The 115,343-nt window shown below is 67.4% G+C and carries 92 protein-coding genes, 1 tRNA gene, 2 pseudogenes and 2 CRISPR repeat arrays (2 of these 97 running past the window's edge); of the genes and pseudogenes, 48 read left to right on the plus strand and 47 right to left on the minus strand.

All coding sequences use genetic code 11. The features are described 5' to 3' along the window. From IF46_RS34735 to IF46_RS0109240, 8 genes are all read right to left on the minus strand, one after another. Positions 1-1,943, minus strand: the 5' portion of a protein-coding gene (locus IF46_RS34735) for an ATP-binding cassette domain-containing protein (protein ID WP_198041402.1). It extends 1,090 nt beyond the left edge of the window; 1,943 of the gene's 3,033 nt are visible here — the first part of the coding sequence; the start codon lies at positions 1,941-1,943; its stop codon lies beyond the left edge, outside the window. Between the two features lie 24 nt (positions 1,944-1,967). Further along, positions 1,968-4,151, minus strand: coding sequence for an NHLP family bacteriocin export ABC transporter peptidase/permease/ATPase subunit (locus tag IF46_RS0109210; RefSeq protein WP_030487875.1), 2,184 nt, complete (start codon positions 4,149-4,151; stop codon positions 1,968-1,970). Then, positions 4,148-4,957, minus strand: coding sequence for an HlyD family efflux transporter periplasmic adaptor subunit (locus tag IF46_RS0109215; RefSeq protein ID WP_030487876.1), 810 nt, complete (start codon positions 4,955-4,957; stop codon positions 4,148-4,150). The genes IF46_RS0109210 and IF46_RS0109215 overlap by 4 nt, the downstream gene beginning before the upstream one ends. After that, positions 4,954-6,417, minus strand: a complete 1,464-nt coding sequence (locus IF46_RS0109220) for a SagB/ThcOx family dehydrogenase (protein ID WP_051723784.1) — start codon at positions 6,415-6,417, stop codon at positions 4,954-4,956. The genes IF46_RS0109215 and IF46_RS0109220 overlap by 4 nt, the downstream gene beginning before the upstream one ends. A gap of 52 nt (positions 6,418-6,469) precedes the next feature. Then, positions 6,470-8,746 (minus strand): TOMM precursor leader peptide-binding protein, encoded by a 2,277-nt coding sequence (locus IF46_RS0109225; protein ID WP_051723785.1) that lies wholly within the window; start codon positions 8,744-8,746, stop codon positions 6,470-6,472. 150 nt (positions 8,747-8,896) lie between these two features. Then, positions 8,897-9,922 carry a hypothetical protein gene (locus tag IF46_RS0109230; protein ID WP_157562790.1) on the minus strand — a complete coding sequence of 342 codons (1,026 nt, stop codon included), beginning with the start codon at positions 9,920-9,922 and terminating at the stop codon, positions 8,897-8,899. Between the two features lie 151 nt (positions 9,923-10,073). Continuing rightward, positions 10,074-13,031 carry an ATP-binding protein gene (locus tag IF46_RS0109235; protein ID WP_084597838.1) on the minus strand — a complete coding sequence of 986 codons (2,958 nt, stop codon included), beginning with the start codon at positions 13,029-13,031 and terminating at the stop codon, positions 10,074-10,076. Between the two features lie 430 nt (positions 13,032-13,461). Next, positions 13,462-14,886: a PLP-dependent aminotransferase family protein gene (locus tag IF46_RS0109240; protein ID WP_030487881.1), complete on the minus strand. Its 1,425-nt coding sequence runs from the start codon at positions 14,884-14,886 to the stop codon at positions 13,462-13,464. 47 nt (positions 14,887-14,933) lie between these two features. Here IF46_RS0109240 and IF46_RS0109245 point away from each other — a divergent pair, with 47 nt between their 5' ends. Further along, the gene (locus tag IF46_RS0109245) at positions 14,934-16,286 is read left to right on the plus strand and encodes an FAD-binding oxidoreductase (RefSeq protein WP_030487882.1); all 1,353 of its coding nucleotides are present in this window, start codon (positions 14,934-14,936) and stop codon (positions 16,284-16,286) included. A gap of 127 nt (positions 16,287-16,413) precedes the next feature. On the opposite strand, the gene IF46_RS0109250 is transcribed toward IF46_RS0109245, so the two are convergent. Beyond that, entirely contained in the window at positions 16,414-16,980 is a 567-nt protein-coding gene (locus IF46_RS0109250; protein ID WP_269638602.1) for an LURP-one-related family protein, read from the minus strand. 295 nt (positions 16,981-17,275) lie between these two features. Between IF46_RS0109250 and IF46_RS0109255 the strand changes: the two genes are divergently transcribed. The 5 genes from IF46_RS0109255 (at position 17,276) to IF46_RS0109270 (ending at position 22,621) form a co-directional block, all read left to right on the plus strand. Then, positions 17,276-17,854, plus strand: a complete 579-nt coding sequence (locus IF46_RS0109255; RefSeq protein ID WP_030487884.1) for a hypothetical protein — start codon at positions 17,276-17,278, stop codon at positions 17,852-17,854. Between the two features lie 177 nt (positions 17,855-18,031). Beyond that, the gene (locus IF46_RS0109260; protein ID WP_030487885.1) at positions 18,032-18,712 is read left to right on the plus strand and encodes a lytic polysaccharide monooxygenase auxiliary activity family 9 protein; all 681 of its coding nucleotides are present in this window, start codon (positions 18,032-18,034) and stop codon (positions 18,710-18,712) included. A gap of 121 nt (positions 18,713-18,833) precedes the next feature. Further along, positions 18,834-20,144: a PQQ-dependent sugar dehydrogenase gene (locus IF46_RS0109265; RefSeq protein ID WP_232233982.1), complete on the plus strand. Its 1,311-nt coding sequence runs from the start codon at positions 18,834-18,836 to the stop codon at positions 20,142-20,144. Positions 20,145-20,277: 133 nt separating this feature from the next. Continuing rightward, a tRNA-OTHER gene (locus IF46_RS34305) sits at positions 20,278-20,406 on the plus strand. 55 nt (positions 20,407-20,461) lie between these two features. After that, positions 20,462-22,621 carry a TerD family protein gene (locus IF46_RS0109270; protein WP_030487887.1) on the plus strand — a complete coding sequence of 720 codons (2,160 nt, stop codon included), beginning with the start codon at positions 20,462-20,464 and terminating at the stop codon, positions 22,619-22,621. Positions 22,622-22,751: 130 nt separating this feature from the next. On the opposite strand, the gene IF46_RS0109275 is transcribed toward IF46_RS0109270, so the two are convergent. The 3 genes from IF46_RS0109275 to IF46_RS0109285 all read right to left on the minus strand — a co-directional run bounded on the left by IF46_RS0109275 (position 22,752) and on the right by IF46_RS0109285 (position 24,993). Beyond that, complete coding sequence (locus tag IF46_RS0109275; protein ID WP_232233996.1) at positions 22,752-23,495, minus strand: alpha/beta fold hydrolase; 744 nt, start codon at positions 23,493-23,495, stop codon at positions 22,752-22,754. A gap of 97 nt (positions 23,496-23,592) precedes the next feature. Next, a complete protein-coding gene (locus tag IF46_RS0109280) occupies positions 23,593-24,162 on the minus strand; it encodes a DJ-1/PfpI family protein (protein WP_030487889.1) in 570 nt (189 codons plus the stop codon). An 87-nt stretch (positions 24,163-24,249) separates the two neighbouring features. Beyond that, positions 24,250-24,993: a GntR family transcriptional regulator gene (locus tag IF46_RS0109285; RefSeq protein ID WP_030487890.1), complete on the minus strand. Its 744-nt coding sequence runs from the start codon at positions 24,991-24,993 to the stop codon at positions 24,250-24,252. A 122-nt stretch (positions 24,994-25,115) separates the two neighbouring features. Between IF46_RS0109285 and IF46_RS0109290 the strand changes: the two genes are divergently transcribed. The 12 genes from IF46_RS0109290 (at position 25,116) to IF46_RS0109350 (ending at position 37,473) form a co-directional block, all read left to right on the plus strand. Further along, entirely contained in the window at positions 25,116-26,717 is a 1,602-nt protein-coding gene (locus tag IF46_RS0109290; protein WP_232233983.1) for a sugar ABC transporter substrate-binding protein, read from the plus strand. Next, a complete protein-coding gene (locus IF46_RS0109295; RefSeq protein WP_051723786.1) occupies positions 26,714-27,664 on the plus strand; it encodes a carbohydrate ABC transporter permease in 951 nt (316 codons plus the stop codon). Before IF46_RS0109290 ends, IF46_RS0109295 begins: the two co-directional genes overlap by 4 nt. Further along, the gene (locus tag IF46_RS0109300; protein ID WP_030487893.1) at positions 27,664-28,575 is read left to right on the plus strand and encodes a carbohydrate ABC transporter permease; all 912 of its coding nucleotides are present in this window, start codon (positions 27,664-27,666) and stop codon (positions 28,573-28,575) included. The genes IF46_RS0109295 and IF46_RS0109300 overlap by 1 nt, the downstream gene beginning before the upstream one ends. A 14-nt stretch (positions 28,576-28,589) precedes the next feature. Further along, positions 28,590-29,642 carry an ABC transporter ATP-binding protein gene (locus IF46_RS0109305; RefSeq protein ID WP_232233984.1) on the plus strand — a complete coding sequence of 351 codons (1,053 nt, stop codon included), beginning with the start codon at positions 28,590-28,592 and terminating at the stop codon, positions 29,640-29,642. Beyond that, entirely contained in the window at positions 29,642-30,718 is a 1,077-nt protein-coding gene (locus IF46_RS0109310) for an ABC transporter ATP-binding protein (protein ID WP_030487895.1), read from the plus strand. Before IF46_RS0109305 ends, IF46_RS0109310 begins: the two co-directional genes overlap by 1 nt. A 114-nt stretch (positions 30,719-30,832) precedes the next feature. After that, on the plus strand, positions 30,833-32,293 hold the full coding sequence (locus tag IF46_RS0109315; RefSeq protein WP_030487896.1) for an NAD-dependent succinate-semialdehyde dehydrogenase: 1,461 nt from the start codon (positions 30,833-30,835) through the stop codon (positions 32,291-32,293). Positions 32,294-32,401: 108 nt separating this feature from the next. Beyond that, positions 32,402-33,640, plus strand: coding sequence for an iron-containing alcohol dehydrogenase (locus tag IF46_RS0109325; protein WP_030487897.1), 1,239 nt, complete (start codon positions 32,402-32,404; stop codon positions 33,638-33,640). Positions 33,641-33,905: 265 nt separating this feature from the next. Then, positions 33,906-34,358, plus strand: a complete 453-nt coding sequence (locus IF46_RS0109330) for a hypothetical protein (RefSeq protein ID WP_030487898.1) — start codon at positions 33,906-33,908, stop codon at positions 34,356-34,358. Then, positions 34,355-34,975 carry a hypothetical protein gene (locus tag IF46_RS0109335; protein WP_030487899.1) on the plus strand — a complete coding sequence of 207 codons (621 nt, stop codon included), beginning with the start codon at positions 34,355-34,357 and terminating at the stop codon, positions 34,973-34,975. Before IF46_RS0109330 ends, IF46_RS0109335 begins: the two co-directional genes overlap by 4 nt. 84 nt (positions 34,976-35,059) lie before the next feature. Next, positions 35,060-35,569 carry a hypothetical protein gene (locus IF46_RS0109340; protein ID WP_030487900.1) on the plus strand — a complete coding sequence of 170 codons (510 nt, stop codon included), beginning with the start codon at positions 35,060-35,062 and terminating at the stop codon, positions 35,567-35,569. A 23-nt stretch (positions 35,570-35,592) separates the two neighbouring features. Beyond that, on the plus strand, positions 35,593-36,852 hold the full coding sequence (locus tag IF46_RS0109345) for an MAB_1171c family putative transporter (RefSeq protein ID WP_157562793.1): 1,260 nt from the start codon (positions 35,593-35,595) through the stop codon (positions 36,850-36,852). A gap of 99 nt (positions 36,853-36,951) precedes the next feature. Further along, positions 36,952-37,473: a hypothetical protein gene (locus IF46_RS0109350; RefSeq protein ID WP_332261483.1), complete on the plus strand. Its 522-nt coding sequence runs from the start codon at positions 36,952-36,954 to the stop codon at positions 37,471-37,473. 183 nt (positions 37,474-37,656) lie between these two features. Here IF46_RS0109350 and IF46_RS34310 read toward each other — a convergent pair whose 3' ends face one another. After that, entirely contained in the window at positions 37,657-37,830 is a 174-nt protein-coding gene (locus IF46_RS34310; RefSeq protein ID WP_157562796.1) for a hypothetical protein, read from the minus strand. Between the two features lie 208 nt (positions 37,831-38,038). On the opposite strand from IF46_RS34310, the gene zwf reads away from it, so the two are divergent. Next, complete coding sequence (zwf, locus tag IF46_RS0109360) at positions 38,039-39,532, plus strand: glucose-6-phosphate dehydrogenase (RefSeq protein ID WP_030487903.1); 1,494 nt, start codon at positions 38,039-38,041, stop codon at positions 39,530-39,532. A gap of 449 nt (positions 39,533-39,981) precedes the next feature. Here zwf and IF46_RS0109365 read toward each other — a convergent pair whose 3' ends face one another. Continuing rightward, positions 39,982-41,088 carry a DUF2267 domain-containing protein gene (locus tag IF46_RS0109365; RefSeq protein WP_030487904.1) on the minus strand — a complete coding sequence of 369 codons (1,107 nt, stop codon included), beginning with the start codon at positions 41,086-41,088 and terminating at the stop codon, positions 39,982-39,984. 475 nt (positions 41,089-41,563) lie between these two features. Between IF46_RS0109365 and IF46_RS0109375 the strand changes: the two genes are divergently transcribed. Next, on the plus strand, positions 41,564-42,574 hold the full coding sequence (locus tag IF46_RS0109375) for a mechanosensitive ion channel family protein (protein ID WP_030487905.1): 1,011 nt from the start codon (positions 41,564-41,566) through the stop codon (positions 42,572-42,574). A gap of 243 nt (positions 42,575-42,817) precedes the next feature. Here IF46_RS0109375 and IF46_RS0109380 read toward each other — a convergent pair whose 3' ends face one another. Both IF46_RS0109380 and IF46_RS34315 read right to left on the minus strand, forming a co-directional pair. Further along, the gene (locus IF46_RS0109380) at positions 42,818-43,180 is read right to left on the minus strand and encodes a VOC family protein (protein ID WP_232233985.1); all 363 of its coding nucleotides are present in this window, start codon (positions 43,178-43,180) and stop codon (positions 42,818-42,820) included. A 337-nt stretch (positions 43,181-43,517) separates the two neighbouring features. After that, entirely contained in the window at positions 43,518-43,670 is a 153-nt protein-coding gene (locus tag IF46_RS34315; protein WP_232233986.1) for a hypothetical protein, read from the minus strand. An 858-nt stretch (positions 43,671-44,528) separates the two neighbouring features. Further along, positions 44,529-45,723: direct repeats of the CRISPR family, unit length 28 nt; unit sequence CTGCTCCCCGCGTACGCGGGGGTGATCC. Between the two features lie 739 nt (positions 45,724-46,462). On the opposite strand from IF46_RS34315, the gene IF46_RS0109390 reads away from it, so the two are divergent. The 13 genes from IF46_RS0109390 (at position 46,463) to IF46_RS35135 (ending at position 63,973) form a co-directional block, all read left to right on the plus strand. Then, positions 46,463-47,173 (plus strand): DUF429 domain-containing protein, encoded by a 711-nt coding sequence (locus tag IF46_RS0109390; protein ID WP_232233997.1) that lies wholly within the window; start codon positions 46,463-46,465, stop codon positions 47,171-47,173. 13 nt (positions 47,174-47,186) lie between these two features. Continuing rightward, entirely contained in the window at positions 47,187-48,419 is a 1,233-nt protein-coding gene (locus IF46_RS0109395) for a DUF6361 family protein (RefSeq protein WP_157562799.1), read from the plus strand. Further along, positions 48,406-50,157 (plus strand): phospholipase D family protein, encoded by a 1,752-nt coding sequence (locus tag IF46_RS0109400; RefSeq protein WP_030487909.1) that lies wholly within the window; start codon positions 48,406-48,408, stop codon positions 50,155-50,157. Before IF46_RS0109395 ends, IF46_RS0109400 begins: the two co-directional genes overlap by 14 nt. After that, positions 50,154-53,246, plus strand: coding sequence for a C-terminal helicase domain-containing protein (locus IF46_RS0109405; protein ID WP_030487910.1), 3,093 nt, complete (start codon positions 50,154-50,156; stop codon positions 53,244-53,246). The genes IF46_RS0109400 and IF46_RS0109405 overlap by 4 nt, the downstream gene beginning before the upstream one ends. 991 nt (positions 53,247-54,237) lie before the next feature. Continuing rightward, positions 54,238-56,706 (plus strand): CRISPR-associated helicase/endonuclease Cas3, encoded by a 2,469-nt coding sequence (locus tag IF46_RS0109410; RefSeq protein WP_084597840.1) that lies wholly within the window; start codon positions 54,238-54,240, stop codon positions 56,704-56,706. Then, positions 56,699-57,097, plus strand: a complete 399-nt coding sequence (locus IF46_RS0109415; RefSeq protein WP_030487912.1) for a hypothetical protein — start codon at positions 56,699-56,701, stop codon at positions 57,095-57,097. The genes IF46_RS0109410 and IF46_RS0109415 overlap by 8 nt, the downstream gene beginning before the upstream one ends. A gap of 3 nt (positions 57,098-57,100) precedes the next feature. Further along, entirely contained in the window at positions 57,101-58,720 is a 1,620-nt protein-coding gene (casA, locus tag IF46_RS0109420) for a type I-E CRISPR-associated protein Cse1/CasA (RefSeq protein ID WP_030487913.1), read from the plus strand. An 11-nt stretch (positions 58,721-58,731) separates the two neighbouring features. Next, positions 58,732-59,337, plus strand: a complete 606-nt coding sequence (casB, locus tag IF46_RS32390; protein ID WP_051723790.1) for a type I-E CRISPR-associated protein Cse2/CasB — start codon at positions 58,732-58,734, stop codon at positions 59,335-59,337. A 12-nt stretch (positions 59,338-59,349) separates the two neighbouring features. Then, a complete protein-coding gene (gene cas7e / locus IF46_RS0109430; RefSeq protein WP_030487915.1) occupies positions 59,350-60,522 on the plus strand; it encodes a type I-E CRISPR-associated protein Cas7/Cse4/CasC in 1,173 nt (390 codons plus the stop codon). Between the two features lie 5 nt (positions 60,523-60,527). Then, positions 60,528-61,277 (plus strand): type I-E CRISPR-associated protein Cas5/CasD, encoded by a 750-nt coding sequence (gene cas5e, locus IF46_RS0109435; protein WP_030487916.1) that lies wholly within the window; start codon positions 60,528-60,530, stop codon positions 61,275-61,277. Beyond that, positions 61,268-61,984, plus strand: coding sequence for a type I-E CRISPR-associated protein Cas6/Cse3/CasE (gene cas6e / locus IF46_RS0109440; protein WP_030487917.1), 717 nt, complete (start codon positions 61,268-61,270; stop codon positions 61,982-61,984). Before cas5e ends, cas6e begins: the two co-directional genes overlap by 10 nt. A gap of 305 nt (positions 61,985-62,289) precedes the next feature. Further along, positions 62,290-63,399, plus strand: coding sequence for an HsdM family class I SAM-dependent methyltransferase (locus tag IF46_RS35130; RefSeq protein WP_051723791.1), 1,110 nt, complete (start codon positions 62,290-62,292; stop codon positions 63,397-63,399). Between the two features lie 28 nt (positions 63,400-63,427). Beyond that, positions 63,428-63,973 carry a hypothetical protein gene (locus tag IF46_RS35135; protein WP_232233987.1) on the plus strand — a complete coding sequence of 182 codons (546 nt, stop codon included), beginning with the start codon at positions 63,428-63,430 and terminating at the stop codon, positions 63,971-63,973. 274 nt (positions 63,974-64,247) lie between these two features. Then, positions 64,248-65,129: direct repeats of the CRISPR family, unit length 28 nt; unit sequence CTGCTCCCCGCGCACGCGGGGGTGATCC. Positions 65,130-65,868: 739 nt separating this feature from the next. On the opposite strand, the gene IF46_RS0109455 is transcribed toward IF46_RS35135, so the two are convergent. The 5 genes and pseudogenes from IF46_RS0109455 to fxlM (IF46_RS0109475) all read right to left on the minus strand — a co-directional run bounded on the left by IF46_RS0109455 (position 65,869) and on the right by fxlM (IF46_RS0109475) (position 72,016). After that, positions 65,869-66,636, minus strand: coding sequence for a thiopeptide-type bacteriocin biosynthesis protein (locus IF46_RS0109455; RefSeq protein WP_030487920.1), 768 nt, complete (start codon positions 66,634-66,636; stop codon positions 65,869-65,871). Between the two features lie 27 nt (positions 66,637-66,663). Next, positions 66,664-67,740 carry a lanthionine synthetase C family protein gene (locus IF46_RS0109460; RefSeq protein ID WP_030487921.1) on the minus strand — a complete coding sequence of 359 codons (1,077 nt, stop codon included), beginning with the start codon at positions 67,738-67,740 and terminating at the stop codon, positions 66,664-66,666. Then, positions 67,737-70,503, minus strand: a pseudogene (locus IF46_RS32400) (lantibiotic dehydratase). The gene IF46_RS0109460 and the pseudogene IF46_RS32400 overlap by 4 nt, the downstream one beginning before the upstream one ends. A 92-nt stretch (positions 70,504-70,595) precedes the next feature. Then, positions 70,596-70,760, minus strand: coding sequence for an FxLD family lanthipeptide (locus IF46_RS33700; protein ID WP_084597841.1), 165 nt, complete (start codon positions 70,758-70,760; stop codon positions 70,596-70,598). After that, positions 70,760-72,016: a methyltransferase, FxLD system gene (fxlM, locus tag IF46_RS0109475; RefSeq protein ID WP_030487922.1), complete on the minus strand. Its 1,257-nt coding sequence runs from the start codon at positions 72,014-72,016 to the stop codon at positions 70,760-70,762. Before fxlM (IF46_RS0109475) ends, IF46_RS33700 begins: the two co-directional genes overlap by 1 nt. Before the next feature lie 772 nt (positions 72,017-72,788). On the opposite strand from fxlM (IF46_RS0109475), the gene IF46_RS0109480 reads away from it, so the two are divergent. Together IF46_RS0109480 and IF46_RS0109485 are read left to right on the plus strand one after the other, a co-directional pair. Continuing rightward, complete coding sequence (locus IF46_RS0109480; protein ID WP_030487923.1) at positions 72,789-74,327, plus strand: AAA family ATPase; 1,539 nt, start codon at positions 72,789-72,791, stop codon at positions 74,325-74,327. Between the two features lie 41 nt (positions 74,328-74,368). Continuing rightward, entirely contained in the window at positions 74,369-75,172 is an 804-nt protein-coding gene (locus IF46_RS0109485; RefSeq protein WP_157562805.1) for an HNH endonuclease, read from the plus strand. A gap of 124 nt (positions 75,173-75,296) precedes the next feature. Here the strand turns inward: IF46_RS0109485 and IF46_RS34320 are convergent, their stop codons facing one another. The 5 genes from IF46_RS34320 to IF46_RS0109510 all read right to left on the minus strand — a co-directional run bounded on the left by IF46_RS34320 (position 75,297) and on the right by IF46_RS0109510 (position 81,702). Next, positions 75,297-77,603 carry a hypothetical protein gene (locus IF46_RS34320; RefSeq protein WP_157562808.1) on the minus strand — a complete coding sequence of 769 codons (2,307 nt, stop codon included), beginning with the start codon at positions 77,601-77,603 and terminating at the stop codon, positions 75,297-75,299. Positions 77,604-78,206: 603 nt separating this feature from the next. Beyond that, the gene (gene ribD / locus IF46_RS33705; RefSeq protein ID WP_084597842.1) at positions 78,207-79,091 is read right to left on the minus strand and encodes a bifunctional diaminohydroxyphosphoribosylaminopyrimidine deaminase/5-amino-6-(5-phosphoribosylamino)uracil reductase RibD; all 885 of its coding nucleotides are present in this window, start codon (positions 79,089-79,091) and stop codon (positions 78,207-78,209) included. After that, positions 79,091-80,335 (minus strand): hypothetical protein, encoded by a 1,245-nt coding sequence (locus tag IF46_RS0109505; protein WP_157562810.1) that lies wholly within the window; start codon positions 80,333-80,335, stop codon positions 79,091-79,093. Before IF46_RS0109505 ends, ribD begins: the two co-directional genes overlap by 1 nt. Positions 80,336-80,623: 288 nt before the next feature. After that, complete coding sequence (locus IF46_RS33710) at positions 80,624-80,818, minus strand: DUF397 domain-containing protein (RefSeq protein ID WP_084597843.1); 195 nt, start codon at positions 80,816-80,818, stop codon at positions 80,624-80,626. After that, on the minus strand, positions 80,815-81,702 hold the full coding sequence (locus IF46_RS0109510; RefSeq protein WP_030487928.1) for a helix-turn-helix domain-containing protein: 888 nt from the start codon (positions 81,700-81,702) through the stop codon (positions 80,815-80,817). The genes IF46_RS33710 and IF46_RS0109510 overlap by 4 nt, the downstream gene beginning before the upstream one ends. A gap of 429 nt (positions 81,703-82,131) precedes the next feature. Here IF46_RS0109510 and IF46_RS0109515 point away from each other — a divergent pair, with 429 nt between their 5' ends. The 10 genes from IF46_RS0109515 to IF46_RS33720 all read left to right on the plus strand — a co-directional run bounded on the left by IF46_RS0109515 (position 82,132) and on the right by IF46_RS33720 (position 90,991). Continuing rightward, entirely contained in the window at positions 82,132-82,395 is a 264-nt protein-coding gene (locus IF46_RS0109515) for a hypothetical protein (RefSeq protein WP_030487929.1), read from the plus strand. After that, on the plus strand, positions 82,392-82,667 hold the full coding sequence (locus tag IF46_RS0109520) for a hypothetical protein (RefSeq protein WP_030487930.1): 276 nt from the start codon (positions 82,392-82,394) through the stop codon (positions 82,665-82,667). Before IF46_RS0109515 ends, IF46_RS0109520 begins: the two co-directional genes overlap by 4 nt. After that, positions 82,664-82,897: a hypothetical protein gene (locus IF46_RS0109525; protein ID WP_030487931.1), complete on the plus strand. Its 234-nt coding sequence runs from the start codon at positions 82,664-82,666 to the stop codon at positions 82,895-82,897. Before IF46_RS0109520 ends, IF46_RS0109525 begins: the two co-directional genes overlap by 4 nt. A gap of 71 nt (positions 82,898-82,968) precedes the next feature. Beyond that, a complete protein-coding gene (locus IF46_RS0109530; RefSeq protein ID WP_198041413.1) occupies positions 82,969-83,631 on the plus strand; it encodes a GOLPH3/VPS74 family protein in 663 nt (220 codons plus the stop codon). A 38-nt stretch (positions 83,632-83,669) separates the two neighbouring features. Further along, positions 83,670-85,163: an APC family permease gene (locus tag IF46_RS0109535; RefSeq protein WP_030487933.1), complete on the plus strand. Its 1,494-nt coding sequence runs from the start codon at positions 83,670-83,672 to the stop codon at positions 85,161-85,163. An 18-nt stretch (positions 85,164-85,181) separates the two neighbouring features. Further along, positions 85,182-85,844 carry a GNAT family N-acetyltransferase gene (locus tag IF46_RS0109540; RefSeq protein WP_030487934.1) on the plus strand — a complete coding sequence of 221 codons (663 nt, stop codon included), beginning with the start codon at positions 85,182-85,184 and terminating at the stop codon, positions 85,842-85,844. Further along, positions 85,841-86,491: a GNAT family N-acetyltransferase gene (locus IF46_RS33200; RefSeq protein WP_157562816.1), complete on the plus strand. Its 651-nt coding sequence runs from the start codon at positions 85,841-85,843 to the stop codon at positions 86,489-86,491. Before IF46_RS0109540 ends, IF46_RS33200 begins: the two co-directional genes overlap by 4 nt. Positions 86,492-86,546: 55 nt before the next feature. After that, entirely contained in the window at positions 86,547-87,764 is a 1,218-nt protein-coding gene (fxlM, locus tag IF46_RS0109550; protein ID WP_036391602.1) for a methyltransferase, FxLD system, read from the plus strand. A 740-nt stretch (positions 87,765-88,504) separates the two neighbouring features. Next, a complete protein-coding gene (locus IF46_RS33715; protein WP_084597845.1) occupies positions 88,505-89,521 on the plus strand; it encodes a Fic family protein in 1,017 nt (338 codons plus the stop codon). 174 nt (positions 89,522-89,695) lie between these two features. Further along, positions 89,696-90,991 (plus strand): pentapeptide repeat-containing protein, encoded by a 1,296-nt coding sequence (locus IF46_RS33720; protein ID WP_084597846.1) that lies wholly within the window; start codon positions 89,696-89,698, stop codon positions 90,989-90,991. 436 nt (positions 90,992-91,427) lie between these two features. Here the strand turns inward: IF46_RS33720 and IF46_RS0109555 are convergent, their stop codons facing one another. The 6 genes from IF46_RS0109555 to IF46_RS0109585 all read right to left on the minus strand — a co-directional run bounded on the left by IF46_RS0109555 (position 91,428) and on the right by IF46_RS0109585 (position 96,814). Then, positions 91,428-92,687, minus strand: coding sequence for a hypothetical protein (locus tag IF46_RS0109555; RefSeq protein ID WP_232233988.1), 1,260 nt, complete (start codon positions 92,685-92,687; stop codon positions 91,428-91,430). 53 nt (positions 92,688-92,740) lie between these two features. Continuing rightward, positions 92,741-93,046 carry a hypothetical protein gene (locus tag IF46_RS0109560; RefSeq protein WP_030487938.1) on the minus strand — a complete coding sequence of 102 codons (306 nt, stop codon included), beginning with the start codon at positions 93,044-93,046 and terminating at the stop codon, positions 92,741-92,743. Between the two features lie 9 nt (positions 93,047-93,055). After that, the gene (locus IF46_RS0109565) at positions 93,056-93,613 is read right to left on the minus strand and encodes a hypothetical protein (RefSeq protein ID WP_051723792.1); all 558 of its coding nucleotides are present in this window, start codon (positions 93,611-93,613) and stop codon (positions 93,056-93,058) included. An 8-nt stretch (positions 93,614-93,621) separates the two neighbouring features. Next, complete coding sequence (locus IF46_RS0109570) at positions 93,622-93,828, minus strand: hypothetical protein (protein WP_030487940.1); 207 nt, start codon at positions 93,826-93,828, stop codon at positions 93,622-93,624. Between the two features lie 270 nt (positions 93,829-94,098). Continuing rightward, positions 94,099-95,382 (minus strand): type VII secretion-associated serine protease mycosin, encoded by a 1,284-nt coding sequence (gene mycP, locus IF46_RS32415; protein WP_332261481.1) that lies wholly within the window; start codon positions 95,380-95,382, stop codon positions 94,099-94,101. Next, entirely contained in the window at positions 95,351-96,814 is a 1,464-nt protein-coding gene (locus IF46_RS0109585) for a hypothetical protein (protein ID WP_030487942.1), read from the minus strand. The genes mycP and IF46_RS0109585 overlap by 32 nt, the downstream gene beginning before the upstream one ends. 750 nt (positions 96,815-97,564) lie before the next feature. On the opposite strand from IF46_RS0109585, the gene IF46_RS0109590 reads away from it, so the two are divergent. The 3 genes from IF46_RS0109590 to IF46_RS0109600 all read left to right on the plus strand — a co-directional run bounded on the left by IF46_RS0109590 (position 97,565) and on the right by IF46_RS0109600 (position 100,885). Next, positions 97,565-98,665 carry a hypothetical protein gene (locus IF46_RS0109590; protein ID WP_157562819.1) on the plus strand — a complete coding sequence of 367 codons (1,101 nt, stop codon included), beginning with the start codon at positions 97,565-97,567 and terminating at the stop codon, positions 98,663-98,665. 106 nt (positions 98,666-98,771) lie between these two features. Then, the gene (locus tag IF46_RS0109595; protein WP_157562822.1) at positions 98,772-99,935 is read left to right on the plus strand and encodes a hypothetical protein; all 1,164 of its coding nucleotides are present in this window, start codon (positions 98,772-98,774) and stop codon (positions 99,933-99,935) included. A gap of 299 nt (positions 99,936-100,234) precedes the next feature. Further along, positions 100,235-100,885 (plus strand): hypothetical protein, encoded by a 651-nt coding sequence (locus IF46_RS0109600; RefSeq protein ID WP_030487945.1) that lies wholly within the window; start codon positions 100,235-100,237, stop codon positions 100,883-100,885. A gap of 567 nt (positions 100,886-101,452) precedes the next feature. Here IF46_RS0109600 and IF46_RS34740 read toward each other — a convergent pair. From IF46_RS34740 to IF46_RS0109670, 15 genes and pseudogenes are all read right to left on the minus strand, one after another. Next, complete coding sequence (locus IF46_RS34740) at positions 101,453-102,193, minus strand: hypothetical protein (RefSeq protein WP_198041407.1); 741 nt, start codon at positions 102,191-102,193, stop codon at positions 101,453-101,455. A gap of 392 nt (positions 102,194-102,585) precedes the next feature. Continuing rightward, the gene (locus IF46_RS0109605) at positions 102,586-103,227 is read right to left on the minus strand and encodes a DUF7003 family protein (RefSeq protein ID WP_030487946.1); all 642 of its coding nucleotides are present in this window, start codon (positions 103,225-103,227) and stop codon (positions 102,586-102,588) included. A gap of 128 nt (positions 103,228-103,355) precedes the next feature. Then, on the minus strand, positions 103,356-103,883 hold the full coding sequence (locus IF46_RS0109610; RefSeq protein WP_232233990.1) for a hypothetical protein: 528 nt from the start codon (positions 103,881-103,883) through the stop codon (positions 103,356-103,358). Between the two features lie 125 nt (positions 103,884-104,008). Next, positions 104,009-104,620 carry an NADAR family protein gene (locus IF46_RS0109615; RefSeq protein ID WP_051723795.1) on the minus strand — a complete coding sequence of 204 codons (612 nt, stop codon included), beginning with the start codon at positions 104,618-104,620 and terminating at the stop codon, positions 104,009-104,011. A gap of 129 nt (positions 104,621-104,749) precedes the next feature. Then, complete coding sequence (locus tag IF46_RS34330; protein ID WP_157562829.1) at positions 104,750-106,111, minus strand: hypothetical protein; 1,362 nt, start codon at positions 106,109-106,111, stop codon at positions 104,750-104,752. Continuing rightward, entirely contained in the window at positions 106,108-106,488 is a 381-nt protein-coding gene (locus tag IF46_RS0109625; RefSeq protein ID WP_030487950.1) for a hypothetical protein, read from the minus strand. The genes IF46_RS34330 and IF46_RS0109625 overlap by 4 nt, the downstream gene beginning before the upstream one ends. A gap of 203 nt (positions 106,489-106,691) precedes the next feature. Continuing rightward, positions 106,692-110,018 carry a LysM peptidoglycan-binding domain-containing protein gene (locus tag IF46_RS0109630; protein ID WP_030487951.1) on the minus strand — a complete coding sequence of 1,109 codons (3,327 nt, stop codon included), beginning with the start codon at positions 110,016-110,018 and terminating at the stop codon, positions 106,692-106,694. Positions 110,019-110,038: 20 nt separating this feature from the next. Further along, a complete protein-coding gene (locus tag IF46_RS0109635) occupies positions 110,039-110,437 on the minus strand; it encodes a TadE/TadG family type IV pilus assembly protein (protein ID WP_051723796.1) in 399 nt (132 codons plus the stop codon). A gap of 17 nt (positions 110,438-110,454) precedes the next feature. Beyond that, on the minus strand, positions 110,455-110,889 hold the full coding sequence (locus IF46_RS0109640; RefSeq protein WP_030487953.1) for a TadE family protein: 435 nt from the start codon (positions 110,887-110,889) through the stop codon (positions 110,455-110,457). Further along, positions 110,886-111,227: a TadE/TadG family type IV pilus assembly protein gene (locus IF46_RS0109645; RefSeq protein WP_036391611.1), complete on the minus strand. Its 342-nt coding sequence runs from the start codon at positions 111,225-111,227 to the stop codon at positions 110,886-110,888. The genes IF46_RS0109640 and IF46_RS0109645 overlap by 4 nt, the downstream gene beginning before the upstream one ends. A gap of 83 nt (positions 111,228-111,310) precedes the next feature. Further along, entirely contained in the window at positions 111,311-111,511 is a 201-nt protein-coding gene (locus IF46_RS0109650) for a hypothetical protein (RefSeq protein ID WP_030487955.1), read from the minus strand. A gap of 33 nt (positions 111,512-111,544) precedes the next feature. Beyond that, positions 111,545-112,402, minus strand: coding sequence for a type II secretion system F family protein (locus IF46_RS0109655; protein ID WP_030487956.1), 858 nt, complete (start codon positions 112,400-112,402; stop codon positions 111,545-111,547). After that, positions 112,399-113,115 (minus strand): type II secretion system F family protein, encoded by a 717-nt coding sequence (locus tag IF46_RS0109660; RefSeq protein ID WP_420063554.1) that lies wholly within the window; start codon positions 113,113-113,115, stop codon positions 112,399-112,401. The genes IF46_RS0109655 and IF46_RS0109660 overlap by 4 nt, the downstream gene beginning before the upstream one ends. Before the next feature lie 185 nt (positions 113,116-113,300). Continuing rightward, positions 113,301-114,826, minus strand: a pseudogene (locus IF46_RS0109665) (ATPase, T2SS/T4P/T4SS family). Then, positions 114,823-115,343: the 3' portion of a ParA family protein gene (locus IF46_RS0109670; RefSeq protein WP_232233991.1), read on the minus strand. 271 nt of this gene lie beyond the right edge of the window; the window shows 521 of its 792 coding nt (coding positions 272-792); its start codon lies beyond the right edge, outside the window — the gene reads right to left on this strand; it ends in the stop codon at positions 114,823-114,825. The pseudogene IF46_RS0109665 and the gene IF46_RS0109670 overlap by 4 nt, the downstream one beginning before the upstream one ends.

Raw genomic sequence — 115,343 nt, forward strand, 5'->3', positions numbered from 1 at the left:
GCCGTCGCGGCCACCTCCGACCAGCGCGCGTGGGCGCGGGTTTCGGCGGCCGCCAATTTGATTTTGACGATGCCGCCGAGCAGTTGGTTGGTCATCGCCGCCGCCCGGTGCTCGGCCGGCAGCGCGGACCGTTGCTGACGGACGATCAGCACGGCGAACGCGCCGAAGGTCAGCATGGTGACGGCGACGATCCCCGCACCCCACAGTCCGAGCACGGGCTCGACCACCAGGAGCATGCCGAGGGTCACCGCGACGGTCGCGGCCGCCGCGACGAGCTGCGGCAGCAGCGCGCTCAGCGCCTCACCGACGAACGAGATCCCCAACATCGAGTTGGCGATCTCGCCGCTGCTGCGACCGGCGAAGAACCGGGCCGGTAGCCGCATCAGCCGGTCCCAGATCGCCAGCTGCGCGCCGGACTGCATCCGACCGTCCAACCGCAGCAGACGCAGGTTCTGCACCACACCCACCAGCCCCGCGACCACCGCGGCGCTGAGCATCAGCGCGACGAAGCCGCCCAGGCCGTTCACCTCGCCCTGGCGGGCCAGTTGGCCGAGCACCTCGCCGGTGGCCAGCGGCACGCCCAGGCCCAGCAGTGCCACGCAGGTGGCGGCGAACAGCAGCCCACGCACGTCGCGGGACGCACCGACCAGCCCGGCCCGCAGCAGGTGGCGCATCCGAGCGGTCGACGGCAGCGGCGCCTGCACCTCGGTCGCCTCAGCACCGAACATCGCGGCCACGCTCGCGTCGATCGGCGCGTACGCCCGGGTGTCCGGGTCGACGTGGTGGTAGCGGCCTCGGCGGAACACCAGCGGCACCGCGACGGCGTGCTCCGGGTCATCGCCGGCCCGCCACCCCACCAACGGCCCCAGGTCCCGCCGCCACCAACGGTCAGGCAGCCGCACCTCACGCAAGAACAGGCTGGACGCTCGGGTCACCGCGTGCACCGCCGCCCGGTCGTCCAGTGGCGCGCGGCTGCGGTCGGCCGGCTCGTTGATGGGGCTGCCCATCCCCTCGGTGACCACCCGGACCACCGAGGCCGCCCGCCCATACCGGTCGAAGCCAGCCTCGCGGTCCGGAACCGGAACCGCGCCGCCCGCGCCGATCACCCCGATCGACCGGCGGGCCGCCGCGGCGAGCACCGCCGCGTCGGTCTCCCGGCGCCGCTGCACGGCGCTCAGCAACGCCGCGTCGGCCTCCTCGATCCGGGTCTCCACCATCCGCAACAGCCGGGCCACATGCTGATCGACGGCCGACCGGAGCTGACCGTTGAGCAGCAGGTCCCAGCTGCCGTGGCTCTCCACCGCGCATGGCGACTCGGCCACCACCCAATCCCGCTCGGCAACCAGCAGCAGCTCCCGCTCCCCCGACATCTCCGCCGGGCCACCGTCGTTGCGTCGCAGTTGTCCACCGGCGCTGCGCAGCCACCACGCGCCGCTGGTGGAGGTGAGGGCGCTTCCCTGCGCCAGCGAAATGATCTCCCGTCCGGACAGGGTGGACGCCTCCCGGGGCGCCTGCCCGCTGCGTAGCGCGTCGGCGATGGTGACCAGCACCAGGTCCACCCCCGCGACCAGCTCCGTCGCGGCGGTCCGCGCCCGCAGCGACGCCCCCTCGTCGGCCACGATGCCGAGCCGAACATGCCGCTCCAGCAAGGACAGGTGACGCCGGGACAGCCCGCGCAGCTCCGTGCCGGGCAGCGGCACCAGGATCAACTGCCACGCACCGATCGCGGTGGACGTCGGCACCAGGCCACCCGCGGGCAGCCGGGCCACATGGTGACGACGCGAAGGGCTCATCCCGGCCCGGCGCACCGCGAACAGGTCGGCCTCGCCGCCGGTCACCAGCCAGCCGGCCGCCGGGCCGTCCAGGCGACAGACCTGGCGTACGCCGTCCGCGCAGAAACCGATCAGGCCGCCGGCCGGGGGATCCTCCACCGCGCCACTCATCAGCGTCTCCTCGGATCGTCGTGGTCAGTGGTCCCGGACCAGGCGCGCGTACGCCCCGTCCTGGGCAACCAACTGCTCGTGGGTGCCGCGCTCCACCTCCCGACCGCCGTCCAGCACGACGATCAGGTCGCAGTCGCGGACGGTGGACAGGCGGTGGGCCACGATCAGGCAGGTCGCCCCCCGCCGGCGCAGGTGCCTGTCGATCCGGCGCTCGGTCTCGGCGTCCAGCGCGCTGGTGGCCTCGTCCAGCACCAGCACCCGGGGATTGCGCACGAGCGCTCGGGCGATCTCCAGCCGTTGCCGCTGCCCGCCGGAGAAGTTGCGGGCGTTCTCCCGCACCGGACTGCCGAGGCCACCCGGACGGGCCGCGACCTCGTCGTAGAGGCACGCGTCGGTCAGCGCGGTGACGACGTCCTCATCGGCGACCGTGAGGTCCCACATGGTGACGTTGTCCCGGACCGTCCCCTCGAACAGCCGTTGGTCCTGGTCCACCATGGCGACGGTGGCCGCCCAGAGCCCGTCGTCGGCTGCGGCCCGCTCAAGTCCGTCCACGGTGACCCGTCCGGTCCAGGGACGGTAGAGCCCGGCGACCAGCCGGCCGACCGTCGACTTGCCACTGCCGGACCGCCCGACGAGCGCCACCCGGGCACCCGGTGGCAGGTCGAGGCTGAAGTTCTCCAGCAGTGGACGGCCCAGCGGGTTGTAGCCGAAGGTGACCTCCTCGATGCGCAGGTGCCCCTCCATCGGGCTCATCGGGCGGGCGGGTCGGTCCTGGGCCGACGGCAGCGGGTACCGCTCGACGTCACGCAGCCGGTTGAGGTCGGCGCTCATGTCCTGCAACCGGGAGCCCAGCGCGGTCAGGTTGCCCAGCGGGCGGTTCATCGCGGCGGCGAGGCTCTGCATGCCGACCAGCACACCGACGCTCATCGCCTCCGCCAGGACCTGCCGGCTGCCCAATCCCAGCAGCACCGCGGTGGTCCCCGAGGCGAGCAGCGCCGGCAGGACGGAGAGCACCGCGGTGGGCACCCCGAGCCGTTGCTGACGGGTGGCGACGGTGGCGTGGCGTGCCGCGAACCGGGCCACGGCACGTTCCTCCTCGCCGCCGGCCTTCACCGTCTCGATCATCTGGACCGTGGTGTACACGGTGGTCACCAGCTTGCTGCGGTCTGCCTGAAGACCGGCGACAGCGGTGGACCGGGTCGAGGCGACATAGCGCAGCACGCTGACGTTCAGCCCGGCGAGGAGCACCGCGCACAGCCCGAGCAGCAGGTCGTAGTGGCAGAGCAGAGCCCCGTACGCCAACACCAGGCCGGTGTCCACCACGGTGGTGGCCGTCCGGCGGGTGAGCACCTCGGCGACCACCTCGTTGCCGCGGACCCGCTGGCTGAGGTCGGCGGCCTGCCGCTGGTCGAAGAAGGTCGGCGGCAGCCGCAACAGATGTCGGAAGAACCGGGCGGCGCTGGCGAGGGCGAGCGCCGTCTCCGCGCGTACGGTCAGGCGTTGCTGAAGCAGGCTGGCCAGGAAGGTCAGCACGGTGGCCACCGCCACCGCCGCCACCAGGCCGGCGAACGCGGCCCGATCCTCCTGCAGCAGCACCCGGTCGACGAAGACCTTGGCCATCACCGGGATGGTCAGACCGACCACGGCGATCAGCAGGCCCAGCAGCAGCATCTGCGCGATCGCCGAGCCCGGGCCGCGCCACCGCTCGGCCAGCGCTCGCACCAGCCGGTAGCGGGTGCCGCCGGGCCGGAACTCCGGGCCCGGCTGCATGGTGAGCACGATGCCGGTGAAGGCGCCGTCGAACTCCTCCCAGCTGACCGCGCGGGGGCCGGTGGCCGGATCGTTGATGAAGACCTTGCGGCCGAGCCCCTCCAGCACCACGAAGTGCTCGAACCGCCAGAACAGCACTGCCGGCAGGGCCACGGTGGCCAGGCCGGCCAGGTCCATCTGGAAGCCCTTGGCCACCATGCCGTAGCGGCGGGCGCCCTTGAGCACGGTGGCCGCGGTGGAGCCGTCCCGGCTGACGCCGCACACCCGGCGCAACTCCTCCAGGGGTACGTGCCGGCCGTGGTGCGCGAGCAGGATCCCCAGCGCGGCGGCGCCGCACTCCACCGCCTCCATCTGGATGAGGGTGGGCGTACGGACCCGTCGGCGCCGGATCCTGGGCAGCTCCGGAGCGCCGCTGACGGCGGCCGTCGGCGCGCTCATCGCCGCAGCAACCAGTCGATCGGGTGTTCCCGGTCCACCGTGAACCAGGCGGTGACCTCGCTTGCCGAGTTGAGCTGGAACGGTGGCGGAGACTTGGTCCAGCGCAGGCCGCCCGGGGCGGCCGGGTCGGGCTCCAGGGCGACCGTCACCCGCACCACGCTGCCGCGGGCGAGCAGCCGCCGGACGTCCGGCCCGGTGCCCAGGAAGGCGCGCAGTGACGCCTCGGTCTCCGGGAAGGCGCCGACCGTGGTCACCTGGCCGGCCAGGGTGCCGAACACGTTGCGCGGCGCAGCCGCGGCGGCCACCTCGACGGACACGCCGGGTTGCAGCAGCGGGGCGGCGACCGCGGGGGCGTAGACGACCGCCTGCAACGCGTCCCCGGCGGTGTCGAGCCGTTCCAGGTCGGCCAGGTGCGTGCCCGGGGTGACGATCTCGCCCTCCGAGACCAGCCAGGCGACGACGTACGCGTCACCCGGCGCGGTCTCCACCCGCACCTTGCCGTCCGCCGTGCGCAGGCTGTAAAGGGGGGTGCCCTTCGGCACCCGCTGGTGCGGTGCCGCCCACACCTTGGTGACCTGGCCGCTGTCGAGCGCGTCGAGGGCCGAGATCCCGTTCGAGTGGATCAGCACCCCGGCCGCCTCGACGGTCCGGGGCACCACCGTGCGCACCGACCAGACACCCGCGGCGACGACGACGATGACCAGCGCGGTGGTGGCCAACCAGTTCGGCACCGTGGTCAGCCGGACCGCCCGGTCCAGTTGCTCGGGCGCCTCCAACTGGCGCAGCGCCTGCCGCCGGAACTTCATGGCCGGCCCTGCGCCGCGGCCGGGCCGGTGGCGCGGCGCGAGCCGAGCAGGAAGTCGGCCACGCTCGGCTCGACCAGCGGGTCGATCCCGGACAACTCGGCGAAGGCCTGGGAGTCCCCGGCGCCGAGGGCGCACGGCGCCAGCCCCATGGCGGTGGCGACGAGGTACATCTGCTGGGTCAGCACACCCGCGTCCTTGAGAATCATGGCGTAGCTCATCCCTTCGTACTTCCACATAAGCCGCTGGACCCGGGCGGTGACCACCAGGACCGTCTGCGGCGGCCGAGTCAGGGCGCCGGACGCCCGGGCGTACGCCAGCAGCCGGTCCGCGGCCGGTCCCCAGCCGGCGACCGGCTCCAGCCGGTGCCCGACGGCGTCGTAGTGGTAGAGCCCGGGGTCGAGCCCGGCGCAGCGCGCGACCAGTGGGTAGATCTCCAGCTCGTAGACGCCGCCGCCACCCGGGTAGGGCCGGTGGCCGATCTCCTGCCCGCCGGCCTCGCCGACGGCGCTGGTGTGCTGCGAGCGGTGCAGAAACTCCGCCAGCCGCTCCAGCGGCAGCGGCGCCGCGTCGTCGTGTTCGCGCACGCTGCGCCGGTCCGTGACGACCTGGCTGAACGCGGGATCCGCCTTGGCGATCGTCGCCAGGTCCGGCAGGGGCAAGTCCATCGCCCGGCCCCCGTCGTACGGACGGCGCAGCGGTTGCGGGGTGAAGCTCCCCCGCATCCGGTAGGTGCCGCCCACCGGCAGCGCGTGTCGGCCAGCCCGGGATCGGTGGTGCAGCCGCAGCTCCTCCGGCGACCAGTAGGCCAGCGGCGCGTCGTCGCACTCCGCCTCGAACTCGGCGTCGGTGACCAGGATCCGGGCGGTGGCCAGCTCGTCGAGCACCCGTCCGGCGACGTCCGGCGGCACGCCGAGCGTGCGGGCCACCGTCTCGGGTCCGACGCCCGGCGCGGCGGCGGCCAGTACCGCGCCGAGGGCGGCGTCGGCGCAGCCGACAACGAGGGTGCTCAGCGGTGATGCGGCCACCAGCATGCCCCGCTCGTGCTGGAGGGCGGCGAAACGGGAGAGCCGGTAGCGGACCCCGGGGGCGTGCAGGCGACTCTCCGGCAGGCTGCCTCGACCCAGGCCGGTGGGCACCAGGTCGAGCAGCGGCCGATCGTCGACCTGAACGCGGCGCTCCAGCCAGGAGTGGGCGAGCAGCCGGCGCAGCAGCAACTGCGCGGGCAACACCCGGTTCTCCCCTTCCAGGCCGCTGATCAGCCGGCCGACCTCGACGTCGTTGACCCAGTCGGCGGCGAGCCGCAGCAGCAGCGCCCGCCGTCCTATGCCCGGTTGCTCCAGGGTGAGCTGGAAGCGGGTCTGCCGCAGCGTCAGCGAGCCGTCCTCGCCGAGCCGCAGCTCCGCGTCACGGCGCAGCCGGTACGACTCCTGGATCGGCGGACCGCCGACGGAGCCGCTCACGACGACCGCCGACCGACCGGGTCCACCACGGTGGTCATCTGCGCACCCCTCGCTAGAAGAAGACGTTCAGCGGATTGGCCGACGTCTCGTCGACGGCCAGTGGGCCCCGACCGAGGCGGGCCGGCACGTCCCACAGCCGGCCGGGACCGAGCCGACGCCAGAAGTGCCGCAGGCCCGGTACGACGACTTTCACCACCGCCAGGTCGACATCCGGACGGGACTGGTCGACGACGATCACCTCCAGGCCGGCCCGCTCCGCCCGGCGTACGCAACGACGCACGTCATCCCCGACGTCGCCGGTGCTCAGCGGCGGGTGGTCCGCCGTGGTGCGCGGCGGCCGGGTGGGATCCGGGGTCAGCCAGGGCTGGTCGGCCACCCGGACGGTGCCGAACCAACGCGCGGTGTCCGGGTCGTCGACGCCGTACCGGTTGCGGGCGGAGGTGGGTCCGGCGACGGCGGGCAGGAACTGGTTCACCTCGGTGAGCGCCCGGGTCAGCGCGACCCGCGCGTCCAGGTGCGCGCCGAAGCCGACCAAGACGTCCTCCGGCCCTCGATCGACCCGCCGGGACACCGCGGCGAACGTGGGTACGCCGAGGTCGGCGGTCAGGTCGAGGGCCCACAGTTCGCGGCCCAGGGCGGTGGCGTGATGGTCGACGCAGGCGGCGGTCCACGGGTCGCCGAACGAGGCGAGGTCCACCCCGGGCATCCGGGATCGGTGGTACCACCACAGGGCCACGCTGTCGCGCTCCACGAGTTCGCAGAAGCCCTGCAGGATCGCCTCGGACAGGTTGCCGCCGGCCGCGCAGCCATTCGAGTCGGCCGAGCACACCCCCAACCCGGTCAGCTCCGGATGCCCGTACCAGCAGTGCGCGGCGGGCAGCTCGCGCGGTGTCTGCCGGGTCAGCGACCAGCCCGTGGTCCAGTCCAGCTCCACGTCGTCGGGCAGCGGGCGGGGAATGCGGTGCAGGTGGCCCAGGTCGCGGTTGAGCCGGTGCCGGTCGGCGTACTGGCGTTCCGAGAAGAGCAGCAGCTCCCGCAGGTGTACCGCGCGGTCCGGACCGAGCTGCCGGTAGGTCGCCCGGTGCACCGGGCGGTCGCCGCGCCACACCCCGCAGTAGCGTTCCACCGCCTCCCCGACCGCGCTCATCCGGGCCTGCAGGTCGGTCCGGCCCTTGCCGCCGCTCTGCCCGCGCAGATTGCGGCGCAGCGCGGCGAGCTGGCGGGGCTGGGCGAAGTTGTGCCCGGCCGAGTAGGTGTGGGTGACGCCGTTGTCGGTCGCCTCCAGCGGAGTCAGCCGGCTCACCACGCCCAGATACCTGCTGACATGGTGGACGAGCGCGGCGTACGCCTCAGCGGGTTCCCGGATGCGGGACTCCCCGCCCCGACTGGGCTGGGCGCCGCTCGGTGGCAGGTCGATCCGGGGCTCGGCCTTGCCGACGAGGTCCGGGTCACCGCAGGCGGGGCACTGCGGCTGGCGTACCAGTTGGTGGCTCTCCGTGCTCAGGTCCCGGGTGTCCAGGGCGAGCATCCGGCCGGTGAGGCGGGGCGACGTGCCCCGTACGGCGAGCACGGCGAGTTCGGTGGCGAGCAGCCCGGCGGCCATGGTGGCCAGTCCGGGCAGGACCGCGCGGCCGGGCTGCGGCAGCGAGTCGGCCAGGTCCTGCCCGTCGAGGAAGGCGTTCACCTGTTCGTTCTCCTGCCAGCGTTGCCGCAGGCAGGCCCAGCAGCCGGTACGGCCCGGCACGAGGTGCGGGCCGAGGAATACGACGTTGCCGTGCGGCCGGGCCAGCGTCCACGCACGACCGGCGGCCAGGTGGCGGTCGTTGATCAGCGCCAGCCGGGGGTCGAGCATCGACGACGGCAGCACCAGCACCTGGGCGGTGCCCGGGCCGGGGTCCGGCGCGTCCGGCCCGACCACTGTCGGGGCGAGGCCGAGGGCGCGCAGCGCGTCGGCGGTCTCGGCCACCCGGGGTGCCCCGAGGTCCACGATGGTGACCGTTCCCCCGGCCATCCACCGCCGCCCGGCGTCGGGCGACACACCCCGGGCGTCCCAGCCGGCGGCCTCGGCTGCCGAGGTGTGCGCCGGACCGTTCACCAGAAGGCCGTGGTCGCGCAGCCGGGCGAGGGCTGCGGCGACGGCGGCGACCGGATGTCGGGTGGCCAGCCGGGCCACCACGTCGGCCAACGGCTCGACACCGTCGAGCTGGTCGGCCAGGTCCGCGGCGACCGGATCGTCGATGAGCAGGCTGCGGGTCTCCCCCAGCACCACGAGCGGGCCGTCAGGCAGCCGCACCGGCACGTAGTCCGATCGGAAGCGCGGACGCCACATGGGTTCCTCCCGAGCTTCGTGGCCGGACCGTGGCACCGCCGGCCCCGCCGGCGATCACGGCTGCTGTCATCGTCGCGGTCCGGCGCGTCCGATCCGAGTGATGCCACCGGTTTCTGCCGTTGCCGACGCCGTGCCCGCTCGGCGGCAGGGTCAGCCGGCGGTGACGGTCAGCGCGGTGTCGTTGAGCCCCAGCACCGATGTGCCGACGGTCTGTGCCGGCACGAGCAGCACGAAGGTCTCCACCCGGGTCACCCGGATCGACTTTCCGCTGATCGCCTTGGGGTGACCGGTGGCGATCAGGTCCGGGCTCTGCGGCTCCAATCGGACGGTGGCCGGACCGCCGGGCGCCGGGCGCAGCGTGTCGGTGGCGTGGATCGTCAGAAAGGTGAGTGTGCCGGTCGGCACCGCGACGGCGCAGTCGGACCACTCGGCCCGGTCCATCGTCCGCTGCACCGCCCCGCCGACGCTGGCGAGCTGCTGCCCGTAGACCTCCCAACCGCCGGCGAACTGGCCGTCGAGCAGCGGGCTCGACACGACGAGGGACCGGTTGCCCGTCGTGGACCCGATGCTGCGGGCGAACACCTCGGCGGCGAGGGCCCGACGGCTGGTCTCGTCCAGGGCGGTGCCGCCCGCGGTGGCCGGCCGGCCGTCGATGCTCCGGGCGACCACTAGCGAAGGTTGGATGACTTGAACGTTGTGGCTGAGCTTCCACTGGCCGTCGGCACCGAGCACGAACTGGCTGACGTCCGTGGGCGCCAACTCCGAGCCGGTCAGCCGGAGGGTGGCCGTGGCGAGGAAACAGGCCGGTTCGCCGGGTGGCACCGCGAAGACCGGGTTGATGTGCTGGAAGGACGGTTGCACACGCTGGTTGTACGCGGCCCTCCGTACTGCGGCGATGCTGAGGTCCAGCGAGGGCGACACCTCCTGCGCCCGCAGCGCCTCGACGTCGCCGGCCACCGAGGCGGCCGAGTCGGCCTGGTCGAAGGCGGTGAGCACGAGCGCGGCCCGATCCCGACCGAAAGTGGCCGGACCCTGGGGTGCCGGGGTGGCCGCGTCCACCGGCTCGCCACCACAACCGGTCAGCACGAGCAGCGCCACCGCGGCGGCGGCAAAAGGCATCGCCGGCACCGGCGCGGCGAGGGTACGCGGGCTCCTGACGGATCTTCTGCCGAGCATCTCGTCCTCCATCCACCACCGGTTGACGGGAATCGCGCCCGATGCAGTCGAGTATGTGAGCGGCGCTCGGGCCACGACGGTGGCGGCGCGGCCTCGTGCTGCCCGGCCTGTCGACGTTGCACCGAACGACGTCATCGGGCCTGGATCCCAGTCATCGATCGGTGTCATCGAGCCGAGCGACCCAGGCGGCCAGACCCGACCGGGAAGCGACGCCCGTCTTGCGGTAGAGGCGGGTCAGGTGCGCCTCCACGGTGCGGGGGCTGATGTTCAGCTGCCGCCCGATCAGTCGGCTGGTGGCCCCGGTCGCCGCCAGCCGCGCGATGTGCCACTCCCGGTCGGTCAGGGCGGCGACCTCGCGCGGGCCGACCGGACGGGCCAGCCGCAGGGCGACCCGTTCCGTCCCGCACCACCCGGCCAACTCCAGCGCCCGGCGGCGGGCCCGCGCCGCCAGGCCGACCTGGTCCGCGGCTTCGGCCGCCCGGGCCAGGGAGGCCAGGGCAAGGCTGCGCCGTAGCACCATCCCGCCGGCACGGAACAGGTCGGCCGCGGTCTCCAGGTGCGGCAGCGCCGCCCCGACCTCGCCGCGGGCGAGCAGCACCTCGCCGTACGCCGACTCGGCAAAGCCCCGCTGCCCGGGCAGACCGACCTGATCCGCCTCGGCCAAGGCCAGCCGCGCCTGCCGCTCGGCGTCGGCCACCTCACCCGCGGCGAGCGCGGCGGCGCAGAGCAGCTCGTACCACCTGGGCCGCAGCGACGTCTGGAGACGGCTCAGCCGGCTGTCGCCGCCGGCTGAGCACACCAGTTCGGCACAGGTCGCCGGATCACCCGACAGCAGCGCCGCGGTCGCCAGCGCCGTCGCGGCGGTACGACCGCACCAGGTGGCGAGGTCGGTGGCGATTCCGGCGGCGCTGCGGGCCAACGCCACCGCCCGGTCGTCGTCCCGGAGGCCACCACGCCACGCCGTCGCCTCCGCCTCGAACGCCAGGGCGAAGCTCAGCAGGTGGTGACTGCCGATGCGCCGGGCGACGATGCCCGCCTCGGTGGCCAATCCGATGGCGGTGTTCAGCTGCCCGCCGTGGTAGGCCACCTGACAACGACCGAGCAGCAGCTGGCACAGCCCGTCGTCGCGGTGTGCGGCACGCACGAGCGTCAGCCCCCGGTCGAGGTGCCGCACCGCGTCGGCCTGCCGTTCGAGGTACAACTCGCTCAGGCCGAGGGCGGTGAGGCAGTCGGGGTGGTCCCGCACGTCCCGGTCCGGCAGCGAGTCGACGATTCGGGCGCCGGCATCGAGCAGGCCCCGGGCGTCGTCGAGTGCGCCGTCGTGTGCGGCGGCCAGACTACGGACGGCCAGCAGGCTGGCCCGGTCCGCGCCGGACCCGCCGAGATCTCCGCTGAGCACGTCGGGCAGCCCGGTCACGGGGTGGCCGGCCATGATGCCGGCGACGCCGATCTCGGTGGCGAGTCGGTAGCCGCCGGCGGGTCCGGCACCGGCTGGCAGGGTGGCCAGCTCCCGTCGGCTGATGGCCGCTGCCTCCGCGTAGTTGCCGAGCAGACGTTCCACGCGCGCCCAGAGAGCGACTGCCTGCGCCCGCCGCCCCTGTGGGTCGGCGGGGAACAGCGGCACGATCTCCTGGAGCAGGGCCCGGCTCTCGGCCAGATCCCCCGCCTCCCCGGTGATCTGGGCCAGCGCGAGCGACACGTCCTGGCGACGTTGCGTCAGCCCGGCCGTCGGCCGCAGCGCACGCAACGCCAGCCGCAGCCAGCGGATGGCCAGGTCCGGCGTCTCGCGCCGGACCTCCTGCGCGGCCCGGCAGAGCACGTTGACGCAGCGGTCGACCCAGCCGCCGTTCGGCAGGGCGAGCAGGCGCTCCGCGTAGCGGGCCCGCTCCACGGGCGGCGCACCCAGATCGACCAGCGCGGTGAGCGCCCGCGCACACGCGTTCACCTGCCACGCCGGGTCGGTGTCCTGAGCGACCGCCATCCGCAGCACCGGGTGCCGGAAGGCGAAGCGTCCCGTGCCGGGGACGCGGCGGATCAGGTCGAGCCGGGCCAACCGCCAGCAGGCCTCGACCGCCAGTGACGTCGGGACCTGCGCGACCTCGGCGAGCAGGTCCGCGGTGAAGGGCGCATCGACGAGCGCCCCGGCCCGCAGGCAGGCCAGCTCGACGGGGGGCAGGTCCGTCCACTCGCGGCGCAGCACGGCCACCGCCGCGTCGGACAGCCGGCCACCCTGTGCCTCACGGATCGGGTCCGCGCTGTTCGAGGCGGGGTCGCCCGGCAGCACCGCCAGGTAACCGGGGTTGCCGCCGGTCAGGTCGTACCGGGCGCGCAGCTGCGCCTGGTCGACGTGGGGGTGCAGGAGCGCGACCTCAGCGAGGCTGAGCGGGCGGAGTTCGACCCGGTCGTGTGACGTCGGTTCCGCATCGGCGTTCTCGTCGGGATCTGGTGGCCCGAACGGCATCGGGGTCGCCATCTGCTGCGGGCGGTAGACGAGCACGAGCAGCAGCGGGGCGGGCACCGGATACCGCAGGAGGTGGGCGATCAGACCGACGGAGGAGGCGTCCGCCCAGTGCAGGTCGTCGAGGACCAACACCAGACCGTCCCGGGCGGCCAGGGCGATCAGCCGGCGGGCCAGCTGGTAGGTCCGGAACCGCCGGGCGTCCGACGCCCGCGCCGGCGCCGCTGGCACCGCGGCGACGGACTCCGCCCAGATCTCCCCGGTGGGCCGTCCGGCACCCACGCCGCGTCGGAGTGACTGCCCCTCCGTGAAGGCGTGGCGAAACACATGGAAGGGGACGCCTCGCTCATCCGGCGAGCAGGTCCCGACAGCCCAGGGGACGGTGGGGACGCACCGCGCAAGGGCCTCGCGGACGAACCGGGTCTTGCCGATTCCCGGCTCTCCGACCACCTCGCACACCATTTGCCAGCCACGGCTCAGCACGGCGGCCTGGGCTCTCCCGATACGTACCAACTGTGGTCGTCGCCCAACGAAGCGCGGGCTCAATGATGCGCTTTCCAGCCCAGGTGTCATCACGCAGACCAGACGCCTTCCGGCACAGTCAAAGGAATTGATCGCACTATACCGGAGCACCGGCAAATGTCGAAACATACAGCTGCGGCCAATTCCCTTTTAACGCGTGGCATGGAGATGCAGTTCTTTCCGACATCGCACCACAAGCCGCAGAAAATGACTGGTAGCCAGAAGCGCGGAACGATGCCCATGAAACCCAATAAATCGCCCGCCACCTGGGCAATCATCAAGGGGTCGCCTATATCGAATCGCCCGAAGCGGTCATATTCCATCCTGGCCTTCGACCCTGACGCTCATCCCACATGACGAGTCGTCGGCAAGCGCTCCCACGGCGACAAATGACTGGATTCCCACCGACAGAATTGGCCACCTGACGCCAATCTTCAACATGCGAACGGCAAAATGCAGACGCGACAAGCACACGAGACGAAAGAGAAGAACCGCAGGCATCCGGCCGACGGCAACGGGCCAAGCACCCGCCTCCTGTGCCACGGGGGCACCGCGACCATCAGCGGCAGACCTCCGCACGGACCTCTGCGACCCCGCCGGCAAGGGCTTCCACTCCGTCGCTGATGGAACGCTCGGTCAGGTTGGCATAGCCGAAAATCAGCCCGCCGGGTCCGGCGGGGCTCAGCCGGTAACGGGAGACGCCCTGCACGACCAGTCCGCGCCGGGCGGCGGCCGCAACGACCAGCGCCTCGTCGAGGTCATCCGGGAGCCAGGTCACGACGTGTTGGCCCGCCGCGACACCGACCGGCTCCAGTTCGGGTAGCCGTGCGCGCAGCGCGGCCAGGAGCGCGTCGCGGCGGCGGCGGTAGACCGGGCGCATTCGCCGTAGGTGCCGGTCGAACTCGCCGCGGGTAAGGAAGTCGGCGAAGGTGAGCTGGTCGATGACGGGAGAGCCGCGGTCGGCCCGTACCTTGGCCGCCGTGATTTCGTCGACCAGGTGTGACGGCGCGAGCAGCCACCCGAGGCGCAGCCCTGGCGCCAGGGTCTTGCTCGCTGTGCCGCAGTAGACGACGCTGTCGGGTGCCAGCCCCTGCATCGCGCCGACGGGCGAGCGGTCATAGCGGTACTCCGCGTCGTAGTCGTCCTCGATCACCACGGCGCCGCGACGCTGCGCCCAGCCGATGACCCGGGCCCGCGCGGTGGCCGACAGGACTCCGCCGGTGGGCCACTGGTGCGAGGGCGTCAGCACGACGGCGTCCGCGTCGGTCTGTTCGAGCTTCTCGACGAGAATGCCGTTCGTCCCGACCGGAACGCCGATCACGTCCAGGCCGACGCTGGCCGCGACGCGGCGGGCGTCGTCGTCTGCGGATGGGTCCTCGACGGCCAACCTGCGCGCGCCGCGCGCCGCGAGCGCCTGGAGTATCAGCGCGACGCCTTGGCCATAGCCACTGCAGATCACGACGTTCTCCGGGCGGGCCGATGTGCCGCGGACCCGGCTGAGGTAGTCGATCAGGGCCGTGTGCAGTTCGGGTACGCCACGACCGTCGAGGTAGGCGAAGCGTTCATTCGGCGTGGTGGTGAGGACTGTTCGCACCGAACGCAGCCAGGCGGCCCGGGGAAATGACGACACGTCGGTGCGGCCGTACCCGAAGTCGATCCGGGCCGCCGGCCGATCCCCGCCGCGCCGATCCGCCGACGGCGGAACCGGCTCGACCGCGACCTGGGTGTAGCCGCCCGCTCGACTGGTGAGGTACCCCTCGGCGATGAGTTGCTGGTATGCCTCGACCACGACGCCGCGTGAGACTCCCAGATCGGCTGCGATGGTGCGGGTGGGCGGCAGAGACGTCCCAAGACGCAACCGGCCGGCCCGGATGCTGCCCCGGATCGAGGCGGCGATCTGCCGGTGCAGCGGTTCGGCCGCGGACCGGTCGACATGGATGAGCAGGTCCGCCGCAGTGCTCGAATTGGTCCTGCTTCGGCCCATGAGATCGGACCTTACCGGGTGTACCGATTTCCGCCAGGCTCGGACGTATGACGACAACGACCAGTCCCCGCTTCGAGGGCCGCCTCCTCAGCCCTGGTGATCCGGGTTACGACGCGGCCCGCACCGTCTGGAACGCCATGATTGACCGGCGCCCGCAAATGATCGTGCAGGCGGCGAGCGTCACCGACGTGGTGGCTGCGGTACGCCTGGCCCGCGAACTTGACCTAGAGATCGGGGTGCGCTGCGGTGGGCACAACGTGGCCGGACTCGCCGTCCCCGCGAACGGCCTGATGATCGACCTGACCCCGTTGAACGGCGTTCGGGTCGACCCGATCCGGCGACGCGCCCGGGTCCAGGGCGGCGCGCTGCTCGGCGCACTCGACCGGGCGTCGCAGCCATACGGCCTCGCCACGACCGCGGGTAACGTCTCGCACACCGGCGTCGGCGGCCTGACCCTCGGCGGCGGCATGGGCTGGCTCGCCCGCCAACACGGGTTGGCCTGCGACAACGTCGTCTCCTACACGATGGTCACCGCGGACGGGGAGGTGGTGACCGCGAGCCGAACCGAGAACCCCGCCCTCTACTGGGGCCTGCGCGGCGGGGGCGGCAACTTCGGCACCGTCACCGACTTCGAGTTCCAACTGCACCACACCGGAACACAGACCCTGGTCGCCGAGTTCGATTTCCGCGCCGAGGACGCCGTACCGGTGCTCGAGGGCTGGCGGGACCTCAACGCCGTCGCGCCGCGGCAGGCGACCTTCACCGCCGATGTCCACGGCACGGCCAGGGGCCCTATCGCCACCGTCGGCTTCGTCTGGGTCGGCGACCCGGCACCGGGTCACCGGTTGCTGCCGGCGATGCGGGCGCTCGGGCGCCCGGTCGCTGAGCGGGTCACCACCCCGTCATACCTGGAACTGCAGCAACGCGACGACACCGTCGGCGCTCACGCCTACCGCCGGTACTCCAGCGCGCACTACCTGCGGCAGTTCCCCACCGCCGCGATCGAGGCGTTCCTGCTGCGCGGAGCGTCGGACCTGCACACCGGCGCCCACCTGCCCGGCGTCGGCCTGCAGGCGCACGGCGGCGCCATCGCCGACGTCGCGGATGCCGACGCGGCGTTCAGCCACCGCGGCACCGCGTTCGAGTTCAGCGCCGGCTCCCGCTGGACCGAGCCATCCGAAGACGACATTCGGATGGCAGCGGCTCGCAGCGCCGGATCCGCGCTCGACCCGTACGCCGACGGCGTCTACGTCAACTCGCTCGCCGCCGACGAGGGGCAACGCGGGGTACGCCGCGCATACCCGGCCGCCAAGCTCGCCAGGCTCACCGCACTCAAGACGATCTGGGACCCGCACAACGTATTCCACCTCAACCACAACATCCGGCCGCACGGCCAGTAACGCGGCCGGCCGCCCCTGCCCAGCCTGGTTACCGGCTGTTCGGGGCGCAGGGCCCTGGCGGCCCTGATTCGGCAATCCCGCCGTGGCAGCGGGAAACGAACCCTCAGCACCGCTGCTGCCCAGGAGGTCAGTCCTCGTCGCCCTTCTTCTTGTTCTTGTCGCGATTCATGGCCAGGTCGAGCGCGAGGACGCTGCCGATGATGAGCAGCGGATCGACGCCGGCAGTGACCTGCACGGCGTAGGTGTCCCGGATCGTCAGCCACCGCTTGGAGACCGCGGCCACCTCGGTGCCGTCGCGTTCGATCACGTACTCGTGGTCGAGCAGGTCACCCTTCATCTCCAGGTCGTCGGGCCCCGGCACGTCGATGGTGAACTTGTCGCGGAACGGCGTGAGCAGATTCTTGCGGACCTCTGCGGCCTTCTCGCCGCCGATCCGGATCTCGTACGTGGGACGCAGCGCCACCAAGTGCCGGTGCAGCGTGGCGACCTCATGGCCGGAGGCATCCTCGATGACGACCTTGTTGCGGACGCTGAGCACCTTGCCGTCGACGTGGAAGACCTTGGCACCGTGCTCGTCGAGCACGTCGAAGTCGTCGCCGATCGAGAAGAACCGCTCCCTGATGACAAACATGAATCGATTCTCCCCCACCGTGCAGGGAAGTGCTGGCCGAGGCGAACCGACACTGACGCCCATCGATGTTGCAAATGTGGACCCAGACGTGCTGGAATGGCTCATATCGCCGCAGCGCGGGGGCAACCGCGCTGAGAACGGCCAGCACGGGAGCATCGTAGGGGCGGCGCGTCGCATTGGCAGACGCTCGCATGCCCCATTGCCGGGCCATCGCCACGACGGCGGGCAGGCATTCTCGCTCGCCACACGCATCCCCGGCACGCGTCCCCGACGGCCGACGCTCGACGCCTGACCAGCCCGGGGGCATTCGATTCGGCCTGCCAGCGCAATAGAACCGGCGACGAGGTGAGAAGCGATCATGATTTCCCGAGAGAGTTTCGCGGGGTGGTACCGCCACCGCCTGCTCTGGGTGGCGGTGATCCTGCTGGCGACGTCGGCCGGCACGGTCGTACTGGTCGATCGGGCCGACCCGGAGGCGGAGCCGGCGGATCTGCAGGCGCAGATTGTGGCCCGAATGCGGACCACGCTCGAACAGGTGGACCCGGGACAGCACAACCACGCCGGGCACAGCGCCCAGCAGGGGGACGCGGCGGCGAAGCCGCCAGTGATCTGCGGGGTCCGCGTCTACGGCTACGAGCCAGCGGAGGCCACTGCACTCGCCGACGTTCAGGAGGTCTACGGCTTCCACCTCTGTGGAGTCGCCGAACAGAAGCGCCCCTGGGACGTGGCGGTCAAGTTGGCCGGCCCCTTGATCATGGACATGTCCACCAACCCGCCGGGCATCCAGGTCGTCGAGGCGACCGCCGACGTCATGTTCATCGACCGGCTACGGGAGATGTTCCCGGCCAAGTACGCGACATTGGCGCAAGCGGAGGCGCTGACCGCTGCGGAGTTGGCCGACCAGCGCCGCCGGTATGACGCCGCAGCAGGGCTCTGACCACGCCAGGCGGCCGAGCAGAGCAGGTGGACCCGTCATCGATCCGGCGATCCCGGACAGCTCGTTCCACATCCACCTATAGATAGATCAACATTGATATTTGAGTTGATAGATGCAACAGTGGCCTTGGGAGCGTTCCCAAGCTGATTTCTCGTACCGAGGAACGGAGGATGAACAGTGCGTTCACACAAGCCCGATCAATCCGGCGGACGACCCCGGTCAACCGTCCGCCGGTCCCTCCAGGCGCTCGTCCTGATGTTCGCCATGGTGGTCGGCACCCTGCCCTGGACCGGCGCAGCTCAGGCACACGGCACCGTCATCAATCCAGCGACTCGCGCGTACCAGTGTTGGAAGACCTGGGGAAACCAACACATGAACCCGGCCATGCAGCAGCAGGACCCGATGTGCTGGCGGGCGTTCCAGGCCAACCCCGACACCATGTGGAACTGGATGAGCCAACTGCGCGACGGCCTCGGCGGTCAGTACCAAGCCCGCACCCCGGATGGGCAACTGTGCAGCAACGCCCTCTCCAGGAACGACGCGCTGAACCAGCCCGGAGCGTGGAAGGCGACCACCGTCAGCCGCAACCTCACGGTCCAGATGTACGACCAGGCCAGCCACGGTGCTGACTACTTCCAGGTCTACGTCACCAAGCAGGGGTTCAACCCGGCCACCCAGCGGCTCGGGTGGGGCAACCTCGACCTGATCGCGACGACCGGGCGGTACGCGCCAGCCCAGAACATCTCGTTCAACGTCTCGCTCCCCGCACGCAGCGGGAACCAGGTCCTGTTCGTGCTCTGGAAGGCGTCGCACCTGGACCAGACCTACATGTGGTGCAGCGACATCACCATCACCTGATCCGCAGGTCCGACCAGCACGGCACCACTCCGGCCCAGGGTGCGTAGGCACCCTGGGCCGGGCTGCCCCTCGCACGTGAGGATGCCCGGCCCACGCCGAAGCGAAGTCAACATCGACCGCCTTGGCCAGCGAAGAAGCCTTGCCCGCGGAGGGCCAGCCCTCCGCCCACCTGATCGAGGAGCTGAACATGCAGCGACGGCGTTATCGCCCTGCCACCATGCTGGCAGGGCTACTCATCCTGACCCTGTCCGCGCTTCTGATGCCACCGACGCCGGTGGCCAGCACCGCCTCAGCGGGCACATCCCACACCCGTGCGGCGCCACTCGCTGAGCTGACCGTGGTATCCGAACGGGTGGCGTTCGGTCTGCAGCGTCCGATCGCGCTCACCGGACTGCCGGACGGTCGGATGCTGATCGCGGAGAAGAACGGCACCGTCCGCGCGTACCACCCCGATACCGGCTTGGCGGCAGAGCCGGTGCTCGACCTGACCGCCCGGATCGACACCTCGAACAACGAGCGCGGCCTTCTCGGCATCACGCCCGCGCCGAACTTCGCGCGGACCGGGATCCTCTACGTGGCCTACACGAGCCTGCCCGCCGGCGCGCTGACCCTGGCGCGAGTGCCCATCAACGCTCCTGATCGGGTGCAGGTGCTGCTCACTCAGGAGCATGCCGAGTACGGCAACCACAACGGCGGACAGGTGGCCTTCGGCCGCGACGGCTACCTCTACTGGTCTCTCGGCGACGGCGGCAGCGCGAACGACCCCTTCAAGAGCGGCCAGAACCTCGGCACCCTGCTCGGCAAGATTCTGCGGATCGACGTCAACCGCGCCTGCGGGGGAAAGCCCTACTGCGTGCCCTTCGACAACCCGTTCGTCCGCACGCCTGGCGCGCGGCCGGAAATCTGGGTCTACGGGCTGCGCAACCCGTGGAAGTTCTCCATCGACCCGGCGGACAACTCGCTGTGGATCGGTGACGTCGGCCAAGGTCTGATCGAGGAAATCAACCACATCCGCCCGTCGCAGCGTGGCGCGAACCTCGGCTGGTCCTGCCGAGAGGGCACGCCGGTCTTCGACGAGACGCAATGCCGGCCGGGCGTGCGGCTCACCGACCCGGTCGTCGAGTACGACCACTACATGACGGAGAACTGCTCCATCATCGGCGGCCTGGTATACCGAGGGTCCGTCACCCCGGAGGCGCGAGGAACCTACATCGCGAGCGACTACTGCTCGACCCGCGCGTTCGCCGTGCGTCCCAACTCCAAGGGTGGCTACGAGTCCGCTGAGATCGGCACCTTCCCCACCCAGCCGACGGCGTTCGGCGCCGATGTGAACGGCGAGCTGTACGTGCTCAGTGACCTCCCGGGCTGGCTGAGCAAGGTGCGGTTCGAGCGGGTCACGCCAGCCGCCGGCAGCGGGGTGACGATCCGCTGACCCTCGGGGCGATCCCCCGCATCCGTGACACCACCGTGGACGGCCGCGAACGCGCGGCCGTCCACGCCGCGTCCGATGGTGCCTTCGAAACCGGATAGCCGAGTCGGCGCGGCCGGTGCGATGATCGACATCTGGGTCGCTAGCTCAACTGGATAGAGCATTCGACTGAGTAGTGCGTCCGCTCCCCGCTCGCGCGGTGATGGGTGCGCTTCCTTCTCCTAGTTGGATCGAAGGGTTCGGGGTTCGAGTCCCCGGCGACCCACTGTGCCGCGGCTGCGGGCCGGCGTCTGCCGGAGTTGACCGGAACGGGGAACCACATGCTCGAGAAGCTGATCATCCAGAAGACCCTGCGCGTGCCGGCCAGCACCGGTGCGGCTGGCGATGGCACGCCGGTGGCCCGGCAACTGGACGTGGTGCTACTCGATGTCGGGTTCTCGGCGTCGCGGGCTCTACTGGAGCACATCGGCACCCTGGCCCCCGCGCCGGCGATGGACCTGGCTGCCACGGTCGTCTCGGCGGTGCGCGAACTGGTGGGCGACCATGTCAGGCACAACGCCTACTTCATCGATTTCCCGGACGGCGTGCCGGACACTGCCGAGTTCTGGGCGGATCGGCTACGGGCGGCCGTTTTCGCCGGCGGCGGCACGGCAACCGACGAGCAGCTGCGGGACGCCGTCGCCTCCGGTGCGGTGAACCTCCTGGACCTGCCGGCCTATGGGACCTACCAGCACACCCATGCCGAGCTGTTGGCCGCGCACGACGAGCTGATCAGCGCAGCCGGTGACCGGGTGACCTTGCTGCACCTCGGTGATTCCGCCGACGTGGAGGCAACGCGGCTGTATCTGGCTCTGGCCGGTAGCTCAACGCCGCACGGCGAGGCGGACCTCGCGATCCTCAGCGAGCTCGCGGTCACCTGCGTGGACGGCGCGCAGCCGGCCGAGATCCCGGTACGGGAGAACCGTGCCGTGCTCAACGGGATCCGGCTCGTCCTCGGCCGGCCGCTGGTCGACGTGGACACGACGACCGATGTGCTGCGCCTTGCCTGCCAGGTCTCGGGCGGGGACGCCTCGCTCGTGACACCCACACGGTTCCGCGCCTTCCGGCGCCCGGAGCGGCGGGTGCTTCTGGCTGCACTCAACGATGTAGTCGGCGCGAGTCCAGGCAAGCTCGGTGACGTCGTGCGGTACGCGGAGCGGTGGAAGCGGCTCGGGGAACGGCTGCATCCGCACGAGTACGACCAGTGGCCGCACGCACAGGCGGTGTTCGAGGTCGCGCGTGGCGAGCGGCGGGTTCACACCCTCGCTGGTCGCGCGGAGGCGGCGATCCGCGCCGGAGCCATCGGTTCGGCCACGTCGGTGCTGTCGGCGGCCCCGGGCCTGCTCCTGCGATCTGCCGACCGGCTGCTGCGGCTGGCGTCGGAGCCGGAGCGAAGCGGTGTTGTCGAAGCGGTCGCCGGCGCGCTCGGCTCGGCGTCGGGCCGGGTGCTGCTCTCGCTGCGGGAGCATGTGGATAACCGGCTGACGCCCATGTCTGCTCGGATGTACGCGAGCCGCTCGCGCAGCGCGTGGGTAGGTCCCGACGAGCGGCCACCGCTGCCGGCCGAGCTGGTGGCGGAGTTGTCGTCGCTGCTCGACGTCGAGATCAGCGCCCGGCTGCCGCAGCTGGAACGGCCGCTGGTGGTGGACCCTGAGGTCCTCGACGTAGCGTTGCCGCTGTCCGGCAAGGCCGCCGAAGGCGGATTCGCGGTCCTGCCGAGGGGCTCCCGGGCGCCGGTCTCGGGTGAGCTGTTGCGGTTCTTCACCTACTGGCGTCAGGCAAGTCGTCGTACCGACTACGACCTGTCGGTGCTGCTGCTGGATGACGAGTTCCACACTGCGGGCCAGGTGTCGTGGACGAACTACCGCCACGATGGCGTGGTGCACTCCGGCGACGTCACCGAGGCGACGGACGGGGCGACCGAGTTCATCGACGTGCCCCTGACAACCGGCGGACGCTATGTGGTTCCGCAAGTCTTCATCTATTCGGGCGAGTCGTTCGACGAGGTTGCCGAGTCGATGTTCGGGTATCAGGCCCGCACACGGGAGCAACGGGGTGCCCCCTTCGACGCGCGGACGGTCCGGGCACGTTCGCACCTGCGCGGCCAGGGCCGGATCGCGTTGCCGATGGTGTTCGCCAGGAACGAGGACGGCTGGCAGGCCGTCTGGCTTCACCTGTACCTGCCGGGCACGCCATCGTTCAACCGGGTGGAGGACAACACCTTCACCACGGCCGACCGGGTACGAGCACTGATGGAGCGGCGCTACCTCACCGTGTCCTACCTTGTCGACCGTTGGCGGGAACGGGCCGAGGTGACGACGTGGAACGGCCGGGTACCGGACGAGCCGGTCACGTTCATCGGCATTCAGGCACCTGAGGACCTGCCAGCCGGGTCGGAGGTGTATACACTTGATCGACTCAGTGAGTTGATCCCTGGGTAAGCGGCGACAGCCGAGGCCATGCGGGCGCTTCCTTCTATTTCCGTTCAACTCGGGAACCTCCGCGCAAGCGGAGGATGTGGCTGTTCAGCTTCCGCGCTTTCCTCGGCTTTCGCACCACAGGCATCAGCAATTAGTGATCTCGGTCCCGGCGGAGGAAGCACGACAGCAGTTGCCTGAACTCGTGCGGGTGCTCGATCGCCGGCACGTGCCCGCATTGGTCGAGCACGTGCAGACGGACATCGGCCAGGTGTTCGAGCAGGGGCTGGGTTGCCGTCTCGAGCGGAGTGACTCGATCCTCGGCGCCGTGTACGAGCAGTACGGGCGCTCGCACCGCTGTCAGCGTCTGCGCCGAGAGGGTGAGATCGTCGACCCATCGCTTCCTAGGTGGAGGGAACAGCGACGCGTATGCGGCTGCCCCCGCTCGCATCGCCGCTGCACGAGCATCGACGGCCGAATCGGTCACGAGCGCTTGGTCGAGGACGAGGCGACACAGCATGTCTCGTGCCCCGAGCGGGCCGGCGGGGGCGGCCCAGAGCGCGTCGAGCTCGGCGGACAGTGGTGCCCCGGGGGCGCCCATCGTCGAGACCGCCACGACATGGGTGACCTGCTGGGGGCGTGCGGCCGCCAACGCCATCGCCACGGCACCGCCCATGGAGTGACCCACCACGGCGTAGTAATCGATACCGAGAGCATCCATCAGGCCCGCGGCCTGTTCCGTCCACAGCCGGAGCCCACCCCTGGTGCCCGCCGGGATAGGTGTCCCGCCGAACCCCGCCTGGTCAGGAGCCACCAGGTGCCAGGACGTGCCCAGCGCCTGCGCCGTCGTTGCCCAGGCGCCGGACCCGGTCGTGCCGGGTCCGGAGCCGTGCAGCATCAGCACTGCGGGCCCGGTGCCGCTCTCTAGGACGTGGACCGGGGAGCCGTCGACTGTGACGGTCCGAAATGCCGTCACCGGGGCAGGCCAGGTGTGCTCATGCCGATGCGGAGTTCACGGACTTCGCGAAGAGCTCCATCATCGCCCTGCCGAATTGCGGCATGTCGGGCCACCCCCGACAGGAGACGAGGTTGCCGTCCACGACGTCGGGAGCGTCGATGACCGTCGCGCCCGCGTTCTCCATGTCACCGGTGATGGGAGGAAAGCACGCCGTCTTTCGACCCTTCAGGAGCCCGTACACCGCTGGTACCTGCGCGCCGTGGCACACCAGCGCGATGGGGAGGTTGCGCGCGAAGAAGTGCTCGGTGATGCGCCTGACATCGGCGTCGACCCGGATCCACTCGGGGGCACGTCCCCCGGGAATGATGAGGGCGTCATAGCGCTCGACGTCGACCTCGGCCCAGGGCACGTCGACCGGCAGCTTCCGGCCGTTCTTCTCCACGTAGGCGTCGGAGTTGGGGTCGAACTCGTGGATGACCAGTTGCACGTCACGCATCGTCCGTGACGAGACGTCAACGTCCCAGCCACCTTCCTGCACACGGTAGTAGGGGTACATGGTGTCGAGTTCCTCGGCGGCGTCGCCGGTCAGGAGCAGCGCTCTGGGCACCTGCTTCTCCTCGCGTCTGGTGGCGGTGAGGTGGATCCGATCCGATCCGATCCGGTTGCGTTAGCATTCCTCGACCCCGCCCACCCGTCAAGCCTCTACCGCCATTGCGTCCGCATCCGTGACCTCGTCGAACAATCGTCGGAAACGCTCGCCGGACCGCAGGATGTGCCGACGCATCGCGTAGGCCGCGGCGTCAGGGTCACGCGCGGCGATCGCGGCCACGACTTGCTCATGCTCGGCCATGGCGAGGTGAGTGACCTGGGTGTCGTGGTGCAGCCGGAAGAGGTGCACGTGGCTGTGCAGGCGAGCGAGCGTTTCACGGATGACCTGGTTCTCCGCGCTCAGGGCGACGAGATCGTGAAAGGCGGCGTCGCGGAGCCCGAAGGCGCCATAGGCCATGGGCTCGTTGCCCCCCTCCAGCTCCGCCATCTCCTCCAGCATTCGTCGCAGGCCGGCCACCTGCTCCGAGGACGCGCGTTCGGCGGATTTGCGCGCCGCTGCCGGCTCGAGAAGCAGGCGGACCTCGAGCATGTCCTCGAATCGATGGCGGGTGATTTGAGGGGGAATGCGGTAGCCGGCATGGGGCACACGCACAACCAGGCCCTCGGCCTCCATACGGTTCAGAGCGTCTCGGATCGGCGTCTGCGAGACCCCCAGCTCACGCGCCAGGACGTCGATCGTGACGCGGGAGCCCGGCTCGATCCGTAGCGACATGAGCTGGCCGAGCAGCGTGTCGTACACCTCGTCGGCAAGCCGGCCGCCAGCTCTTCCCGCCGGCGTTCCGCCCGCCACGGGCCTACGACCCCGCGCGTTCATCGTTTCGTCCTCCATCGTGACGTGAGGTCCTTTCTTGCGTCTTCGGGAACCTGTTGACATCAGTCACAACGCTGCGGGATGCTGACGCCCCCACTCGATCGTATAGGAAAAGCGTCGGTTGTCCGCCATCCTGCACCATGGCGGAACCGCCCGCCATCGCTCCACTTCGATCCTCTGGAGCTCCCCCGCCGGGGCCGCGGGTCGGCCCCGCGGCAGCCCGGCAGCACGCCTGGACAACTCAGCAACTGATCGGCGAAGCACCTAGCGAGGCCTTAGAAGTCCCGACCCAGAAAGCAGGCACGAAGATGCGGTTTCCGAAGCGAACAGGACGAACATCCGGTCCCGGTCGAAAGGTGCGGCTGGCGACGGCGGCCATGCTGCTGGTGGCCACGAGCGTGACGGCTTGCGGCGATGGCCAGGACGACGGCGAGAAGGCGAGCGCCCCCAAGGCGCCGGCGACCATCCCGGAGCTCAGCAAGGACCCGCTGACCCTCAGCTTCATCTGGTTCGAGTGGCCGCCCGCCAAAGCACTGGAAGCCTTCGCGAACGCGGAGTACAAGAAGGAGCGACCGAACGCGACCATCAAGGTCAACACCGTGCCGAACGCGAACTGGCACGACGCGATGTTCACCCAGTTCGCCGCGCACAAGACCGACTTCGACATCGCGATCCTGGACTCGCAACACATCGGCGAGGCGGTGACGAACGGCAACATCCTCGACATCACCGACTTCGTCAAGAAGAACATCGACGTCACGGCCTACAACCCGTACCTCCTGGCGGCCTACGGCCAGTACCCCCAGGCGGAGACCGGCAAGCGCGACGAAAACGCCAGCCTGTACGGACTGCCGCTGCTCGGCGACACCTGGACGATGATCTACCGCAAGGACCTGATCGGCGACAAGCCCCCGCAGACCTGGGACCAGATGATCTCAGCGGCCGAGAAGTGCCAGGCGGACAACCCTGGCGTCAGCGGGCTGGCTTTCCACCAGGCAAACGGCTCCGACGCCGCGGCGGTCACCTACAACACGGTCAACGGCGTCTACGGCGGCAACCTCTGGGACTCCAAGACGCGCAAGATCGAGGGCGTCCTCAACGACGCTGCGGGCCAGGAGGCGATGGACGTCCTGGTCAACAAGATGAAGCCGCTGACCGCCAAGGGCTCCGGCAACTGGTTCATCGACGAGGTGAACGCGGCGGTCGCCCAGGGCAAGGCATGCATCGCGTTCAACTGGATCGCCGCGAGCGGCGGCCTGCTTGATCCGAAGCAGTCGACGCTCGGCACCACGCGGGAGCAGATTCTCGACAAGCTGGGTTTTGCCACCCTGCCGAGTCAGAAGACGAACCTGGTCCCGCTCGGCGGTATGGGAATGCACGTGTCGGCCTACTCCTCCAAGGCAAACCAGGCCGAGGCCCTGAACTTCATGGAGTGGTTCGAGCGGGCTGACATCCAGAAGAAGTGGGCCGCGGCCGGTGGCGTGCCATCACGTACGGACGCAATCCAGTCGCCCGAGTTCCTCAACGCCGGGCCGTTCAACAAGGTGTACGCCGACTCGGTTCCGCGAATGCGGGACATGTGGAACGTGCCCGAGTACGCGCGCCTGGTCAACATTGAGAACACCAACGTGAACGCGGCCCTCAACGGCGCGAAGAAGCCGAAGGATGCGCTCGACGACATCGCCAAGGAGCAGCAGGGCGTACTCGACTCCGGCAACCGCAAGGGTGGCGGCGGGCTGTGAGTGACTCCGTCCCTCTGACGACCGACCAGCCCGGGCAGGTGGCGTCCGCGACGCCACCTGTGCCGGGCCGGTCCCGCCGGCTGAGCGACCGTGGGCTCGCCGTGGCCTTCATCTCCCCCGCGCTGCTGCTGTTGCTCGCCATGTCGGTGTTCCCGTTGCTGTGGGCGTTGTACCTGTCCTTCACCGACTACTCGGCCACCCGCGGGGGGCCCGCCAATTTCATCGGGTTCGGCAACTACACCGCCATCCTGACGTCTGCGCAGGTCCACACGAGGGCCTTGACGACGTTGATCTACGTGGTCGGCGCGGTCGGCCTGCAGACCGTGCTCGGTTTCGGCATCGCCTACCTGATCTCCCGGCGCACGCACGGGCGAGGAGTGCTTACCACTCTGTTCCTGGTGCCGATGATGCTGTCGCCGGTCGTGGTCGGGCTGTTCTGGCGGTTCATGCTCGACGCGCAGTTCGGCGTGGTCAACAGCATGCTCGGCTCGCTCGGCGTGGGGCAGGTGGAGTGGCTCACCCGGCAACGAACGGCGCTGATCTCCCTGATCGTGGTCGACACCTGGCAGTGGACGCCGTTCATCATGCTCATCGCACTCGCGGGCCTGACCGCGGTTCCCAAGTACCTCTACGAGGCCGCCTCGATCGACCGGGCGTCCGAGTGGTTCCGGTTCCGCACCATCACTCTTCCGCTGGTGTGGCCGCTGCTCCTCATTGCCGTGCTGTTCCGGGCCATCGAGGCATTTCGGCTGTTCGACCTCGTCTACATCCTCACCAACGGAGGCCCGGGCGTCTCCACCGAGACGTTGTCGTTCCACATCTACAAGGTCGCGTTCCTGGGCTTCAACACCGGCACCGCCTCGGCGTACGGGATCCTCATGGTCCTCGTCGTCATCGTCCTCACGCAGCTCTACCTGCGCTACCTGAACAAGCTCAAGGAGGGCTGATGGCCGTCTCCGTCGACGAGGCCGTGTCCACAGGTCCCGCCCGGGATCACACGCCCCCCGCGCGCCGCCTCGGCGGCCGGGGCCGCTCCGTGCTGGAGATCGCGCTGCTGACCCTGCTGGCGGTCGTGATGCTCTTTCCGGTGCTGTGGATGATCGAGACGTCCATCAAGGAAAACCGGGACGTCTACGCCATCCCGGCCAAGTTCTTCGACTTCACGGTCACCCTGGAGCATTACAAGGACGTTTTCGTCGCCCCCGGCGGCGGTCGCTCGGCCTTGTCCGTCGCGTTCCTCAACTCCGTCGTGGTCGCCGGGGTTTCCACGCTGCTGGCCACCGTGCTGGGGGTCCCGGCGGCCTGGGCCTACTCGCGCTTCGCGGTGAAGGCGAAGAAGGACCAACTCTTCTTCATCCTGTCCACCCGCTTCATGCCGCCCGTGGTGGTCGTGGTCCCGATCTTCCTCATGTACCGCCAGGTCGGACTCATCGACTCCAAGCTCGGCCTGATCCTCATCTACGCCGCGTTCAACGTCCCGTTCACGATCTGGATGATGAAGGGGTTCGTCGACGAGGTGCCCGCCGAGTACGAGGATGCCGCCATGCTCGACGGCTACACCCGCTTGCAGGCGTTCCGCCTATTTACCCTTCCCCTGCTCGTGCCCGGCATCGCCGCGACGGCGGTCTTCGCCCTTATCTTCTCCTGGAACGAGTTCGTGTTCGCCACCTTCCTGACCTCCAGCGACGACGTCCGGACGGCCCCACCCGCCATCGCCGGCCTGATCGGCGGCACCACTACGGACTGGGGTCTCGTGGCCGCCGCCTCCGTGGTGTTCGCCCTGCCGGTGCTCGTCTTCGCCTACCTGGTGCGCAAGCACCTCATCGCCGGTGTGACGCTCGGGGCGGTGCGACGCTGATGGCGGGCATCGAGGTGACCGCGCTGCACAAGCGCTACCCGGACGGGACGGTCGCGGTTGAGCACGTGGACCTGTCCATCGGTGACGGCGAGCTGTTCGTCATGCTCGGCCCCTCGGGTTGCGGCAAGACGACCACGCTGCGCGCCATAGCCGGCCTGGAGAGGCAGACGACGGGCGACATCCGCATCGGCGACACGCTGGTCAACGACCTGCCGCCCGCCGAGCGCGACATCGCCATGGTGTTCCAGTTCTACGCTCTCTACCCGCACTTGAAGACCCGCGACAACCTGGCGTTCCCACTGCGGGCCGAGGGACTGCCCAAGTCGGAGGTGCAGGAGCGGGTCGCCGAGGCCGCCCGGCTGATGCGGCTTGGGCCGCTCCTGGACCGGCGACCGCGGCAACTGTCCGGCGGGGAGCAGCAGCGCGTCGCGCTTGCGCGCGCCCTGGTGCGACGACCACGCGCATTCCTCATGGACGAACCTCTCACCAATCTGGACGCGGAGCTGAGGGCGGACATGCGCACGGAGATCAAGCACCTGCAGGGGGAACTGGGGGCGACGATGGTCTACGTCACCCACGACCAGGTCGAGGCGATGTCGCTCGGTCACCGAATCGCCATCCTCAACAAGGGCCGCGTCGAACAGATCGGCACGCCGCTGGAGGTCTACGACCGTCCGGCGAGTCTCTTCTGCGCCGCATTCATCGGCTCCCCGCCGATGAACCTGATTGAGGTGGAGGTCGCCGACGGGAAGCTGCGCAGTCAGGGCGGCCTGGCCCTCACGCCGCCGCCCGGCCTGCCGCGCGACCGTCGCCTGGTCGCAGGCGTCCGGCCGGAGGCGCTGGAAGTCACCGAACCGGGGGCGGAACGGTCGGTCCCGGCCCGCGTGGTCTCGGCGGAGTGGCTGGGCGACGAAATCATCTACGTGGTTGACCACAGCGGCCAGCGCGACGTACGGGTTCGGATGCCACCGACTGTCCGTTTCGCCGCTGACGCACCGGTCGGGCTACGGCACACCGGCGGGACCCCGGCGGTCTACGACGTGAGCACGGAAGAGCTGGTGGCCTGATGGGAACCGTAGCAGCGCACGGGCTGTGCAAGTCCTTCGGAAAAGTCCAGGCCCTGGACGGCGTGACGCTGGACGTGCCGGACGGCTCGTTCTTCGTCGTGCTCGGGCCCTCCGGGGCAGGCAAGACGACGACCCTGCGAGCGATCGCCGGCCTTGAGAAGCTTGACGCCGGGTCGGTGCATCTGGACGGCAGGGACGCGACCGGTGACACCCCGGCCGCACGCGACCTGGCCATGGTCTTCCAGAGCTACGCCCTCTACCCCCGACACACGGTGTACGAGAACATCGCGTCGCCGCTGCGGGCACGCCGGTGTTCGTCGAGCGAGATCGCCACTGCCGTCGAGCAGATGTCGAGCCTGCTGCACATCGAACGTCTGCTGCAGCGTCGTCCCGCGCAGTTGTCCGGCGGTGAGATGCAGCGGGTCGCCCTGGCCCGGGCGTTGGTCCGTCGCCCACGCGCGTTTCTCATGGACGAGCCGCTGACGAACCTCGACCTCAAGCTCCGCGTCGAGATGCGCACCGAGCTCACCCGCATCCACCGGAGCCTCGGAGCCACCTTCGTCTACGTGACCAACGACCAGGTCGAGGCCCTGTCCATGGCCGACCAGGTCGCGGTCCTCAAGGAGGGGAAAGTGCAACAGGTCGGAACGCCGACCGAGGTGTACGAGCGTCCCGCCAACAAGTGGGTCGCCGGATTCGTCGGGAGCCCGCCGATCAGCCTGCTCGCCTGCCGCGCCGAGGGAGATCGTCTGGTCGGCGCCGACGGTTGGACGCTGCCGCGGCCCCGCTGGACCACGGCTGAGGACGGTCGTGCGCTGCTGCTGGGCCTGCGCGCGGAGGACCTGTCCGTCGAGCAACGTGGAAACGCGTCGTTGTCCGGGGAGCTCTACGGGCTTGAGCCGCTCGGTGACCGAACGGTGGTCGACGTCCGAGTGGGGACGGAGATCCTCAAGGTCAAGGCACGACCCACCGTCACCGGTACGCCGGGCGAGCGGCTGCTTGTCACGGTCGACCTGGACCGCGTGCACCTGTTCGATGCGGGCACCGGGCTGTCGCTGTCCGAGGCCGGGCGGTAACCGCGCCGGGCGGCGACGGCACCATACGCCCGCACGTGGCAATCGAGCCTTGGCGGACCGTCACCGGTAAGCACGGCCTGACGACGCTGAAAGAAGATCGCAGGAGGCGACGCAATGAGTGACCCGATGAACGTCCTGCCCCCCGAGCATCGGCGGCTCCGGATCGGCGACGCCTGGCGCGACGCCGCAAGCGGAGCCACCTTTGCCGTCGAGGACCCGGCCACCGGCAAGACCATCGCCGAGGTGGCGGACGCCGACGTCGTTGACGGGCTCGCCGCTCTGGACGCGGCGAGCACCGCTGCGGCGCAGTGGGCGGCGACCCCGCCGCGCAAACGGTCGGAGTTGTTGACCGCGACGTACCGGGCCCTGACCGATCGGTCCGAGGAGATCGCCCGGCTGATCACGCTCGAGATGGGCAAGCCGCTGGCCGAGGCTCGGGGCGAGGTGGCCTACGGCGCCGAGTTCTTCCGGTGGTTCGCCGAGGAGGCGGTACGCGTCGAGGGGCGCTACAGCGCCGCTCCCGCAGGCGGATACCGCATCCTCACCGTGCCGAAGCCGGTCGGACCGTGCGTCTTCGTGACGCCCTGGAACTTTCCGTTGGCCATGGGCGCCCGCAAGATCGCCCCCGCGCTGGCCGCGGGCTGCACGACGATCACCAAGCCGGCAGGCCAGACGCCGCTCACCATGCTGTTGCTGGCGCGCATCATGGAGGAGGTCGGCGTTCCCCCGGGCGTCGTCAACGTGGTGACCACCAAGCGTTCCGGCGCGGTGGTCTCCGCTCTGCTGGCCGACGCTCGGACCCGCAAGCTGTCGTTCACCGGGTCGACTGAGGTCGGGCGGGTGCTGCTGCGACAGGCCGCGGACAACGTGCTGCGTACCTCGATGGAGTTGGGCGGCAACGCGGCCTTGATCGTGTGTGCCGACGCTGACCTGGACGTCGCGGTCGACGGCGCCATGGTGGCCAAGATGCGCAACATCGGGGAGTCCTGCATCGCGGCCAACCGGATCTACGTCGAGGAGCCGGTGCGCGAGGAGTTCACGGCGCGCTTCGCCGAGCGGATGGGGGCACTTTCGGTGGGCCATGGTCTCGACGACGGCGTGCACGTCGGGGCGCTGATCGACGAAGCCTCGGTCACCAAGATCGACGAGCTCGTCGCCGACGCGGTCGATCGCGGCGCCCGGGTCCTGGTGGGCGGCGAGCGTCCGGATGGGCCGGGCCACTTCTACCCGCCGACGGTCCTCGTCGACGTGCCCGAAGACGCGCGGATGCTGCAGGCGGAGATCTTCGGCCCGGTCGCGCCGATCATCTCGTTCACCTCCGACGACGAGGTGATGGCGAAGGCCAACGACACCGAGTACGGCCTGGTCGGATACATCTTCACCCGTGACCTCCAGCGGGCGCTCCGGTTCACCGAGGGGCTGGATACGGGGATGATCGGCATCAACCGTGGTCTGATCTCGGACCCGTCAGCCCCGTTCGGAGGCGTGAAGCAGTCCGGGATCGGCAAGGAAGGGTCGCACGAGGGCATCCTCGAATACCTCGACGTCACCTACGCGGCGATCGACCTACCGTGACCGGCCTGCTGTTCCGGGCGGCCAACCTTGCCGACGCCGTCCCGGTCTCACAGGTGACCTGGACGTCCGCCCCGCACATCGCCGCCGACGTTTCGGAGAGGCACTGACATGCTTGAGACCGTTCGCGGACCACGCCAGCTGATCGTGGGCGAAGGGGTCGCGCAGAACATCCCACGAGTGGTGGCCGAGAGTGGCTCGCGAGTCCTCATCGTGACTGACCAGGTTCTGCTGGGGCAGCCGGGCGTGGCCGAGATCGTGGCCGCCGTACGGGAGAAGGTCGAGGTCGTCGCGGTGTTCTCCGACGCGACTTCCGACGTGCCACTCACCGACGTCGCCCTGGCCGTCTCGGTCGCCGCCGAGGTGGACGCCGACGTGATCCTCGCGATCGGCGGCGGCACGGTCATCGACCTCGCCAAAATCGTCGGCGTCATCCGGCGCCACGGTGGGACGCCACGCGACTACTACGGCGAGTCGAAGGTGCCGGGGCCGACGATTCCTCTCGTCGCGGTCCCAACGACGTCAGGCACTGGCTCCGAGCTCACACCCGTCTCGGTGTTGACGGACCCGGACCGCGAGCTGAAGGTGGGGGTTTCCAGCGTCCACATCGTGCCCGACTTCGCCATCGTCGACCCCGAACTCACCTACACCTGCCCTGCGACCGTCACCGCCCACTCCGGCATCGACGCGTTCTGTCACGCCGTGGAGAGCTACACCGCACGACCTCGGCCCCACGGACCGCGTGACCCGGTGGAGCAGGTGTTCCTCGGCCGCAACGCGATCACCGACCACTACGCGCTCCTGGCCGCGGAGCGGATCGCCCGTAGCTTGCGTCGTGCGGTCAGGGACGGAGGCGACACCGACGCGCGCGCGGACATGTCCTATGGGTCCATGCTCGCCGGGCTCGCCTTTTCCCACGCGGGCAACGCGGCGCCGCACGCTCTCCAGTACCCCATCGGCGCAGCCACGCACACGCCGCACGGCCTGGGCGTCGGGCTGCTACTGCCCTACGCGCTGGACGCGGCCAGGGATGCCATCGGCGACCGGTTGGCCATCCTCGCCGGAGTGTGCGGGCTCGACGTGACCGACGCCTCGGATGCCGAGGCCGCAGACACGTTCCTCACCTGGCTCGACGGGCTCCTTGCCGACATCGGCATCCCGCCCACCTTGGCGGACATCGGCGTGGCACGCGCCGACCTCCCGCGTTTCGCGGAGATGGCCAGTGGCGTCACCCGCCTGATCCAGAACCATCCGGGCCCGACCGACACCGCAAGCCTGACCGCGATCCTCGAAGCAGCCTGGACCGGGGACCGGACCCGACACGTCCCGACTCCGAGCAGAGCGGGATAGCCCAGCGAGGTGGAGAGATTGCTCCGGGGCCGCCGCCAGCGTCACCTCGCGGCACCACTCTCCCACGTCCCAGTGATGACCGCCCCGCTCAGGCCACGCGCAGGCAGATAGAACTCTGGCAGCGGGCGATGACACTTCGTCCCCCGTGGCCACGCCCGCTGCCAGAGGCTCGTAATGTTACGCATACACCGCACAGCCATGTCAACGCTTGATTCCAGCGAGAGCCATCGTGTAAATCTTGTATTCCATATTGCAGGGAGTCCCGATGGTCGCGGCCGACGATTCAGCTGGCGAGACGTTCGCCGAACGGCTCGACTGGCTATTTCTCCACGTCACGGACCCCGCGGGCAAGCCCTACAGCGTCCGCCACGTCGCGAACGAATTGACGCGGCGAGGTTGCAAGATCTCCCACACCCACCTGAGCAACCTCCGGCAGGGCCGATCCCCCGACCCACGGCGTTCGGTCGTCGACGCCATCGCCACCTTCTTCGGGCAGCCGCCCGCCTTCTTCGCAGAGACCTCAGAGGATCAACATGAGCACCGGCTCGCCCAGGCTCTGACCGATCCACACATCAAGCAGGTCGCCATGCGTCTGATAGACGCCCGGCTCTCACCTGAGGGTCATGCGGCAGTTGCCGCCATGATCGAGCAAGTGCAGCGACTGGAGGCCGCCGCCCGCGGCCGGCTGGAGAGCGCCGAGCGGCAGCGTCGCTCATGACCGACATCCCCGAACGATCACGCCGTCGACCGCCGGTCACCGCCGGCTGCGTACGGCTACAGAGCTGGTGGTCGTACGACGACCGGACCACCGCGTGGAACGAACAGCAGATTCGCCGATGCGACGAGATCCTGCACAGTCTTGCCGTGCCAGCACCCTTCACGGTGGGCGACTTCTGCGCACAACTGCAACGGGCCCGAGGCCGACCGCTGGTGGTGACGGCTGTCCGGACGCGCCGGGCAGACACTCGCGCCATGTGGTGTCGCGGCGCGACGACGGACCACATCCTGATTGGATCGACTCTTCCCCGCCCCTACCGGGACCATCTCGTCCTGCACGGCATCGGCCACATGGTCTTCGACCACGTCGGCAGTCCGGCCGTCGGCCGCAATTTCGACAACGTGCTCCAGGCAGCCGAGATGGCCGGCCTGCGACCGAATCTGAAGCGTGTCGTCTACACGCATCGCGAGGAACGCCAGGCCGAGGTGTTCGCCACCCGGGTGCTGCAACTGACCGACGGGTGGGTAGCACCGACACCGCCTTCAGGAACCCACACCCTGCTGCGGGAACAGCTCTCCTCCGTTCTCGAGTACCACCCCGGCAGGGCAGTGCGGTGAGGCCGCGGAGAGCTCACCAAGGGACCAGACCGTGCCGGAGCCCGATGAACAGAGAACTCGATGCGACGTCATACCGATAGCAGTGTGAGCCACCTGCGACAGCAGGCATCGCAGCTCCTCTCCGCACTCAAGCTGCCCTCGACCTTCACCTTCGCCCAACTACACGATCGGATCGAGCATCGCCGTGGACGGCAGGTCCACCTCCTCCCACGGCATCTGCCAGCCCTTGCCCCCCACGGGCTCTGGGTAGCCGGCGAGCTCGCTGACTACGTCTTCTACGACGCCAATGCCAGCAAGGTGCGGCAGAGCCTCATCATCGGCCACGAATACGGGCACATGATGTTCGACGATGTCGCCATGCCAAATGATCTCGAGTGCCTCGCGGCCATGCTCATGCCGTCGGTGGATCCGTCCGTACCCGAGATTGCGCTGGCGCGTCTCGGGTACGACGAGCCGATCGAGCGCCGGGCGGAGGTCTTCGGAACGGTCGCCGTCCAACGCGCCGAATCATGGTCCGCGATCCCGACCTCCGCGCCGGCTGATCCTCGAGTCTCCGCCAGACTGGTGGCGACGCTGGAAGGCCGGGAGGCCTGATGGTAAGCCTCGCTCGCGGCACCATGATCGCCGTAACGCTCATCTGCTGGGGTCTGAGCCTCTACAAGTTGCGCGACCTGGCGCGGGACCGAGGCAACCGCCCACTGCGCGCACTCTGCCTTGCCCTGATCGCGATCACCATCTCGATGACCCTTCAGCCGCTCATGCCAAAGATCGACCAGCTCGTCGGGATTCCGGACGTCACCCGCCTGACGTCCAACTGCCTCTCACTGGTGTGTGCCACCGCGGCGCAAGCATTCCTGCTCTACATGACCAGTAGTGACGTCAGCACCCGGCGGCGGGTACGGCGGCAGAGCATCGCTCTGGCGCTCACCATCACTGTCATGATCATTATGTTTGTCGCGACACCCTCGGACGTCAGTCTCTCCGATCCGCGCGTTCGCACCGGCGAGTACTACGGCGAGCCCTTCCACGCGCCATTCCTCTTCGTATACCTGGCCTACCTGGGCTGGTCACTGACGCAGGTAGTGGTCTTGGCGAACCGCTACGCCGGCATCGCCCATCGACCGCTGCTGCGCTTCGGCCTCCGAATGATCACGGTTGGCTCGCTGTGGGGGCTCGCGTACGTGGCCGCCAAACTCGTGGCCGTTGGCGTGGGAAACAGGTCCCCACGCTGGGCCCTGATCACCGACGCGGTGGTGGTACTGACGTTCAGCACGTCGATCCTGCTGGTCCTGATCGGGTCCACGATTCCGTCCTGGGGTCCGCGCGTCGGCCTGGACCGGCTGTGGGTAGGGGCGGCGGCGTTCCGGGACTACTACCGGCTGTACCCGTTGTGGACGCGGATCCATGCCGTGCTGCCGGAGATCGCGCTGCTTCCACCGCCATCCGGCGTCCGTGGCGTCGTGTCGATCGCCCGGGACGCTTCCCTGCGACGGGTCAGGATCACCGTGGAGATCCTGGACGGCTACGCCACTCTGCGGCCGTGGATGTCGCCCGCAGTCGCCGCGCAGGCGCAAGACGCTGCCCAGGAAGGCGGCCTCCTCGGCGAGCAGCAGACCGCCATGGTGGAAGCAGTCGTCATCGGTGCGGCACTGGCAGCCCGGCTCGATGGCGCACCTCCCTCCAGCGAGGCCACCGAAGCCCCCGCCCTACCGCTGGGCCCGCCCCGGGATTCGGCCGCCGGTGACCTCGGCGCCGCCGACCAGGTGACATGGCTTGCCCAGGTAGCCCGAGCGATCGAATCCCCCCTGGCCCGGATAATCATCACGCGCGCCACATCCGAAGCGCTGTCGATAGCCCCGCAGTCCTCCGAGAGGTAGAACGTCATTTCGCCCGCACTCGTTGACCTGCCTGCCAACAGCACCTCCCGAGTGGCACGGGTCGTCACCGAAGCATGTGCCCCGGCCGTCTTCGCGGCGATGATGCCGCTGATCATCGCCCTGGACAGCACCGCCCCCGCCGTAGTGACCGGCCTCGGCTGGGCACTGCTCGCCATCCTGTTCTGCTCCGTCATCCCGTACGCCGTCATCTGGGTCGGAGTGCGGCGGGGGCGACTCACCGACCACCACATCGGCGTACGCGAGCAACGCCGTTGGCCTCTGGTCTACGGACTACTGTCCGTCGTTGTCGGTCTCTCCGCGCTCATATTCGCCGGCGCGCCTCGGCCGCTCATCGCCATGGTCGTGGTGATGTTCGCCGTGCTGCTCATCGTCACCGCGATCAACCAGGTGTGGAAGCTCAGCGCCCACGCCGCAGTCGCCGGCGGGTCGATGTCCGTACTTATCATCGTGTTCGGGCCGGCGCTCATCCCATCGCTGGCGATCGTCGCCCTGGTGGGTTGGTCCCGCGTGCGGCTGGGCGATCACACGATCGGCCAGGTTGTCGCGGGCGCTCTGGCGGGCATCCTCGTCGCTGTGCCGACATTTCTCCTCCTCGCCTGAATCGACGTGGTCAGCGGATCATCGGCACTTGGGCCCTGCCGCCACGCGCGCGGGGGCGTCAGCGGGCGAAAAACGGCTGTATCGGCGGTGCGCACCATCTCGACACGATTGGCTGAGCCGCGGGTCCGGGGACCCGAGAGGCGCCACGGTTGTCAAGAAGGCTCAGATCGTGCGGGCCAACCGCTACGAGACCAGCTTCAGGATGCCCCCGCTGCGGTGGATCTGCTGTTCCCGCGCGGTGTCCAGCCGACGCCCCGCGTGCGGCGGACTCGGCTTCGGCCCCCGCGTACCCTGACGGTCCCCGGCGCCGCCGTCGGCGAGCCCGTTGACCTCCGCGGGCTGCCTGGCCACGATCATTCGTACCACCACTTCGTACGCCGATAGACCGCACCGAATCGCTACCGAGTCACCTACCCGTCAGCCCGGCATGCGACGCTCAAGGGCCGCGACCAACGGGCCACGCCGTGTGGCCCCCGGACACTACCGCCAAAGCCCGCACAATTCCTGGCATGACAGCACGGCACCCCCCAACCCCACACCCCTTGGGCCCGGAGGAACGCAGACTATGGACCACGCATCTCAGCTCATTCAGGAGCGGAGTGCCCCGCCGGCCACGCTGGTGATCTTCGGTGCCTCCGGTGACCTGACCCGGCGTAAGCTGCTGCCCGCAATCGAGAGCCTGGCTCGGCACGAGCGACTCCCGGACCAGTTCGCGCTGGTCGGCGTCGCGCGCACGTCGATGACCGACGAGCAGTTCGCCGAGAGCGTCCTCGGCGAACGCACCCTCGCCAGCAAGCGCCAGCTCCAGGGCGGCGTGCGGTACGTGGCAGGCGGCTACGACGACCCGGAGACGTACAAGCGGCTCGTGGAGACCCTCGACGAGCTGGACGCACAGCGGGGCACGTCCGGCAACCGGCTCTTCTACCTGTCCACCCCGGCCGGGGCCTTCGAGCCGGTGATCAACGGACTGGCCGGTGTCGGGCTCAACAAGCCACGCGAGGGCTCCTTCTCCCGCCTGGTCATCGAGAAGCCGTACGGTCGCGACCTGGTCACCGCCCGCGAGCTCGACGGCGTCGTGCACAGCGCGTTCGACGAGCACCAGGTCTTTCGTATCGATCACTATCTGGGCAAGGACACCGTCCAGAACGTGCTGGCGCTGCGCTTCGCGAACTCGATCTTCCAGCCCATCTGGGATCGCTCCTGGGTCGACCACGTGCAGATCACCGTCGCCGAGACCCTCGGCGTCGGCAGCCGCGGCGGCTTCTACGAGGACGCCGGCGCGATGCGGGACATCGTGCAGAACCACGTGCTGCAGGTACTCGCGCTGGCACTGATGGAGCCACCGGCCTCATTCGAGGCTGAGGGCCTGCGCAACGAGAAGGTGAAGCTGCTGCAGGCGATCCGGCTCCCCACCGACCGGGACATCGCCGAGGCCGCGGTCCGGGGACAGTACACCCGGGGCGGCACCCGCGAGGAGCTGATGGCCGGCTACCGCGAGGAGGCCGGCGTCGACCCTCTGTCGCGGACCGAGACCTACGCCGCGATGCGGCTCAACGTGGACAACTGGCGCTGGGCCGGGGTGCCGTTCTACGTACGCACCGGCAAGCGCCTGCCGGCCCGGCTCACCGAGGTGGCACTGCAATTCCAGCGGCCGCCGCACCTGCCGATCCCGACCGACCAGCTCACCGGCCTCGATGCTGACGCGCTGATCCTGCGCATCCAGCCGAACGAGGGCATCTCGCTGCGCTTCGGTGCCAAGGTGCCGGGCCACTCCTTCCGGGTCCGCACCGCCACGATGGAGTTCTCCTACGACCAGACGTTCGTCGAGGAGTCCCCGGAGGCGTACGAGCGCCTGCTCCTGGACGCGCTGATCGGTGACGCGTCGCTGTTCATCCGCAGCGACGAGGTGCAGCAGTGCTGGCGGATCGTCGACCCGATCATCGACAACTGGGAGAAAGACAAATCGCCGATCCCCACCTACGAGGCCGCCTCCTGGGGCCCGACCGACGCCGACCGGCTCATCGGCCGACACGGCCGCAAGTGGCGCAACTCGGCGTGACCCCGCCACAACGAGTGTGACCGCGCTGCTGAGCCCGATCGCTTGGTCTCACCATCGACTCGCAGCGCGGTCCTCTCAGTGAGCGGGTCGATGGCCGGCCGTCCTGGGTAGGGCAGTGCTTCAGGAGCCCGAGCCGGTCACCTGTCGACGTCTGTGCGCTCTGCGGCGAGGCCAGCGCTGGGGGCCTGAGTCGGCAGACCGCCTATGGCCGCAGCCGGCGGCCGCGCGGCACGCTCGGGGAGCAGATCGGCGGCGGACAAGGGGCCGAATACCGAAGTGGCCCCGTTCATGATGCGGCATCAGCCTCGACAGAGGGGCGGCGAGAGCGGGCCCGCACGTGAGCGCGTTCGCCCTGCAGGCCGAGCAGGGCCAGCATCTCGGTCGGCCCGGGGTCAGCATCGACGCCCGCGGTGCCGGGGCATGCGCCCATTACCCCAGCCGGTGAAACCTCACGTCCGCTCGTCCCGCCAGCCGCCGGGCTCGGGATGATAGCCGTAGGCGGCGGCCCGGACCGTTTCCTCGTTTTCCAGCCCTGAGCCGATCGCGCCGCCGACGGTGGCCAGCGAGCTGGTGATCCAGGCGAGCGTCAGATAGTCGGTGAAATCGACCGGCCGCTGCAGCGCCTGCTCCAACACGGATGTGTCGATCAGCAGCGACCCGACCAGCACCGTTCCGGTGAACAGCACCAGGTAGGAAACCGCCGTCGTCAGAGCGAGGGTGAGGATCGTGCCCAGGTTGAACAGCCGGGCCAGCTCGGCCGGTGTCTCGCGGTCTGGTGTCTCCCACAGGTCGTGCACGACGATCAGCCAGGCCACCAACGCGGTCAGCCCAAGTAGCATGATCACGGCGAGCCGGAGTCCTCCGAGCGCATCGCCCATCTGCCAGATGGTGTCCGTGGTGAGCGCGAACGCGGCCGTGCCGAACGCGCCGACCAGCAGCTTGGACAATCCCAGCAGAGCGCGCCCTGGGCGGTTGGCTCGGACCATTCCGGCCAACAGCCGCACCCGGCCGATCAGACCCGAGGCGACGTAGCTCAGTTCCCCGCCGTCGGTATCGCCGACCACCTTGTGGATGGCGGTAACCCGGCGTGTCATCTCGGTCGGGGCCCGGCCGGTCGGCGGCACCCGCTTGTCGAAAGCGTCGGTCAGTAGTTGGCTCACCAGATCCGGAACGGCGGCGCGGGCCGCTCGCAGCTGGTGCAGACCCAGCGCGGGCAGGGACACCATCGCAACCCGCCGCCGGGCGGAGGTCTGCGCGACCAGCGGCATACGCGCGGCGTGCAGCGGCAGGTCGGTCAGGCAGACAGCGAAGTCCCACTGGTCGTCGATGCGCCGTTGAGCAAGATCGTCGAGCAGGGCATCAACGCCCCCATCGCGGCGCGGCGCCACCTCGCCCCAGCCTTCCCGGACGGTCCACCGCACGTCCGCGTCCACCCGGTCGGCGAGCCGGTCGGCCAGCTCGGCGGTAAGCCGGGCGGCCACCCGGGCCGGGTGGTCCGGCGGGGTCGCCACCAGCCCGACCACGATCTCCGGGCGCTGCTGCTCACTGTGGGGCACCGGTGTTCCTCACCGGCCACCTGACACGTCGCCGTCGGCGGTCATCGTGCTCTCCTCTCGCCGGGGCGCATCCGGTGGTAGATGCTCTCGTGGTTCAGCCTGTTCGGTGGCGTCCACACGCTGGCCGGCCCCGTGAAGAGTCCGCTCATCGCGTGGGTCCACGCCCTTCTGGCGTTCACATCCTCGCAGACCTTTTGACCCTTAAAGCCGCTTCGCGAGGGTCAGGACATGTCCCATCCGCAGTTGACGTGGGTGGGCGAGGAAGACGCGGTGTTGCCATAGGCATCGTCCACGGTGCCACCCTGCTGCTGCGTCCCCTGCCGGCACGCCGACGACTGGCCACCGGCGTTCGCCACTGCCGTCTGGCATTTTCGATATCCACGACTTGCCACCGGATCCGATGACACCCTCGACGCGGGGAGTGCGGTCGTACGTTCAGGGGAGGCGGCATCAGGATCACGGTGAACGGCTGCTGATGGGTACCGCGTTGATCGTGTTGGCCGCGCTGGCGGCGGCCGTGGTCGTGGACCTGGTCTCGGGCGTGCTGATCCGCCGGGTCGCTCGTGGCCGCTATCGGTGGCTGCTGGATCCGCTGCGGCACGCCTGCCGTCGCCCGGCGGCCGCGGTACTGCTGGTCGGGGTGCTGTACTACGCGCTGCCGCCCGGCCCGGCCCGGTGGCTGCCTCATCTGCGGCACGCCATCCTCATGGCCTTAATCGCCACCGGCGCGTGGCTGGTGGTCAAGGCATTGCACGTCGCCGAGGCGGTCGCGTTCAACAGGCTGCCGAGCGATCCGGTCACGAGCCGGCGGGTCCGGCGGGCCCGGACCCAGATCCGCCCGGTACGGCGGCTCACCGTGGCCGTGGTCACGATCGTCGCGGTCGGCCTGATCCTGGTCACCTTCCGGCCGGTACGCCTCTTCGGCGTCTCCGTGCTGACCTCGGCAGGGGTGGTCGGCGCGTTGATCGGCCTGTCCGCTCGAACCGCGCTCGGCAACGCGTTCGCCGGCGTCCAGGTCGCCTTCGCCGACGGTCTGCACGTCGGCGACGTGTTGGTGGTGGACGGCGAATGGGGCCGGGTCGAGGAGGTGAAGCTGACCAACGTGGTGATCCGGCTCTGGGACGACCGGATGCTCATCCTGCCGACCACGTACTTCACCGAGCGGCCGTTTCAGAACTGGACCCGGAACGAGTCCCGGGTAATTGGCAAGATCCAGTTACATGTCGACTACACCGCCGACCTGGACGACCTGCGCCGAGAGGCGCGTCGACTGGTCGAGTCCTCACCGCTGTGGGACCGAGGCCAGTGGGTGCTCCAGATGATCGACTCCACCCCTCAGACCGTGGTCATCCAGGTGCAGGCCTCGGCCGCCGACGGCGCCAGCGCCTGGGACCTGCGCTGCGACCTACGCGAGGGACTGATCCGCTACCTGCGGGACCACCATCCCCAGTGGCTACCCCGCACCCGCAACCAACACCAGCCCTGACCAACGGCACCCACCCACCACCATTGCTGACGGCCACAAGGAGCGCCGCAGTCGGTTGAACGCAGCCCGGCCATGGCCGAACGAAACAAGCGCCAGCCCTGTTCATAGCGACAGCTGGCAACATCTGCAGCGCTTGGCGGGAATCAAGAAACCCAACTGCCGCTTCATCCAGGACGACTCGGCAGATGAAGCGGCAGGTCAGAGCGTTCTGCAGGACGCGCGCCGATGGCCAACCATCCACGATCACACCCGGTAGTACTGCACGACGCAGAACTCGTTGTCCTCCGGGTCGGTCATGACGAGGACTGCGCCCTCTTGGTAGTCATGCCGTTCACCTGTCCACCGCCCGCCCAACATCCCGATCCGATCGACCGCTTCGCCAACGTCGGTAACGGCGATGTCGAGGTGTAGTCGCGTCTTGCCGGCCTTGGGCTCCGGGACCGGCTGGAATGTCAGCACCGGGCCGCCCCCGGCGACAGTGACGCGCCGCCAGCCGGGAAGAGACTCCGTCACGCGTCCTCCAAGCACCACGCACCAGAAGTCAGCCAGTCGCTGCGGATCCCGGCAGTCGACCGTGACTCCGGCAAGTCGGCCCAGTGTCTCCACGACACCGACCATAGCGACGATGTGCAGCCCGCTCCCACTGGGGCGCACTCATCTCGGCAGATCCGAACGCCGAACCGCGCGTCGCTGGTTGGCTACCGCTACGCGACGTCACCAATCAGAACGTCGACCGATCCTATTGGTGTAACGAATGTCGATCCGCTGATCAGCGAAAGGTTGGCTAATCCGATGCAGCTCTGTACGACAAGTAGTACCGGAATCTGCACCGGAGTCAGCACGCCGAACCCAGCCCGACTCGACTCGGATCCGTCGATCGACGACGAGAACAACGCCGTCGGCCAAGCCGATACTCGGGGTCGGCCGACCGTGTTGCCCGCGTCTACACCCCTTCCCTGATGCCTAGTTGCACCTGGATCTCCTGGGCCCGTTCAGCTGCCGCGCTGGCGCCGTAGTGCCGGGGCATGTCCTCGGAGGTCCAGCCCAACAGCAGCATCAGGTCGCCGGTGAGCTTGGTGACGTCCAGTAGAGCCATGTCGGTCACCCGTCGAGTCAAGGGGTCGATAAGCGGCGTGCTCGACCTCGACGAACCACCGTGAACACAAAAAAGAGGGTTCCCACAGGCTCTGACCTGTGGAAACCCTCTCGCTGTCGGGACGGCCGGATTCGAACCGACGACCCCTTGACCCCCAGTTTTACAACGATTCTGTCACGCCATGCCGGAACGGTCTTATACATCCTCCAATGCGGACAGAACCGCATCCCTTGATGATGCCCACTGCTGGCCCATGTCAGCCACTCCCCCACGGTGAACCTCGATCCGTTACCGGAGTTGTTACGGCGACCAGTCAAGAGTCCGCTCTGACGTTGGGTCCCGTGGTTCTGTGGCAGATCACCCATCCTACAGAGCATCCTAGGAAGACATCTCCTATCGAATGGCAAGTGGCCACCCATGCGCACCCGTTTCCGATGCAGCCGGGATCACGGCCGCTCGGAATTCCCGTCGCAGCCCGAACCCGACCACTCTCTTCCGCTGGCGGATCTAGTGGCGGGTCTACTCGGCCCGGAGCCGGAGCGCCTCCGCCGAAGGCGGCCTAACCTCCGCCCAGACAGCACCTCGACCTGCTGGCGCGGATCGATTCCGTCGCTCCCATCGTGTTCATAGGCCCACCGGCTTCGCATGGCAAGTCGCGGGCAGGCAACGTCATCTTTGCTCAGCCGGTAGATGCAGCGCTCCCTGGTCGTTCCACTTGAGCCTCACCAACTACGCTGTAACCGAACTCGTTCGCCCTCCACATACCTCCTTAGACCAACCGAAACCGAGTGAATGGTCTTGCGGAACCTAGTGAATGAAAACCGCGAAGTCGATCTCTAACGCCGCAGGTCAAGAAGTCTGCTCCCCGCGTACGCGGGGGTGATCCTACGTCCGCGGCTTCACCGACGAGGAGCTGCTCCTGCTCCCCGCGTACGCGGGGGTGATCCCAGGGCTCCGGAGTCATCAGCCAACGGCCAAACCTGCTCCCCGCGTACGCGGGGGTGATCCGGGTCTCGAGTTCGTGCGGGGCATCCACCTCACCTGCTCCCCGCGTACGCGGGGGTGATCCCCCCCCCAGACACCCTGTTTTCCGCCTCTGGAGGCCTGCTCCCCGCGTACGCGGGGGTGATCCGCTGACGCAAGCTGAGCTGAAGGCACTTTATGACTGCTCCCCGCGTACGCGGGGGTGATCCCTGTCTACGGTATTCGTGCCTGGTTCAATGACGCTGCTCCCCGCGTACGCGGGGGTGATCCGCGGTAGGACTGGCCGGACTCCTCCACCAGTTGCTGCTCCCCGCGTACGCGGGGGTGATCCCGGACGCTCCCCAAGGCGAAACGTATCGAGCTTCTGCTCCCCGCGTACGCGGGGGTGATCCCGTGGTCCGCCGCCTGCCCGACCCGCCGGCTACCTGCTCCCCGCGTACGCGGGGGTGATCCTGGCAGCGAAAAGACCGCCGCACCATTCAAATCCTGCTCCCCGCGTACGCGGGGGTGATCCCGACACGGCGTCGGTAGCGGTGGTGGTGATGTCCTGCTCCCCGCGTACGCGGGGGTGATCCGTGGGAACCGGCGCGGCCGATCGCGGAGTTGCACTGCTCCCCGCGTACGCGGGGGTGATCCCACGGCTGTCAGCAGCGAGGAGCAGTCCACCATCTGCTCCCCGCGTACGCGGGGGTGATCCGGCGGTCCCCAGGGTGGCTCCCACGTCCGCACCCTGCTCCCCGCGTACGCGGGGGTGATCCGGCTGAGCGGTCAACGGGGTTGTCCCGGACGGCCTGCTCCCCGCGTACGCGGGGGTGATCCCGCGACTTGCGTCTCCGTCGCCTCCCCCGCCACCTGCTCCCCGCGTACGCGGGGGTGATCCTCGGCCACGACTTCATGGCCCGTGGGATGAATCCTGCTCCCGCTCCCCGCGTACGCGGGGGTGATCCCTTGTCGCTGGTCTTCTGCTCGTCTTGACGAGCTGCTCCCCGCGTACGCGGGGGTGATCCGGGCGTGACCCGGTACGACGACTCGCACGACACCTGCTCCCCGCGTACGCGGGGGTGATCCCATGCGCGGCCCGAAGCGCGACACGGTCAAGGACTGCTCCCGCGTACGGGGGGTGATCCGGCCATGGCCGTACCGATGTTTCGGTACGTCCGGCTGCTCCCCGCGTGCGCGGGGATGATCCCGACACCAGCAACAAGCCGATGTTGGGCCCGATCTACTCCCCGCGTAGCGGGGGTGATCCCGCACGCCTGGGCGTGGACGGCGTCAGCTGAAACTGCTCCCGCGTACGTGGGGGTGATCCCTCGAACGGGTAGCGGGGCTGCGGACTGATGTCCTGCTCCCCGGGCACACGGGGGTGATTCGTCCGCGCGGACCTGGGCGGCGGGATCTGGCGCTGCTCTCCGCGCGCCCGGGGGTGATCCAGAGGCCACGAAGCTCGGCCTCGACAAGGAGGCCTGCTCCCCGCGCAGCTGGGGAGTAATCCAGGGCATGACGGCTGACCCTGGAGACCGGCGGCTGCTCCCCGCGCACACTCGGGGGTAATCCCGTGTGCATCGTCTGCTGAGCCTGGACAGACTGGAGGTGGGGGCTTACTACCCGTCATCTCCATCGCCAGCTGCCGCGCGCGAAGGCCGGAGCAACGAACAACCTGGCTTGTGGCCGTGCCGTGCTGGTACTCGTATACGGCTGAACGTCTTGCAATGACCATCGATCGGATCATGACCGCCAGCCCTAGCGGTACCTAGAGTGGTGGGGTGTTAACCCTCGGCGTTGACCTTGCAGCCGCAGACGAACGTACGGTGACGGCCACAATCGAGTGGCTACCAGGCCGGGCAGTAGTACGGGAGGTAGCCCTTGACGTCAGTGACGCTCGGATCGTCGAAGCGAGTCGGCACGCGGACAAGACAGGGTTGGACTGTCCGCTCGGTTGGCCGGAGCCGTTCGTCACCCTCGTCACGACCCACCAGGTCGGCCATGTGATGGCTCCTGACGGCGAGGGCGGACCCTGGCGGCGTCACTTGGCCTATCGCCAGACTGACGAAGTGGTGCGCAAGGAGACCGGAATCATCCCCCTCAGCGTGGCTGCGGACCGCATCGGGCACGCAGCCTTTCGCTGCGCCGGTTTGCTGGCGATGCTCGCCGCCGATGGTCAGGATGTCGATCGTTGCGGCGACGGCAAGATCGTCGAGGTGTACCCGGCAGCGGCCCTGAACCGTTGGGGCTTAGCGCATCGCGGTTACAAGGGGCGCCGTCAGCAGGCCCAGCACGCCGAACTTGTCACCGCATTGTGTGCGGCCGCGCCCTGGCTGGAGCTTGGAGCGTTCGAGGCGTTGGTGCGGCGTAGCCATGATGCTTTCGACTCGGTGGTCGCGTCGTTGGTTGCCCGCGCTGCAGCGACCGGCAAGGCGAGCAGGCCGGACGACGAGCAGCGGGCAGCGGCGCGTTCCGAGGGATGGATCGCTCTGCCTACCTACCCACTCGCCGGCCTTTTCGACTTGGCAGCAGCGTAACCGGAAGGTACCCATGGCTTCAGGACTGAGCTGGCTGGACAGTTCCCGCGACGATCAAAATCGTATGCGCGAGCTACTCAAGCTTTTCAGCGACACGGAGAGCCGGGACGAGCTGGGCATCGGCCAGATCCGGGACGCGTTCAGCGACTTACTCTTCCCGGGCACCTCCGTTTTGCAGGCCCGGGCGCGATACCTACTGATCGTGCCGTGGTGCTACCAGGAGGCGCAGCGGCGTGGACTGCGCGGCGACCGTCTCGCTGCGCAGGTTGACCGCACCGAGCGAAAGGTGATCGCCGCGCTGCTGCGAGGCGACGAGACGGAGGGCGTGATCGGTCGCCGGGCTGGTGTCGGGGTACAGACGCTGCCGTCGAGCATCTATGCGGCGGCGTTGCTCGAATACGGCATTCGCACTGGCGACGATGAGGACGCACCGAACCGCCGACTGGCCGGACTGGCCGACGCCGATGAGCTGACGGAACGAGCGAGCGGAATCTGGCACCCGACGCTGCCGGCCCGACCGATGAAGTTTCCAGACGAGGTTGAGGGTGGATTGAGGTTGACGCCGGATGAGGGACGTTGGCTGCGAGAGCGGATCCTCACCGCGGCGCCCGGCACACTGCTGGCGTACCTCCTTGAGCCCGAACACCGACCCGGTTGGGACAGCGACGCGCCATGGGAGGAGCCGGCGGTGCTGGCCGCGCCGGAGCCGATCGGCTCGCTGGTACAGGACGCCGCACTGTTCTCGCTGGCGATCCACGGCGCGGCGTTGCTGTACAACCTCCTCGTGGCGGAGCGGTACGAGGAATCCGGTCTGACCGAACGTGAGGCGCCGGTGGACAGATACCGAGACAAGCTGTCGCGCTGGAACGAGCGCGTGTCGGCGGAGCAAGGCCTCAAGGGCTGGGCTCGGTCGGGCATGTGGGACCGGTTGGTCGAGAGGAATCCACGGATAGCGTCGAACGCCACTGCGCGCCGGTTCATCGACCGCTGGTTTGACGCGGTCGCAAGCGGAGCCGCGACCGCGGCCGCCACGGACCAGAGTTTGCGCAATCTCGTGGCCGAGCGGGAGCGGGCGGTGAAAAAGGGGCAGTCACGGTTAATCAACGACAAGCTGCTGCGTACGTGGAGTGGTGCCTCCGGCAGTCGACCGCTGGTGTATCGATGGCCGCAAGTCCGCCGGATCCTCGTCGACATCCACGACGGCTGTGCCGCTGACCTGTCGGAGGCTGCGAATGCTCGCGCCTGACTCTCGTTCGCTGCTGCTCGATGCCTTGCGCCCGCCACCGGGTATGCGGATGTCGCGCGCCGTGGCGTTGACCTTCACGCTGGATCTGGAGAGTCTGCTGGTCGCCCCGCTTGCCTTCGCCGCGCACGGCTTACGCGAGTCGACTGACCCGATCGCGGTGATGGAGGGCGTGCGGCAGTGCGCCGACCGGATCGACGTGTTCTGTCAGGCCGGGCAGATCGTGGTTCCACCGACGAAGTCAGCGCTGCTGGCGTTTGTCGAGCCGATGGTGCACCAGGTGCGCCGGCCCAAGCCGGGTCGGCTGTTCCACCCGAAGCTGTGGGCGCTGCGTTTTGAGGACGAAGCGACCGGGGAGACGTCGCTGCGGCTGTTGGCACTCAGTCGCAACCTGACCAAGGACCACAGCTGGGACGTGTGCCTGCGCCTGGAAGGCTACCCGGGCACCCGCCGGGTGGCGGGCAACAAACCCTTGTTTGACCTGCTGCAACACACTCTGCGGCTGGCGGTGTCGCCCCTGCCGCCGGACCGGCAGGCCGCGGTCGAGGCGCTGGGCGAGGATCTACGTCGAGCCGCGTGGGAGTACCCCGAGGGCGCCCGGGAGATGTTCTTCCATGCGCTAGGAGTTCCTCGTACTCCGCCACCGGACTTCGCCGGCACACGTCATCTGGTCATTTCCCCGTTCTGCACCCCCGACGGTCTGGACCGGTGCGCACCAAGCGGCAAGCTGGCGTTGGTGAGCCGGCAGGAGACTCTCGACTGCCTACCCGAGGAGAGCCTGGCCGGTTCCGAGACGTTCGTGGTGAACGCCTTGGCCGGTTTGCCGGCTGAGGAATCGCCGTCGGGCCAGGAAGTGCTCAACGGGCTGCACGCAAAGGTGTACGTGGTGGAGAAGGGGCACCAGGCGCGACTTCTCCTCGGCTCCGCAAATGCCACAGGTGCGGCGTTCGACGGCAACGTCGAGCTAATGGTGGAGCTGGTAGGTGGCCGCGCTCAGTGGGGTATCGATGCTCTCCTTGGCCCGAAGGCAGCGCTTCGCGAGATCCTCGAACCCTACGAACGCCAGAACGTCGCCGAGCCGGATCCCGAAGCGGACCGTCTCCGTAATCTGGTCCGCGACCTCGCGGCGATTCCGCTGCTAGCGACCGTCATGCCCGAGGCAGACAGCTACCGCCTCCGGGTGACCTCCCAAGACACTGTGCCCAAAGTGCCAGGCGTACGGATCACCGCGCAGCTGCATACTCGTCGCGGGGAGGCGACTGTGCTCGCGTCGGGACAGCCGGTCGACGCCGTGTTCACCGGGCTCGCGCTGGTCGACATCACCCCGTTCGTCATCGTTTCCGCTGAGGACAGCAGCAGCCGGGAACAAGCCGTCATCCTCGCCACCCTGCTCGGCGATCCCCTACACCGCCTCGATCACGTCATCGCCCAGCAGATCGACACGCCGGAGAAGTTCCTGCGGTTCCTGCTACTGATGCTCGGCCTCGGCACTGATGCCACCGCCCTGGTAAGCGGTGCCGCTGACGGCGACGGCGCATGGCGTAGCAGCGGAACTGGGATTTTCGAACTTCTCCTCAACGCTCTCGTCGACCGGCCGCAACAACTCGACGACCTGGCCAGACTCGTCAGCCGCCTTGAGGCCAGCGGCGACGGCAAGCGACTGCTGCCACCCGGCTTCACCGAGGTGTGGCAGGTCGTCATGCAAGCGCAGGATGCGATGACAGAGGCGGTGCGCGCATGAGCCGGTACGACGCCGGCCTGGTCATGGCCGGATTGAAGGACTTCCAGCGCGCCACCGTCGCGCATGTCATCGACCGGTACTTCGGCGTCGATCCGACCCGCCGGTTCCTGGTCGCCGACGAAACCGGCCTCGGCAAGAGTGTGGTCGCCCGAGGCGTGATCGCCCAGACTCTGCAGCGACTACAGGACGACGACAGCATCGAGCGGGTCGACGTCATCTATGTCTGCTCCAACCAGGATGTAGCGCGGCAGAACATCGGCCGGCTAAAGGTCACTCCCGACGAGACCGTCATGCTGTCCAGCCGGCTCACCCTGCTCGCTAAGCACACGGACAAGCTCAACGCCGCCACGGGTGCCGCCGGCAAACCAATCAACCTGGTCGCCTTCACCCCTGGCACCTCCTTCGACCAAGGCTGGCGCACCGGAACTGCGGAGGAACGCGCACTGCTGTTCTTGATCCTCGAACAGGCGGGCTCGTGGAACGGCTGGCGAACCCGGGCCGCACTGCGCGCGTTGCAGGCGGGCGTCGCGAACCCCGAGCGTTTCGAGGACCAGTGCGACCGGCTGTGGGAGAACCTTGGCAGGAAGCTCGACCCCACGATTACAGGCGAGTTCCTACGCCAGGCCCAGCAGCGGGGACTCCTCGACAGATTCAACGGACTGCTCGACGGCATCGGCCGGCGCTCGGCGCTGCCTGACGCACTCCGGGAGAACGCCCGGAGGCTTACCGGGGATCTTCGTACGGCGCTGGCCACTGCGGGTGTCGAGGTCCTCGAACCCGATTTGATCATCCTCGACGAGTTCCAGCGTTTCCGGGAGCTACTCGACCCGAACGGCGGCGAGGGCGCCGAGCTCGCCCGGCACTTGTTCGACTACCGGGATGCACGGGTCTTGTTGCTGTCCGCCACCCCCTACAAGCCGTTCACCTTCGCCGAAGAGGCAGCCGCCGGCGAGGACCACTACAGCGACTTCCGACAAGTGCTGCGCTTTCTCAACGACGACGTGTCCTGGCACGCCGATGTGACGAAGGCATTCGAGGCGTACCGGGAGGCTCTGGTCCGCGGCGAGCCGTGCGCGGACCTGCGCGGCTGGCTACGCGATCTGCTGCTACCGGTCATGTGCCGCACCGAGCGACCCTTACTCGGGCAGGACGGGATGCTGCGCGAGCACATCACCCTGGCCGACGACCTCAACCCGCAGGACGTACGCAGCTACGTGGCGATGCGCAAGATCGCCAAGAGTGTCGGCGCTCCCATGACCGTCGAATACTGGAAGTCCGCACCGTACTTCCTAAATTTCCTCGACGGCTACCAACTCGGCACCAAGGTCCGCGCGGCGCTCGATGACCAGGCAGATTCCGAGATACCAGCACTACTGGCCACCGCGCAGTTGCTCGATGCTGGGACGATCCGCCGACGCGAGCCCGTCGATTTCGGCAACGGCCGGCTGCGGCAGCTCGCCGCAGACACCGTCGACCGAGGCTGGTGGCAACTCCTGTGGCTGCCACCGTCGCTCCCCTACCACGCGCTCCGCGAGCCGTTCGCTACCGCAGCAGATGACGGCATCACCAAGCGGCTGCTGTTCTCGTCCTGGAACGCCACTCCCACCGCAGTGGCAGGCTTGCTCAGCTACGAGGCCGAACGTCGACTGGGCGCTGCCGGGGAGGGACACCGGCACCTCGACTACCGCCTCGAACACGGCCGGCCGGCGGCGATGAGCATCCTCGCGCTCTTCTGGCCCCATCCCGCCCTGGCCGAGCTGTGCGACCCACTGGCACTAGCTCGACAGCGACCGGATGACATCGCGTCCCTCGACGCCTTCGAGCAAGACATCCAGGAACTGCTCCGCGCTCATACCTCTGCGGGGGCATCGTCCGACGCAGCAGGTCCGGCTGAGCCGTGGGAGCTGATCTTTCAATGGCCCGGCGCCGATCCCGGCATCGAGGACCCCGCTGCGGCCCTCGGTTCGTCCGCGGACGAGGGGCCGGCTACGGGTCTAGACGGGCACGTGGCCCGAGCCCGCGAATTGTCTCACCACGCTGTCTACCCGACAGAGGACCAGCTGGACGGGCTGATCGACAGCGTCACTGCCATCGGTTTGCACGGTCCCGGCAACGTCGCCTGGCGGGCGCTGTCCCGGCTGATCGAGCCGGGAAGCCAGGTCACCCCATCAGGACACTGGCGCGCTGCTGCGCTCCTCGCCAACGGACTGCGCTCCCTGTTCAACCGGCCGGAGTCCGCACAGCTGCTCGACCACCTGACAATGGGCAAGGTCTACTGGCAGGCGGTGCTCCGATACTGCGCGGCCGGCGGGCTGCAGGCCGTACTCGACGAGCACCTACATACGTTGCGCAGTGCGGCCTCGGACACCCTGCTGGACGACGACGAGCTATGGAAAATCGCCGACGAGGCGCGGCAGGCGATGGCCAGCCGACAGTCGACGTATGAAGCCTTCGATCCGCACCACCCGCAGCGGCCGATCAAGCTGCCCGGACGGTTCGCCCTACGCTACGGCGGGCGCGGCGAGGAGCAATCTCAGATCGACCGCAAGGTGGTCGTGCGGCGCTCATTCAACAGCCCCTTCTGGCCGTTCATCGTTGCCACTACAAGCGCGGGCCAGGAAGGCATCGACTTCCACCAGTGGTGCTCAGCCGTCGTGCACTGGAACACGCCCGCCAACCCCGTCGACTTCGAGCAACGTGAGGGGCGGGTACACCGCTTCGGCGGCCACGCCGTACGACGAAACGTTGCCGCTGCGCACCGGGGCGACGCCCTGCGCTCCTCAGAGCCGGATGTCTGGAAAGCCCTGTACGACGCCGCCCGAGCAGAGTCGGGAGAGCTCGGCGACTTCGCGCCGTACTGGGTGTTCCCGGGGGAAGCAAAAGTCGAGCGGCATGTTCTGCCCTACCCGCTCAGTCGCGACCAGGCGCGGTTCGACCGGCTCAAGGCGAACTTGGTGCGATACCGGCTCGCTTTCGGTCAGCCGCGACAGGAAGACCTGCTCCTTCTTCTGCAACGGCAGCCGATCGGCGAAACCGATGTGCCTGAGGTCCTCGATCTACGGCCCAAGCCTGACGGAAACCAGCCGTAAGGCAACTGGCCGACGACGCGAGCCGATGATTAGGCTGAAGCCGAGGATGCTTGGCGTGTTCAGCAACCGTCGACACCGAGACGAGGGGAACGATCCTACAATCCAAAATGGATGAAACCGTAGAGTTGATCTCAAAAGCCGCAGGTCAAGAAGTCTGCTCCCCGCGCACGCGGGGATGATCCGCGCGCCGACAAGTGGGGCGTGGCGTACGCCGACTGCTCCCCGCGCACGGGGGTGATCCCTGGGTGCGCAGCACCGCCGCGTATTCCCGCGGCCGCTCCCCGCGCACGCGGGGGTGATCCCACGATGTAGAGCCGGTCGCGCCACTGCAGGGCCTGCTCCCCGCGCACGCGGGGGTGATCCATCCATGAGGTTGTCGAACACAGTGACCTCGGGCTGATCCCCGCGCATACAGGGTGATCGATGTTGGCACAGGGCGGCCAGCGTGTCCCGAGCCTGCTCCACGCGCACGCGGGGGTGATCCACGTCTGCAGCTCGGAGCTATCGACGTCGGCTGTTCGCCACGCACGCGGCGTTGTCCCACACCGGAGGCAGCTTGATCGACGGACTCTCGGGGAAAACTCCTCGGGAATGTGCTCAGCCTTGGGCCTATGCGCCTGCTCCTCGCGTAACCAGGGCTAATCCCCTCGCCACCACACCGTGAGCAGCTCGATGTCCAAATGCGCTCTATTCCAGGTTGTTCGGGCGGGTCGCACAGCAGGTCCGTTCGATTGGTGCAACTCGGTGATCTGGTTCCGTGCGGAGCAGACACAAGCCTTTCTCCCAGATCCGGGGGCTGTCCTAGTCCACCTCGGCCCGTCCTGCTAAGCCCCCACGGAGGAATGATCGGAGTTGTCACCATGCCGACAAACATCTTGGGCGACCAGCGTTGAGCGGACACTCTCGACCCTCTGCGAAGCAATGACGAGGCGCTAGGGCAGAGTCGCTGCCCTAGCCGTGCCGACTGAAATGGAAAGTGGAGCAAAGCTGAGTGACGGGTGTGGTGTCGGATCCTGAGCGAGTCGACGTTCGAGTCTTCTGGGGAAAGGCTGGTGCCGCGAAGCAGGGCGAGGAGACCATCCCGCACCCTCTGATCTGCCACACCATCGATACCGCCGCCGTCGCCGAGTTGCTCTACGAGCGGTTGCTCAGCTCCGCGAGTCGGCGGGAACTTGATGCAGCCTTCGAACCGCTCGGCGGTACCACGGCTCAGTGGGTAGCTCTGCTGTGCGGCCTGCATGACCTGGGGAAGCTGTCACCCGCGTTCCAGGCGCTCCGTGCGGACGTGGCAGCAAGGCTGCTTCCGCCTGAGGCTGTGCAGGAGACTGACAGGTTGGGTCGTCTGCGCAGCGGCTCCAGGCGCACGGACACTTTTCACGGCATCCTGACCGCATTCCACATCCGCCGCCTGCTCCAAGGCTGGGGTGCGAAGCCCGGCACGGCCCGCGTTCTTGCTCAGGTTCTCGGCGGCCACCACGGCGCCTTCTTCTCTGACCAGGTCCTCCGTGACGTCGAAGCGGCCGTCTTCGATCACGGCGGACATCGGTGGGCCGGTTGGGCTGAAGAGTTGTTTTGCCACACAGCATCGCTGCTGGGGCTTCCTGATCCCCGTACCGTCGCATGGGCGGACGTGACGCTCGGGACGGGCGCTGCGGTCGCGCTGGCCGGATTAACGACGGTGAGCGACTGGATCGCGTCCGGTTCCATCAGCAAGGCGACCCACGCCGGCGGTGGTGTCGACATGAGGGCATATGTTCAGCTGTCGCGGGACCGTGCGGTCGAGCAGGTCGTTGATCGGCTCGGATGGTCGGCATGGGCACCAGTCGAAGATCTCAGCTTCCAGTACCTGTTCGGCCAGCAGCCTCGGCCGTTGCAGAGGGCTGTCGAAGACAGGCTCGTCACCAAGTCTCGACCGGGCATCCTCGTCGTTGAGGCGCCTACCGGTGATGGCAAGACACGGACTGCATTGCAGTCGGCCATCAGCCTGATCCATGAACTCCGGTTGGCCGGCTTCTTCGTCGCGATGCCGACGCGAGCGACGAGCAACCAGATGTTCGATGAGGTCGACGACCTGGTGAAGAAGCTCGACCAGACTCTGTCGGTCAAGCTCCTGCATGGCACGGCTGGCGAGTACCTGGCCGACCGCCGGGTCCGGGCCGCGCGGAGCGAGGCGGTCAGCCCGGAGAACATCGGCACCGACGACCCCGCCGGCAGCCAGGACCTGGCGGTCCAGGAATGGTTCACCCGGCTTCGGGCTCTCCTCGCCCCGCTTGCCGTGGGCACCATCGATCGGGTGCTGCAGGGCGGTATCCGCTCCCCATGGGCGCCGGTTCCCCTGGTCGGCCTGTCCAACAGGGTGCTGATCGTCGACGAGGTGCACGGATACCAGGTCTACATGTCGACGATCCTGGATCGTCTGCTGCAATGGTTGGGCTGGCTCGGTGTGCCTGTGATCTTGCTGTCGGCGACCCTTCCCCGACTTCGCCGCGAAGAGTTGCTCCGCAGCTGGTATGCCGGTGTCCGCCATTGCCGTCCGGACCAGGCCGAGCTCGATCTGCCACCGCTCGCCTACCCGCACGCTGTGTGGGTGGATGAGACCGGCACCCCGGATGTCATCCACGCCGAGGCGTCGAGCGCTAACGCCGCCCGCGACGTCGACCTGCTGCACCTTCCAGACGACGATCTCGCAGGCTGGGCGTTGGAGCAGGCCGGCAGAGGGCACGCTGTCGCGGTAATCCACAACCTCGTACGACGCGTCGATCACACCGTGGCGTTGTTGGAAACCGCAGCGGCAGCGCTGCCCGAGCGCGACCGGCCGCGAATCGTCTCGATCACCGGCCAACTGTCGACAGCAGCACGCGCCGATGTCGAAATGGAGCTGCGGCGGATTGTTGGCCGGGATGGTCAACGTGCCGGTCGTGCTGGGTACATCGTCGTCGGTACTCAGGTTCTCGAGCAGAGTTTGGACCTCGACTTCGATTCGATGGCCAGTGACCTAGCTCCCGTTGACAGCCTGATCCAGCGCGCCGGGCGGCTGCACCGCTTCCGACCGAGCGATCCGCTCGCTCCACCTGTTCTCGTACTGATCGGGGTCACCGACAAGGCTTCGGGGCCGGATTGGCCCAGCTACACGGTCTTGATCTATCAGGACATGGTCCTGCTGCGCACCTGGGCCCTGCTGCGCGAGCGACGGCGCCTGCGGATGCCGGACGATGTGCCCAAACTCGTCGATGCCGTCTACTCAGATCCCGACACCATCACGTATCCCCCGGCGTGGAAAGCGCGATGGCACGTGGCACAAGACAAGCTCGACGCCGCAAGGGAAGTTGAGCGGAAGCTCGCGACGGCGCTCTATCTACCGCCCCCGACTAAGCCCGGCGCGGTCCTCGATCTGACGAGACACCCGAGGTACACCGGCCAGACCCGGAAGCCCGACGGGCGCGGGCGGCGTAATGGCTGATTTCGGAGGCGCCTTCTTCCTCGACGACTGGGTCGACGTGGTCGTGCTACGTACCCTGGACGGTCACACGGTTCCTGTATCCGGGAGCATCCTAGTTGATCTCTGCGACGAGGAACCACCAGGACCGGATCTGCTGTCTGAGTTGATGGATTCCACGGTGCGGGTGACCGCGGGTGAAGGATGCTCCCTCTTCGTCCGCGACAGCCTCCGCGCGATTCCGGTACCGGCGCTCTTCGCCGCGTCGCCATGGCTTGCTGCTTCCCGACCAGTGATCGTGCGAGACGGCAACGGGCTCGCTGGCGGCCTGTTAGTGCGGTACTCCGATGCCACCGGCCTTCGCATCGCCGACCCCGAGGCCGACCGTGACGTCAACCAAGATCAGGACGGATGAACCATGCGTTTCAACCTGGCCGAGGAGCCCTGGCTTCCGGTCGTCTGGCTGGACAGCACAAGCGAAGCCGACGACCATCCTGACGAGGTGGATCTCGTCACGCTGTTGACGAAGGCTCACCTGATCCGGCGAATCCTCGGGCACACGCCACCGATGACGGCGGCCCTTCACCGGCTGGTCCTGGCCCTGATGCACCGCGTCTATGGGCCGGTCGGCGAGGAGGAGTGGGGTGCCCTCTGGCAAGCCGAGCAGCTGCCGTCCCCCACCCAATCCCGAGGTGGCGCAGGGCAGCGCTTCCAAACCCGATGGTTCGAGTTGTTCGACAGTGAGCGTCCGTTCTTCCAGTGTCCCGCTGTGGCCGAGGTGACCCCCGCCAGTGCGGCGAAGCTGGTGCCGTATCTGGCCGTTGGCAATAACACGACGCTCTTCGACCACACCACCGCAACCGATGAAGTACGCCTGTCACCCGCGGAGGCAGCCCGCTGGCTGGTCACCCTGCAGGCGTATGACCCGGGCGGGATGAAGACGCCGTACGCCAAAGACAAGTCTTCACAGGTCGCACCTGCCAACGGCATGGGCCTGGTCCTGGTAGAGGGCAGCAATCTCAAGGAGACCTTGCTGCTCAACCTCATGCCCTACCTCCCAGGCGAAGAGATGCCGCGCAACACCGGTGCCGACGACCGACCCGTCTGGGAAGCCGATCCACCCCGACCTGAGCCAGACAAACGACACCCCAAGGGCTGGACCGACCTGCTCACCTGGCCCAGCCGACGCGTTTGGCTGGTGCCTCGGCAGTACGACGGGATCATGTACGTGGATCGAGTCGTCATCACCCCAGGAACCCGACTCTCCGGCGACCCGGAAGACAACGAATGGATGGCAGCACACCGGCGTGCAAGAACACGTCAAGGGCGCAGCACTAAGGAAAAGGTAAGCAAGCCGACTTATGGTCCGTGGTACCCGATGCGCCTACAGGAGCACCGCGGCGTGTGGCGATTCAGCCAGGAACTTCTCCTCGCCCCGATCGGCGGAGAGGAGCGGCACTGGCAGCGACCACCGACCCTCGACCACATCGCGAGCATGGCCGCAGGCGGCTACATCGCCACGGACGCTGTCTACACCCTCAGAATTTTCGGCCAGCAGCTCGACAGCAAGGGGTCGGTCATCCAGCAGGCATTGGAGGAGACAGTCGCGGCGCCGGTCGCACTGCTGCGGGCAGACTTCAAAGTCGCCGGCCCAGTCATCGGCTACAGCATCGAGCTTGCCAACCTCGTCGGCAGCGCGTTGACGCAAATGGAACGCGACCATCGGGCCCAATTCCGCGCTGCCGCCTCATCTAGCTTGGACCTCGCGTACTGGCCACGCTTGTCCCGGCCCTTCGATAGCTTTCTTCAAGCGATTGCCGTTGGACTTCAGACCGGTACGAGTTTGACCCGAGCCACACAGGCCTGGGCCAGCGCCATTCGGCAAATCGCGAGTCAGGCCGCAGTCCGGTGGGCCGAGGGTTCTCCGCGGCAGGGCCGCAACCTTGAGGTCGCCGGCGAGTGCTACGGGCGGTTCACCGATCAGCTCGACGACGAACTCAGGGCGTACCGCGGACACCTCGCCGGCTTCATCGACTAGGAGACAGCACGATGGACTCCAACTTCACCGTTGTCCAACGGCGGGAAGCTTTCATCCGCCACCTCTACCGACTGCACTACGCCGTCACCTCGGGCAACCCCCACCTATCGGGGGAAGCTCGTCAGACGCTAGCCCGGCTTCGTCGGTCCTTCGCCGGCCAGCAGCAGGAAGTCGAAGCCTACGACGTCGTCTTCCCGCACGAGCCGCCGCTTCGCGAACAGGACCTCTGGCTGCTGGTCGCCGGCCTGTTCGCGCTGCATCCGCACGGCAACACCGTTCGAGGGAGGAGCCTCGGCACCGCGATGCAGGAACTCGTCGAGAAGCGCCCCTCAGCGGCGCGCCGGTTCACTCAGCTGCTGTCAGTCGAACCGGCAGCGATGCCGCACTATCTGCGACAGGCCGTCCAGCTCCTGCGCTCCGCCGACGTCTCCATCGACTACCTGCGCCTGCTCAACGACCTGGCTGCGATGCGGCCATCCCGCGAAGAAACCCACCGCATTCGACTCAACTGGGCACGGGACTACCACAAACCGAAGCGCCGGCCCAGGGCCGGGCAGACCTCAACGACCGAACCAGAACCGACCGCAGACGCCACTGCGGAGCCGATCGATGCCTAACCAGGAGAAATAGTGATCATCGAGTTGCACCTGTTGCAGTCCTTCCCGGTCAGCAACCTCAACCGTGACGACGTCGGCCAGCCCAAGACCGCCACCTTCGGCGGTCAGTTGCGAGGCCGCATCTCCAGCCAATCGCTGAAGCGTTCGGCACGGCTGCTCTTTCAGCGCCACGGGCTCGAGGCCGGCGAGACCGGAGTCCGCACCAAGCGACTCGTGGCGAGTACCGCCGCCCTGCTCGAAGAGCGCGGCCGCAACCGTGACGAGGCAGTCGGCGTTGCCTCATCGGCGCTGCTGGCCCTTGGCTTGGGGCTTGACAAGCGCCGACCCGCACTCACCGAGTACCTGCTCTTCGTCGGTAACGACGCTGTGGGTCTACTCGCCGACTACTGCGAGCGTGACTGGGGCCCACTGGCCGCCGACGCGGCGGCCCGGGCAAAAGCCGCCGAGAAGAAGAAGGCTGACAGCTCGAAGGACGACTCGACCGAGGAAAAGAAGAGCAAAGTCAGGCCCGACAAGCCGACACTTGAGGCAGCAGCACGGATCCTCGACGCCAGCCGCGTCGTCGACGTAGCCCTCTTCGGACGCATGATTGCCGACAACAAGGACTTCAACGTCAACGCCGCGTCCCAGGTCGCACACGCCATCTCCACCCACGCAGTGGTCAATGAGTACGACTACTTCACGGCTGTCGACGACCTGCAACCCTCCGATGAGTCCGGCGCCGACATGATCGGCACCGTCGACTTCAACGCTGCCTGCTACTACCGGTACGCCAACCTTCACCTCGATCAGCTGAGCCATAACCTCCGTGGGGACACTGACCTGATGGCACGGGCCACCCGGGCATGGTTGGACGCGTTCATCGACGCGGTGCCCAGTGGTAAGCAGAACTCGATGGCTGCCCTCACGCCGCCCGAGACGCTCCTGGTCGTGGTTCGTGACTCGGGCGCATGGAACCTGGCGAACGCCTTCCTCAAGCCGGTCTCCGAGAGCGACCTCATGGTGGCCTCCACCCGAGCGCTGCTAGGGCACTTCAATCGCATACGCCGCTTCTACGGGGAGGGCGGGATCCGCGCGATTGTCGCCGCCTCTGTTACCGCTGAACTGGACGGTCTCGCGGAAGGTGAGATCGCGCCTAGTCGGCACGAGCTGGTGTCGCGGGTCTTGGCCGCGACGAAGGCCTGACCAACATGGCCACCTATTCCCTGGCGCTCTGCCTCGACGCGCCGATGCAATCCTGGGGATCCAAGTCTCGTGGCAGCATCCGCGACACCGGTCGGGAACCCAGCAAGTCAGGAGTAATCGGCTTGCTTGCTGCCGCTCTCGGGGTGTCCCGCGACGACACCGACGCGCTCGCCGAACTCAGCCGGCTACGGATGGGCACGAGAGTCGATCGGGAAGGCATCCTGGAGCGCGACTATCACGTCACTTTGAATGTGCCCACAACCGCCGGAGGCGGGCATCGGACGGCGCTCAGCAACCGCTATTACCTCGCAGACGCGGTGTTCCTCGTGGTGCTTGAGGGCAATGACGACGCACAGCTCGGCCGCATCGAGGCGGCGCTAGGAGCACCGGTCTGGCCACTCTTCTTAGGCCGCCGAGCTTTCCCGCCGGCCCGACCGCTGATTCAAAATAGCGAAGGCGGGCAGATGTGCAGCGGGCTCGGCCTGATGCCGCAACCCATGGAGGCCGTGCTGGCCAACCACCCGTGGCTTGAGGACCGCCCCGAGGTCCGCGAAGCCGAGCGCCGACGTACCGATCGGACTCCGCTGCGCACAGTAGTTGACTGCGACTCCCGCACACCCGGCGCCGAATTGCGGCTGGACGTTCCGCTCTCGTTCAAGCCGGAGGATCGTCGGTACGCCGCCCGCACCGTCCGGACCGGCTCCGTGTCGCTGACGGACGGGATGATCTCAGTGAAGGAATCTGCGTGTACCTGAGCAAGCTCACGATCAATGTCTACTCGCGCGATTTCCGACGTGACCATGCCGACCTCCGGCAGATGCATCGGACCGTGATGTCCGGGTACCCGAACATGCCCGACGGCACCCCGGCTCGGCAGTCGGAATCTGTGCTCTGGCGGCTCGACAGCGTCCACCGCGGGTTCGTGCAATACGTGCAGAGCAGTTCCAAGCCTGACTGGAGCCGGCTGCCGGCCGACTACCTCACCCAGGCAGCCGAAGTACGCAGTCTGCAACCATTGCTTGATGCCATCGGTCCCGGGCGGACCTTCGCCTTTCGTCTCGTCGGCAACCCCACCCGGACTGTCGTACGCCCTGCCGACCACGACCGGCCGCTGCCTGAGGACGGCAAACGCCCACGCGGCATGAGGATCGCGCGGCACAAGCCCGAAGAACAGATCGAATGGCTGATCCGGAAGGGCAGCCAACACGGCTTCGTGGTGCCCTCCACCCACACCGGTCAGCCCGACGTGTCGCCATCCCCTTGCCTCACGGCAACGGGGCAACGCCGCGCAGGTGAAAAGGGCCCCATCACGGTCGCTCCCGTACGTTTCGAAGGACACCTCGTCGTCACCGATGCCGACGCCTTCCGGGCGGCCCTGCAACACGGCATCGGCCACGGCAAGGCGTACGGCTGCGGGTTAATCAGCCTCGCCCCACGCCGAACTCCTGACACCATGACCTGAATCGAGATGCCGTCCGGCAGCCGCTCTCACCGGCTGCCGGCACCCCTCGTCGAAGCCACAGGGTTGAGAGCTGGCTCCGTCGACACGGCCGGCTACATGAGGCCGGCGCTGAGCAGTGGGCCTGGCGACACATCGAGAGCTACCAGCCCGCTGCGCGGATCAGTGACGCGCTCAGCATCGCCGGCGCCTACCTGCTCATCCGCTCCGATCGACCCGAGGCCGCAGCCGACAGCCTGCCTACCCCTCGGAAGCTCCTCACGCACCTGCGCGCCATCGACCCCGACCTGGCCGACCTAGTCGACGATGTGTTGCCAAAGCAATGGACACCGCAGCTCACCACCCTGTTGAGCGCGGTCGACCAACTCAGCCGGGAGCAGGAGGCGGAGGCCGCCTTCGAGTACCTGCACAGCCAGTACGTCGCCTCAGCTCACTCGCTTTCCGGTCTTGCCGGCACACCAGACGGCGTCGCAGAAGTGCTGCTGAACCTCGCCGGCACCGGAGCCAGCACGTTCGACTTCACCAGCGGCACCGGATCCATCCTGAGGATGGCCGCCGACCGGGCACTGCAGGACGCCGCCGTCACCCGGTGCTACGCACAGGAGATCAACCCTCAGTACGCCCTGATCACGCTGCTGCGGCTCTGGTTCGTACACCTGCGCGCAACACGTTGCGGACACGTAGCGCAGCCGCCCGTCGTCCACATCGGCGACAGCCTGCTCGCCGATGCCATGCCCGGCCTACGGGCCGACGTCGTCGTGGCCAACTTCCCGTTCGGCATCCACGATTGGGGCCACGATCGCCTGGCCTACGACCCCCGCTGGACCTACGGTCTTCCACCGCGCACCGAGCCCGAACTCGCCTGGGTACAGCACGCCCTGGCGCACCTCTCCCCCAGCGGCACCGCCATTGTTCTCATGCCCCCGGCTGCCGCTCTGCGCCCAGCTGGCCGTCGCGTCCGCGCTGAACTGGTCCGCCACGGAGCGCTTCAAGCGGTCATCGCCCTACCCGCCGGCCTGATGCCGCCAACTGGCATCGGACTGCACATCTGGGTGCTCAGACTGCCTGACCTGGGCCAGCCACACGCTGGAGCCCTACTCGTTGTCGATACCACGGCCGCGCCAACCACCGGGGCGATCGCCGACGTCGCAGGGAACGCCTGGCGCGCCTATCTGTCCGACCACTACGCCGAAGAGCCCGGCGTCCACCGCGCTGTACCAGCAATCGAAGTGCTCGATGACCAGGTCGACCTCACACCGCAGCGCTACCTGCCACGATCCGACGAACTCACCACCAACCCGTCACAGATCATCGCCAAGATCAGCGACTTCGATAACCTCCTGGAACAGGTACGACGCAGCCTGCCAGCGGTGCAAGAGGTGGCAACAGCAGCCCTTCGGCTAGCCCCCCCAAGCTGACATCGCCGATTTGGTCCGGTCGGGCGGCATGTCCATACAGCGTGCGATATCCCGTAGCCGATCAGCCCACACCCTCGCTAACGGCCTGGTATTAACTGGAGCCGACGTCCTGGCCGGCGCCCCGGCCACCGGCACAGCGGCCCGTGCCCCCGACGACGACGCCGGACCGGAAGTACAAGCCGGCGACATCCTCATCCCAGTCATCGGCCGAAAGATCAACGCCCGAGTAGCCACTCCAGAGCAAGTTGGGGCCGAACTGGGAACGGGCGTTCAGCTGCTTCGCGTCGACCCGACCCGATTCGATCCGTGGTTCGTCGCCGGCGTTATCTCCCGTACAGACAACCTGCGCGTGGCCGGTCGCGCCTCCAGCACCGGCAGCGGAGCCCTGCGCATCGACATTAAGCGGCTCGCCATCCCCGTACTGCCGCTAGACCAGCAGCAAGCCTACGGACGAGCCTTCTGCCAGCTTGTTGAGTTTCGCATCGGACTTGACCGGGCCGCAGCGAACGGTGCCGCGCTGGCCCGCGAGATCGGCGACAGCCTAACCGCCGGCGCCCTCGGCCCCCCATCCTGATCAGACGCGTCTCCATACGGCTGAGGTGGTGTTCGGTGCCCCGGCCACGGCTCCCTCCACCGCTTGATAGGCGCTGGCGCATGGCCCCACCTCCTCCCGGCGCCGTTGGGGCGTCCGTTGCTAGTCGCCGTACTGCAGCCTCAGCAACTACGCTGCAGCAGAGGTCGTACCCTCGAGATACTTGCTCCCGGAACCGAGACCGACTGAGACGATCTTGCGGATCCTCGTGATTGAAAACGGCAAAGTTGATCTATAGCGATGCAGGTCAAGAAGTCTGCTCCCCGCGCACGCGGGGGTGATCCGTCAAATTTGCTGTCGGGGTGGAGGGAATAAAACTGCTCCCCGCGCACGCGGGGGTGATCCCGTGTTCGCCTTGCCCATCGGGTGAGCCGGCGCCTGCTCCCCGCGCACGCGGGGGTGATCCGTGCGTGCGGCGGTAGCAGAGGTGGCACAGGTCCTGCTCCCCGCGCATGCGGGGGTGATCCTGGTGAAACGTTCCCGGCCCAACCCGGGGCACCCTGCTCCCCGCGCACGCGGGGGTGATCCCCACGGCTTTTCCGCGTGGGTCGACGAACACGCCTGCTCCCCGCGCACGCGGGGGTGATCCCCCGTCGGCGGTGATGTCCAGCTCGACACCAACCTGCTCCCCGCGCACGCGGGGGTGATCCCCGGCTGCGAATACCGTTGATCAGCCCAGCGATCTGCTCCCCGCGCACGCGGGGGTGATCCGCTAGTCCCGCTCCGGGACCAGGTTTGATGTACCTGCTCCCCGCGCACGCGGGGGTGATCCCAACATCTCGTCGGCGCGCTCGGCGGCCATGCGCTGCTCCCCGCGCACGCGGGGGTGATCCCGTGCCATCGGAGATCGGCACCCACCGCGCGTACTGCTCCCCGCGCACGCGGGGGTGATCCCTCGTCGCACCGCTCGGCGATGTTCCATCGGGCCTGCTCCCCGCGCACGCTGGGGTGATCCTCTCCTCAACAGGCTCAGGAGTTGCCTTCAGCCCTGCTCCCCGCGCACGCGGGGGTGATCCCCGCCCGCCGACCTGCTGGCCGCCGACAAGTTCCTGCTCCCCGCGCACGCGGGGGTGATCCGTCCACGTCGAGGCGGAACGTTGCCGTGAACTTCTGCTCCCCGCGCACGCGGGGGTGATCCGTCAATCATTGACGTGCCCTAGCGGTCCACGGGCTGCTCCCCGCGACGCGGGGGTGATCCGATGCATCCGCATGCCTCCACGCGCTCGATGCACTGCTCGATCCGCCGTTCGCGTTGATACCCATGGCTGATGGAGGCCGCGCGACACAGCCAGTCGGCGCAAGCCAACCCAGAAACACCCAACATCCTGTCTGCCATCGACCCGCCCTTCGGGGAGCAGGCCGCCGCCCGGCCCGCCGCAGCCCGCGAGCCGCGACGCCTCGTTCGTACGCTGGCGGGCCGGGCGGCGGCCTGCTCGGCTTGCCCGGGTCGATGGCAGACAGGATGTCCTCACCGCAGCCACCCATTGAGCCGGCAGCCGCGGACGATCCCCGGCCATCCTGGAGCCGGAGCGCCCCCGCCGGAGGCGCTGTAACCGCAGCCCACGCGGCGGCCGACCACAGGACGAACGCCCGGCGGTCCTGGTTAGGAGAACCTCTTCGGTGGTGCTGCCGTGGGCCGCGGATAGGCGCACTTCCGGTGAGTGTTCGCGTTACGACCGGTACGGGCATCGGTCATGCCTGACCTCCGTAGGGCGGGCCGAGCACGGTGTATCAGGCGAGTAGGTCGGTGACGCTCTCTACGGCCGGATCGGACGTGGGGACGCGGACGGGCCTCCAAGGTCACAGCAGGTGATCGCCGATAAGAGACTTAGGCTCGAGCGCGGCGAGCAGGGCATTCGCCAGCAGGCGCTCTCGCGTTAGGTGGATTCGCCGTCGAAGATCGCTTCTTTGGCGGCGCGAGCGAGGGTGGCTTGGGTGCTCGCACGGACTCCGAGGCGGTTCATATGGAAGATCGCGTGTAGGGCGGTGATCGCCCGTATTCCTCGCCTGAGCCGGCCCGACTCGCGGAGGGTGTGCAGCGTCTTTCCGGTGTCTTCGAAGGCGTTCAGCCAGTCGCTGACGATGCCGCCTATACGAGGTGAGCCGAGCAGGAGGCGGCGGACGTCGGCGGTGAGATCAGTCCATGCTCGCGGGTCCTGTGTAGGTCCTGGGCTGACCAATGGGCTGCGCTGATCAGCGATCTTGGCCCAGACGTCGCCTTGCTCGTTGATGTCGAGGCCGGCCGCGCGCATGAGCACAGTACACAGGATGAGTGCGTGTTCCCGCCGGTCGTCGGGGTTGTCGCTGAGGTAATGCAGGAGGTGGTGGCTGTCGTGGTGGAACAGGGCGTGGGCTGCGTTCATGCTGGCGGCGCCACCGAAGGCGTGGGTCTCTGGTTCATAGATGTCGGTGGTCCAGTTGACGGTGTCGGTGAGCAGTAGGTGCACCGGATCGTTGGTCGGCGTAGTGGGGAGGTAGCGGATCCGCCACGGGCCTTTGCGGATGAACCACCACGAGGTGATGAGGCCCTCGGCTTCGGCGGCGGGTAGCACGCGGGCGAGGTGTTCGACGGCTTGCCTCTCCCGTTGCCTGGGGTCTGGGCCGGGGTAAGCGACGTTGACCTGCTTCCAGGAGTTCGATTCCATGAGTGCCGTCCGGTCGATGGTGGCGGTTTAGCAGAGGAGCAGGCAGGCGTCCCATGAGGTCTTCGTAGTTCCGGTCGCGGCTAGGACCGCGCCGGATGTGCCGTCGAGGAAGCCTGCGGGTTCGCCGGCCCCACCTGGGGCTTGCTGGTGGAGACGCTGCAGTGGCGCGAGGGGTATGGGTGTCCGGGCGTCGGCGGCGATGCGGCGTGCGGTCGTAAGGAGGCCGCCGGTTCCGTGGCACAGGCTGCGGTCGGTGAGCTGACCGATCTGGGTCGGGTCTTCCAGGCAGGCGATAAGCGCGCTCTCGGCAAGGTGCTGGCGTGGGTTGTCGCCGAGGGCGAGCGCGGTGAGTTGCTGGGTGCGGGCAATGCCGGGAGTGCCGTAACACCAGGACGGCCGGAGCGGTCCGCGCTGGCTTGGGTCGCCGCGGCGGAGGTCGTCGAGCGTGATGGTCTGGGGCCACCATGGGCCGGTGCTGGTGTGGCGTTGCCAGGTGTCGAGCCACTGGCAGATGCGATTGATTGCCTGGGTGTGTCCGTCGACGGTGATGCCGTCGCGGAGGGTGAGCGCCAGGAGTGCGAGTGGACCGGTGATGCCGTGGGCGATGCCGTGGTTGCTGTGGCCTCCGGCGGTTCCTGGCTCGGTGCCGTTGGGGCCATGTGGGCACCACCAGCCGGGGAGTGCGCCGATGGGTTCGGTGAGTCGTACGAGGTAGGTCAGTACCTCGCGGAGGAGGTCGCGCTCCCCGATGCGACGCAGGACGACGCCGAGGCCGGTCAGGCCGCGGATGAGGTCAAATTCGGCGTACGCGGGCTGTTGGCGTCGGTCGATGCGGCGGTGAGCGGCGCGCAGGCGACGGCGGGTCACCGTGGCGGTCCCGGCTGCGGTGACGGCTTGGGCTCGGGTGAGCGCGGGCCGGTCGGACGCGGCGAGGACGAACGCGAGCGCGGGTACGCCGTAGTAGAGGCTGGCGTTGTCGGCGGCGCTGACGCCGTCGGCGGTTGCCTGCTGGAGCGCGTCGTACGCCGCGTTCCACCTGCCGGCTTCGAGATGCCAGAGGGCGATGCCGACTGCCCCGTCGGCGAGTGACTGTCCTGCGGTCACGACGCGCCGCGGATGAGGATGGTGTGGGCGACGGCGCGGGCGAGGCGCAGACAGTGCCGTTCGGATGCGAGGTCAACGCCGATCATGCGGGCGTGGTGCAGGTGGAGCAGGTCAGCCAGAACTTGGTCCGGGTCGAGGCCGTCTCGGTCGACGAGCGCCCGGTAACCCGTCAGCGCCATGGTGAGCGCCGCCGTCAGGTCATCGTCTTGGTGGAGTCGGCGGGCGTGACTGAGCTGGGTGGGGTCCAGGCGGGGGCCGCTGCGGTGCGGGACGTGTTCGGTTATCCAGCGCGTGCCGTCGCCGGTGAAGCCGTGGGCGATGGTGAGCATGCTGGCGGCGGTGGTGGCGTGCCGGTCGCTGGTCAGGTTCGCGAGGACGGCGCGGGAGTCGGCGGCGAACACGGCTTCGGCTGCGGCGAGGGTGGGCCCGGTGCCGTGGCGTGTCTCGGGCCGGTAGGTGGCCAGGCTGTAGTCAGCCAGGAGGCCCTGCTCGTCGAGCCGCTCAGCCCATGCGGCAACGTCACGGGCGACGTCGGCGAACTGGTTGGCGTCGCGTAGTGGGATACGCAGCCGCAGGTGGGGTTCTGGATCGGGGTAGCGCAGGAACCACCAGCCGGCCGGCAACACCTGGGGGCGTTTCGACAGGTCGGCGAGGATGTGCTCGGTTCGGCCGGTGAGGCGGGCGTCCAGCCAAAGCGATTGGCCGGGGCGGTGCTGCACGGTGCTGGCGGGCCGTGCCGGTCGAGGAGGCAGCTCGTCCTGCGGCGGGGTGCGAGTCAGGGTGAGTAGGAGTTCGGTGGGTCTGCCGTCAATCCAGCCGGCCCGTCCCGGCGCCTCGGTGAGTGTGGCGTGTCTGTGCCGGTTGAGGTGGCTGCGCAGCAGCGCCAGGTGGGCGGTGTCGTCCAGGTCGAGGCGTAGCCGTGTGTCACCGCTGCCAAGGAGTACGTCTGCGGGTAGCCGGTGCTGTTGACGGTGTCGCTGCCAGGCCGCCCACCACTGGTGCCACGTCGCACTACGTTCGGGTAGTGCTGCTGGAGTGATGATCCAGCAGGCCGGGTGCAGGATCGACCGGCCTCGTCGTACGCGTGGCAGGAACGGCAGGCTGTGGCAGCGGCCCCAGTCGAATGGGACGCACGGTGCCGTCCACGCGATGGGGATCTCCGTCAGGAACCGGATGAGCGGCTGCTGCAGCGTCGGTAACAGCAGGCAGTTGAGCAGCATGGGCTCGACCGGCCGGCCTGTCGTAAGCGACACGAGCCAAAGCCGCTGACCATCACCTGCGACGGCCAGGTCCGCGAGCGTCCACTGCGGTTCGGGGTGGAAGTCGCCGACGGGCAGGACGGGCAGCAGCTCGGGAGCTCGGGCGAGCGCGGCCAACCGGCTGCCCAGTGGAGGGCCGGATATCTGTACGGCGTCCGCGCCCGGCAGTGCCGTTGGCAGGTGGGTGTAGACGTCCGAGAACAGCGCGAGTTCGGACGGGGTGAGTAGGTGCAGAACCCGGCCCGCTGCGGCGCCTGCGTGGCGGGCGCCGCTGATGACCGTCAGCGTGAAGTCGCCTCGATCGAGGTCCCGGCACGTAGCCGCGGCGAGGGTGAACTGAAGTTCGGTGTGCGGGACCGGAGGCCGGTCGTCGTCACCGCGCAACTGGTCGATCAGCTCGGCGTCAAGCACGACCTCGGCACAGTTCCGCAGGGCCGCGTGCTGGGCGAGTTCCGCGAGGAGAGCGTCGCGGGCAGTCAGCCCCGACGGGTCGCGGCGGGCCGAGCCGCGGTAGCCAGCGGGGAAGCCCAGGACGCGCAGGACGTCGCGCAGCGGTACGGCCGCGCCTGCTCCCCAGCGTTCGATGAACGCGGAGTGGTAGGCGGCCCAGCCCGGTAGGCGCGGTGCCACGCTGACAAGTACTGCTGCGGCCTCGCACGCCTCGCGGACCACGGCCGGTGGCAGCGTTACGGAGCAGTCGACGCGCAGGTCAACCTGGACACGCTCGCCGGGGTCAGGCAGGTCAACGTGCTGACTAAGGTAGGCGACTGGGTCGGTCACGGTTACCGGTGGGCGGATCTCGGACACGAGGACGCCTGCGGCAACGAGTGCGGCGAGGAGCCGCTCGGCACCGTTGGGCGGGTTCGTGTTGGTCCGCTCGGCCATCCGGGCCATCAAGTCGGCGAACGCGATTGGTGAGCTGGCGAGCTGCACCGCCAGTCGTACCGGGTCAGTGAGGTCGATTTCCACGTCGCTGATCCGGTCACCGTCGCTGTGGCCGCAGGGCACCACCCACGTACCCCCGCGCGGATACCCGATCGGGTTCGTGACGACCCTGACCGAGCGGAGCACGTGCAGATGCCGTTCCGCCCGGGCTGCGTGCTCGGCGATGAACCGGCCATCGGGGCGCTTCACCTCCCTGTGCGCGGCACCCCAGCGGACTGCCACGCGAGGGCCAAGCTGCACGGGAGCGACTCCGGCGAATCGACCGAACGGGGTCGCGCGCGTCGTCCACCTGAGGAGGTACCGGACTGTCGCCTCCACCACGCGGCGCAGTTTCGGCCCGGTCACGGCTTCGTCGGCGAGTACGCGGGCGATCTGTTCGGTCAGCTGTGGCGCAGCGTGGGTAACGGCAGCGGCGAAACCCTGGTATCGCCCAGGCCCGCTGTAGCCATTCCCGCCATTGGTTTGGCTGCTCGACGGTCAGGTCGGGCCACGTCGGCAGCGTCAGATCGGACGGATAGGACGCCGCCCTGATCAGGGCTGCACCCGTCGCTCGGAACATCGCGCGCGCTCCTGAGAACCGGCGGGGCAAGGAGGGGATGTGAGGGTGGGGCCCGACCTCGTGAGGTCGGACCCCACTACGCGGCGTCGCTGTTACTTGCTGCCGCCGGAGCAGGCGTTCGAGCCGGTGTTGCCCGAGCCGCAGCCGTCGTCGGTGGCAGTCGCGTACGCGCTCAGCGCCGGGCCGGCGTCGACCAGCCGGAGGTTGAGCTCGCCTTCCACGTGTTCCTGGCCGACCTCGTACTCGTCGAACTCCATCAGGACTCCCTTCCCTCACTGGTGAAAGCCAGGACGATGCGGCTGTGCCGCTTGTCCACGGCCGTCCCGGCCGGCAAGTCGCCGTCGGGGGTCTGCGCGGGCAAGACATGCAGCGCCGGCGCCGGGCAGCCGGCGCTCACCCAGGCCCGCATGTGCTCGACCATTCGCCCCGCTGCCGCAGCCGCCGCGGAGGTGTCAGAGCCGTGGGCGTACACGCCCAGATCGAACGCGTCACCAGTCCACCGCAGCTCCGACCGGTAGGCGAACGTGCCGTCGTCGTGCAGGACAGCAGGGGTCCCGAACCGCCACGACGGCGCGACGACGCCGGACGAGATGGCCGTGTCCTGGGCGGTCAGCACCACGAACTCCTGGCCTGCGGCGGCGATGCGAGTTGCAAGCCAGAGGTCCAAGTCCGCCAGCACGGTGGGAGGCGGCAGGCTTACTCCGGCCCATGCCTCCTGCCGGGGCGTCTCGAACAGGCCGTCGAGGCCCGGAGACGGAATGCGCTGGCCCTCATCGAGCCGCAGGTGGACCCCGTCGGCCACGTCGACGTACTGCACGTCGTACGCCCCGTCGCCCTGCACCGGCACGAACCCGCACTGCCGCTCGCTCACGCTGACCAGGTCGGCACCGGAACGGCGAAGCGCCCACGATCGAGTCATTCCGAACGTGCGTAGCGGCACCACCAGGACGCCGTTATCGCTAAGCTGCTCGCGCCATGCCGGCGGGACGTCCCACGCCCCGGCGGTAACGATGATCAAGTCGTAGCGGCGGCCGGGATCAACTGGATGTTCAGCATCGGCGCACACGACCTTGACATCGTCGTAACCCGCCGCCTTCAGGCACGCGACTGCCCGGTCCGTCACGTCTGGGTCGATGTCCACCGTGGTCACGGAACCGGCCGCGCCGACGAGTTCCCGCAGCAGCGAGGCGTTGTAGCCGCCGCTACCGATCTCCAGCACGTGACGGCCGCGGAGGCCGCCCAGCGCGTCGGCCGCCTGGCCGAGCATCTCCGCGATGAGGAAGGGCGCCGATACCGAGCTGATGTTCTCCTCACCGCGCCGCTTCGTGATGACCGCCCTGTTCTCGTACGCCTCCTTCAAAGGAAGGCCCGGCGTGAACAGCTCGCGAGGTACCGTCCGCATCGCCGCCTCCACCTCAGGCCGCAACGTCAGGCCCTTGTCGGCATGATCAGCGGCCAGCTGATCGACCATCGCCTGGCGCAGGCTTTCGCTGTTCATCGTTCTGACGCTCATGACCGTCCTCTCCGACGTGTTCGAGCCGCTACGGCTCGCGGCGGCTTCATGCATGCAACGAACAAACGGCGCGGAACCACTTCGAGCCAGTGGCGCTCTCGACCGCGGCCGGGAGGTGACATCGTCGGCGCCCTCCGCAGAACCTGCGGAACTCACGAATCCGAGGTCATCACTCCGTGCGCTCAGACTCCTCGAGCGCGCAGCGGCTGGGAATGCCGACTTGCGGTCCGACCTTGTGTGCCGACCTTCGGTCCGACTTGACACTGAGCTGCGCGCCCGGTCGGGCTCTAGAGTTTTCCTAACGCTCGTCGTGGTGCCACGCCGAAAACAGATGCGTACGCGCCGGGAACAGTTGGTGTGCAGCGTGATGGTGCGGTTATTGCCGGATACGCGTCTACTGATCCTTGGCTGGACGTTGTTCTCGCCTGCCTGCCGGGCGCAGCCGCAGGCACCGCAGAAGTAGATCTACGATGGGTGGGCCGTTGAGCGGCCCTTACTGCTCGCGTTGGCCGCCGCCAGAACGGCTTGACTGCCCCCGGGACCGTGCTGACCAACGTCATGCGACGTAACGCCGGAGGCCCCGAGTTTGATCAACGAGAGCTCACCAATGGTCCTGCGAGGTGAAGGGCCGATGGCTGGCGTCTCTTGCCGCAGACGCTAGCTTGGCCCGGCCGTCACCGTGGCTACGCCGGTCACGGGTACTGTGTAGCGCCCGCACTACCGGACTTGCACCCGTGCGTTCTGCCTGACAGCAGACACCCCTGGAGATCGCATGCTGTTCACCCAGATCGAGCGCGGACGGGGCGACCTTCCGCCGCAAGCTTCGCGGCAGGCCTTCTTGGTTAAGGACCGGTGGAACGATTACGGGTACGTCACCATGTTCCAGCTACTCATCGTCGATGACGCTGGGAACTGGCACGAACTCGGAAATGTCAAGATTGGTGGGTTTGGCGTTCCGGAGGGGTGGACCGCCTGGCCTGACCTGCCTTCTCGGTTCCAACTCCTGGACGATCGGTACTTCTCTCTCGGCCAGGATGACACCTACTACGAGAAGCTCGCCGGGCTTGGCCCGGGAATTCGCCTCCAGGTACTCACCGCATTGCGGGATGTGGCATACGATTCAGCGCTGCTGGTCCGTGCGGAGGCCCTCGACGTGACCACCACGTCGCTGCTGCGAGGGATTCCGTTGGGCGTCGTGGAGAATCAGTTCCGCCGCATCGCTCATGGCGGGGCCCGGGTGACGCCCTACGAGTTCGAATATCAGCCGGCCAATGGTCCCTCCACTACCGGCCCGATATGGTCACGGAGGTTGGAGTTTACCGTCACCCCAGGTGAGCAACCGCCGACGAATATCCACGTGCTCATCGGGCGCAACGCCGTCGGCAAGTCGCATCTGCTGCGTAGCACGGTCCGAGCCGTTGCCGACCGGCGCGCCGACCCGGCTGACACCGGGCAAATCTTCGAGCGCAACACCGCATCTGGACATACCTTCCGCGGCGTGGTCGCGGTCTCTTTCAGCGCCTTCGACGAGTTCGTTTCCATCCCGCAGGCCTACCAGGCCGTGCCCTACGTCCACATCGGAACCTACGATCCGGACGGGGACTACACCTCGGGTCCGCTCGGACGCGAGCAGTTGGCTCGAATGTTCTCCGTGAGCCTAGACACCTGCCTGACCGGTCCGGCGGCCGAACGCTGGACCAGAGCGGTAAAGACGCTGCGATACTCCGGCTCCGGGTTTCTAGAGGACGACTCCTGGATTTCCGAGTTCGGAGAGGCGTCCGCCGAGCGGCGCCGTGCGATGGCCACGGACCTGTTCGCGACCCTGAGCTCCGGCCACGCGATCGTGCTGCTCACCATCACCCGCCTCGTCGACCAGGTCCACGAACGCACCCTCGTCGTCCTGGACGAACCGGAAGCACATCTGCACCCGCCACTGCTCGCCGCGTTCGTACGGGCACTGTCCGACCTTCTTCTAGACCGTAATGGCGTCGCGATCGTCGCCACCCACTCGCCGGTCGTTCTGCAGGAAGTGCCATCCTCCTGTGTGTCACTTATCCGTCGCCACGGCACGCTCGCCGTCGCGCAACGGCCCACCCTGGAGACCTTCGGAGAGAACGTCGGCACCCTGACGCATGAGGTCTTCTCCTTAGAGGTAAGCGACTCCGGCTACCACCGGCTGATTCGCACCGCCGTCCGCGACGGTATGTCGTACGAGACGCTGCTGGACCGCTTCGCTGGTCGGCTGGGCACCGAAGCGAAGGCCATCGCGCGGACCTTGATCGCCATTCGGGACAGCGGCGGAGAGCTGTGATGTGGCCTGTTCCCCGGCCCCTCTACGCTGGCTGGGACGTCTTGAACTTCTACGTAGCATGTATCGTCAGCTCTCGCTCGAAGGACCGCCGCGTCCGGCTCACTCACTGCGGCCAGGATGTCCGCGAAGCGGCCGAGCGTTACGAGTCCGCAGCCATCTTCGGAGAGCTGCACCGGCTGAAGGATCTCGAGGACCAACCTGATGACGACGTTGTCCGGTCGGACCTACTATGGGCATACGACCGAGGCTTGGTCCAGAACGATGCCGGCCGGCGGCACTACGACGAACTTCTCGCCCGAGCCCCGCAGGGCCGCTGCCCGTTCTGTGGGCACCGGGACGTCAGCACCCTCGACCACCAGTTGCCAAAGGCAAGCTATCCACTGCTGGCGGTTGTTCCCGACAACCTCGTCCCGGCCTGCTTCGAATGCAACCACCGAAAAAACGACGCGGTGGCAACCACCACCGCCACCCAAATCCTGCATCCATACTTCGAGGATGCGAGCCGCGGCCGGTGGTTGTTCGCGCGGGTGGTGTCTTTCGATCCTGTTGCTTTCCTCTACTTTGCCGAACCGGATCCGACCTTTACCGCGACGATGCAAGCCCGGATCCGACACCAGTTCACACAGTTCCGGCTGGCGACACTATACGGCACTCAGGCTTCACGGCAGATAACTGGAGAACAGCTACGCCTGAAACAGTTACGCCAGAAGGGCGGGCCGGCAGCAGTAAGCGAACACCTTCACGAGACCGCGGCCAGCTGGGCAGCGACGTCCGTCAACTGCTGGCAGCACGCCATGTATGAGGCTCTGGCAACCAATCCGGACTACCTCGGCGACAACAGTTGAGGGGCCGAACGTAACAGGGCAGGGAGAGTTTATGGAGCTTGACCACCTGCAAATACGCTGCTCATCACCTGCGGCAGAGGGGGCGTCAGTTTGCCCACGTACGGCGACCCACCGCCTCGCGAATCTAATTCTTCGGCGCGCTGCCGTTATAGATTACTTGCTTTAAATGGGTCCTTCCGCCCTTCTGCTCGAGGACTATGGAAACGACGTAGCGTGCTGCGGCTTGCTGAAGGCGCCTACTGGAAATGGTTCTGGCAGAATCGTGAGAGCGAATCACAATGATGGCATGCGTACCATCCGACCATGTGGCGATCCCATCCACCTTGGCCTCACGAGCAAGCGTGCTCTGCATGAGGTCTAGAGCCGTAGCTACCGTAATGGGAATCTGAAATGCGGCTGTAGCGGACGCTAGCCAGCCGTCGGGCCTCGTGCGCTGAAGCTCATCGACGAAACGGCGCACACGGGCGGTGGTTTTGATCCGCAACGGAGGAACAGATATACCCCGTCCTTCAAGATATGCGTATTGCTCATCGAACTCGTACTGATGTGGCATATGCATGATGGATCCGGAATTCGGACCGAGCATCGTTAGTCGTTGGTCCAAGTCGACCTGGTAAAGGTATAGTGCGAGCATCTCAAGCTCGTCCAGGATCACAAGCTGCGGGTGTCCAACCCACCGCTCGCGAAACTCCAGGTACCCCAGGAGTTCTGCTGGACGGCGTAGGGTGTCGGTGACAACGTTGAGGTGAGTCGCACCAACGATCCAGGGCCGACATCTCGCATCCAGAACACCCCAATCATTCAGCCTCCTGACGCGGGTACCGATATCTGCGAGGCCATCAAGAGTGGGCAGCAATTGGTAACACCTGCGAACCTTTGAGCCGTCCACTTCTATTAGCGGCCGGCTGCTATTTGCCGTCTTGTAAAACTTCGCCGGAAGGCCATTCATTACATAATGATAGTCTCGATCCAGTTGCGAACTTCCTTCACTGATCAGAAGCTTGAGCTGAGTAATGTATTGGTTGACGCCACCTCTTCGCGCAGCCGTCTTCAGTGGTGCGCCCTTACCTTCCATCACAATGACGATATCCTCATAAAGTAGGATGCCGTCTATTTCTGCCCTACCTTTTGCGAGTTCGATGAAGACTTGACTGTATCCAACACTGCCAGGCAGCGCCTCTTTGAGCAGACCTAACACGTGTGCATCGACGGCATCTGCCCGGGCGCGCTCCCAGTTCTTGATCTTTTTCGAGAGGAGAGACTCCACAGTCAGGTGCAAGTCAGTGGTGAGAGCTGCGGGGTGCACCAAAAGGGCAACATCCGGCCCAGCCTTCCCTCGTGGTGACGGCAGAATCATGAATGGTTTCGTGCGCTGCGGCACGTCCACGAAGACTGAGGTAAAAGCTGGCGCTTCGCCTGGACGCCAGCCCAGGTCTTCCACCATGGCGCGAGCTCGATCGTTATCGGTGTCGGCTCCCAGGGCACCTAGAGGCGTACCCATGACCCACGGCAGCGCAGTTAGCACGCCCTCATACCAAAGGTGTTTGAAATCATCGCTCGCTGCGCCGATGCTAGATGGTGCTTCATCGAGCACTTTAGCCGCCGCGTCCCATGCCGCCGCGAGCGCCGGCGTAAGTCTTTGATTCCATCGATTCGTAATGCGAGAGCCTAATCTGATTAAGTCGTCAACTCCGTATCCGCACCGATCAAGCAGGGTCTGCTCTTTGCCTTGCGCCAACGATTCGGCCAACGAGGTGGCGTGCGGGGTATACGCGTCTCCACGATAGGCGAGCCAGCGCTGAAGCATCTCTCTCCGAAACGTAGATTCCGGCGAACTTTCGTTGGCATAGTCGTAGGCGAGGCTCAAGGTATATGCCCACATGCGCACTTCTTTGGCGGCTTCCGAGACAGTTCGCCAATCGTCGACTTGGCAAGGTCTCCAGCTTTCCGGAATGGGTGATGAAGCAACGATGCTGACTACCAGCTCAAGGTCTAAGTCTCTTGGCATCGTGTCAGGTTCGAAGTACGAACTCCATCGCTCTGCGCGCGTCGCGAAAATCATGCCACATATCAGCGGGAGCGGATCAAGGCCATCCACGAGGCTTCTCAATTGATCCATGGCGGCTTGCTGTTTATCGGTAAGCCTCTGGATTGAGGTTGTGGCTAAACTCCTGAGCTTTTCTACCTTCTCCGGGGGGAGCGGACGCACCTCTTCCCTGCCGTCTTGTGCAATCACGGCATCGCGGGACTGCACATGCGAAGCAAGGAAGGCTTCGGCAAATGGATCAGACGAAGCCGCAAACCATTCAAGGTAATCGTCAAAACCTTTCGCGGTAGCGAACGTTGGCGATTCGCGGTTTCGTCGACTTCGTTTGGCTTCGATGATTTGATCGGGAGTGGGCTCTGGCAGCCTCGGATCTCGCTGCGACACTATTCTTGGCGGCGTAGCCGATGATGACTTTCGAGGTTCGCGACGTCTCTTGCCCATAGTGGATGATGCCACAACCCAACGTGAGGACGCCACCCAACGAACGCCTACAGCGAAACGGCATCAGAATGATGCTCGGAGGGATCGCGGGTGTGGCCACTGCCGAGGGAACCTCGGCGTCGTGAGTGTTGACTCGGCTGCTTGCCGTTTGGCTACTGCCGCAGTCTGAAGCGGCGCCAATGAGAAGCCGAATCCGGGAGCCGTCCACACGTTCCGCTAGCTGAATGCACCCTGATGGGCAGATGAGGGTGGGTTCGCACGGGCGCGGTCCTGGCCGGCATAGGCTAGGCCCGTCCGCTGCGGTGACTTGCCGTGTCGAAAGTAGTCCCTCTCCTCTTCGCGGTAGGGCCAGTTGTAACCGTCCTGGTGGAAGCAACTCGTGCCGTCACAGCTAGTCCGGCCAAACAGTTGCGCGTCTTTGCAAGGACCTACTTGGACAAGAACTCGTTCGCCGGCAAACCAACTCTGCGCGGGACGGGTCTCTTGTCCTGTCATGTGTCGGCGGGCGGTGATCAGCAGGTGTCCGGGCGCGAGTCCTACTCCGCGCTACGCGCGGAGGCGTCGCATGCGGAAAGTCAACGCGTCCGCGCGAGCCACGACTCCGACCAGTCGGAGACCGATGGGTATGAGGTCGGAATGGACCACTTCCAACGCTTGAGATGGGTCAGTTCGCGGCACAGCGACGGCGAACTCGTCGACGGCGTGCAGGTGCGGTCGCAGCGCGGCGGCGTGCTCGTACCCGACTACGAGCGTGCTGCGTACGCCGCCTTCGTAGGCGGCCGACAGCCACTGCAAAACGCTGCCGCCGATATCGGCGTCGCCAGGTAGCTCGAAGTGAGCGCTTGCGTGGCCCCCTGGAATGCCCTCGTCGAGAGTCTTGCCCGCAACGACAAGGTCAGCGGTTGCGCGAAGGTCCAGCAGGAAGCGTTTTTCCGCCGCCGATTGATGCTCTCCATCCGTTGAAAGCGCCCATGTCAGGTACGGCCGATGCCGCACGGTTGCGGTCAGCCACGGCTCGAGGACGGTCAGGGCTTCGTCGCGCAACACGTCGGTCTCGACCTCGACACCTGCGGCGGCGAGCATCGAGGCACCACCTTCACCGCGGGAGGTTGGATCCATGACGGCGATGACCACCCGGGAGACACCGGCGTTGATCAGCTCCTGGCGACACGCTGGCGTGACTCCGACGTGGTTGCACGGTTCAAGCGTAACGACAGCTGTACCGCCGCGGGCCGCATCTCCCGCTGCTTTGAGAGCGTGCGCTTCAGCGTGCGGCTCCCCTTTGCGGCGATGAAAGCCCGCACCCACTACCGCTCCGTGCTGATCCAGGATCACACACCCGACGGGCGGGTTCGGGCTCGTGGTGCCCACGCCAAGAGCGGAGAGGGTGATGGCCTGTCGCATCGCGGACAGCTCAAGGTCTGATGCCATCAGACTGTCTCCACAAGGTCGTCGAGGAACGCACGGACGTCGTCCAGGTGGCGGTGCTCGTCAACAGCGGAGCCGATCTGGCCGAGTTGGTGCAGGATCCGGCGTGAACCAGCTCGCCGAGCGATCGGTAGGGCGATATGTGCCGTAGCGGCCGCTTGCTCAGGCTGGTCAGCAGCTACATGGGCTGCGGCCTTGGTCAGCAGGGCTGCGGTGAAATCCTGACGGTGGAGCGACGGGATCGACGGCAGTGCGGCGTCGAGCACCTTAATGGCCTCGTCGGGACGCCGTCCTATTCTCAGGCACGCGCCTCGATGAACCTCGATGTAGCCGCTCGTGCAGTAGGAGGCGTGCTCGCCTTCGGGCTTACCCGGGCTGCGGTCTGCGGCCCACTCGTGGGCGTTGTCCAGGAGTTGCATGGCCTTGCGATGCTCGCCGACTGTGGCGAGCGCGTGGGCATGCTGCACGCGGAGTGCCGCACGCACCGGGCTGGGTACCTTCTTGTCCTGCAGCATCGCAGCTTCGGCTTCTTCGACAGCGCGGTGCGGCTTCCCGGCGATAAGCCAGTGCTGACTGCTGCGGTACGTCGCCCAGGCTGTCATGGTCGGGTCAGCTATCTGATCCGACCACTTGAGCGCCTTCCGGGTCCAAAGCTGAGCGGCCGGAGCGTCGTTGAGCGAGTGATTCAACCAGGCGGCCGACTCGGCGTACTGCGCCGCGAGGCGTACGAGGCTGGGGCGAAACGCCGATGGCACGTCGTTGAGCAGCTGGTCGAGCAGATTTAGCTGAGCCGTAACCCCGATCAAGGCGTACTGCGGTCCGAACAGCTTGTCGTTCTGGACCAGCAGGTGCCACTGGGCTCGCAGCTGATAGACCGTCTCATCCCAGCTTCCCGGCATCGGCTGCTCAGTGCCATCATCGGCGGCAGTGGTGACGTCGGTACGCCGCGGGCTGTAGAGGTCGAGTTGGCCATCGCTGGCGGCCCCTAGAACGTGGCGGAGTGCAGCGCGACGCTCTTCGCTGGGCCAACGGTGCTCGCCGCGTTCGAGCTTGCCGATCCAGCGAGAGTCGACGTAGTGCGCGGTGAGGACCCTGCCAGGGTAAAGCCGATCAAGAGCGGCGTTGACGGCGTCGGCCAGCTCGCTGCGCGACAGTGATTGACCCGGCCGCCGAGGTGAGGCTAGCCGCCGACGGGCGTCGCTAAGCAGGGTGTTCGGGCTGATTACCGTATCCGGGTGGCGGGGCACTACCAGTCCCGGCGCGTTCGCAGGTGAAGGCCGAAACTCTCGTCGGCATCACCTCTGGGCTGCCGACCGAGTTCGACAAGGGTGTCGGGATGACGTGACACTGGCTCCCCCTTTCACGTCCACCCGTAGCGGGCGCATCGCTACTGCTGGTCGGCTACACGAAGACATGCGGACTCGATGTCCAGGATGCCAACATCGGGCCCAGAGGGCCACGGATCCCTTGGGATCACGCCCCCGCGTCGAAGGTCGAGCCACACCGTATGGCGCTGCAGCGCACTCTGGCCAGGGTCAACGGCTGAACTTTCCGGCCCGGATGCCGCCAGTGAAGGCGCTCCAAGTAGCGGGTTGGAATTCCAGTATCGGACCCGTGACGTCCTTTGAATCGCGTACGCCGACCGTGCCGTCGACTGCGTTGGCGACCTCGACGCAGTTGCCATCATCGCTGCGGGTGGACTTGCGCCACGTCGTGTATCGCGCGGTCATGCGGAAACTCCTTCGACGGGTGACAGGCCCTGCGCCGCGACGCGCAGCAGGTGGAGGCTCATCTCGGGTGCCAGCGCCGCGGCCTTGAGCCGGCTGTGGAGGCTCAGATAGGGCTGGACCTCATCCGGCTCGGTGTAAATCAGATCACTTGTGAGCGTGTCGGCGGCGACAGCCACGGAGTCCGGCGTGTCGCGATAGCGGTAGATCGAGTACGCGGACCTGGGCGCGCTATGGCCCTTGATAGAGGCGTCGATCGGTAGCACTCGGACAGTCACGGTGGGGTGTGCAGCGCAGACGGTGACGATGTGCCAGAGCTGGTCGGCGACGATGTGGGGATCGGCGGCGCAACGTCGGATCGCGATTTCGTCGAGCACAACGTCGTAGCGCGGCCCGTCGGCCGCGAGCAGCAGTTGCTGCCGGTACGCCCGGGCGGCTACCGCCGCGGCGGGGTCGAAGGTCTCGGCGTGACGGGCAGGATCGCTGCGCAGCCGAGCATCGGCAAACGCCGTCGTCTGGAGCAGGCCGGGCACCAGCGCCAAGGCGTACTCCGTGATGGTTCTAGTGCCGCTCTCCAGGTCCGCGTAGGTGGCTTGCCGGGCACCCATTCGTTCCGCGTCGGCCATCCACCATCCCCGCGCCCAGCCGTCGGTCGCCGCGTCCATGATGGCTGTCCGCCGGTTGGTGCCGACGGCCAGGTAGTCACAGATCGCGCTGACCAGATCGATGTCGGGGCCGAGGTGCCCATTCTCGATGGCACTGAGCTGTTGCCGCGGGAACCCCACGGCGCGCGCGAGCGGTTCAGCGGCCAGGCCGTGCTCGTGACGCAGGCGCCTGATCTCGCGGCCAAGCCATCGTCGCCGGACGTACGGACTGGGTCTGGTCACCGGCGGCCTCCGCGGCTTCGTCTCAAGCCGATCGACCATGCGGCCGGCTCGGTGGGCCCAATGTAACCCTGACAAATAGCGAGACGATCTTGGCGGTGGTTCCTGCGCAACCATGAATGCGCAGCTCAGAGGACGGTCGGACCGGAGGTCGGTACACGAGGTCGGACCAGAGGTCGGCATTCCCAGTCGCACAGCATTCCGTGATCGTTGACTCGCAATCAGTTATTCGCTGGTAGGCCCAGACCCACCAAGCGGTTGCTCGATCGCCCGAGAGCCAGCTGGGCAGGTGTCTGCCATGGCACCACCCAGTCGAGCCGGGTGCAGGGGCTGTCCGTCGCGTCCCCCGCGCGAGTCGGTCCCTGCACCCGCCGGACGGGTGCGCGGCCAGGGTCGGTGGGCCCCGGCCGCGCACCCACCCAGTGAGGGGAGATGACGGTGGCGAAACGAATCAAGTGGTTCGTCCCGGCGCAGGACGGTCGGCAGTACCGGCCGTTCGGCATCGACTGCGAAGGCGCGGCCACGCTGTTCGGTCACCACGGCGGATGGAACCGGACCGGCGCGGCCGGCCCGAACCAGCCCTCCCCTCAAGAGCTCGCTGCTGCGAACCGTGCCTTCTGGGCCGGTCTTGATCGCGTGCCTGCCGATCGGCAGATCCGTCTCAGCTCTCAAAGCGACGAAGAGCCGACACCATGAACGACCCCGGCAATCTGCCTGCCGTCGAGCCCGGAACGCTGCTGAGGCTCGGTCCCGACGATTGGTCCTTCGGCCGGGACCTGACCCCCGGCACGTATGTCGACGTCGTCGTCGCGTGGCTCCGCACCGACCTCGCGCACCTCAGCGAAGAGTGGATGTGGGTACGCGGCCACCGACCCCAGTGCGATTACCCCAAGGTTGATCTCCACCCGCCGTGTATGGAGTTGCTCGTCAGCGTCGCCGCGCTACGCCGGATTGCGCAGACGCCGTGACCGGCACCGACGAGAGCGCCCGCCCCGTCGACCGCTTCGAGTCGGCCCGCCTGACGGTGCTCCAGCACGTGGATCGCCGCACCTGCTTCCACTGCAGCGATGACGAATGCCAACAGCACATCTGGGCGGTGGAGGAGCTCACCCGCCACGCCGGGGGCCGACGCCTTCTATCCCGGCTCGGGCTGCTCCCCGCCGCCAACCACTCACTCCCGGAAGGCCAGCCGCGGTGAACAGACCCACTGGCGCGGCCGATGAGCACGCCGTGCCCGCCCACAGCGAGCCAGTACCGCCGCATCGGCCGGTGAAGGCCGTCGGTACCGCTGCCGCAATTTCCCCGCGCATCGCCGACGAGTTCTTCTACATGGCCCACGACGACCAGACCGGCCGGCCCCGGCTCTACGACACGGGACTTGCCTCGGGCCTCGCCGCCGCACTGCTCATCGAGCTGTACTACGAACGCCGAATCATATTCGAGCGAGGGAGGGTCCACGTCCTCCATACCTTCCCGCCGAAGGATTGGCTGCAGCACCTCGTCCTCGACCGGTTGATCGCCCAACCGCAGCACACCGACACCCGAACCTGGCTGGCGTTTCTGGCCACCACCGCCTACGAGCAGGTCGCCACACGCATGTGGCAGGTCGGGCTCCTTCAACAGACGCAGGTCACCCGGCTCTGGCGGCAACGCACCGTCTACGTGCCGACCGACATCAACACTGCCGCCTGGTCGTGGGCACGACTGTCGCAGCAGGTACGCAACTACCGGCAGCTCGACCACTTCGACATCGCGCTGGCCGGCCTGACGGTGCATACCCAACTGGACGCGGCCCTGCTCGACGGCGCGCCGTACAGCGCTCAAGCGCACCTGCGCCAACTGGTGAATCAATCGTGGCTACCGCTACGCGACCTCCTCGCCGACCTCAGCAGCGTCATCGGCGCAGGCGTTCTCAGCCACCGCACCTCCTGACGTGCGGTTCACAAACCACCCCAGGCGAAAGAGAAACCATGCCCCACTCGAAACCTGACACCGTCGCCGCTGTCCTGGCACGCGGCCGACTCGGAATCCCCTCCGTCGTGTTCTTCGTGATCGCCGCAGCCGCGCCACTCACCGTCATCGCCGGCGGAGCAACCACCGGGTACGCCGTTACCGGTGTGCCAGGCATCCCCGTGTCGTACCTGGTCGTCGCTGCCGTGCTCGCCTTGTTCGCGGTCGGCTACGTCGCCATGTCCCGGCGGATCGTCAACGCCGGCGCCTTCTACACCTACGTCACCCGAGGACTCGGCCGCCCGGCCGGCGTCGCCGCAGCCATGGTCGCGCTACTGGCCTACAACGCCATGCAAATCGGCCTGTACGGCGGGTTCGGCGCGGTCCTCGCCCAGTTCCTGCAGAGCCAGTACGGCTGGGACACCACCTGGTGGCTGTGCGCTCTGATCGCTTGGGCCGTCGTCGCCATTCTCGGCTTACTGCGCATCGACCTCAACGGCAAGGTCCTGGCGGTCATGCTCGTCGCCGAGTGCGCCGTCGCCCTCGTCTTCGACGCGGTAATGGTCGGCCACCCCGCCAGCGGGACGGTCACCTTCGACACCCTCGCCCCGTCGCACATCTTCGCCGCCGGGATCGGCGCCGCACTGGTCACCGCGATCACAGGTTTCGTCGGCTTCGAGGGCACCGTCGTCTTCAGCGAGGAGACCAAGGACCCACGCCGGACCGTACCGCGCGCCACGTACATCGCTGTGGCGATCACCGGTCTGCTCTACGGCCTGTCGGCGTGGGCCATGTCCGTGGCCACCGGTCCCGAGAGGATCGTGAAGGCCGCCCGCGCGGACGGCACCGATCTGATCTTCAACCTCGTCTCACCGCACCTCGGCACGAGCGTCATCACCATCGGCCGCGTCCTCTTCATCACCAGTCTGTTCGCCGCGCTGCTGTCGTTCCACCACACCGTGGCCCGGTACCTGTTCGCCCTCGGACGTGAACGGGTACTCCCCGCCGCGCTAGGTCGGACCAGCCACCGCACCGGCGCACCGAAGGTCGGCTCGATCATCCAGAGCGTCATCGCGGTGGCCGTACTCGTCGGCTACGCGGTGGCGAACGCCGACCCGATCGTGCACCTCTTCTTCTGGATCACTGTGACCGGTGGCCTCGGCGTCCTGGCCCTGATGACCGTGACCTCTGCCGCCGTGATCGGCTACTTCGCCCGGATCAGACACACCGAGAGGCCTTGGCGGGCCGTCGTCGCGCCGCTGATGGCCACGATCGCGCTGACGGCGATCCTGGTCGTCACCGTGCAGGAGTTCGACACCCTCCTCGGCGTTCACCCGCACTCGCCGCTGCGCTGGCTCTTCCCTGCCGCGTACGCCATCGTCGCCCTTATCGGCGCGGCCTGGGCGCTGATCCTTCGGGCCGCCAAGCCCGACGTCTACAAGGCCATCGGCCTCGGCGCGGAGAGCGCAACCGCATCCCTCCGTGGCCCCGCAGCCGTCCGCCAGCCGGCCTGACTAGAGCCAGGAGTGACCATGACTGACATCAGCACCAGCGTGACGGTGCGCCAGGCGGGCCACGGCGACGCGGAGGACTTGATCTCCGTCCTCGCCGAGGCCTTCTTCGACGGACCCGTAGCCGACTGGCTGGTCCCTGACCACAACAACCGCCGCGCCGTCTACCGCCGGTACTTCGAGCTGGTCCTGAACCACGGCCTCGACCACGGCCACGTCGACACCACCGCAGACCTGTCCGCCGTCGCGATCTGGTATCCGCGCCCCGAACCCCCGCCCAATGGCTCACTGGAGCATCCGGCTGCGCTGGAAGCGGCCACCGGGGTGTACGCGCCGAAGTTCGCTCTCCTCGACGCGGTGTTCGAGGCATTTCACCCAAACGAGCCACACCACTACCTCGCCTACGTCGCAGTCAACCCCAATCAGCAGAGCCGCGGGGTCGGCGCCGCGTTGCTGAGCCATCACCACCGCCAGCTCGACACGCTCGGCATGCCCGCATACCTGGAGGCCAGCAACCTCCGCAACCGTGAGCTGTACGCCAGACTCGGGTACCGAGCAGGGCCGCCGCTGATTCTTCCCACCACCGGGCCAACGATCTGGCGGATGTGGCGCGGACAGCCAGAGGCCGCCCGGCCCGCGGGCTTTCCCGAGAGCGGACCGCTGCCACGCCGGAGGGCGCTGTGACCCCCGCAGTGACGACCCTGCTCGTACGACCCGGGCAGCCCAGCGATGTCGCTGCGATCGCCGCTCTCCTGGCCCAAGGCCTCGCCGAAGACCCGGTGGCCGAGTGGCTCGTTTCCGACCCGGCGGAGCGGCAAGCCGTCTTCCAGGGACTGCTGGCAATGGAAGTCGACCATGCCGTTGAGTGGGGCGACGTCGACCTGCTGCCGGACATGGGCGGTGTCGCGGTCTGGCGACGACATCCGGCCGACGACGCACCCGGCTTGTCGGATCATCACCTAGGTACCTTCACGAGAAGAGCGATGCCACGGTTTCAGAAGCTCAACGCCCTGTTGAACAGCTACCGGTCCGACGCGCCACATCACTGGTTGGCGTGGCTCTACGTGGCGCGAGACCGCCGGGGGCAGGGCATTGGTACCGCGCTGCTCGCCCGTCATCACCAGGTCGTCGATCAGTGCGGGCTGCCAGTCGACGTAGTGGTGACCAGCGAGCACGCCCGAGACTTCCTGATCTCCTGCGGCTATATCGCTCGGCTGCCGCTGCATCTGCCAAGCGGGCCGCGGCTTTGGCCGCTACGCCGCCTCGGCCACCGCGCAGCACGATCCGGGCCCGCCCGGTCGGGACCGGGAGACCTGGTCTGCCGTGACTGAAGTCGTGTCCACCTCAGAACCCACCTTCACGACCACTAGCGTCGAGCGAGTGACCATGCTTCGTGAGGCCTCCGACCTGCGAACTGATCTCATCGACCGGCTACGCGCCGAGGACATTATCCGTACGTCCGCTGTCGAGGTTGCGATGCGCCGAACCCCGCGCCACCTGTTCCTCCCAGGGGTACCGGTGCAGCAGGCGTACGCCGACGAATCCGTCTACACCAAGACCGACACCCGTGGCATCTCGATCAGCGCCGCCTCGCAGCCGCGGATCGTGGCCATGATGCTCGAACAACTCGACGTACGCCCCGGCCAGCGGATCATGGAAGTCGGGGCCGGCACCGGCTACAACGCTGCCCTCCTGGCAGCCGTCGTCGGTGACAGCGAACGCGTCGTCACGATCGACGTTGACGAGGATCTCGTTGAGGGTGCGCGCAAACGTCTCGCCGCCGCCGACGTCACCAACGTCGACGTCTTCCACGGCGACGGAGCACTCGGCCACCCGGAGGGTGCCCCGTATGACCGGATCATCGCCACCGTCGGCGCCTACGAGACGCCGACGGCTTGGTTGAAGCAGCTCGCCCCCGACGGACGACTCGTCGTGCCGCTCCGTCTGCGCGGGGCCGCCTCGCGTTCGATCATCTTCGAGAGGTACGACGGCGGCTGGCGCGATCAGGGCAGTGAGCTGGCCATGTTCATGCCGCTGCGCGGCATGAACGACGACGCCCGCCGACTCGTTCCTCTCGCCCCCGAGCAGGACGTGATCCTGCAGGTGCACAAAGATCAGGAGGTTGATGCCACAGCGCTCGTCGGCGTACTGGAAACCGAACGCCGCAAGATCTGGACCGACGTGTTCTTCCCGCCGTGGGAGCCGTACGAGTGGATGGACCTTTGGCTGGCCTGCCGCCTCGACAACGCCATCATGCGGATGAACGTGAAGCCCACGGCAATCCAACGCGGCGCCGTCACCCCGCTGTTTCAATGGGGCGCGATGGCGACCACACGCGGCGCGGACCTCGCCTACCTCACCACCAGGCCGGCCCCGACCAGGCCGGACGGCAGCAGACTGTACGAGGTAGGCGTCATCGGCCACGGACCCAACGGGCGGGACCTCGCGCACCACGTCAGCGAGGAGATCCGAACCTGGAATGCCACCTACCGCTCCCGCACGGTCCGCTTCGAGATTCCAGACGCTCCCGTTCAAGCGGACCCCTCAGTCGGACGCATCGTTCTCGCCCGCCCGCACCACCCCATCACCGTCCAGTGGCAATGACCGCGGATCCGGACGGTGCACATCTCACTCGTCGCCGGACCACGGCCCACCGCCAGGTCCTTGAAGGATCCCACGGACGACCTGAATGCTCTGGCGTCACGCGCTCTAGGCCCTTTGGTCAGTCCCGCCCATCTGGTCAACGTTCAGAGCCGGCAACAACCGGCAAATTGTCGCCACGGACGGCCTTTGCGCCCAGTCGACGCCCACTCGTCCGGCGATCTCGGTAGGCGGCGGCAGCCGGCATGACCACGATTACCGCCGCAGCAAGCGAGTTGGTCGGCGTATGGCGAACTCGCTGCCGGACACACGAATCCGGCAGACTCGCAGCGCCACGAGCAACCCTCAGGCGCGATCGGACAGACATGCCGCGGATGGTGCGATCGGCAGCGAAGAGGTCAGCGGTAGCCGCAACGGAAGGGCTGGCTCAACTCGACGCGATCATCAAGACGCAGAGCACCTCAAAGATCCTCAGAAGCGGCCGTACCCGCCCTACAACTTGCGCTCGGGCGCAACCAGTCAAGCCGGGCACGTGCCTCACTTGGCAGAGTCTTGCGTCGGTTCGTCTTGCCGCGGCACGGTCAAGCCGCCCTCTATCGTCCCGACCAAGCTGGTATGCGGCCCCATTGGTCGGTGGCAACCGCTGAACCTCAGCAATGCGTCGCGATGGGAGGGTCGAGTTCGACAATCCAAGGATCTGGGCAGGGGGATGCATAGAACTCAGTACCGTATACTCCTAGAGTGTGACGACCGAGGCATCGCTACGGGATTGGCGATTCGGCTCTATCCAGGCCGAACGTCTTTGCGCAGGCCTCCTGCAAATCAGCGGCTACTCAGACGTTGATCCCCAGGCGGCCCTGGGTGGTCCCGACGGCAAGAAGGATATCCTTTCCCGGCGCGGAGAAGGGCTTTTCATTGCGGCCGTCTACTTCCCGCCGACCCAGCCATCCTTCACTACAATTCGAAAGAAGTTCGTCCGAGACCGGAAGGGCGTCGAGCCGAATGGTGCATCAGGCTTCATCTTCTTCATCAATCAGTACCTAACCGTCGGCCAGCGCGCCGCACTCCGCGCGGCTGGTGGCCCGGATGACGAGATTTTTCATCTGGAGCGGATGCGTCATCTCCTCGACTCTCCAATCGGATATGGATTGAGACTGGAGTACCTGCGTCGGCCCATGTCAGCCGAAGAGCAGGCTGCATTCTTTAGTGCCAAGCGGCAGGATGTCATATATCAGCTTCTGCGCAACGCGGAGGTAGCTGATCAAATATGGAATGAGGGCCGAAGCGCAATATCACAGTTAAACACTTCCGAACTCATGTTTATTCACCGAACGATGCTTGCTTCAAATCCGCAAGTCGTAATCGGTGGCCAGCTCCGTGGCATACAGACGACAGTCATGGGAGCACAGGGAGAGCAAATATTCACCCCTCCACCACCGCACGAGATTCCCGCCCGACTGGCGGAGCTGCTCTCGTGGTGGCGGAGCGCCTATGTGAGCGCGACGAAAACGGATCCCGACACAGCTCTTGACCTACTTGCACGGTTTCACCACGGACTGGTTTCCATCGCGCCTTTTCTCGACGGAAACGGTCGGCTAGCGCGTCTGATTGTGGATCAGGGCGCGCGTGAGCTACTAGGGGCAGGTGTCACACCTGACCTTGTCAGTGATCGTGTCTCGTATTATGCGGCGCTTCGAGAGGCCGACGATTCTAATTTCGGCGACCTAGTCGCGCTGATGCGAGCCGCACTTGAGCGCTGATGGCATCGCCGCAATTGCCGTTAGCGCCCCTGGACCGTGTTTGAATCCCCTAGTCAATTGCCGTGTGGCATTCCCACTGCTTCATCTCCTTTGGCGGACGAATTCACACCTCGTGCCGCAACTCTGCAATCGCAGAGCCTCAGACCGAACTCCAGTGCTTGACAAGGAGCGCAGATGCGAGATTGGAACCGACGCAACTGGGACGTCAAGACTTACGGCTGCTTAATGAAGCTGCGAGCCATCGCACTGGGTTGCGTGGCGGCAGCCGGTATCGTAGCCCTACTGGTGCTGCTGCTCGGGCCTTTGGCTTGGTGGGCCACGCCGTCAAAGCATCTGCAGGGAAAGGACAAGACGGACGCTCGCAACGGAACGAGGCAAGTCCTTCTTGCGGCCGTAGGTGGAACAGCCGCTTTGGCGGGCTTGGTATTCACAGCCCAGACATTCCGAGTCGGCCGACGTGGGCAATTGACCGACCGATACTCGAAGGCGATTGCGCAACTGGCCTCCGATAAACAAACCGAACGACTGGGTGGCGTTTACGCCTTGGAGCACATTATGAGCGAATCGGCGCGCGACCACGGCGCGGTCGTCGACATGTTGGCGGCCTTCATCCGAGAGCGCAGATTGCTGAAGGTTCGCGTCGACGGTAATGGCGATCGGGAAAGCGCCACTCCCGCTGACGACGTAAATTCCGCTACAGAAACCGCAGAAATATTGGACCATGTTGCCGCTGATGTCCAAGCGGCGCTAAGCGTGTTGGGCCGCCGACCCCGTCGGCCGGAACGACATCGAGTCGACCTTCGACACACCGACCTCACTGGAGCGGATCTCGAGGAAGCATATTTCGTTAACGTGTCGCTTGAGATGTCTGTATTGCGCGAAGCGAACCTCGCAAGAGCTGATCTCCGCGGATTGATGGCGAGTCATGCCGTGTTGCAGGATGCGAATCTGTGTGGCGCGCGTATGCAGAAGTCCAACCTGGAGGGCGTGATCGGCCACGGGGCATCACTATGCGGGGCGCAGCTGAGCGACGCAAACCTTCGATACTCGGGCTTCACGGAGGCGGATGCGGAGGGGGCAAATTTCGAGCGAGCTGGTATGGACTACGCGGTCTTTAACAACTCCATTTTCAACGACTGCAACATGCGAGAAGTCAGCTTCATCGGAACAAAGGCTAGGCGCACTAGCTTCGTGGGTGGGCGCCTTCAGAAGGCAGACTTGTCCAAGGCTCAGGTGCAGCAGTCCAATTTCGCCGGAGCCAACTTGACCGGAGTAAAGCTAAACCGCGCCAGCCTCGAGGGCGCGATTTTCCACGATCTTGGAGGCTCGGAGAACGTGACTGCAAAAGGCCTCACTGCCGATCAGATTCTAGGCGCTTTCAGGGACTCGGTGACTGTTCTTCCCCCGGACCTTCGAGACCTTCCCTCTGGCCTCGAAAGAACCCCGCTGAGCCGCCGGAACCAGGCTTGAGCTCTAGGGTTCGCCACCCGTAACCGCGTATACAGCTTGTTCATCTCGGCCAACTAAGGACACCTGCATTGCACCAGCGCGAGTCCACAACGATCGGTCTAACCGGAAATATCGGTCCCGGCGGCGGCGCCCCCTGGTGGGCTACTTGGGTTGTCTGGGTCACGTGAGACCTGCCGCGTATCCCGTCGACTTTGGTCACGAGAGCTGGGCCTCCGGCGATGCGTACACCGCTCGTGAGGTTTTCCAGCACGAGGAGCTGGGGTTCGTCGCAGATGGCCCGCAAGCGTTAAACTTATCGGATCCGTTCCGCCGGAGGCCCGGAGTAATTCGAGTAGGCCTCTCGAAAGCTCGCCACGGATGCGGCGCATTCTTGCAGGTCACGCCGTCATCCCGCGACAGCCTGCCCGTTGGGCGCTAGCACCTCCCGGGCGTTCGATCACGCGGCCGGGCGGTCCGGCCGAGGAGTCCACTTACCGCCGTCCAGCCAGGCGTTGGCTCCCACCTCGGCCTGCGGGAACGGCGTCGTGTTGTGGCTGCGGGTGCCAAGGTCGGGGCGTTCCTTGCGCTCCTGCTCGTCGATCTTGATCAGGTCCGACATGGCTTCGACGTGCCGGCGCTCCGCGTCGAGCAGGAAGGTCACGAAGTCCTTCACTACCGCCAGGAGGGCCGCTTCGGGGTTCGAGCAGGACGAGAAGAGGCCGTTGACGGATTCGATGTAGCCATTGAGGGCCTCGATGAGTTTGCCGATGTGCTGGTAGCCGAGGCCGGCGTACGCGTTGCGAAGGCCTTCCAGCATGCTGGCGGCCTTCTTGCCTTCCTCGGCCAGCCAGCGCGTCTGGGTCTCGAGCTGAAGCAGGTACGCTGAGGCGCGTTCGGCGTACTGGCTGAACGCCTGCGAGGCGCTGCCCTCCCAGTACAACTTGAGGTTCTTCAGCTCGCCGTCCATCTCGGCGCGCAGCTCGGCGTAGGTGCCGGCGGCCGAATGCACCAGATCGGCCCGGTTCCAGATCACCTTGGGCGCCGATCGCCAGGCGTGGACCATCAGGTCACTCAGTGGGAGACGCTGACCGGTGCCCAGCTCGATCAGGATCGCCTCCAGCTGCAGAAGCGTGTCCCGGTGCTCGTGGATGAACGTGTCGAGCTGGTCGCCCTCGCCGTTCTCGTAGTAGGTGGTCCGGCCGCCGGAAAAGCCGAGGTTATTGCCGTCGGTGCTGCCGATGGTGAGCGGCTCCTCGACGACGCGGGTCCGCGGCAGCCGCTCGCTGCGGGTCGCGCCCAGCCGGTCGTTGCCCTCCGGAATGACCAACACCGGCTCGTCGCCCGGAAGCTGACGCTCGTACGGCTGGGACAGGATGCCTGCACCACCCGGACGCACCCGTACGCTGCTGCCGTAGCCATCACCGAGCGGCAGATAGGGGCCCAGATCCCGGTTGAAAACGTCGAAGTTGGTGGCGACGTCCAGCTCGGTGCCCTCGTAGTCCGCGGCGATCTGCATCAGCCCGTCGGCGATGCGCTCCATCTCGTCACGAGCGATGTTCGCCTCGGACAACCTGCTACCCAGGGCCGTCGCCCAGTCCCGGTTGAGCTTGTCGGAAATCCCCTCGAGCGTGCCCCAGGCGGCAACCGGGATCGCACCGACGTCGCCGACGTAGCGGCGAACAGCGCTGTAGGTCACCGCGTCCTCGTAACGCTCCACTCCGAAGGCCACCAGGGCCCGCGACTCGACCCGCAGAGCCGACGTGTCCGTAGTCATGCTCCGTGTCCCTCCCCCTGCGTTGGCTCGATCGGCGTGAACGGCTCGACACCGACGGGCGAGCCGAAGTAGTCGATGCGCAGCTGGCGGTACTGCCGCCGGTGATCCGCCACGGCCGCGAGCAGGGCCGTCCGGATCTCAGACGCCACCTGGTCCGGACCGCACCGACGCAGCATTCCGGGCCGGATGTCGACCTTCAGGTCTGCGTCGTGGTCCCGAACGACCGTCACCCAACCGTTGGCGGAGACGCCTTCGGCCTTGATCCGGGCCACGTCCGCGAAGTAGCGCTCCAACTTGCCCACGGCATGCTCCTACTCGGCCGACTTCAGGGTCATTGCCCGGTCGGTGATGCGCTGAGCGGTGGTGTTCGCGTACTCGACGAGCTGCTCAACGGCAGAGCCCGGGTTGCTGAAGTCCGCGTAGACGTGCGCGTACCGGTCGTCAGATGCCACAAATACACCCGCGAAGACCTTCTCGTTGATCTTTTCGGAGCATGACCGCGCGACCCGGTACTTGGCAGCGCTCGGGTATGGCACCGCCTCCCCGTAACAGGGACCCTCCGTCGCCGTATTGCGCAGATATGCCTCGTCGTCGCTCCCGGTGAGACTCACGGCAATCTTGCCCTGATACGACCGCTCGGCCGACGAGAAGTCGAACTCGCAGTTGACCAGAGACTTGCTGGACTCGCGCTTCGGCTCGGCACGTGTCAGGGTCCATGCCCCCTCGACGACGCTCGGCAAGGCACCCGCCAACTCACTGCACGAGGGAACAATCTCATCGTCGCCGAACGGCCCCCACCGCCACGCGCCAAGCAACCCGAGGGCCACGACGACAACGCCAGCCACAACGGCCAACATCCTTCTGCTCATCCGACCGCTCACCAACCAGACCGCTGCTCGTCCACCGGAGGCTCCGCATCGCGTACCCGCGGTTGCAGTGACGCCAACGCGACCCTGGCTGCGGCCCGCACCTGCCGGGCCAGCGACTCGTCGGTATGCCGGTGCAGGCCGTCTACCTCGACCGCGATGTCACCCCGCCTCGTCGCGGCGATGCGAACCGACCTGTCCGGCGAGTAGACATCCACGTCAGGGACAGGGGCAGCTACATCGGGAGCTGAGGGCTCACGTGACCCGGGGATCATCGGACCGGTCCTTTCCGGACGACAGCGCGGACTGTCACCAACGACTCGTGCGAGCGCCCGACGGACGCGCCCTCCCGTCGCAGCGCCATCATGGCGATGACCCTAGCAACGGGCGTCACCGGCTCGCCGCCCTGAGTGATCACCGCAGATCGATGCGCCAGTGCCGCGTGAGGCAGCGTTAGCCCTGCGCCAGCCTTGCCAACCCCAACTGCATTAGCGCGGCTGCTGCGGGTAGCCACCTGAGGGCACCTTGTCGAGCAGTTCGTCGCGCGCGCCTGCCTGGACAGCGGCCTCTCGGCTGCGGCGGCGACGGCCCCAGATCAGGAAGATCGCCAACGCCAGGAGGATCACCAGCACCAGGCCAATGCCAGCGGCGATCACGACAACCTGCTGATCGGTAGGGCCGCCCTGATCGCCGTACTTGGTCACGTCGAAGGTGTCGGCCACGGCTGGCTGAGCGGTGCCGCCTGCCGAGGCCGCAGTGCCAAGCAACGGGTTCTTGGAGACCGTCGGCACGTCCGCCGTCAACGCGGCCACCGGGTCGATCCGACCGAACCCATACTGCGGATCCCGGCCCGCCGGTCCGGCGTCCCGCGCGGTCCGGATGATCCTGTTGATCACGTTCGCGGCGTCCAGGTCCGGATACTTCGACCGGATCAACGCCGCGATGCCGGAGACAATGGCGGCGGAATCGGAGGTCCCGTCACCCCACCCGTAGCCGTGCTCCGGGCCGATGTTGAGAATGCCATCGCCAGGGGCGGACACCACCGACTCCGGCCCCTGGACGGAGCCGGACCAGAAGACTCCGCCACGGGTCGTGCCCGTTACGGCGATCACGCCAGGAACGTTGGCCGGCGAGATGACGGCGCTCTCTCCCATAGCGGTGTTGCCGGCAGAGGCGACCACGACGACATCCCGCTCCAGGGCGTACGCGATGGCTTGTTCCTCCTCCGGGGAAGCGGCGCCCGGTCTCCCGACGGCCAGGTTGATCACCGTTGCACCGCCGTCGACCGCCATCCGGATGCCCTGGGCCTGTGCCCGGTCGCTAGACGGAGCCTTGCCCTTCTTGATTTTGATGGGCAGGATCCTGGCGCCCGGGGCGATCCCGTCCACGCCGTCGGCCGCGGCGTTCGTCGCCGCGATGATGCCGGCCATGTGAGTGCCGTGGCCGTCCTCGTCGGCGCGGCCGTCGCCGGAAGCGCCATAGCTTCGACCACCAGGAAGGACCTGGCCCCGAATATCAGGGTGGGTGGCGTCGACGCCGCTGTCCACCACCGCGACGATCACCCCACGCCCGGTGGAAAGCTTGTGTGCCTGATCGATGCGGAGCTCGTCCAGGTACCACTGCTCGGCCCGCTGGGGTGCGGCGGCGGCAGGTTGGGCGGCGGCAGCCGTCAGGAGCACGGCCAGCAGACCGGCCGCGACAGGCCGGAGCACGCCGACGTTCACACTCATCAGTTCGTCCTCATCGCAGGATGCCCGGGGAACCGGTGTCATCGGCGCGCCACGGGTCGTCGTCCTCAGTCAACCATGACGACCCGGGTCCGGATTCGTCGTGCTCGGCGTCACTACCCCGCCCAGTGGCACCGGTGCCGCCGATCAAACCGCCGGCGCTGCCCCGCGAGCCGCCATCGCGACCGACACCGGTCGCGTTGCGCACCGCCCTGGCCGCGCTGGTCGTCGGCGGCACTCTGCCGTTGCCACCGCCAACCATGCCGGGGATCCCGCCCGTAGTGATCCCGCCGCCGACGACGACAGGGCTGCCTCCACCCCCGGCACCGAAGCCGCCTCCACCAGCCCCGCTCGGCGAGCCGAGCCCGAGCACTCTTCCAGCCCCGGTCGGGCCCTGGCCGCCGAGCCCCAGGCCCGCCGAACCGCTGAAGCCGCCCCCCACGGTGGTTGGACCACCGGCACCGGCCAGGCTGGTGCCGAGATCTAGGTCGAGGTCGGTTCCTGGGCCACCGGCGCTCGGTGAAGGCGTGAGGTGCAAGTCTGCGCCGCCGCCAGTGAGGTCGCTACCGAAGCTGCCACCGGCCGACGGCACCGCGACGGACGAGTCGTTACCGCCGTAAGCGGCGCTACCGATGACGCCCGTGCTGCCAAGACCTAAGCCGCCACCGATACCAGAGCTGCCAACAGCCGAGCCGCCATCCAATCCGCTGGGGGAGTAACCGGACGGAGGAGTGCGAGGGCGCAAACCGTCGTGTGGCTTCCCAATCTCGGCGCCCGGCACGACGAGTCGCGGCCGCTCGACCTCTAGCGCTTTGGTCAGCGGAGCGGCAGCAGTGTTGGCCGCCTGCTGGTTGTCGCTGTACCACTTGTTCAGGTGGGAACTGGTATCCCACAGCCCGCCGCGCTTGTGGTCGCTGGCCTGGCCGTCGACCTTCATGGTCGCCTCTAGGCCGTCGGCCTTCTCACGGAACGCGCCGTCGGCGTACGACGTCGGGTCGCTCTGGTAGTCCTTGCGCAACGCGGCAAGGAAGGCTGAGGCGCTCTCGCCGTCCTGAGCACCATCGAGCTCTCCGCCATTGGGCAGGCTCCACTCGTTGATGCCGAAGTCGTCGCCGAGCGGGATTGGGATGCTGGCGACCGCCTTCCGGACGTCAATCTCGATCCGCGACAACGCGCCGCTGACGTTGCTCGCGCTGGTGATCAGGTCCTCGATGCCCCTGCCGATGTCGCTCAGGTGTTCCCGGTACGCGTCTCCCCCGCTGCCCTTCCAGCCGGCGAGCATGCCCGGAAGGCCATCGGTGTGCGGACGCTCGGTGCCCGACGCGATCGGGCCAACAAAGGAGCGCCCGACCAGGGCATCCCTCAGGTAACCGAGCGAGGTGGAGAGATTGCTCCACCCCCCGCTCAATGCACCGACTGTCTCCGGGTCCGCCGCCAGCGTGACCTCGCGGACGCACCTCTCCCACGTCCCAGTCATGACCGCCCCTGTCAGGCCAAGAACGGGCGGGTAGGCGGGCCTATCACCATGGACAGAGCGGCAGGTTCCAGCGGCTCGTGGCGGAGCTCATCCGCAACCAGCCCCGCCCTGTCCAGCAGTTGTCGTTCGACGTCAAGTTTCACCACTGAATGCCCTCCCCCGAGTTCACGCGAGCTTACAGTAGCCAACTCGCTCCAAAGAGCAGCGGCGCGAAGTGCATCGATGGCCGCGATTGATGGCTGATCCCGCCCAAACAGCGCACAGTGGCCCAACCGGGCTCAAAGAGGTAAGGGCCGTGATGGTCTGACTTGACCCCCACCCAGGATCGGGACCAGCGTGACGCGATGCAGCCAGGCTGCTGCCGCCATGATCACGTATCGGATCCGTCGATGAGCGTGCACCTGATCAACGGTCACCGTGTATTCGTGCTGAGTACACTGCGACCGATCATATGAGCGTGGGTCATACCCCTACGGAGGCGTCTCCGTTACGTTCAGGAAGGTGACGCTTACTGCAGGCCCTGAATGAAATAGCCACCATAACGCCGCAGCTCGGCGCGTGCCAAGATTAGCCGGTGCGGGTATGGCGGAGTTGCCTCACACGCCTCCCAGCGCGCATACCTCCGCGCCGTGGGGGATAGCGCAGGCTCCATTATCTTCAGAACTCCTTCCCTATCCACGTTCCTGCCGACCATCCCAGTCCAACCGCTGATACGCTTACCGCATTTGCGCCTCGCCATATGATGGACGTGTGACCCTTGAAGATGCAGTGATACGACAGGGCATGGCCAGCGATGCCGCTTACGCCGGGAACCTTGCTACGGATATTCACGCCATGGCTGGCGGCAGCGCGAGCATCCTGTCCTTCTGCATCAGCCCCTACCTGTCTCTCTACCTCCATGAGTCACTGGCGAAACTCAAGGCCATCGACCCCGCAACGTCGGCGCTGCTCACCAGTGGCGTCCAGCAGGTCGTGGCGCGCTCCCGTCACAGCTTGAAGCTCTTCGAGGACACCAAGCGCGGGGTCGACGGGCAACTTGCCTACTTCCGCGACGTGCTCATGCCGGCGCACCGGGGCCGCTTCCTTGGTAACGTGCGCTTCAAGGTGTTCCGGTTCCTCGAAACCGACCTCGGCCTCTACCGCTATGACGGGCGCCTGATCAGCACTACCCATGCCGCCAACTTCCATATAGGCCAAGACCCACAGGCTATCCTTACCATGTCTGGAGCCGACATCCAGGCGATCTACCAGGAGTACGGTCACTTCGTCGCCACCCTGGGCGGCCGGCGTAGCACCCCTGGCCAGACGTTTGTGAGCCACCTGGACGCCCGCAAGTTCAACTCCCACGTGGATGACGTCCGCTCGGAGCGCTACTACCCGCAGGTCTTTGACGGTTCGTCCAACCCAGACCTCAACGCGCTGCTCACGGTGTTCCAGGCGATGCTGAACTTCGCACACATCGTCGGCGTCGGCGGGTCTGGTGCCACTGACTATTCCGCGTTCAAGATTCGCTTCCTGACGCTGTACCAGGTCCTCGGCAGCCTCCGCATCCTGCGCGACGGCCAACTCCGCACGCTCACCAGCCGTTCCATTCAGTTCATCAACAAGCTGGTCGGCTCGCCGGAAGCCCAGCTGATCCTGGCGCCTGCCGCCAAGCCGTTCCGCAACACCCTGATGCACTACAACCTAAATCCCAAGGTGGACAAATCACGGGTCGACATCGGAGCGCCGCTGTTCGGACTCGTCCCTATCTACTTTCCGGCGTATGACGCCGGGACGTTCGCATCAGCCATCGACGAGTACGTCACCGAGGCGGCCAACACCATGGACGAATGGGCCAACCTACCCTAGTTTCAGTCTTGCGCTAGCGATCGACGGTTGGCTGCAGCCCAACGACCGGCATCCGCTTCCGCCGCGATACGTGCACTACCCAGCGTCACGCAAGGATGGGCAGGGGGTGTACGAACTGGCCGATGTGAGTGAGGTTCACGCACCCCCATCGGGATCGAGGTCCGAGTATGGTTGGTACGTGCTCGGCTTCCATGTGCTCAACGCTCGGGACAACGCTCTGATGCCCTGGATATTCTTTGAGTACGCAAAGTCCGATCCGCAACTATTCCAGCGAACAATGCAGGAAGAGGGCAAGCGGATGCGTGGACTACTGGCGTCTCGTGGAGTTGACTACGAGGAGCTGAAGTCGTCGCTGGCGCCAACGAGGGACGGTATTCAGGCTGCCTTCCTCTACGACTGGTGGCAGGAGCCATCGTGGAACTACGCCGTCGCCTTCGCTAAAAAGTACCTGCCTAGCCTTCGAAGGAACCTACGGACGAGCGTGCTTCACGGGGATCTAGACGATAGGCATATTGCCATGCCGATCCTCGCCATGGAGGATACTCTCGTTAAAGCGCGTCCTCAGCCGGTGAACTGGCAGACTCAGTACGCGGTCTACTTCAATAATCTTCGCCCAAGCGACGTTGCAAGCATTCATAGATCGCTTTCGGATGAGGCCCGATATGTCGGGTACATTGATGTGTCCTTCGCGGGTCCTGTCCGGAACTTCATCGAGCGGAAGATGACGCCCCTCTGGATCCTTGATGGACGTAAGGCTATTCTCACGCACGGCGGCGATGATCCAGCGGTAAGCAATGAGGATCCAGTGGGGTTCGGCCTGCCGGATTACGAATACGATGTGGTGAGCCTGGTGGACACCTACTTCGCCTGCTTCCTCTCGTATAAAATCGAGGCTACTGACGCACGGCAAGCGGCGGAAGACCGAATCCTTAACCTCGCGGCGATCACAGGAGAGCTGATTGACACTGAGTCCGCGAAAGTATTGGTCCATCCGAACAAGCTCGACAAGTACCTACTGCGTGACGAAAATAAGCTTCGCCTCATGACCAATATCGGCCTGCAAGATGTAACGCCGGACGAGCTCGCTTCAGTGGTCAAGGCGAAGCTCTCACAGAGCTATATCTACGATCTCCGGTACGCGGAGAGCGGTACGCCGCTCTTCGCAGTCGCAGCCGAGTTCGAGAAGCCGGACGGAGGGCTGACACGTCGCCGGCTTGCGCTGAAACATGATCAGGAGCAGCGCGTCATCAGTCTGGTGACGATGTACTAGGCGGTACGTTAACGCCTCTCACCGATGCACTCTTCTGCCGCTGGTCGTGAAGGCGTGTGCATCACTCTTGGTGTTCGGCTACCAGTGGGCGAGGCCGCGGCCGGGAACAGCGACGAAGCGGAATCCCTGGACTCCCAGCGGCGTCATACTCGTGACTGCGAACGCCTCGTACTGATCGTCCGGCTCGACGACGAGGACTGCGTTCGGTGCCGACGGTCGTCGCCGAGGCTGCACAGCAGGTAGTGGTGGCCTGCGCCTACGGCATGAGGTTCTCGATCGGTTAGGTTACCGGTGTGGATATGCAGATCCAGGTGCTGGAAGGTGCGCTCGTTGAGACGCCGACGGCCGACGCCACGGGTATAGACCGGCGGGCGTTCGGCGAGTTCGTGGGCCCGCACGGTGAGCTGGCCTCGTACGCGTTTGGCTGGACCAGGGGCTCGGACCCGCACGTCGCCCGTCTGTCCGTCGGGATTGGCGCCGGCAATCCTGGGGGTGGCACCTTCCACGCCGTCATTTTTGCGAACGAGGGTGGTCACGCGTTCTCCCTTGTCGATGAACCGTTCGAGCGGATCCCTGAGGGTGGTCCGGACCTGACCGCGGAGCAGTCGCGTGCTCACGAGGACCTGCCGTTTGTTTGGTGGGTCACCGACCAGATCATGCAGCAAGACCGGCGAGCCTGGTGGATGCGGCACTGGCTGCTTGGCACCGTCTGTATCCAGACTCCTGAGGTCTTCGAACGCCACGAGCCTGTTCTGTTCGTCAGTCACGACGCGGACGACGGAGTCTGGCAGTTGATCGGAGCCTCCGACGCGAGCGGGAGCAACGGTAAAGTCGGTCACCTGCATCATGCCGCCGACGAAGACCCCAGCTTGATCGATGTGCTGGACCTGCCACGTGGGCGCAGCGTGGTACGCGCGGGCGTGTACAGTCCCTGGGCCAGCCACGTCTAACCCGATCGAGGACTCTCTCACCGTCTGCCGGACAAAGCCGCGGCGGACCGGTAGCCGGGTCTGCCGCCGTCGAGACCGCTGTCTGGCCGATGCGCAGCAAAGGCCATTCGCTTGTGCACAGCACAGCATCCTCAGGGTCCCGCAGGCCGAGACCATCGCCGCTTCGACCGGCCGGCGCGAACCGTGGGTCGGGGAGCAGCTGGCGCCGGCCGGCGTCTCGGTTCGTCTAAGGCCACATCTGCAGGCGCGCTGCAAATCGATGTGGAGCGTTGCGGGTGAGCATGCTGGAGTCCGCCGCGGTTCCGTCATCCGAGATACCGATCCCACGGGGAGTGTCCTGACCGGACCCTTCAGGCTGGAGACCTTTTCGGCGAACCCGAAGGCGTCAGCACTGGTGGTCCCGGTCGTGGTCGGGTGACGTCCGCTCATGCCGATGTCAGTGCACTCGATCACGCTGAGATGAATACACAGGATAAGGCATTTCACTCAAAATAGAAGCTGCATAGATAGGCGCGCGGATGATCCGGAACTACCGATTGGTGACACCCGATCGAGCTGCCACAAATGCTAACAACCGGCAGCCAGTGGGAACGTTGCGTGGTCAAGCGACGTAGATCCCGGCGGCAAATTCTCGGAGGACCATCGAGTTGACTGAGCTGACGGCGCCAACTCTGGGAGGTAGTTGACCCAGTCGGCCGCCACGGCAAGGAGCCACACTTCCGCCGCATTGCTGCCAGTGGGAACCCTGCTGGCCCACTTGCCATTTGAAGCTCTCTCGACCGTAACGAAATATATGCGACTGGTCTCGTGGTCCCGGTGCCCCACGACGTATACCCATCCGGTCTTCGGGACACCGCCCTCGATATATATCTTTGCCAGAGCGCAGGCCGGCAAGGGTTCATGCGGTTCTAAAAAGTGCCCTTCGGCAATGGGGCTTCTCACCTGTTCAGGTTCGACTTGTGCGGTACTCGCCGGCAGAGACTCGGGGTCGCTTCCGAACCTTTGTTTTGTCCCGACCCCTATAGCTGCGCCCGAGATCAACAATATCGTCACCACAAAAGTCACTCGCCGCCTGGAATCATTGAACCCCTTTCGCAGAAGGCTTACGACGCACAAGGCCGCCGAAACGGCGCCGACGCAAACGAGCGCGATGTCGAGGGTGAGGGAGGCGAACTGACCCGCGTCCGCCACAAGACCGAGTGCCCCAGCGATGGCGCTCGTGGTGCTTACGCCAATAGCTAGCTTGAACGAGTGCGGATTAACTTTTTCATCGATCGGCGTTAGCTCGACGTCTTCTTTGTCGTCCATTTATGCCTTCGGTCTGACGTTGATGGCGGGCCGGATGGGCGCGAGTTGGTACCGAGATACCGGAAAGGGGCGCACATTACAAACCGACATACGGATCCCTTTCCGACATTAGTGTGGACCACAGCTTACTAAGGGCGGGCAAGACCGCAATCGTGCGTTATTGCTGACGACAACCACGGCGAAATCTCCGCTGGTCGCGGCCGTGCTCGAATGGCGTCGACGCCGACATCAGATCAAACCTGCCCCTACCGGCAGCACAAGGCTGCTACCCCTGACATCGCTGTTGGCATTGTGAGGTACCTTGTCTCAACTCCAGCCGTACTGTCAGCTTGTTGCCAGCATCGCTTGATCAGGTGCCCGCTCATGCCGCTGTCGGTGCGCGATCGCCCGGGCTACAGGTTCCCGGACTCTGGCCAGTTGGACCAGTGCGTGTTGGGTGCCACGTCTGGTGCGTACCGGCTCACATCTCCTGTCGTCAGCACGTCGGCGAGCTGCCGGAAAGTCATTGACTGACTGGGAAGTGTGTCCTGGAGAATGTCTGGGTGGTGCCACTGATCCAGCCGCATGATCTCTGGGATGTCGGCCGGGATCCGCCGCCGCAGCTCGGCTTCGTCGGCCAGGAGCAGCTCCCGGTGGTCTGGGACGAGCCGGCGAAGCACGTCGACCAGTTCCTCGCCCCGCTCGGCGGCTACCGTGATCCGCCGGCCTCGCACCACAATCGATGTCCCGTGATAGATCTCAGGCTGGTCAACGTCCTCGATCTCGTCCCAGTTGTCGACCCGGCTGAGGAAGTCTCCGTTGCCGTAGCCCGGATCGCCCTCGGTCAGGCAGTTGCCGAACACGTGAAGGACGTCGATGAGATTGCCAGCCCTAGGCGAGTATCCCAACCTCTTGACGATGAGCGCCCAGCGCTGCGCGTCGCAGTAGGCGTGAAGCCGAGCATCGACCGCGTAGTAGTAGCCGTGGCCCAGGTCCGGAAACCTGAAGTCTGCGGCCGCGGTGTCGATCTGGTCGAGAATCTCGGCGGAGCGCATGACCGTTCAGTGTAGCCACGGGTTCTCACCGTGATGGGTGCGCGCATCCGCCGCTAATCGTGCGGGCGTGTTTGGGCACTGGCCCTGTCGAAGGCGAAGGAATTTCGGGAGTGTGTGATGAGTGGTTGCTAGTGGCTACCTCGGCGCGCGAGGCCGCCGTATAGGTGGACGCGGTTGTCAACATCGTGGTCCGGTTTGCCTTGCAGGAAGCGGTCGTGTGCGACAGGGCCGTTGCTGACATGGACCACCCAGTCCTCGTAGTACCAGCTGGGGTCGCACGCGCACCGGGTGAATCGGAACCGGAAATTGGCTCGATACCGGCCGACTTGCCCGTGGGCGAGGGTGAACAGGCGGGCCGACACTCCCGCTGGCGGGAAGGCCGCCGCGCCGGGCAGGCGCTCGACGGTTACCGCCGGGCCGTCGGAGGTAAGCCATAGATCGAGGTTGCGGGCGGTGCTCACGCCACCGGTCAATACGTCGCTGCGACGTACGTAGCCGCCGGCCTCATCAGCCAGGACGTCGTGGACTACGACATCGCCCTCTGGGAGCGGCACCGGAACTGCCACCGGCCGGTTGAGCCCTCGACGGGCGTTGGCCTGTGGAGCGCCGCGCCCAGACGCGCTCCATCGCACGCGTACCCGCTGAACGACGATCACGCCCAAACCATGGCCCACTGAACATACGTCTCGCCAGCCGATATCCGCTCATGCCTCGATTCGTGCGCCCTCTACTCCGCGCCGCGGTGCACGCCGAAGTCGCGGGGTGAGTCGTCCGGGTAGGGCTAGTCCCGCCCAGGCGGTACGAAACGAGTTCCGGGAACTGGCCCAGAGGATGCCTGGGCACGCAGCGTTGTGCGGGCCTGCATGAGTGCGAAGCCGAGCAGATTCAACCCGCGCCACTGTAAGGGGTCGACGGCGTGTGGATGCTGGACCGCTAAGCCGATCCCCCACACCCGGTCGACCGGGCTGGCCTCCACAAGCACCCGCTCACCGGTGCCGAGCAGAAACTCGCGTAGCTCCTCGTGCTGGTCGAACTTCGCCACTGCGCCCGCCACCACGATGTCAAAGCGGTGATGCTCCCAAACCTGCTCGTCGAACCCTTCCACCTGCCGGCCGAGCGTCTTCGCCGCATGAGGGTGCGCCACCGCCAGAATCTTCGCGGCTACCGCCTCGTCCCCGAACAAGACGGCCTTACGCCACATCATGTAGTGCTCAGCAGTGAGGAACTCCAGCCCATCGGCGCTGAAGGGTGCTGGCCACCATTGGCTCAAGCAACCAGCCCCAGCGCTGCCGTCGCACTGTGGCTGGTGACCCCAGAAGAACAGAAACTTCGCCCGGGAACCCCCACGCACCGCGTCGGTCAGCCCTGCGACGCTGCGAACCAATGCGACCATGCGGTCCAGTTTGCCGCGCTGCCGGCCAGCACCGCATCGCCATTACCACCAACACCGAATGCCCGCCGCCCGCCGGGCACTCGGCGACGAACCAGGGGTAGGAGCGTCCAGGTCGTCGCTAATCCGACTTCACCGGGATCGACGGACAGCCAGCCCTGAGGATGGATCGGCCGGTAACCAGAACGGGTCCGACACAGAGGTTCTCGGTCGCGGCGGGTTGGGGAACGCCCTAGCCGACGGGCCCCTGTGTGCAGGATCAATGGACGCGTCCTGCCCTTGCAGCAGCGCACGGACGAGATCCTGCACGACGTCGTCGTCTCTCAAAGCGGGACGCCAGCGCTCCGCAGCGCGGAAGACGAGGGAACCGGCGGGCCGCTGCAGCACTCCCTCGTCCTTGACGAACAGGTCACGGCGCTGCAGGGCAGCCGAAAGCCCTTTGTGAAGCGTGGCCGCCATGATTGGAAGCTCCGAGTTGAGGCGTGAAATCTGCTGGAGGTGCCGCTCCCCCGGCTCACCCTTGCCGAGGGATCGCAGCCAGCGGAGGACCTCTGTCAGTTCGGCAACGGTGTCGCGGGCTGGGCCAACCGGAGGGGTGGCACGCAGGTCAGCAGCCGCAATGGCTGCCTGACGCCAGCCGCCAATCATCGTCGGGTCGCCGGTGCTGGATAGGACATGCACCGCCAAGCCGAGTTGAGTCCCGAGCTGCAGGTGAACACTCGTCAATTCGCTTGGGTTTTGCCACATCCAGGTTCGCGCTGCGCTGACGGCTGCGACCGCGTCGCCTGGTGTGCTGACGGGCGGCGCGGGATTCAACGGGGGCCTGGCGACGTCGAGTCCGTGTAGTCGGGGTTGCCCGCGGCCCAAGGCGATCAGCTCACGGGCGACCGCGCTCAAGCGGCTGTTGGCGGTCCACCTGGCGGCTTCTGCCGCCGGCCGGCAAATCTCGGTGAGATGGCCCCGCCTTTGGTCAAGCCAGCCCGGCAGCGCAATGTCGATCATTATGGTGGCCGAGGTGAGCCTCGCGATGTCGGCGAGGCCAGCTTGGACGCCACCACCTGCTCGAACCGCGAGCCCTTCCGGAGTACGAGGTGTCTGCCCTGGCGGAACGTGACTGGCGAGGATGTCACCGATCACGCCGATGGCGTCGACGGCCCGACGCAGCGAACGCGCCGGTCCGGCGACCGCGGTGGCGGGAGAGGCCGGGAACTGCCGATCCACGACCGCGGCGGCATGCAGCCCCACGTAGAGCTGGGTCAAGCTCTGCCCATGTCTGGCCAGAATGGCCGTGGCACGGGCTCGATCTGGTGCCTCCGCTACCGGACGGCCACCAACCAGCAGCGCCGTTGCTCGAGCCAACTGCGTGTAGATGGCAGACCTGGCAATAACGGTGGCGTTGATGTCGGCCGCGGCCAGGGCACGGCTCCGACCCATCGCGGTAGACGCGGTACGTAAGGCCTGGTGCGCCTCGTTGTACCACTGGCCGATGGTCATACCAGGGCCGCGACCGCGCGTCGTAGCTGTTGGGCGCCGGCGTCATGGCTGAGCCGTCGAGCCAGGTCATCGCGATCGTCGGCGGCCAGACGATCGTGGTACCGCGCGAGTTGCTCCAGCAGCGTCGTCACGGCGAGGCGGGTCCCAGCGTCATCTCGGACCGGCGCCCCAGCGTCAACAACCACGTCGTCGTGATCCGAGTAGAGCCTCGCTCGGACGTCAAGCAGCTCCAGGCCGTAACGGTCCCAAGCAAGGTCAGTGCCGGCCAGGCACTTCCACGCCTCGATCGCCAGCTGAAGAGCTCCCGCAGCGGCGGTGTCATCGACACCGTGTGCGAGTCGAGCTGTGATCTCTCGGGCTGCCTCGGCATAGGTCATGCCGTGAGCTTGGTTCGATGTCAGCATCTGGTTCGTTCCCCTCGTGATTTGACGTATCGCGGTCAGACGGCACCCGCCCGATCCGTGCTGGTCGGTCTATCCGGCTCCGCTGGTCGCTGACAACAAATCTGGCAGGAGTTCGCGCAGCAGGGCATAGGTGACCGGCGTCAGGTCTTCGGGCACCTCGGCTTCTCGGGTGCGCATCAGCTCACCCAGCAGGTTGCGCAGCTCGGCGGTATGTCCCTCCGCGTGCGCGGCTCGCATGATGTCGTGCCAGGGCCCATCGTCACCGCGCTCCGGATCGGCCAGCCAGGCCCGCTGTACGGCCCACCGCGCACCCGTGGTGTCGCCCGCGTCGAGGTAGAGCTCGGCAAGTTCGTGGGCGGTGTCGACGACAGCGGAGGTGATGTGCCCCGGATAGATGTCGGACTCGGGTAGCCAGGTGAAGGGGTTGCGGGTGCCGGTGGCGTATGCGCGGTCAGCTCCGTCGAGAGGGCCCCCTGAACCAGCTCCAACGCGGCTCGTAGGTCCTTCACGCCGGCAGGACCCCGGCTCTCGCCGCGGCTGCGCAGCCGGCGGAACAGGTGCCAGTCCAGCAAGTAGCCCGGCGTCAACCGATAGAGCCGGTCGGATCCCATCTCGGGCAGCCAGGCAGCGCCGTCGGTAGTCTCTCCCAGCCACCGGCGGGCGCGGGTGATGGCCACCCGCCGGCTGGCGTCCTTGACCTGCTGATCGGGCCACAGCGCGTCGGTGAGCTGTTCGGCCGATGCTCCCCGGCCGCCGCGTTGAGCGAGGTAGACGATGAGTTCCGCGTGGAAGCGGCGACGCTGATCGGGCACCGGGCCGGGCGCTTCGAGCGCGACTGCGCCGAGGACGCTGATCCGGGGACGGTCCCTGTCTCGCTCGCGCCAGGCTCGCAAGTCCGCATCGAGCTGCGGGTCGGCTTGGCGGCGGCGCTGGCGAATCGCGGCGGTGACCTCGCGCGGCTGGGCCGTGGTGACGGTACGAGCGTGTTCGATGCGGGGCACCGCGACGATCGGGTTTGGCGGAGTCGAGATGTCACCGGCGCCGACCGCTGCGTCGTCGGAGGTTGGCACCGTCGGTGCGGCAGGCTCGCTCGTACTGAAGAGGTCGAGCACTGAGCCGGCTGCGTCGGTGTTCTCCGTCCACGGCTCCAGCTCCACAGCCGGCGGGGTCGGCTCGTCCGTGGCAGCCCGCGCCTGCGTCATGATCTCGACGAGCGGTTCCAGCTCTTGGACAGGTAGTCCGGCTGCGGCTCCCTCGACAACGAGGAACGGCAGAGCGAGGCGCAGCAGCCCGTCCTCGCCGATGGTGGCGGTGTTCGGGCCAGCAGCGGCGGGGACCCTGGTGGCGCTGGCCACTGCGACCGCGGACCGTCCGGCCTCCCGCAACTCCTTCCCCAGCTCATCGAGCACGCTGATGTCGTCCGCATCCGGATCGGCGACGAGCAGCACCTGAGGCGCCCAGGCTTCGCCGACGTCGAATATGCGGCCGGCCAACGTGTCGGCTGCTCCCGTTGCCCTGAGGGCGGCTGCCACGGCTGCGGCGCGGCGCCGAAGTCGCGTGGCAGCCTCACCTACCGAGGAGACCGCGCGTACCCGGTCCGGGTTGAGGGCGATGAGCAATTCCGTCTCCAGCACCGGAAAACCGCTAACGATGACCTCGACCTCGTCGGACCAGGCGTTGCAGGCCAACTCGCAAGCGAGGTAGCGCAGCAGGGCGAGGGCTCGTTCACTGTCGCCGGCGATGGTGAGGCTGCCGAGACGTTCGAGGTCGATCAGTAGGTGTCGACCGGGCTGCGATCCGATGGCGACGAGAGTGGGCAACGGGGCGAGCTGCTCGTTGACGGGCGGGATGATGGCGTCGCCAGGCAGGGTCCACTCCCTGCGACCGACGATCCACGGTGCGGGCGGTTGTGCGCTGGGCTCGCTGAGCACCACCGTGACGTCGCGGTCGACAATCCAGGCGGCGGTGATATCCGGCAACGGCTGTTCCCGCCCCGCCAGCGCTGCGGCGAGGCTGCGGAGGGCGAGGTCGAGCCGGTCGACGTCTGCGGGTTGCTCGGCCACCCGCAGGGCTCGCTCCGTGGCGCCACCTCGAGGGTGCGGCAGCCGACGGCCGGGCCGGCGGTGCTGGCGTTGGCGGCGTCGGCGACGTAACACGGTGGCGAGCAGCAGTGCGGAAAGCAAACCTGCGCCGGCCAACGAACCCAGGACGACCGCCTCGTCGACGTCGCCGTCGTCGGCCGAGTCGGTGGGCTCGTTCAGTGCGGAAGGGTCTGCAGTCACTCCCGCTGTCGTCGACGGTACGGGCGTCTTGGACGGGCTAGCCGAGGCGCTTGGCGCATCGGCAGGGGATGGGGAGGACTCCAGCGACGGCGAAGCTGTTGCGCTGGGCTGATTGCCGCCGGTGCCCGGTGGGCGGGGCGCGGTTGGCTGATCGTCGGCTTCCGGTGCGCTGGGGGCCGGTTGGGTGCGGTCGTCGGCCACGAGCTGACCCTGGGCGTGATCGGCAGGACCACGATCGCGGGCGTCGCCCGGCAGGGTGACGTGCCAGCCGCGCTCGATGTGGTTCGGGAATCGGTTGTCGCGTCGTTCGAGATCCGGGTCCATAGCTGCGATCTCGGCGTAACGGTCGGGGTCACCGAGAAAGCGTTGAGCGACACCGGCTAGCCAGTCGCCGCGGGCCACCTCATAGACCAGCGTCCCGGCCGTCGCAGCTGGTGCCAGCTGCGTCGTGGTGGTTGCTGCCAGGGAGACGTCGACCGGGATCCGCAGTTTCCAGCCGGCGTACACCCGGGTGTTGCCTGGCTGGAGGCTCCGCCCGTCGGGTTGCGCAAGGCCGTGGTTGGTCTCGGCTAGGCGCTGCCAGGGGACGTTGTACCGCTCCGCGATGTCGAGCAGGCTCTCGCCGCGCTCCACTGGATGCTCAAGGTAGCCGGGAGCGTCCGGGCCTTTTGCTGGTACGGCTCTGCTCGGTGCTACCTGCTCAGGGTTCGCATGCTCGGGTGCGACCGAGGGAGGGCTGGCGATGGCGGCGGGCACTGATGCCGATGCCAAAGCCGGAGCGGCGAGCGCACCGAGGATCGCGGCGACCAGCGCGGCTGCGGCACGCTGCTGCAGTCGCATGCCGGGGATACGAGCCGTGTTGCGCGGGACTCGACCGCGCCGACGCCCGTGCAGTTGGGCGATGGTCTCCACGACCAGGGCGACCAGAAAAGTGACCCAGGCCCACGCGGCCAGCACGACGGCAACCCAACCGATCAGCGCCAGCGTCTGCAGGAAGAGGTCTCCATCGTCCTGGCTGCTGATGGCGTGCCAGACCTGGGTGGCTGCTGCGCTCGGATCTTCGACCAGGTTGGTGAACCACGCTCCCAAGCCGGGCAGTGGGTTGCCGGCGGCCCAGATGAGGAGAACCGGCAGTGCGACGATCAGCGCGACCACGGCGAGGGCGCCGAGGCCGTCGAGCGCCTGCCTGCCCCGACCGGTCGTCGGTACGGTCCGTGCCACGGTTGCTCCTTCCCGGTCTGTTATTGAGCGATGAGGGTCGCGGTGGCCCGGCCGGTCACCGTGGTGCCCGCTCCCCCACCGAACAGGTCGAGCAGGATCGGGTTATAGGTGACAGTGACGGTGACGGTGAGCTGTTGGACGCCGTCTACAGCAACGGTGCCCGTGACGCCGTCCAGATCATCGAGGTACGCCTGGACGGCGGTGGCGGCAATCGAGGCGTCGATCTCCTTGGCGCCACCGTCGATGGCCTGTCCCGCCTTGATCGCCTGTCCGCCAGCCCGGGCCGCCTCGGCCGCGATGTTGTCCGCACGTTGGTACGCGCGCACCTTGGCACCACCGTCGACGACCAGGCCGATCAAGGCGAGGAAGGCTGGCGCGAGAACGGCGAACCAGATCGTGACCCGACCGTCGTCGCCCAAGCGGGGCCTGCACGGCGTCACTGCCGGCTCCGGTACGTGTCCAGCGGGCTGGTGAAGGAAGCAGCCAGCGGCACGGTGCCGGGCATCCCGGGCAGCGCGACGTCGGAGAAGGTAGCGGTGCAGCTAACTGTGGCGGTAACGGTGGCGGGTTGGCCGACCGGAACACCGAAGCCTGCGGTGGAAACGGTGACGTCCAAGTCAGTGCAGCTCAGCCCCTGGGCGTCGAGGGTGGAGTTGGCAGCGGCCAGCGCCTGCGCGTTCGCCTCACTGCCGGTACGGGCCAGGGACGCCGTACGGGCGGCGTCGTAGGCCGCCGCTTCGAGCGCTTGTCGGGCTAGGTTCACCCGACCACCGATGACGGCACCGGCGAACAACGCCAGGATGGCCGGTGCCACCACCGCCATCTCGATGCTCGCCGAGCCGCGCTGATCGCGGATCCACCAGGTGCTCATGGCGTGGTGAGCCGCTCGACGGGTCCATGGGCGGACTTGCTGATGGTCCAGGTCAGCCCTGGTAACACCGTGATCGCCTGGCCGGTAACGGTCACTCGCGCCTCGGTCGCGGTGCGGACAACGGTGACCTGCTGGTTCTCCAGGCCGGCTCCCGCTGCCGATAGGAAGTTGGTGGCGCGGGTCTCTCCCGCTGCGGCTGAGGACTGATAGCCCCGCGCGGCGTTGACCCCCTGTGTCGCCGCACCCAGCGCGATGGACTGGGCAAAGAAAATCAGCCCGGTCTGGATGACGGCGAAGGTCAGCAGGATCATCGGCAGCGCGATGATGGCGAACTCCACCGGCGAGCTGCCACGCTCGCTGAGCCAGGGACCCGTCTGCCCGCGTCCGGTCGGGCACGGGCAGACGGTGGGCTGCCTCCGGGTCACGGCTGGGTCGGGATGAGGGCGACCCAGCCGTTGGCGACGGCGACGATCGCACCGGCGACGACCACCGCGCCGGCGACGAGGATCGCGGTGATGACGGCGGTACCGACTGGGCTGTCGCCGCGGTCGGCCTGGGTCGGATCGGTCAGGTCCTGCCAGCGAGTCGCCAGGTAGGCGACGACGCCGTGGATGGTGAGCATGGCGGGTTCCTTCCGTGAGGGATGGTGCCGGGATCAGCGGACGAACAGTCGGGCCATGAACGGGTAGCCGATCAGGACGAGGAGCACGAGGATCAGCGCCGCAGCGGGGATGTCGAGCTTGTTGGTACGCAGCTCGGCCTGGGCGAGAGCCTCGGTGCGGATCCGGTCTCGCATCGAGTCGGCGCGGGCGCGGAGCGTCTGATGAACGTTGGCCCCTTCGCTGCCGGCGGTGCGCATGATGTCCGCCAGGTCACCCAGCTCGATGACCTCAATGTCGCGGGCGAGGACCTTCAGCTCATCCCACGGCGGTCGCAGTTGCAGCTGGGCGCTGAGCAGAGCTTCTCGGATGCGGGCGAAGACCCAGCCGTGGCAGACACTGGCCGCGCGGTCTAGCGACTCCACCGGGCCATGACCACCAAGAACCTGATGTGCGGCGAGGTCGAGGTAGGTACACATGGCCCGGGTGAACTCGGCCCGTGCGACACCGGCCTTGGACACGACCTCTCGGTGGGCCAGTACCGCGCCGGCAAGGGCGGCGGCGATCGTCGCGCCCACGGGGATGAACACCGGGATTGGCAGCGTCAGCACCGCAACGGTGACGGTGATCAGGGCGGGCAGAACCAGGCAGAACAGCGCCGACAGCCCCAGGGTGAGGAAGTACTGGTCGGTGCTTCGGCCCAGCAGCCGCAGGTCGGCGTGAGGCACTGCGAACCGCCGCCGGAACCAACTGATACCGGCCGGGGTTGTGCTCGCGGCGCTCAGCGGGTGTAGCCGTCGAAGCGCGGGACCCAGCGCCGGCGGGGCTGGAATCAGCTGTACGACCAGCAGGAACACCCCAAGCCCCACCATCGCGCCGGCGAGGACCATGACGCTGACGTAGCTGTTGTTCATGCTGTCACCGCCAACGTCTGCACCTCGACCGGTGGTAGTAGCCGTTCCCGCTTGGGCGGCAGGCTGAGCTTGCGTACCGAGGTCATGAGCACGACGTACAGGCCGGCGAGGAAGAGCAGCACGAGCTGCCCGAGCACGCTGCCGTACGGCTGCAGATAGTGCGGGTTGATCACCCCGTAGGCCAGCAGCAGGATGGTCATGCCGGTCAGGAACCGAACGGCGAAGCGTGGACCCTCGCGTTTCGCATCCACCGTCGAGCGCATCTCGATCTCGGCGGCGATAGACCGGCTGATCCCGGTCAGCACCTCGTGCAGGCCCTCACCGCGGTCGGTGACGTGAAGCATGAGCGGGGCGATGACCTGGTCGGCGGTGTAGTCGTTGAGGTCGTCGGCCATCTGCTGAAGGGCGGCGATGGGGTCGGCGCTGCCCTGCAGACGTGCCGCCAGGTCGCGGACCTCCTGCTCGATGAGCTGCGGTGCCGTCGCGGCGGTGGCGACTACGGCCTGCTGCAGACCGATTCCCCGAGCGACGATGTCGGCCAACCGGCGGGTCCAGGCTTCCACGGCCTCGAGCCGGGCGATCGCCTGCTTCTCCGCGCGACCTGCAGCGAACAGCCACGGTATCCCGGGAACGGCAATGCCAATGATCATCCCGGCGGACGGCCAGCCGGTCAGCAGCCAGGTCAGGGCACCGGCTCCGATCGCCGTACCCATCCTGATCTGGTGGGCCCGGTGCTCCCGACGAGTACGTCCGGGCCCGCTCCACCAGCGGCGGGCCTGCTGCTGCAATGCAGACGGAGGCCGTGGCGGACGGGTGGTCCCCACGACTCCGAAAACACCGACGACCGCACCGGTGACGGCGAGCATGCCCGCCAACACAGAGGCGAGATCAAGGAGGCTCATGGCTGCCTGTTCAGGGTGTCGAGACGGGCGCTCCATGCTCCGTGGTTGTGCTCGCCCTGCTGGATGTAGGCGGTCAGTTGGCGCGGGTCGTAGCCGACACGCAGTAGGGGTTCGAGCAACCGCTCCGGCAGGTGCCGGGGTACGGCTCTTCCGTCAGAGCCTGGACCGAAGATCTGGGTGGTGACGAGCTGGTCACCGCTCATTCCGCCCACCTCGAGAACTTCTGAGACGTAGCGGTGTTTCCGACCACCGAGCTTGGTCTCGTCCTCGACGTTGACATACACGATGAGGTCGATGGCCCCACCGGCCATCCGCCGTGCCAGTTCGGCGGTCATCTCGGGTCCGTGCTGTAGCGCCAGTTCAATGACACGGTCCATGACGGCTCGGGGGTGCCGGGCGTGGATGGTGCAGAGCGAGCCCTTGCTGGTAGCCATGGCCTGCAGCATCGGCACGATCTCCCGGGATCGGACCTCGCCGACGATGATTCGCTGCACGGACATCCGGAGGGTCAGCGGGATCATGTCCATGATCGTGACTTCGCCTGCAGGTCGACCGTCGGCGCCGCGTGAGCCGTGGCCCTCGCGCGACTCGAGACTCATCGCCCATCGGTGTCGTCCGGTGGTGTGCAGACCGAGCTCGCGGGACTCCTCAAGGGTGACGAACTGCTCCCGGTCCGGGATCTCGCGGGCCAGACCACGTAGCAGGGTAGTTTTGCCAGCATCGGCCAGTCCGGCGACCATGACGTTGAGACCGGCGGCCATGGTCGCCTTGAGGAACTGGCAGATCAGGTCGTCCATGGCGCCGTACTTGTCGCGGAGGTCCTCCAGGCTGACGTCCATCAGGGTGTGCCGACGGATGGCCGCGTAGGGACGCACCGACACCTGCATGAGTACGGTGAGGCGACTGCCGTCGGGCAGCTGCATGTCCAGCCACGGCTTGGTCGACGACAGTGAGCGCTCGGTCGCTCCGGCGCGCATCGCCAGGACCTGGAACATGTCGATGAGTTCCTTGTCGGTCTCGGCGACCGGCTCGCCTACCGTGATCCGACCGTCGGTGTGCTCGATCCGCACGTTGTCGCAGCCGAGGATGTGGATGTTGACGATGTCCGGACGATCGAGCAGCTGCTGAAGACGGCCGAGGCCGAACATGTCGGCCGCGACCGCATCAAGCAGGGCGTCTTCTTCCGCCTGCGCGATCGGTTGCCCGGCCTGGTGCAATGCGTCGACGTGCTCGCGTACCAGCCGAGCGGCGATGCGCTCCGCTTCGGCGTGCCGGTGGGCGGTGGAGACGTTCGGTGTCTCCCTGAGTGCCACGGTCAGTTCCGCGCTGACCCGGGCGCGCAGCAGTCGTACTGCCGCGTAGTCGATGCTCGTAGGCGCAGATTGGTGTGCGGCAACGGCGGGCGATTCGGGTGCCTGCCTGAAGGCGGCCGGGGTGCCGTTCGTGGGCCAGCGGTGGCCGTTCGTGGCTGCGCGGTCAACGGCTGACGGCCAGGTCGGGCCACTGGGTTGGCGCTCCTCAGGCACGGCTACTCCCCCTCGTTGACGTGGGCACCAGGTGAGCGCGCCGTCGCGCGATCGCATCGCGTACTGCCGGCTCCGCACTGGCGGCGGCCCGGAGCAATCGCTCGCTGCCCCGCAGTCGACCGCCGCCGTCGCTCAACACCTCGGCGGTACGCCTGTCGTCGGGGAGCTCAATCGCGGTGGGCAGCTGCAGACGCTGTTCGATGTCCCGTCGGCTGTAGGGGCCATCGCCAATCAGGGCCAGGGCGAGCGCTCCGGTCCCTTGGCCGTACTGGGTCAATTCCCGCCGGAGCATCTCCGCCGCGCCTGCGGCCGGCGCGATGGTTCGCAGGTTCGTCACGCGTACCACGAGGAGCAGCAGGTCGGCGCGGAACAGCAGCGGCCACGGCGGTGCACTAGTGGCGAGTCGGCCGCAGTCAGCGATGACGTCGTAGCCGGGCTCACGGTGCTCCAACTGACCGAAGAACGTGGTCAGTGGCTCCCAGGTCGGTCGGATGGTGCCCGCCTGAACCGTGT

This window comes from Micromonospora chokoriensis (assembly GCF_000718555.1).
GTDB lineage: Bacteria > Actinomycetota > Actinomycetes > Mycobacteriales > Micromonosporaceae > Micromonospora > Micromonospora chokoriensis_B.

Bases quoted from the DNA above. Each gene is read 5' to 3' on its own strand.
- IF46_RS0109300 (WP_030487893.1), top strand. From the start codon at position 27,664: ATGGCCGTCTCCGTCGACGAGGCCGTGTCCACAGGTCCCGCCCGGGAT.
- IF46_RS0109520 (WP_030487930.1), top strand. From the start codon at position 82,392: ATGAACGACCCCGGCAATCTGCCTGCCGTCGAGCCCGGAACGCTGCTG.
- IF46_RS0109650 (WP_030487955.1), bottom strand. From the start codon at position 111,511: ATGCTCACCATCCACGGCGTCGTCGCCTACCTGGCGACTCGCTGGCAG.
- fxlM (WP_030487922.1), bottom strand. From the start codon at position 72,016: ATGAGCGTCAGAACGATGAACAGCGAAAGCCTGCGCCAGGCGATGGTC.
- mycP (WP_332261481.1), bottom strand. From the start codon at position 95,382: ATGACACCGGTTCCCCGGGCATCCTGCGATGAGGACGAACTGATGAGT.
- IF46_RS0109255 (WP_030487884.1), top strand. From the start codon at position 17,276: ATGATTTCCCGAGAGAGTTTCGCGGGGTGGTACCGCCACCGCCTGCTC.
- IF46_RS33700 (WP_084597841.1), bottom strand. From the start codon at position 70,760: ATGGAGTTCGACGAGTACGAGGTCGGCCAGGAACACGTGGAAGGCGAG.
- IF46_RS0109375 (WP_030487905.1), top strand. From the start codon at position 41,564: ATGGGTACCGCGTTGATCGTGTTGGCCGCGCTGGCGGCGGCCGTGGTC.
- IF46_RS0109310 (WP_030487895.1), top strand. From the start codon at position 29,642: ATGGGAACCGTAGCAGCGCACGGGCTGTGCAAGTCCTTCGGAAAAGTC.
- IF46_RS0109625 (WP_030487950.1), bottom strand. From the start codon at position 106,488: ATGACCTATGCCGAGGCAGCCCGAGAGATCACAGCTCGACTCGCACAC.
- IF46_RS33710 (WP_084597843.1), bottom strand. From the start codon at position 80,818: ATGACCGCGCGATACACGACGTGGCGCAAGTCCACCCGCAGCGATGAT.
- IF46_RS0109270 (WP_030487887.1), top strand. From the start codon at position 20,462: ATGCTCGAGAAGCTGATCATCCAGAAGACCCTGCGCGTGCCGGCCAGC.
- IF46_RS0109210 (WP_030487875.1), bottom strand. From the start codon at position 4,151: ATGAGCGCGCCGACGGCCGCCGTCAGCGGCGCTCCGGAGCTGCCCAGG.
- IF46_RS0109275 (WP_232233996.1), bottom strand. From the start codon at position 23,495: ATGCTGCACGGCTCCGGACCCGGCACGACCGGGTCCGGCGCCTGGGCA.
- IF46_RS0109640 (WP_030487953.1), bottom strand. From the start codon at position 110,889: ATGAGCACCTGGTGGATCCGCGATCAGCGCGGCTCGGCGAGCATCGAG.
- IF46_RS0109315 (WP_030487896.1), top strand. From the start codon at position 30,833: ATGAGTGACCCGATGAACGTCCTGCCCCCCGAGCATCGGCGGCTCCGG.
- IF46_RS0109235 (WP_084597838.1), bottom strand. From the start codon at position 13,031: ATGTTTCGACATTTGCCGGTGCTCCGGTATAGTGCGATCAATTCCTTT.
- IF46_RS0109330 (WP_030487898.1), top strand. From the start codon at position 33,906: ATGGTCGCGGCCGACGATTCAGCTGGCGAGACGTTCGCCGAACGGCTC.
- ribD (WP_084597842.1), bottom strand. From the start codon at position 79,091: ATGGCATCAGACCTTGAGCTGTCCGCGATGCGACAGGCCATCACCCTC.
- IF46_RS0109290 (WP_232233983.1), top strand. From the start codon at position 25,116: ATGGCGGAACCGCCCGCCATCGCTCCACTTCGATCCTCTGGAGCTCCC.
- IF46_RS34330 (WP_157562829.1), bottom strand. From the start codon at position 106,111: ATGACCATCGGCCAGTGGTACAACGAGGCGCACCAGGCCTTACGTACC.
- IF46_RS0109605 (WP_030487946.1), bottom strand. From the start codon at position 103,227: ATGCGCTCCGCCGAGATTCTCGACCAGATCGACACCGCGGCCGCAGAC.
- IF46_RS0109335 (WP_030487899.1), top strand. From the start codon at position 34,355: ATGACCGACATCCCCGAACGATCACGCCGTCGACCGCCGGTCACCGCC.
- IF46_RS0109230 (WP_157562790.1), bottom strand. From the start codon at position 9,922: ATGCTCGGCAGAAGATCCGTCAGGAGCCCGCGTACCCTCGCCGCGCCG.
- IF46_RS0109245 (WP_030487882.1), top strand. From the start codon at position 14,934: ATGACGACAACGACCAGTCCCCGCTTCGAGGGCCGCCTCCTCAGCCCT.
- IF46_RS0109455 (WP_030487920.1), bottom strand. From the start codon at position 66,636: ATGGAATCGAACTCCTGGAAGCAGGTCAACGTCGCTTACCCCGGCCCA.
- cas5e (WP_030487916.1), top strand. From the start codon at position 60,528: ATGGCCACCTATTCCCTGGCGCTCTGCCTCGACGCGCCGATGCAATCC.
- IF46_RS0109655 (WP_030487956.1), bottom strand. From the start codon at position 112,402: ATGAACAACAGCTACGTCAGCGTCATGGTCCTCGCCGGCGCGATGGTG.
- IF46_RS0109285 (WP_030487890.1), bottom strand. From the start codon at position 24,993: ATGGAGGACGAAACGATGAACGCGCGGGGTCGTAGGCCCGTGGCGGGC.
- IF46_RS0109660 (WP_420063554.1), bottom strand. From the start codon at position 113,115: ATGGGTACGGCGATCGGAGCCGGTGCCCTGACCTGGCTGCTGACCGGC.
- IF46_RS0109250 (WP_269638602.1), bottom strand. From the start codon at position 16,980: ATGGGCGTCAGTGTCGGTTCGCCTCGGCCAGCACTTCCCTGCACGGTG.
- IF46_RS34310 (WP_157562796.1), bottom strand. From the start codon at position 37,830: ATGATCGTGGCCAGGCAGCCCGCGGAGGTCAACGGGCTCGCCGACGGC.
- IF46_RS33720 (WP_084597846.1), top strand. From the start codon at position 89,696: ATGCGAGATTGGAACCGACGCAACTGGGACGTCAAGACTTACGGCTGC.
- zwf (WP_030487903.1), top strand. From the start codon at position 38,039: ATGGACCACGCATCTCAGCTCATTCAGGAGCGGAGTGCCCCGCCGGCC.
- IF46_RS0109400 (WP_030487909.1), top strand. From the start codon at position 48,406: ATGCTCGCGCCTGACTCTCGTTCGCTGCTGCTCGATGCCTTGCGCCCG.
- IF46_RS0109395 (WP_157562799.1), top strand. From the start codon at position 47,187: ATGGCTTCAGGACTGAGCTGGCTGGACAGTTCCCGCGACGATCAAAAT.
- IF46_RS0109415 (WP_030487912.1), top strand. From the start codon at position 56,699: ATGGCTGATTTCGGAGGCGCCTTCTTCCTCGACGACTGGGTCGACGTG.
- IF46_RS0109225 (WP_051723785.1), bottom strand. From the start codon at position 8,746: ATGTGGCGTCCGCGCTTCCGATCGGACTACGTGCCGGTGCGGCTGCCT.
- IF46_RS0109600 (WP_030487945.1), top strand. From the start codon at position 100,235: ATGCAGATCCAGGTGCTGGAAGGTGCGCTCGTTGAGACGCCGACGGCC.
- IF46_RS34740 (WP_198041407.1), bottom strand. From the start codon at position 102,193: ATGGACGACAAAGAAGACGTCGAGCTAACGCCGATCGATGAAAAAGTT.
- IF46_RS0109345 (WP_157562793.1), top strand. From the start codon at position 35,593: ATGATCGCCGTAACGCTCATCTGCTGGGGTCTGAGCCTCTACAAGTTG.
- IF46_RS0109350 (WP_332261483.1), top strand. From the start codon at position 36,952: ATGATGCCGCTGATCATCGCCCTGGACAGCACCGCCCCCGCCGTAGTG.
- IF46_RS35135 (WP_232233987.1), top strand. From the start codon at position 63,428: ATGTCCATACAGCGTGCGATATCCCGTAGCCGATCAGCCCACACCCTC.
- IF46_RS0109240 (WP_030487881.1), bottom strand. From the start codon at position 14,886: ATGGGCCGAAGCAGGACCAATTCGAGCACTGCGGCGGACCTGCTCATC.
- IF46_RS34315 (WP_232233986.1), bottom strand. From the start codon at position 43,670: ATGGCTCTACTGGACGTCACCAAGCTCACCGGCGACCTGATGCTGCTG.
- IF46_RS0109565 (WP_051723792.1), bottom strand. From the start codon at position 93,613: ATGAGCAGAAGGATGTTGGCCGTTGTGGCTGGCGTTGTCGTCGTGGCC.
- fxlM (WP_036391602.1), top strand. From the start codon at position 86,547: ATGCTTCGTGAGGCCTCCGACCTGCGAACTGATCTCATCGACCGGCTA.
- IF46_RS0109615 (WP_051723795.1), bottom strand. From the start codon at position 104,620: ATGGTCGCATTGGTTCGCAGCGTCGCAGGGCTGACCGACGCGGTGCGT.
- IF46_RS0109325 (WP_030487897.1), top strand. From the start codon at position 32,402: ATGCTTGAGACCGTTCGCGGACCACGCCAGCTGATCGTGGGCGAAGGG.
- IF46_RS0109515 (WP_030487929.1), top strand. From the start codon at position 82,132: ATGACGGTGGCGAAACGAATCAAGTGGTTCGTCCCGGCGCAGGACGGT.
- IF46_RS0109480 (WP_030487923.1), top strand. From the start codon at position 72,789: ATGCTGTTCACCCAGATCGAGCGCGGACGGGGCGACCTTCCGCCGCAA.
- IF46_RS0109535 (WP_030487933.1), top strand. From the start codon at position 83,670: ATGCCCCACTCGAAACCTGACACCGTCGCCGCTGTCCTGGCACGCGGC.
- IF46_RS0109540 (WP_030487934.1), top strand. From the start codon at position 85,182: ATGACTGACATCAGCACCAGCGTGACGGTGCGCCAGGCGGGCCACGGC.
- casA (WP_030487913.1), top strand. From the start codon at position 57,101: ATGCGTTTCAACCTGGCCGAGGAGCCCTGGCTTCCGGTCGTCTGGCTG.
- IF46_RS0109585 (WP_030487942.1), bottom strand. From the start codon at position 96,814: ATGACTGGGACGTGGGAGAGGTGCGTCCGCGAGGTCACGCTGGCGGCG.
- IF46_RS0109215 (WP_030487876.1), bottom strand. From the start codon at position 4,957: ATGAAGTTCCGGCGGCAGGCGCTGCGCCAGTTGGAGGCGCCCGAGCAA.
- IF46_RS0109405 (WP_030487910.1), top strand. From the start codon at position 50,154: ATGAGCCGGTACGACGCCGGCCTGGTCATGGCCGGATTGAAGGACTTC.
- casB (WP_051723790.1), top strand. From the start codon at position 58,732: ATGGACTCCAACTTCACCGTTGTCCAACGGCGGGAAGCTTTCATCCGC.